We start from the raw sequence: 114332 nt of genomic DNA, 5'->3' as shown, positions 1-114332 counted from the left end.
ATCGGCGACAACCTCGACCGCACGGCCTCCACCTACCCGGACGGGGAGGCGCTGGTGGAGGTGCCGACCGGGCGACGGTGGACCTACACGCAACTGCGGGACGACGTCGACGTGGTGGCGATGGGCCTGCTCGCGGCGGGCCTGAAGAAGGGCGATCGCGTCGGGATCTGGGCTCCCAACGTCGCCGAGTGGACGCTCATCCAGTACGCCACGGCGAAGATCGGCATCGTTCTCGTCAACATCAACCCTGCCTACCGCACCCATGAGCTCGAGTTCGTGCTCAAGCAGGCCGGTGTGTCGGTGCTGGTGGCAGCGGTCAGCTTCAAGACCTCCGACTACGCGGGGATGATCGAGCAGGTCCGGCCGAGCTGCCCCGAGCTGCGCCAGGTGATCCTGATCGGCACGCCGGACTGGGACGATCTGGTGACGGCGGGCCGTGCGGGTGACCGGGCCGAGCTGGCGCGGCGGCAGGGTGAGCTCAGCCCGGACGACCCGATCAACATCCAGTACACCTCGGGTACCACGGGCTTCCCCAAGGGCGCCACGCTCAGCCACCACAACATCCTCAACAACGGCTACTTCGTCGGACGGCTCTGCGGCTACACGTCCGCGGACCGGGTGTGCATCCCGGTGCCCTTCTACCACTGCTTCGGCATGGTCATGGGCAACCTCGGCTGCACCACCAACGGCGCCACGATGGTGATCCCCGGTCCGGGGTTCGACCCGAAGGCCACGCTCACGGCCGTGGCGCAGGAGCGGTGCACGTCGCTCTACGGGGTGCCGACGATGTTCATCGCGGAGCTCAACGACCCGGGCTTCGAGAGCTACGACCTGTCCTCGCTCCGCACCGGGATCATGGCCGGATCGCCGTGCCCGGTGGAGGTGATGAAGCAGGTGGTCGACCGGATGGGTATGACCGAGGTGACGATCTGCTACGGGATGACCGAGACGTCGCCGGTGTCGATGCAGACCCGGGCCGACGACTCGCTGGAGCGCCGGGTCTCCACGGTGGGCCGGGTGCACCCGCACGTCGAGATCAAGATCGTCGACCCGGATACGGGCCTGACCCTTCCGCGCGGGGAGCCCGGCGAGCTGTGCACCCGTGGCTACTCGGTGATGCTCGGGTACTGGAACGAGCCGGAGAAGACGGCGGACGCGATCGACCGGGCCCGTTGGATGCACACCGGTGACCTGGGGGTGATGGACTCCGACGGCTACGTCAACATCACCGGGCGAATCAAGGACATGGTCATCAGGGGTGGGGAGAACGTCTATCCCCGGGAGATCGAGGAGTTCCTCTACACACACCCCGACGTGCTCGATGCCCAGGTCGTAGGGGTGCCGGACGCGAAGTACGGCGAGGAGCTGTGTGCCTGGGTAATGGTTCGGGAGGGGGCCGCCGAGCTCACCGCCGAGGCGGTCCGGGAGTTCGCCGCCGGCAAGCTGGCGCACTACAAGATCCCGCGCTATGTGCTGGTCGTCGATGGGTTCCCGATGACCGTCACGGGCAAGGTCCGCAAGGTCGAGATGCGCGAGAAGAGCGTGGAACTGCTCGATCTCGGTGACGTGGCCGGAACTCATCACGCGTAAGAGCAGGGCTCCTCCCGTTCGACGGCTGCGTAAAGGGGTGCTCGCGGTCTAGGGTGGTCGCACGCGTCCCGGTGTCGCTCGACGGGCCAGACATAGCGACGGCCCAGGCATCAGGGGCGCGTTCGTCGTGCGGTCCACAGAGGTACCGCGCGGCGCAGGGTCGATCGAGGAACGGGTGAGCAGGGTGCCGACCGGCAGGGTCAAGTGGTACGACTCCGAGAAGGGGTTCGGGTTCCTCGCTCAGGACGGCGGTGAGGACGTCTACGTCCGGAAGGCTGCGCTGCCGGCCGGGGTGCAGGCGCTGAAAGCAGGGCAGCGCGTCGAGTTCGGCATGGCGGAAGGCCGCCGCGGACCGCAGGCGTTGTCGGTGCGGCTGGTCGATACGCCGCCGTCCGTCGTGGAAGCCACCCGGCGGCCCGCCGAGGACCTGCACAGCCTCATCGAGGACATGATCCGGCTGCTGGAGACCAAGGTGCAGCCCGACCTGCGCCGCGGCCGCTACCCGGAGCGCAAGACGGCCAAGCTCGCTGCCGAGGTGGTGCGTGCGGTCGCGCGGGACCTCGACGGCTCGTAGCCGCGTCACCCGGTCGTGTTGAGCACCCAGCTTGCGCGGATCGGGAACTCGATCTCCCCGGTCTCCGGGTCGGCCTGCGGCGGCGGTCCGTACTGCTGCACCTGGGCGGTGACGAGTCGGTCGTTCGGTGCCGGTAGCTCGAGCGTGTAGTCCTTCTGCGCGTTCGGGGCGAACACGGGGCTGCGTCCGTCGGTCTGCGTCCCGTTCGGGTCGCGGTAGGTGAACACCACCTGCCACGGCGTCTCGGAGATGTCCTGCGGCACCGTCACCTTGAGCTCGGTGCCCACCGGCACGGCGAGCCGCACGGGAGCCCCCGGGTCGCCCGTGCAGTCGGTGAGCTTGATGTCGCAGTACTGGGTGGGTCGCGCGACGGCGGTGTCCTGCCCGGCCGCGAACGTCACCTCGGGCGGAGCCGCGCTTCCGCATCCGGCCAGCACGAGTGCTGCGACCGGAAGCGGGAGAAGGCGGCCCAGGTGACGAAGACGGCGTGGCACCGGTCCACCCTACGGTCGGCCGGTCAGCGCACCGCCCGGGCTGGTGGGGGCGCCGCGGAGCGCACCCGGTGGCCGAGGAACGGCAGCAGGCTGCCGCCGCGGCTCACGAGTGCCGTCTGCACGCCTGCCAGCGCGACGACGGCCGCGACCACCGCGAACCCGATCCAGAACGTGGTGTGCGGCAGCAGCACGCCCAGCGCGCCGCCGAACACCCACGCCAGCTGCAGCACCGTCTCCGAGCGACCGAACGCCGACGCGCGCGACTCCTCGGGAAGGTCGCGCTGGATCGCGGCGTCGAGGCTGACCTTGGCGATCGCGCTGGCGGTGGCCCCGATGAGTCCGACGAGCGCCGCTGTGAGGATGCCCGGGAACACGGCGGCAACCACGGCCACGGTGACGGCGGCCGCGATGCAGGTGAGGATCGTGCGATCCGACCGGCCGAACTGGCGACGGGAGCCGACCGCGTTGCCCAGGAACGACCCGGCCCCCGCCGCGGCCCCGACGATGCCGATCAGGAACAGCTGCCGGGTCGGGTCGGACTCCGTCTGGCCCTTCACCACGAACGCGACGAACAGCGTGAGGAACCCGGTGAGCACGCGGACCGCGCCGTTGCCCCAGAGCGAGACCACCACCGGCCGGCCCATGGGGCTGCGCTTCCCGCGCCTGGTGGTGCGCAACGTGGCCGGCACCTCGCCTGCCGTGGACTCCACCCACCGCGGGATCCGCAGGCACAGCACGGTGCCGACGACCGAGAGCGCGGCCGTGTAGAACAGAGCGCCCGGTGATCCGGCGAAGGACGCCACGCCGGCGGCTCCGGCACCGAAGACGCCTCCTGCGACCAGCCCGAACGTCGTGAGGCGCGAGTTGGTGGTGACCAGCGTGATGGTCGGTGGCAGGACCCTCGGGGTGACCGCCGCCTTGAGCACCGAGTACGACTTGCTGAGCACGAGCATGCCGAGCGCGGCCGGGTACAGCAGCCAGGTGTCGTAGGAGAACGCCATCACCACCGCGAGCACCGCCCGGCCGGCGAACGAGACGGCCAGCGCGGCGCGGCGCCCCCGCTGCAGCCGGTCGAGCAGCGGCCCGATCACCGGCGCGACCACGGCGAACGGGGCCACCGTGATCACCAGGTAGAGCGCGACGTTGGCCTTGCTCTCCGCGGTGGCCGCGGCGAAGAACAGCGTGTTGGCCAGCGCGACCGCCACGGCGGCGTCGACCGCGTAGGTCATCATCGTGGCGTAGGTCAGTGCGGTGAGCCCGGAGCGATCGGCGCCGTCGGCGGTGGCGGCCCGCTGGAAGGCGCGGATCCCGTTCTGGGTCAGCTGCCGGCTGCGCATCGCCGCCACCCGCGTGACGGTGAGCTTGCGTGGCATCTGCTGCGTGGGGGGCTGGCCCTCGGGGTCGGGAGCCGGCGGCGGGCCCGCGTCCGGGCGGGGCACGTCGTCCGGGGCATCGGCCGCGGGACGCGTGGTGGGCTCTGGGGGCGGCGGCCACGACGGGGGCGGGGTGCGGCGGTGGGCTGCCGGGTCGTAGTCCGGGTCGTCGTGCCAGGGGTAACGCCGTCGCGGCTCGTACGGCGACCGCTCGGATGTGGAGGACGGCGTGCGGGTCGCCGGCTCCGTCTCCAGCGGGAGGGTGCGATGTGGGGTGGCGGGCGGCGCGACCTTCGCGGTGCGCTCGCCGTCGACCGTGACCCACGTCCGGCGGCCGCCCCGCCGGTTGCGGCGGGGCGGGAAGGATTCGGAGCGGGGCACGTGGTCATTCTGACGTATCGGCGGCCTTTTCGCGGGCCTTCGCCGCGCACCCGAAAGGTGCCCTCGCACGGCACCAGATCAGGCGAATCGCGGTCGGGACGGGAGTGGGCGACCCGCCGGTGCAGGTGCGTGGGCGCGAGTCAGGCCGGGACGAAGCGGACGCGGAACATCGACGGCCAGTTCTTCCCGGTGATGAGGAACTCCCCGCCACCCACCGCGGCGATCCCGTTCAGGACGTCGGCGTTGGCGCGCTGTGCCTGGTCCAACAGGCCTGCGGCGTCGACGACCGCCGTGACGTGCCCCGTGGCCGGATCGATGCGCACGATCTGGTCGGTCTGCCACACGTTGGCCCAGACCTGCCCTTCCGTGCACTCCAGCTCGTTGAGCTCGGTGACCGGCTGCCCGTCGAGTGTGACGGCGACCGAGCCCATGTCGGCGAACGTGGTGGGGTCCTGAAAATGCAGCTGGTCGCTGCCGTCGCTGCGCACGAGCCTGCTCCCGTCGTGGCACAGCCCCCAGCCCTCGTCCGCCAGCGGCAGCCTGCGCAGCAAGGTGAAGTTCGTCCGGTCCCACTCCAGCACCACGTCGTCGCGCCACGTGAGCTGCCAGATGCGGTCACCGACGACCGTGATGCCCTCTCCAAAGAGCCTCTCGGGCAGCGGGACGGACCTGCGCACGGCGCCGGTGGCCGGGTCCAGCTCGCGCAGCTGGGACTTCCCGGCGAGTCCCGTGCCCTCGTACAGGCCGCCGTCCGCGATCTCGAACCCCTGCGTGAACGCGGTGGAATCGTGCGGCAGCACGGCCAGCACCTCCGGCCGCAGGGCAGCCGCTCCGGCGTCGGGGACCGCGGCAGGGGAGGCGGCGCCGCACCCGGCGAGCATGAGTACCAGCGCCCCGACGAGTGCATGCCCGAAGGTCATGGCGTGGAGGGTGGCACAATCCCTTCGGTGAACGCTGTACCGACCCTCGACCCGCCTGTCCGGCTCGTGGCTGCGGTGGAGCAGGCCCGGTCCGCTGCCATCGACGAGGCTGCCCTCGACGTGGGCGCCGCCGCCGCTCCCGGTCTGGTCGGCGAGCACCTCGAGGCTGTGTCGGAGGGGCCTGGCGGCGTCACCCACTACTTCGACGCCACCTACGGCGGCTACCGCGGCTGGCGATGGTCGGTCACCCTGGCCACCGGCGGCGACGACACGCCGATCACGGTGAGCGAGGTCGTCCTGCTGCCCGGTCCCGATGCCCTCATCGCACCGGCCTGGGTGCCGTGGGGCCAGCGCGTCCAGCCCGGCGACCTCGGCGTCGGCGACCTGCTGCCCGCCCCGGAGGGCGATGAGCGGCTCGTTCCCGGGTACCTCGCTTCCGCCGACCCCGCCGTCGAGGAGGTCGTGGTGGAGGTCGGCCTCGGCCGCCCGAAGGTGCTGTCGCGCCGGGGCCGCGAGCTCGCCGCGCAGCGGTGGTTCGAGGGCCCGCACGGCCCGGCATCGGACATGGCTCGCGCTGCCCCCGGTCGCTGCGGGACCTGCGGGTTCTTCCTGCCGATCGCCGGCTCGATGCGGGGCGCGTTCGGGGTGTGCGGCAACGAGTACGGCCCCGCCGACGGAGCCGTCGTCGCCGTCGCCTTCGGGTGCGGGGCCCACTCCGACGTGCAGGTGGAGCCGGTCTCACCGGTGGCCGTCGCCGAACTCGTGTACGACGACGGGGTCGACCTGGAGACGGTCGAGAAGGGGTGAGCGCACCCAGCGTCGGCGCCGCGAGCGTCGTCATGGATCCCTTCGGTACGGCCGCACTGCGTGCTGCAGTGCTGGATTCCTGGGCGGGTTCACCCACCCGCTTCCGCGAGGACGCCAACGCCGAGGAGGACCTGCGCCTCGGCGGCTACGCCGACGCGTGGTTCGTCGAGCTCGCCCAGAACGCCGCCGACGCGGCCCGCGCCGCCGGGCAGCCCGGACGCCTGCGCGTCCAGGCAGTCGACGGCGAGCTGCGGGTGGCCAACACCGGCGTACCCCTGGACGCGGCCGGAGTGGCGGCGCTGGCCTCCCTGCGGGCATCGGCCAAGCGCGACGACCCCGGTTCCGTCGGCCGGTTCGGGGTCGGGTTCGCCGGGGTTCTGGCAGTGTCGGACGCGCCGCGGGTGGTGAGCACCGCAGGCGCGGTGGCGTTCTCCGCGGGGCGCACCGCCGAGGCGGTCGCAGCGCTCCCCGGACCGGCGGCCGAGCTGGCCCGCCGCGACGAGCCACCCGTGCTGCGACTGGTGTGGCCGGTCGATGAGCGGCCGCCCACCGGGTTCGACACCGAGGTGCGGTTGCCGGTGCGTCCCGGCGCGGACCTGCACGCACTGCTCGCCCAGGCCCGCGCGGGCGCTCCCGACCTGCTGCTCGCCCTGCCCGACATCGTCGAGATCGCCGTCGGGGACGACGTGCTGACCAGGGTCGACGGACCGGGGCCCGGTGAGGTGTCGATCGGCGGGCGGCGTTGGTTGCTCGCGCGGCGGGACGGCACGCACGGCGCAGACGATGCGCGGACTCAAGCCACGGAGGAACGGTCGCGCCGTGACTGGACGGCCTGCTGGGCGCTGCCGCTCACGGCCGACGGCAGTCCCGACCCGCTCTCCGGAGACGTCCTGCATGCCCCGACCGCCGCGGCCGAGCGGCTGGCGCTGCCCGCGCGGCTGATCGCCACCGTGCCGCTGGAGCCCGACCGCCGCAGGGTCCGTCCGGGGCCCGCCGCCGACCGGGTGCTGGCCGGCGCGGCGCAGGCCTACCTCGAGCTCGTGCGTGCGGTCTCTCCTCTCCAGCGGCTCGCACTCGTGCCCGAGCCCGGATTCCCGCGATCCGAGCTCGACGGGCGCCTGCGTCAGCTGCTCCTCGACGCGCTGCGTACCGCGGCCTGGCTCCCCGCCGCCACCGGCGCGGAGCTCGTGCCCGGCCGCGCCGAGTGGCTCGATCTGCCCGGTGCCGATCTTCCCGGTGCACCGCTGCCCGGCCTGCTCGCCGAGGCCGGGTTCGACCGGCTGCTGGCTCCGATGGCCACCACAGCCGGGCCTGCCGCGCTGGCCGAGCTGGGTGTGCACCGGCTGACCGCGGCCGAGCTGGTCACCCGGCTCTTCGGCGTCGAGCGTCCGGCCGCGTGGTGGCGCACTCTCTACGCCGAGGTGGCACCGATCGCCGACACGGTGCCCGGCCTCGTCGACGAGCTGCGTGCGCTCCCGGTCCCGCTGGCCGACGGCCGCGTCGCCGCAGGCCCGGCCACAGTGCTCCTGCCGCCCGAGGACGGCACCGATGCCGCGCGTGCGGTGCAGCACATCGCGACCCTCGCCCTGCCCGGCTTACACGTGGCGGACGCTGCGGCCGTGCACCCGCTGCTCGGCCGCCTCGGTGCCACCGTCGCCGACCCCGCCGGGCTGCTCGAACACCCCGCGCTGACCGAGGCCGTCGAGCGGTCCGTCGACGATGCCGAGGCCGGCCTCGACACCGGGCCGCTCGCCGAGGCGGTGCTGGAGCTGGTGGCCGAGCTCGGGAGCGCGCCCGCCGGTCTCGCCGCGCTGGCGCTGCCGGATCGCGAGGGACGCCCTGCCCGTGCCGACGAGCTGATGCTGCCCGACGCCGCGCTGCGTCCCCTGCTGGCCGCTGACGTCCCGCTCGACGTGCTCGACGAGGGCCTCGCCGCGCGGGTGCCGCGGTCGGCGCTCACTGCCGTCGGCGTCGTCGACGGGTTTGCGGTGGTCACCGACGAGGAGCCGGTTTCACCCGACCACGACCTCGACGACGAGGAGCGCTGGTGGGACTCACTCGATGCGCCGCCCACGCGGCTCGTCGCGGTGCGCGACCTCGACCTCGTCGCCGACGATGCCTGGCCTGCCGCGCTCGCTCTGCTCGGAGCGGTCCGGGAGACGCGGGCCGCAGTGATGGCGCTCGGCTCGTACACCGCGTGGTGGCTGGGCAGGCACGCGCGGCTCGGCGGTCGCCGCCCCGGCCACTGGCGCCTGCCCACAGCGCATGCTCTGGCAACGCTCTACGACCCGCCACCCACACCCGACGACGCCCCCGGCGTCTTCGACGACGAGGCCCTTCTGGCTGCCATCGGGGTGCGTGCGGACCTCGCGATCACCGACACTGCGGTGGCCGCCGACCTGCTGGCCCGGCTGGTCGACCCGGACCGGCACCCCGACGTCGCGCTCGTGGCAGACGCGCACGAGGCGCTGGCGGAGGCGGTCGCCGAAGGACGCGTCCGTTCCGCCGACCTCGACATGCCGGAGCAGGTCAGAGCGCTCGACGGCAGTGTCGCGGACGTCGACGTCGCGATGGTGCTCGACGCGCCGTGGCTTGCGGCGGTGCTCCCGGCGGGTGAGCTCGTCACGGGCGGCGACCCGGTGGCGTTGGCCGAGCTGCTGGACCTCCCGGCCGCCTCCGAGATCGTCGCCGCCGACGTGGAAGGGCCCGGACGCACGGTGCGCTGGGCGGAGATCAGCGATGTCGTGGTGGCGTGTCACACGCTCGGGGTGCCGGTGCCCCCGGGTGAGCTCGCGCTCCACGACGAGCTGTGGGTGGTGGTGCGACGCCCGGTGAGCGGCCGCTTCAGGGTGCTGAGCTGGCGTGATGCGTCGGGACGGTGGCATGCCGCCGACCCGTTGCGGGCCCTGCTCGGTCTGCTCACAGAGGACGAAGCCGTCGGGTGATCGACGTGGACGCGTGCTACACAAGAGCCCGTGACCTCCGCCAGTGACGGTGCGGCGCGCCGACCCCGCCGGGTGTGCCTGCTGTCCGTGCACACCTCGCCCCTGGAACAGCCGGGCACCGGCGACGCCGGCGGCATGAACGTCTACATCGTGGAAACCGCCCGGCGGATGGCTGCCCGCGGTGTCGACGTCGAGATCTTCACCCGGGCGACCTCGTCGGAGAACCCGCCGGTGGTGGAGCTGACACCGGGTGTGCTGGTCCGGCACGTGGTCGCCGGACCGTTCGAGGGGCTCGGCAAGCACGAACTGCCGAGCCAGCTCTGCGCCTTCACGGCGGGCGTGCTGCGCACGGAGGCCCGCCACGAGCCCGGCTACTACGACATCGTGCACTCGCACTACTGGCTCTCCGGACAGGCAGGCTGGCTCGCGAGAGACCGCTGGGGAGTCCCGCTCGTGCACAGCGCCCACACGCTGGCACGCGTGAAGAACGCGGCGCTCGCCGATGGCGACCCGCCGGAGCCCAAGGTCCGGGTGATCGGCGAGGACCAGGTGGTCGCCGAGGCCGACCGCCTCATCGCCAACACCGACGAGGAGGCGCGCCAGCTCGTGGAGCTCTACGGCGCCGACCCTGGGCGTACCGCCACCGTCGCGCCCGGCGTGGACCTCGCCCGCTTCACCCCCGGCGACCGCGGCGCGTCCCGGCAGGCGCTCGGCCTCGCCCCGGACGCCGTGGTGCTCGCGTTCGTCGGCCGGATCCAGCCGCTCAAGGCTCCCGACGTGCTGCTGCGCGCAGCGGCCGAGATGCTCCGCCGCGACCCCGGGTTGCGCTCACGGCTCGTCGTGCTGGTCGCGGGAGGCCCATCCGGCAGCGGCCTGGCCGAGCCCACGGCGCTGCAGGAGCTGGGCTCCTCCCTCGGGATCACCGACGTGCTGCGGTTCCTGCCTCCGCAGACGAGGCAGAACCTGGTGGACGTCTACCGGGCGGCCGACGTCGTCGCCGTGCCGAGCCACAACGAGTCGTTCGGGCTGGTGGCGTTGGAGGCCCAGGCCTGTGCCACGCCGGTGGTCGCTGCGGCGGTCGGCGGGCTGTCGGTGGCCGTGGCTCACGGCCGGTCCGGGCTGCTCGTGCCGGGGCACCGGGCGGAGCAGTGGGCCGACGCGCTCGGCGCAGTGGTCAGCTCTCCCGACCGCCGCGACGAGCTGGGCAGCGGTGCCGTGCAGCACGCGCAGAAGTTCTCCTGGGAACGCACGGCCGACGCGCTGTTGACCACCTACGCCGAGGCGGCCGCCGAATATGCGGAGCGCCAAGGGCTGGTGGTGCGCCCGGCGATCCCGGCGGGATGATCGGTCCGTGAGTACGGAGGACGTGGCGGCGGTCGAGGAGCGGGTGGCGGCCGCGCTGGCCGAGCTGGAGGCCGACCACCATCGGCGCGGAGCGGGGCAGTTCCTCGTGACGCTGCCCGGCACCAACCGGCTGCAGACGCACTGCTGGCTGCTGGTCCGTGAGCATTCGCTGTTCGTGCAGGCCTTCGTGTGCCGGCAGCCCGACGAGGACCACGACGCCGTCTACCGGTTCCTGCTGCAGCGCAACGCCCGGCTCTACGGCGTGCACTACGCGCTGGACCGGGTCGGCGACATCCACCTGATCGGACGGCTCTCCCTGCACGCCGTCACGACCGCCGAGCTCGACCGCGTGCTCGGTCAGGTGCTGGAGGCCGCCGATGGCGATTTCAACACCTTGCTCGAACTCGGCTTCGCCTCCTCGATCCGCCGCGAGCACGCCTGGCGGCAGGAGCGCGGCGAGAGCCTCGCCAATCTGAAGGCCTTCGAGCACCTCTTCGACTGACGCACTTGCCGTTCTTGCAAGATCGCTTGTCAGCCGGCGGCGTCAGGCTCGACAGTCGAGCCCTTCGCAGAAGGGAACATCGATGGACGAACGCTTCACCGCTCCGTTCTGGGACGAGCGCTACAGCTCGGCCACCCGCATCTGGAGTGGTCGGCCGAACCCGCAGCTCGTGGCGGAGGTCGACGGTCTGTCGCCCGGCACCGCCCTCGACGCGGGCTGCGGCGAGGGCGCCGACGCCACCTGGCTCGCGCAGCAGGGATGGCGCGTGACCGGGGTGGACGTCTCCGCCGTCGCCCTCGCACGTGCCGCAGCCCATACAGATCCGGAGATCGCCGACCGGATCACCTGGCAGCAGGTCGACCTTCTCTCCGGCTGGGCTCCCGAACAGCTGGCCAACGACCTGGTCAACTCCCAGTTCCTGCACTTCCCCCGTGCCGTGCGCGACCAGGTGTTCGCAGGCCTCGCCGCCTCGGTCGCCCCCGGCGGCACGCTGCTCGTCGTCGGGCACCATCCGTCCGATCTCGAGACGACCGCGCGGCGGCCGCAGGACCCTGACCTGCTCTTCACGGCGGAGGAGCTCGCGGCGGCCCTGGATCCCGGCCAGTGGGACGTCCTCGTCGCCGAGGCCAGACCACGCCTGGCCGACGACCCGGACGGCCGGGAGATCACCATTCACGACGCCGTCCTGCGGGCCCGTAGGCATCCCTGACCCAGGTCGGCATCCGGGTCGTTCCAGCGTTCGTGACGCGATCGTGACCAGTCGCGACCAACCGTGATCCACGCCGTCACCGTCCTTACCCCGACACCCCGGGCTCGCCGGGGCGAGGAGGCGGTGACGGTGTCTCGGTGGGGCAGACGCAAGACGGTGGTGGCCGCGGTGGCGGTGGTCGGAGTGCTTGCGGTCGGCACCGGTGTGGTGCTCGTCGGCTTCTCGCCGGGGGGTAGCTCGCCGGGAGTCGCGACCGTGGCTCCCGCCCGCCCCAGCCCTGGGCTGGTGGAGAAGGGCGTCCCCATGGACGGCGGGGCCGGGGCGTACTCGGAGCGTGCGGCCGGCAGCGATGCGCGCTCGGTCGCTCCGCCCCAGGCCGTGGCTCCGGACAAGGCGCCCGATCTTTCGGTCGGCACCGTGCAGCGGGAACTGGTGCGCACCGCCCAGATCTCCGTCGAGGTGAAGGATCCGACGGCGTCGTCGCGGCAGGTGCGGACTGCGGCCGCCGGCGTGAACGGGTTCGTCACCGAAGAGCAGTCGAGCGACACGGGCGGCCTGCTGGTGCTCCGCGTGCCGGCCGACTCGCTCGATCGCCTCATCGACGACATCGCGGCCGTCGGGCGGGTCGTGGGGCGCAGCAGCCAGGTGCTCGATGCCACCGAGCAGGTCGTCGACCTCGACGCGCGGGTGACGAGCCAGCAGGCCAGCGTCGCTCGGGTGAGGGCGTTGCTCGCGGAGGCCGTTTCGATCGGCGATGTGGTGGCCATCGAGTCGGAACTGGCGCGCCGGGAGGCCGACCTCGACTCGCTGACGCGCCGGCTCGAGGCCCTGCGCGACCAGGTGGCGCTGTCGACGTTGACCGTCGATCTGCGGTCGCCGGGAGCCCCTCCGGTGGGCGACCAGCCCCCTCCGGGATTCCGGGACGGTCTGGTGGCGGGCTGGGACGGGCTGCGTGCGGCAGGCACCGCTGCGGCCGCCGTAATCGGGTTCCTCTTGCCGTTCCTGCCGGTGGTAGCCATTCTGGGCGGGATCATCTGGCTGAGCAGGCGGGTAGTCCGGGCTCGGAGGGCGCCGGCATCCGCAACCGCGGGTGGGCGGAGCGGCCCGGGATCTGAGGGGGAGTCATGAACTCGGGCCACTCCGCTTACACCACCGCATCAACCGCGCGATCGGGGGCACCGCACGGTTGTGGGCTCCGGTCACGGCGAGGGGACGCCGCGCCCGGCTCGGTGCCGGCGAGTGGGGCTCACCGGACCGACGACGATCACGATGTCAGTGATTCATGACCAGAACAACACTTTCGTGTTACCCCATTCGGGTGTTTCGGTCGTGGGATCCGTGACCTCGCGTTCGACTTAGAGTTGGTGCCGCCTGATCTATGCGCCGTTTGGTGGAACCGGCAGAGTGCTGACAGTCGCAAGGGAGCCCTGAATATGCCTGTCCGTAGTCCCTACCCGGATGTCGAGGTCCCCGAGGTCTCGCTCTTCGACTTTCTTTTCCGTAACTTCGGCGAACGGGCTGATGCCGCGGCGCTGGTGGACGGCGGGTCCGGAGCGACCGTCACCTTCTCCGAGCTGGAGCGGATGGTCCTGAAGATCGCCGCGGGGCTCGCGGAGCGTGGCGTCGGCGCGGGTGATGTAGTAGGCATGTTCGCCCCGAACACGCCGCTCTACCCTGCGGTGTTCCACGGTGTGCTGCGCGCCAACGCCATCGTGACCAGTGCCAACTCGCTCTACACGCCTGGTGAGCTCGCGCACCAGCTCATCGACTCCGGCGCCAAGCTGCTGTTCACGGTCTCCCCGTTCCTCGACCGGGCGGCAGCGGCGGTCGCCCAGGCCGGGCTGCCTCCGGAGTCGATCATTCTGCTGGACGGGCAGGTGGACGGCCATGCCTCGCTCGGCGACCTACTGGCGAGCGAGGTGGAGCCGCCTGCGCAGACGGTGGGCGCGCAGGACACCGCAGTGCTGCCCTACTCGTCGGGTACCACCGGGCGCGCCAAGGGCGTGATGCTCACGCATCGCAATCTGGTTGCGAACCTGTTGCAGATCGAGCGCATGGGAAAGGTCTCCTCGGAGACCAGGATCCTGGCTGTGTTGCCGTTCTTCCACATCTACGGCATGACCGTGATGATGAACCAAGGTCTGCACAAGCAGTGCACCGTGGTCACTATGGCGAAATTCGACCTGTCGGAATTCCTTCGTGTCATCGCGGAGTATCGGGTCAATCGCGTCTACATCGCTCCTCCGGTGGCTGTCGCACTAGCCAAGCACCCGATGGTCGACGACTACGACCTGTCCTGCATCGACGTCATCTTCTCGGGTGCCGCCCCACTCGACGCCGAACTCGGCCACGCGGTCGCCGCCCGCCTCGGCTGCACCGTGCTGCAGGGCTACGGGATGACGGAGCTGTCCCCGGTCAGCCACTGCATGCCCGACGACCGCCAGGACATGGACCTCAACAGCTCCGGTTTCGCCCTTCCCAACATCGAGTGCAAGCTCGTCGACCCGGATACCGGCCGGGAGGTTGGTCCCGGTGAGCGGGGCGAGCTGTGGGTCAAGGGCCCGAACGTGATGAGCGGCTACCTGAACAACCCCGAGGCCACCGCGATCACGTTGGACGACGAGGGCTACCTGCACACCGGGGACGTCGCCACGGTCACCGAGGAGGGCGTGTTCTCGATCGTCGACCGGGTCAAGGAGCTGATCAAGTACAAGGGCTACCAGGTGCCGCCGGCCGAACTCGAGGCGTTGCTGCTGACGCACGACAAGATCGCCGATGCCGCGGTCATCGGGGTGCGGGACGCCGATGGCGAGGAGGTGCCCAAGGCGTTCGTCGTCCGCCAGGCGTCCGGGGCCGACCTCACCGCCGAGGACGTCATGACCTTCGTCGCGGAGCGCATCGCGCCGCACAAGAAGGTGCGCGTGGTGGAGTTCATCGAGGAGATCCCGAAGTCCGCCTCGGGCAAGATCCTGCGCAAGGACCTGCGTGCCCGCGAGGCCGCATCGACCTGAACCGCCGGACCGGCGGCGCCGGCGGGGCGGTCCGCGGATTGCTCCGCCGACGCCGATGAGTTCGTGGCTTGCGCCGGGTCGTAACCGGCATGAGCGATACGGATGCCGGCCTGGGCAAGGTCGTCGTGAACAGGTCGATGTCGCTGGACGGCTTCATCGCCGGCCCCGACCACGCGATGGACTGGGTGATCGAGTACTTCAGAGAGGACCCGTTTCCCGAGGTCATGGCGGCCACCGGCGCCATGCTCATCGGCCGGCGCACCCACGAGGTCGCCAAGCGGATGTCCGACGAGAACACCGGCTACGACGGGGGGCCGGTGTTCGTCCTGACGCACCAGCCGCCGGACGAGCCGGAGCAAGGCGTCACGTTCCTCACCTGCGACCTCGCGGAGGCCGTCGCCAAGGCGCGCGCCGCCGCGGGCGGGAAGAACCTGGAGATCCTCGGTGCCGACGTGGCCAGCCAGTGCCTGCAGCGAGGGCTCGTCGACGAGGTTCTGGTGTACGTACTGCCAGTGCTGCTCGGTGACGGCGTGCGCTTCTCGACCTCCGGGCTCGGCCGGATCGACCTGGAACCGTTCAGCAACACGCAGGCGGGTCCCGTGACGATGCTCCGCTTCCGCGTGCGGAAGTAGGCCGCACTGGTTCTCCTTGCCCCACCGCTCCGACGAGCAGTGCGGCCAGGAGGCGCGCTGGATGGATGACACGGACGATGGCCCCGCCCCCTTCACGCGCACTGTCCACCGTGGAGGCCGACGCCAGATTCGATCCGCACCGCTTCCGTGCTGGGACGTCACGCCGAATCCAGGACCCGTCGGCCCAGCTCCAGCGCCGCCTCGGCGTGCTCGCGCGTCAGCAACACAGCCGGATCTCGCCGGGCCGCGGCCACCTCGCCCAGTGGAGCGGCGAGATCTGGCCAATGAGCACCAGCCAGATGCAGCGCTTGGCTTTTACCGACGATCGCACCGGTGTTGATCGTGTGCCACAACCGCGCGGGTCCCGGAGCGACCCAGAGGATGGCGTCGCGGCCGATCGCGCCGTCGCCGATCCCGGACCGCCGAGCCTGCACTTGCTGTAAGAGCGGCTTCCAGTACTCGACGAGGTTCTCCCGGCAGTAGGTGACGACCTCTGCGGGCGTGACGGGTGGGTTGGGAGGCTCCCCGCGAACGGTGATCGCGTAGGCACGCAGCTGCTCCCAGAGCACCGGAACCAGGTCGCCCCTCCGCTCCGTGTGGAGGACGCCCTCCCGTCCCCAGGCGAAGCTCCGTGCCTCGTGGACCGGCTTCTCCAGCTCGCCACGAAGCACGTAGATGACATCGAGGTCCTGGCTCTGTGCGTCGGCGAGCACCCTCGGGTCGGGCGGAGCCGCCAGCTCGCAGACCAGATCCAGATCTGACACCCCGGATACGAAGTCGTTCAACGCCACCGAGCCGACGATGTGAGCTCCGACCACGAGCCCGGGCGCAGCAACATCCAGGACAGTGAGGTGATCGGTTGCGGATGCCACGTGGTCACATCGAATCGAGCCCCGCTTTCCGTTAGTCGCCGACGGAGGCGGTGGTGCCGTCGTCGTTCAACGGGCACGCTCCGGCGAGGAAGATCAGCCGGGCGTCAGCAAGCGGTTGCGGCGTAGGCGTACTCGGCGGTGCCGGAGAGGGACTTCGAGCGGATCAGGGTCACGGCCTTGATCATCGGTTCCCAAGCTAGCCGATCTTCACGACGTGGACTGACGATGAGCAGGGCACGCACCGCGCTCGAATCGTGCTGCCACTGGTCAAGTCGACCTCGACAAGGGCAGCTCCATGAGGGTGGCGCTGCACCCGGGGAAGTCCTTCCGGCCCACCTCGGTGAACCCGTAGCTCCGATACATCGTCTTGAGTCGCTCGTTGTCCGCCGAACAATCCAGGCGGAAGTACTCGGCTCCTGCGTCCAGCCCTATGCGTCGAGCAGCGTCGAGCATCATTCGGCCCAGGCCCTTGCGGCTGTGCTCGGGCCCCACCATGAGACCGTGGACATACACCGACTTCCCTGGCGTGTCGTTCCAGAACTCCTCGTCCGACCAGATCACGCGCATCGCTGCGAGAGGCTCGGCGGTAGGCGGGGCAAGCACCCACCACTGTCCGCTCCGCACCTGCGCGATGACGTGATCGATGCCGACCATGCCGATCGGCCACTGCCGGATGCCGCGCGTAGCCAACCAAACCTCGCGCGCACGACGCATGGAGAAGATCGGGCCGACGTCAGCCTCGGTGGCGAGGCGCACGGGGAACGGCATCTCGTGACCGTATGGCGTTCGCGAGGGCTCGGACGAGTGGGCGGATGATCTCGTAGCCGCGGCCGTCACACGCGGGGTACGGAGCAGGAGTGGTGTCGTTCGGACTCGTCGCACAGGCCGCGGGCATGTTCGCGGTGACCAACATCGACGACATCCTGATCCTGGCGCTGTTCTTCGCCCAGGTCCGGCACCGTCCGCGCGGAGTGGCGATCGTGGTGCTGGGCCAGTACGCCGGATTCGCAGCCATCCTTGCCGCTGCCGTCGTCGGTGCCCTCGGCGCCGGTCTCCTCCCGGAATCGGTGCTCCCTTACCTCGGCCTGCTGCCGATGATCTTGGGTGTCCGGGCGGGGTGGACGGCGTGGCGAGAACGTCACGCCGCCGACGGGGACTCAGCAGTGGGCGAGGGCAGCGACGTCGGCATTCTGACCGTCGCTGCCGTCACGCTGGCCAACGGTGGCGACAACATCGGTGTCTACGTCCCCGTGTTCGCCAACGCGGGCACGAGCGCCATGGTCGTCTACCTCGTGGTGTTCCTGGCGCTCGTCGGCGTCTGGTGTGCCGCTGGGCGGTTCTTCGCCACGCGGCCGCCCGTGGCCCGTGCACTCTCTCGATGGGGCCATGTCCTGCTGCCGGTCGTCCTGATCGCCATCGGCCTGCTCATCCTGATCGAAGGCGGAGCGTTCGGCCTGTAGATCCCGAAACGGGGAGCCTGGTCACGGCTCGATGGCGGGGCGGGCGCCGGGGCGTTCCATGTAGCCGCTGTCGGGCGGGGCGAAGCCGAACCGCTTGTAGAGGGAGTGTGCATCCCGCGTGTGCAGGGCCCAGCGGAAGATGTGCCCCGGGCCCTCGTCGACCATGAACCGGACCAGTTCGACGCCGAGACCCTTGCCGCGCACCGACGGATCGATGTAGACGTCGGCCAGATAGGCGAGCGAGACGCCGTCGGAGATCGCCCGGGCGAAGCCCACCGTGGCGCCGGACGCCGTGTCGTAGACCGCGACCACGCGCCACGCGCCGTCGATCTGCTTCTCCACGTCGTCCCGCTGGCGCCACCGGGCCCAGTACGCCTCGGTCGACAGGAACCGCCACACGGCATCCCGGTCGATCCGGCGAGGGTCGTCATCAAGCTCGAAAGAACCGAACACGGAGATCACGGGGCGACCCTGCCATCCGGTCGACCACTCGGCCATCCGATAACAGGTCGTGCACACGTCAGGCGCGAAGTGTGCCGAAGCGGTTACGGTGGTCGGCGATCGATTCGTGACCAACCCCGGAGGTCGCTGTGCCGCAGCCCCTCTCGTTGCTGGACTTCCTACGCGGGTTGCAGACCGACGCGGACTTCCGTTCCGCGTTCACGGCCGACCCCGACGCAACCATCGTCGAGCACGGATTGGACGGGCTCAGCCCCGACGACATCCACGACGCATTGGTGCTGGTAGAGGACAATGAGACCGCCGACTTCGACCACGACTACGCCGCCGCGGCGAATGCGGTCCACCCCGCGCCGCCGCCGGCCGAGGGCGAGGACGGGCCTGCCTCGCAGTACCTCAGCGAGTACCTCGCCACCGTCTTCCCCGGCGCGGATGCCCCTGTCGCCGACGGATGGAGCACCGCGGACCCGGACCTCGACGTCGATCTCGGCCCGTTCGCGTCCGGCGACACAGCCGGAGCCACCCATGACGGGATCGGCTTCGGGGATGGGGCAGACGGCCTCGCTGCCGATGTCGACCTCGACGCCGACTCGGGATCCGGCCCCGAGGTCGGAGATCAGTTCGCGAGCCACTTCAGTGACGCGTTCGGCGGTGGCTCAGAGGCCTTCGACGGTCCCGCATTCGACGACGACGGACCTGACGACGTGATCGAACCGCATCACGCCGCCCCCGACGAACCACACCATCCGATCGACTGAGCGCGGAGCTCGGCTACCGTGCCGGGTCGCGCCCGCGTTTGGGCGTGACGCTGCTGATCCGGTCGGCCAGCTCGGCCGGCACCTGCCAGTCCCCGGGAGTTCCGGACGTGCACGCGTCGTGTGCCGCGGCCGCGGCGACCATGGCCGCCGCATGGCCTGCGTCCAGCCGCGAGAACCGGACGCGGGCCTTGCCGGGCGCGTCGACAGCGGCGACACCGTCGTCGGGGCAGCCGCCGAGGCACTGCACCTTCCGGACCGTCACGGCCGCCCCGCCCGGGTGCTCAGCGATCGCGGCCGCCAGTGCGCGTCCGAACTCGCCCGAGCTGCGGGTGTCGTAGCGGGGGCAGGTGCGACAGATCAACAGCGTCACGGCCGTCGCCCGGGCCGCGTATGAACGTGAGAGCCGGCCTCGTTCGTCAGGGCGCCATCTCCTTCCTGGTGGCGATGCGCGAGACCGACCGTGGCCCGTGGGGCCGGGCCACGGTCGGACGTGCCGCCGGGAGAGTCATCCGGCAGGCCTGCGCGGCGCCGTCGTCAGACGGATGCGGGTGCCGCGTTGCGGTCGCTGCTGCCCGGGTTGGGTGGCGTCGGCGCGGGCTCGTCGGCCGCCTCCTTGTGGAAGCGCCCGTCCTTCATGATGTAGTCGAGCTTGTCGCGGTCCTGCAGCACCGTGATGTCGGCGAGCGGGTCGCCGTCCACGAGGAGCAGGTCGGCGAGGTAGCCGGGCTGCACCTTCCCGAGCTCGTCGGGCCGGAGCATGATCTCGCCGCCCCACGCGGTGGCGGCGATGATCGCCTCCATCGGCGTGAACCCGAGGAGCTCGACGAAATGCTCCAGGTCGCGGGCGTAGGTGCCGTGTGGGGTCCAGGCGAAGCCGTAGTCGCCGCCGGGCAGGATCTTGACGCCGCGCCGGTGCATCTCGCGCAGGCCCTGGATGGCGGTCTCCAGCTCCTTCTTGTAGCCGACGGCCTCGGCGGCTTCCTGTGGGAACCCGAACGACTCGGCCTCGTAGAGCGTGGCGACGAGCCAGTTGATGCCGGGCGCCACGAACACCCAGTCCTTGTTGGCCTCGAGCATGTCCATGCCCTCGGCGTCGGTGAAGCTGGCGTGATAGATGATGTCGACCTTGTTCCGGACGCACATCTTCACGCTCTCGGCGCTCCGGGCGTGTGCGCAGACCCGCTTGCCACGGCGGTGCGCCTCCGTCACGGCGGCGGCCGTCTCCTCGTCGGAGAAGTAGGTGTCCTCGGCCCGCTGCGTGCCGGTGATCTCCTCGCCGGTCATCGACAGTTTGATCTGGTCGACGCCGATGTCGATCAGCTCGCGCACGGCCTTGCGCATGCCCTCGGGGCCGTCGGCGAACTTCGTGATCGACTTGATCAGCGCCCCGCCGGTGACCGCGATCTCCGGGCCGTTGGCCAGGTAACGCGGACCGGGGATGCGACCGGCATTGATGGCATCGCGGCAGACCACGTCGAGGCGTTCCTTCGCCGCCGCGGCCCCGAGGCACATCGTGTAGCCGGAGTCGATGTAGGTCCTGGCCGACTCGATGCAGAACAGGAGGTGTTCCTCGACCGGCAGCGTGCCCAGGCCGTCGAGGTCGGCGCTGTTGTTCCAGCTGAAGTGGGTGTGGGCGTCGCAGAGCCCGGACATCAGGGTGCGTCCACGGCCCTCGATCACCCGGGCGCCGTCGGCGGCCCCGGGATCGACGTCGCCGACGGCGGCGATGCGGTCGTTCACGACCAGCACGTCGCCGGGATAGGGATCGGCTCCGGTGGAGTCGAGGATGCTGACGCCGCGGAACAGGATCTTGGTCGTCGGGACGGGCACGGTGGGTCTCCTCGTCACTGAGGGTGGAACTACAGGAACTTGAGCAGGAGGTCGGTGGTGGCGCGGGCCGCCTCGAGCGCGGTCCAGTGCCCGACGCCCGGCAGGATCTCCACGGTCGCCGAGCCGTGCGCGGTGGCGAGCTCCTGGCTCGCTTCGGGCGGCCCCACCTTGTCGTCGGAACCGGTGACGAGCAGCAGGGGGAGCTTGGGGTCGATGGGGCCGGGGTCGGTGGCGGCGGCGAGTGCCTCGCAGTTGCGGGCGTAGCCCTCCGGGTCCTGGCGCATCACGAGCTCGCGGACGAAGGCCGCCACCTCGGGCCGCTCGCGACGGGTGGTCTCGGAGAGCGCGTTGGCCACGACGCCGGGAGCGACGGCCGCCGTGCCCTCCGCCCGCAGGACCGCGGCGCGGTCACGCTGGGCCTGCCTGCCGGCCTCGGCCGGCTCCCGCACCGCGCCGAGCAGCGCGAGCCCGGACACGGTGCCGGGGTGGCGGGCGGCGAGCGCGCGCACGACGAGCGTGCCCATCGAGTGCCCGACCACCTTGGCGCTGTCGACGCCGAGCTCGGCGAGCACGGCGGCCAGGTCGTCGGCGTGGGATTCCACGCCGATCCCGTCGGCGACCGGTGAGCGGCCCGCCCCGGCGGAGTCGACCCGGATCACGCGGAAGCGGTCGATCAGGGCGTCGGTCTGGACCTGGTAGAAGTTCGACGTGCCCCCGAGCCCGTGCACGAGCAGCACGGCCGGGCCGTCCCCCTCGACCTCGACGGCGAGTTCCTTACCGTTGACCTGCACAGTGGTCCTCTCTCAGCGGATGCGGTTGGACAGCGTGCCCAGGCCGGTGATCGTGATCTCGACGACGTCGCCGCTGGTGAGGAAGCGCGGCGGGTCGAAACCGAGGCCGACCCCCGCGGGCGTGCCCGTGGCGATGAGGTCTCCGGGCAGCAGCGTGGTGCCGGCCGAGATCGTGGCGATCAGCTCCGGCACATCGAAGATCAGGTCCTTGACCGGCGCGAACTGGCGGCGCTCCCCGTTGACGGTGGTCTCCAGCTCGAGCGCGGTGACGTCGCCGATCTCGTCGGCGGTGACGGCGTAGGGCCCCATCGGGCAGTGGGTGTCGAACGACTTGCCGAGCAGCCACTGCTTGTGGTCGCGCTGCACGTCCCGCGCCGTGACGTCGTTGATGATCGTGTAGCCCCACACGTGGCTGTAGGCGTCCTCGCGGGAGATCCCGCGGCCGCCCGTGCCGATGATGACGGTGAGCTCGCCCTCGTAGTCGAGCTCGGTGGTGGGGCCGGGGTCGACGAGAGCGCCCGGACCGGTCACGGCCGTGGTGGCCTTCGTGAACATGATCGGCTTGTCCGGGATGGCCTCGGAGCGGCTCGGGGTGTCGTAGCCGCTGCGGCCGAACTCCGCGGCATGTTCGCTGTAGTTCTTGCCGACGCACCAGATGTTGCGCCGCGGTTCGGGGATCGGGGCCAGCAGCTCGACGGATGCCAGCGGCACCGACGTCAGCTCGGCCGACCGCTCACCCAGGAGCGGGCCCAGCTCGTCCCACGCGCCGATCACGTCGAGGACGCCGGCTCCCGGTGGGAGCAACTCCTGGACGTCGTGGACCGCGTCCCCGTCGGCGCTGACCACGCCGACCCTCGGCGCGGCCCCGGCGGAGAAGGTCACCAGCTTCATTGCTCACACCAATCTCAACCAATTGAACCAATCGGAACCTGATCGACCGTACGGTGTCCCGGCTCTGCTGTCGATAGCGGGCAGGAGAACGATCCGCGACGGACCAATTGGTCACGATTGGTTCAGCGTGCTGTAGGGTACGGACGTGCTGGCCGTGGAGAGGTCCCTGCGTGCGCTGCTGGAGCAGGGCACCCAGGACGGCACGCTCGGCCCCGGCTCGAAGCTCCCCACGGAGCGCGACCTGGTGGAGCGGCTGTCCGCGCCGCGCAGCGCGATCCGTCGTGCGCTCGAGGTCCTCGAGCGCGACGGGGTGGTGATCCGCCACGTCGGACGGGGCACGTTCCTCACCGAGGCGGCGCTTCCGCCGGCCGACGGTGCGCCGCCCGACACCAGTCCGGCCGAGATCATGCAGGTGCGGCTGCTGATCGAACCGCCGGTTGCGGAGCTCGCCGCCCGGGTGGCCACCCAGGCCGATCTCGACCGGATCGCCGAATGCCTGCACGGCGGTGAGGGCAGCGAGGGTTTCGAGGACTTCGAGGCCTGGGACGCCCGGCTCCATCGGGCCATCGCGCTCGCCGTGCACAACGGCCTGCTGATCAGCATGTTCGACGTGATGAACACCGCGCGCAGCCTGCCGGTGTGGGGCAGCCTCAAGCGGCGCACCTCCAGCCCCGAGCGGCGGTTGCGCTACCACGAGGAGCACGCCGCGATCGTCGAGGCGCTTCGTGACCGCGATCCCACCGGTGCTCGCGACTGCATGCGCCAGCACCTGCAGAACGTCTCCGACAACCTGCTGGGCCGCCACTAGTGTCGCGGAAACGGGGTTCCTTGCCCGGATCCGGTGACCCAGGTGGATGGATCGCAAGGCGGAGGAGGGGCCGATACCGCTGTTGTATCGGCGCCGACGACAACGCCGCGAGGCGCCGCCTGGGCGCCGGAGGCGGGTAAGACGACCTCGTTTCCTCGACACTAGCCCGAATCGCGCCGCTCGGGCGGGTGCGGGGTGCCGGAGCCGGGCGCGGCAACATACGGTGGGACGTATGGCGCAGCAGGCACAGATGCGGTCCTCACCGGTCGACGAGCAGCTGTGCTTCGCCATCTACGCTGCCTCCCGGGCGATGACCGGCTACTACCGCCCCCTGCTGGACGCGATCGGGCTGACCTACCCCCAGTACCTGGTGATGCTCGTGCTCTGGGAGCGAGGGGAAGCCACCGTCACGGGGATCGGGCAGGCCCTGCAGCTGGAGACGGGCACGCTCTCGCCGCTGCTGCGGCGGCTGGAGGCACTCGGGCTCGTGCGCCGCAATCGCCAGGTGGACGACCAGCGTTCCGTTCTGGTGTCCCTGACCTCGGCGGGCCGTGCGTTGGAGCGCGACGTCATCAGCACGCAGAATCGGGTGGGGGAGGCCACCGGGCTCAGCCGCGCCGAGAGTGTCCAGCTCCGCGAAGCGCTGCACGGGCTCACCGGCCGGCTCCGCGCGGCCGCAGGCTGACCGCGGGCTTCCGGAGACCACTGTGATGATCACCTATCTACACGCTGCGCGCCCGAGCACCTGCCCGCCGTCCGCAACCAGGAGGACGGCATGACGGCGCGCACGCTCGACCGCCTCGCCGGCGAGCCCCTGTGGGCTCAGCTGCTGGCCGACCTGCGTCGCCGACTGGAGCACGACGAGTTCGGCGTGGCCTTCCCTGGCGAGCTCGCTCTGGTGGCCGAGTACGGCGTCAGTCGCCACACCGTGCGTGAGGCGGTGCGGCGGTTGCGGGACGAGGGCCTGGTCATCGCCGGCCGCGGCCGCACCCCGCGCAGGGCCGAGCCCGCGGAGATCGAGCAGCCACTCGGTGAGATCTTCAGCCTGTTCTCGGCGGTGGAGGCCACCGGTCAGGTGCAGCGGAGCGTTGTGCGCACCCTCGATGTCCGTGCCGACGGCGTGGTCGCGGCCCGGCTCGGGCTGGAGGAGTCGACGCCGCTGGTGCACCTCGAGCGGCTGCGCTTCGCCGACGCCGACCCGCTCGCGGTCGACCGTGTCTGGCTGCCCGAGCGGCTCGCTGCGCCACTGCTCGACGTCGACTTCAGCCGCACCGCGCTCTACACGGTGTACGCCGCCAAGTGCGGCGTGCGCGTGACCGGTGGGAGCGAGCGGGTGCGGGCCGTGGTGCCCAACGACGCTGAGCGCGAACTGCTGGGCATCGGCGCCGGTGTGGCCGCTTTCGCGATCGACCGGCTCGGCTGCGCGGGCGAGCTGCCCGTCGAGTGGCGGCAGACGCTCGTGCGTGCCGACCGGTTCAGCGTGACCGCGCGGTTCTCGGCGCGGGACGGCTACCGCATGGGTGGAGGGGTCTGAGCTCGAGCTCCGGCTCAGCTCGCGGCGATCGAGACGCCGATACCGCCCGGAGTGTCGGCGCCGAACCGCTCGATCTCGGCGTCGATGTCCAGCGCGACGGTTCGGATCGTCTCGTCGCCGGTGAGCAGGTGAGCCGGTACGAGCCAGCTGACCTCGAACTCGAGGCCGTCGGGGTCATGGGCGTACAGGGCCTTGGTGGATCCGTGGTCGGAGGCGCCCACGAGTGAGCCGCGATCGGCGAGCACGGCCGCGATGCGCTTGAGCTCGGTGAGCGTGTCGACTTCCCAGGCAAGGTGGTAGAGCCCCACCGTGCTGCGGCCGGCCTGTGACGCCCCGGCGGAACTCCCGATCACGAAGAGGCCGAGGTCGTGGTCGTTCGTCGACCCCTCCGCCTGCAGGAAGCACGCGCGTCCCGGCATGTTGTGAACGACCCGGAAACCGAGTGCCTCGGTGTAGAAGGCCACGCTCCGGTCGAGGTTGCGGACGTAGAGCACGGCGTGGTTGAGACGTTGGACGGGCATCCGGTCCTCCGACGAGTCTGTGTCGAACACGACGGTACGTCAGAAAATGTGAGGGTTCAACTTCTAGGTACCCTGAGGCTGTGGATGGTGACGAGGAGCGCTGGCTGACGCCCGATGAGCTGCAGACGTGGTTGTCCTACGTGGCCACGACCACACTTCTGGAGGCCGCGCTGGATCGCCAATTGCAGCGCGAGGCGTCGATGTCGCACGCCTACTACCAGATCCTGGCCATGCTCTCGGACTCTCCGCGGCGGACGCTGCGGATGAGCGACCTCGCCGCCCTCACGCAGAGCTCGCAGAGCCGGCTCTCCCATGCCGTGGCCCGCCTCGAGGGCAACGGCTGGATCCGCCGGGTGCCCTGTCTCGACGATCGGCGCAGCACACTCGCCCAGCTCACCGACGACGGCTTCGCGGCGTTGGCGGAGGCCGCACCGGGCCACGTCCGGACCGTGCGCGAGCTCATGTTCGACCGCCTGACGCCGGAGCAGGTGTCGCAGCTCCGGGAGATCTGCACCGTAGTGCTCGGCGGGCTCACGGTGGAGAACCGGGGCAAGGCGCTGCTGGAGAGCATCATCGAGCGCCTGGGCAAGGTCGCGGATGAGGCCGAGCACCCCTGTCCCGACTCGCGCAGTTCGTAGCCGCTGATCCCGTCCGTCCGGCTATAGGTGATCATGTGCCCCCTCGGTCGGAAGGGGGCGGTATGTGGGGCACACGCTGCGGCCTGGCGCTGGTGCTGGTGACGGGAATGGCGCTCGCCGGTTGCTCGACCACTGTTGCGGGCGTCGCTGCTCCCGAGCGGAGCGGCTCGTCGTCCGCCGCCCCGGCCTCGGCGCCGTCGGGCAAGCCCTTCGACGATGCGCAGGGCCGCTTCAGGCTCATCCCGCCTTCCGGGTGGGTGGCCGACGACAGCGGGGAGCAGGGAACGGCGGCGTTGTTCCTGGAACCCCGGTCGGCGGCCACTGAGACACGAGGGTTCAGTGCCAACATCAACTTGCTCGTCGTCCCGTCACCGGTGGACCTTTCCACCGCCGTCACCGGCGCCAGGAAGGAGTTGACGAGCCTCGACGGCTACGCCTCCACCGCCGACGAGTCGCTCGTGCTGCGCGACGGAACGCCTGCACACCTGCTCGGCGGGACGTTCGTCGATCCCGGGTCGGGGCTCGAACTGCGCAACGAGCAGCTGTTCGCCGTGCACGGCGGCTCCGCGATCGTCGCGACGGGTACGTCGCTGGCGGGCTCCTGGGAGACCTATGAGCCCGTGCTCGACGCCGCACTCCGGAGCCTGACGGTCAACGCATGATCTACCCCTGCGCCTGGCAGAGTTGCCGCCATGGGAACACTGGTGCTGCTGCGACACGGCCAGAGCGTCTGGAACGCCGAGAACCTGTTCACCGGGTGGGTGGACGTGCCGCTGTCCGAGACGGGAGAGCAGGAGGCCCGCCGGGGCGGTGAGCTGCTGCGCGAGGCGGATCTGCTGCCCGACGTCGTCCACACCTCCGTGCTCCGCAGGGCGATCTCCACGGCGAACCTGGCCCTCGACGCGTGCGACCGGCACTGGATCCCCGTTCGCCGCGACTGGCGGCTCAACGAGCGGCACTACGGCGCGCTGCAGGGCAAGAACAAGAAGCAGACGCTGGAGGAGTTCGGCGAAGAGCAGTTCATGGAGTGGCGGCGCTCCTACGACGTCCCGCCGCCTCCCATCGAGCTCGGCTCCGAGTTCAGCCAGGACGGCGACCCCCGCTACCACGACATCGAGGTTCCGCGCACGGAGTGCCTCGCCGACGTGGTCGAGCGCTTCCTGCCGTACTGGGAGTCGGCGATCGTGCCCGACCTGCGGGCCGGCAAGGTCGTGTTGCTCGCCGCGCACGGCAACTCGCTGCGCGCGCTGGTCAAGCACCTCGATGGGATCTCCGACAGCGACATCGTCGGGCTCAACATCCCCACGGGCATCCCGCTGCGCTACGAGCTCGACGACGACCTTCGGCCCAAGGAGCCGGGCGGCACCTACCTGGATCCCGAGGCCGCCCTCACGGCCGCTGCGGCGGTGGCGGCACAGGGGCGCTGAGGCCTGTCCGTTCGCGGCCGTCCTGTGCGCATTACGGGTCGGGTGAACGTGCTGTGAACTGCGGTCGAAATCTGGCGTTCTGCGACGTCATCAGGATCACGACCTGCACATGAACTGGCCCTTACCGTGGCCGTGCTGCCTACGATGCGGTCTGTGAACCCGCTGGTGTGCGTGGCGATCGCCGTCGGCGCGCTCGTGCTCGGCCTCGTAGTCGGGGCCTGGCTGGCTCGTCGTCGGGCTGATGCCACGCCGGTCGGCGTTGCACCCTCACCCGGCCCGCCCATGGCGGACCTCCTCCAACGGGTGTTCCGCTCGGCCGACGAGGGCCTGGTGGTGCTGAACCGTGGTGGTGAGGTGGTGCTGCACAACGCACGCGCCGTAGAGCTCGGGGTCGTCCGTCTCGGTCGGCCCGACTCCCGCGCCGCCGCCGTCTGCCAGCAGGTACTGGAGACCGGGGCGTCGATCGCCGTGGACCTCTCGCCCGTCGACCACCGTGGACGCCAGCCCGCCGCCGTGCTGGCTCACGTCCGCCCCCTCGGCGACGGCTTCACCATGGTGGAGGCGGGTGACACGTCGGACGCCGTGCGGCTGGAGGCCACCAGGCGCGACTTCGTGGCCAACGTGAGCCACGAGCTCAAGACGCCCGTGGGGGCGGTCGGGCTGCTGGCCGAGGCCGTGCTCGACTGCGCCGACGACCCGGTCGAGGTGCGCCGCTTCGGCACCAAGATCCTCAACGAGGCCACGCGGCTGGGCAACCTCGTCACGGAGCTGATCGCGCTCTCCCGGCTCACCGGGGCCGAGCGGCTGCCGGAGATGGGCGTCGTCGACGTCGACGAGGTGGTGCGCGAGGCGCTCGCCCGCTCGCGGCTCTCCGCCGAGTCCGCGCATATCGAGATCATCGTGGACAGCCCCACCGGGCTGGAGGTCGAGGGCGACCTGACCTTGCTGGTCACCGCCCTGTCCAACCTCGTAGAGAACGCGATCGCGTACTCGCCGCCCGAGGCATCGGTGTCGGTCTCACGGCGCCTCGCGGGTGAATGGGTGGAGATCGCCGTCACCGATCGCGGCATCGGTATCGCACCCGAGCACCAGAAGCGGGTCTTCGAGCGGTTCTTCCGGGTCGACCCGGCGCGGTCGCGCGCCACCGGGGGCACCGGGCTCGGGCTCGCGATCGTCAAGCACGTCCTCGCCAACCACGGCGGCGAAGTCCGGCTGTGGAGCAGCCCGGGCACCGGATCGACATTCACCATGCGGCTGCCGGCCCACGCGGAGCCCGACGACGAGTCCGGCGCCGACAGCGCCGGCAGCGCCCCGGCCGACCTCGTCCGGCGGCCAGAACTACCCGATCGAGTCGGGTGAGCTGGAGGAAGCCATGACCAGAGTGCTCATCGTGGAGGACGAGGAGTCCTTCGCCGACCCCCTCGCGTTCCTGCTCCGCAAGGAGGGGTTCACCACCGCCGTGGCAGCCACGGGGCAGGACGCGCTCGAGGAGTTCGACCGCAACGGCGCCGACATCGTGCTGCTCGACCTCATGCTCCCCGGCATGAGCGGCACCGATGTCTGCAAGGCGCTGCGCTCCCGCTCCACCGTGCCGGTGATCATGGTGACGGCCCGCGACAGCGAGATCGACAAGGTCGTCGGGCTCGAGCTCGGCGCCGACGACTACGTCACCAAGCCCTACTCGGCACGCGAGCTCATCGCGCGCGTCCGCGCCGTCCTGCGCCGCGGCGGCGACGGCGTCACCGAGACCGACGGGCTGCCCGGCGTGCTGGAGGCCGGCCCGGTGCGGATGGACGTGGAGCGGCACGTCGTGTCGGTCAACGGCGACGACGTGGCGTTGCCGCTCAAGGAGTTCGACCTGCTCGAGTACCTGCTGCGCAACGTGGGCCGGGTGCTCACCCGTGGGCAGCTGATCGACCGGGTCTGGGGAGCCGACTACGTCGGCGACACCAAGACCCTCGACGTCCACGTCAAGCGGCTGCGGTCGAAGGTCGAGGCCGACCCCTCCGCGCCCAAGCACCTGGTCACCGTGCGGGGCCTGGGCTACAAGTTCGAGAGCTGACTCCGGAGAGGTCTTGTATGCGAGGTCGGTGCGCGCTCCACGGCCCGGCCGCTGCAGGGATTCGACGGACTCCCGGGGGTAGCCCCGGAGCTCGGTGATGCCGCAGCGCGCAGATGCTCCCGAAGAGCATGTGGCGGGTCATCGGCGACAACATGCAGCACACCGAGCTCTACGCGCCGCTGGACGGCTCGAAGCGGTCGCCGGCCTTCATCAAGAAGGGCCTGGCCGCTCCCGGGACGTCCTCAGGGGCTCGATCAGTCGGTACCGGCCGGCCGCGGGACCACCACGAGACGATGCAGTGCCTGCGCGGCTCGCAGAGAACGCTCTGCGTCGTAAAGGTGCTGGCGGATGTCGCTACCGGCCGTGCTGTCGTCGTCGTACTGGACGACCTCCAGATTCATGCTCAACTCGTCGAGTTCATCGAAACTCACGGCGATGTCCGCCAGCGCCTTGGCCACGTTGGCGCTGAACTCTGTGCGTGCGTGCTCGACGCGCTCCTCGCGATCCGCGATCTCGTCGGCGAGACCCGTGGTGGGCCGGCCTGTGGTGTCAAGATTCGTCATGCTGCGATCTCCTCCGCCTCGGAGACTGGATCTTCGCGGATCGGGCACCATCGCCGAGAAGCGGGACAGCTGCCCGCTGACACCCGATCCCACCTCAGGCAGTGCGGCCCCGGAAGCCCAGCTGCCCTCGTGCGAGGGCCGGTGCGTCCCGGTGTTCCCGGGTGAGGAGGCCGTCGCTGTAGTCAGCTGTGTGGGTCTCGGCCAGGAACGGCAGGCACACCAGGGAGAGCAGCGCGATCCCGACGATGTACCAGGAGATCCCGGTCGTCGAGTGGGTGCCGGCGAGTATGTCGGTGGCCACCAGGGGGCTGATGCCGCCGCCGACGATCCCGGCCACGCCGTAGACGAACGAGGCCCCCGTGTAGCGGTAGCGCACGCGGAACAGCTCGGGGCACCAGGCGCCGAGCGGCCCGTAGATCAGGCCGAAGCAGAGCAGCCCGACGACCATGGCGACCCCGATCAGCAACGGCCGGTGGGACTGCATCAGCCAGAAGAGCGGGAAGGCCCACACGGCGGACAGCACCGCCGCCGCAATGCACACCGGGCGCCGTCCGACCCGGTCCGAGAGTGCCGCGAATCCGAGCGTCGAGGCGGCCATCACCGGCGCCGCCACGATCTCCTCGATCAGCATCGTGGTCTTGTCGATGTGCAGTGTTCCTGTCGCGTAGGACAGGCAGAACGTCGTGATGACGTAGAACAGCATGATCGCCAGCACGAATCCCAGCGTGGCCAGCACGAGCACGCCCGGCTGCCGCCGCCACACCTCGACGAATGGCACACGAACCCGCTGGCCGGCCTCCAGTGCCGCGCGGAACACCGGCGTCTCGGCAATTCGTATCCGGATGTAGTAGCCGATGACGAGAAGTACGGCCGAGGCCCAGAACGGAATGCGCCAGCCCCACGAGACGAACGCCGCTGGACTCATGACCGCGCCCATCACCAGGTACAACAGGTTGCCGAGCACGAGCCCGATCGCCGGCCCGATCTGCGGATAGGCGGAGTACAGGCCCCGGCTGCGCGACGGGGCGTACTCGGTGGCCAGAAGCACGGCGCCACCCCATTCGCCACCGAGTCCGATGCCTTGGAGGAAACGCAGAACCGCCAGCAGGACCGGAGCCGCCACGCCGATCGAGGCGTAGGAGGGCACGCAGCCGATCAGCACCGTCGAGAGTCCCATCAGCAGTAACGAGACGATCAGCATCCGCTTGCGGCCCAGCCGGTCACCGAAATGGCCGAAGACCACAGCGCCGAGCGGACGGGCGATGAAACCCACTGCGAACGTGGCCAGCGCGGCCAGCGTGCCGGCCGTCGCGGAGAACGACGGGAAGAACAGCGTGCCGAACACCAGCGCGGCCGCGGTTCCGTAGATGTAGAAGTCGTAGAACTCGATCGCCGTGCCGATACAGCTCGCGACCGCGATCCGGGCGCGCGAAGGCGCCCCGGTGGCGACCGCCGTCATGCCGGCCGGGGAGCGTGGAGCGGCCCGTGGCGGCCCCGGTTCCCGAGGTGCTCTCCCGGCTCATCACTCATCGCTGTGTCCTGTTCCTCCCGGAACCGGTGCAGCGCGTAGAACACGCCGAAGTCCGTGCTTTCTCGCGATGCGCCCAGTATCCGAGATTCTCGGATGTGTTCCCTGTCGTGGACCGGGATCGAGTATCAGCCGACCTTCGGCCGAGTCACAGTGGCTGTATCTCAGCTCACTCGTGCGTCGGGTCGTATTCGATCCGGGGTCACGGCATGGTCCGACCGACACATCGTGGTGCGGCTCCGATTTTCCGGGTTCGGTGCACGGCTACTTTCGACGTACCGTGAACGATTCGCTCACCGTGTGCTCGGCGAGGTCGAGCCGCCATTCGTAGCGGCCGGGCGGCAATGGCATCGGCGGAATGGAGATCGCGAGCACGGCGTCCAGCATGCTGCCCGCGGCGACTCCTGGTGGCCTGCCGGCCTCGATCTCGCCCGCATGGCCGATCGCCAGCGGGTTGCCGTCCATTCCCGGCAAGGTCACCTGGTGACCGTCGGGATCGAGCAGCTTCAACTCGAGGCGCAGCCTCTGGTTCGCGCGGTCCCACGGAATCTTGATCAACAGCGCCACTGCCTGCGGTGCGGTCGGTGAACTGGTGACCGACCAGCCCGCGCCGAGCATATGCAGCTTCCCCGAATGGTCCGCCACGGCGGCGTCGCAGAGGATCAGCTTGATGTCGAGCGGTGATGCCATCAGTTGGCGCGCCCGATGGCGGCCAGGTTCTTTCCGGCGGGGAGGCCACCGAACGGCAGCTCCAGGTGCACGTTCTCGGAGTAGGCGGGGGCCATGGCCGCGCTCGGGCTCGTCGATGTCGTGTACTCGGCCCGGCTCCCGACGAGCCGTGCGAGGTCTCCTCCTGCCTGCGCCGCCGCGCGGAACGCGGCCGCTGTCCTGTCGTTGTCGTCCATCTCGGGCCCGTCAGCCATGACCACCATCCTGTCCCCACGAACCGGCGATGTCAGCACCCGACGCGCGCAGCGATCAACGCTCGGGTCGACCGAAACCCGACGTCAGATGTGCAACCGGGCGTTCGGGCGGCCGAGGACCGGTGGCAGTACGTGATCGGCCGTCGCTGGTTGTCACGGGATCGGTCACGAGCACGTCACGGGCGAGCAGTAGCCTGATCACGTGCGCCTTGGTGTGCTCGACGTCGGTTCCAACACCGTCCACCTCCTTGTGGTGGACGCCCACCGTGGCGGGCACCCGACGCCGATGATGTCCGACAAGGTCGAGCTACGGCTCGCCGAGCACCTCGACCCATCGGGGGCGCTGACCTTGGCCGGTGCGCAGGCGCTCGTCCGGGCCGTGCAGCGAGCACGTGCCACGGCGGCGGAGGCAGGCTGCGCCGACCTGCTCGCCTTCGCCACCTCCGCGCTGCGCGACGCCACGAACTCCGTGGCGGTGCTGGCCGAGGTGCGCGAGCGCACAGGGGTGGCGCTGGAGATCCTCCCGGGCCCCGACGAGGCCCGCTACACCTTCCTCGCGGTCCGCCGCTGGTACGGCTGGTCGGCCGGGCGGCTGCTCGTGCTCGACATCGGAGGCGGCTCGCTGGAGCTCGCGGCCGGGCTCGACGAGCTGCCCGCTGTCGCCGAGTCGCTGCCGCTCGGCGCCGGGCGGCTCACCCGCGAGTGGTTCCGCAGCGACCCACCGCCGCGTACCGAGATCGACCGGCTGCGCGAGCACCTCGACGATCGGCTCGCGCCCGTGGCCAGCAGCCTGCGCCTCGCCGGCGTCCCCGATCTCGCGGTCGGCACGTCCAAGACGTTCCGTTCACTTGCCCGGCTCACGGGTGCTGCGCCCGCAGGGGCGGGCCCGCGGGCGCGCCGGGTGCTCACCCACGTCGGGCTGCGCCAGCTGTCCGCGTTCATCACGCGGATGTCCTCCGGCGACCTCGCAGAGCTCGACGGCGTGAGCCCCAGCCGGGCCCACCAACTCGTCGCGGGAGCACTGGTCGCGGAGGCCGCGATGCGGGCTCTGGAGGTGGTCCAGCTCGAGCTCTGCCCCTGGGCGTTGCGCGAAGGGGTGATCCTCAGAAGGCTGGACACGCTCGATGGAATGGCCCAAACAGACCGCTCGGCGCAGGACGCCCTGAGTGGACTTGGATGCTTGACCTCGTACGAGGCACGGTGTACTGGATGAGTTCCGATACCGACCACCCGCGTCAGCGCACTGTCGCCGAGCTGCTTGCAGCCCACGGCGATTCCGGTGCGACCGGCCGACGCCGTCGCCGGCGGGCAGCCGACGACGTGCCGGGTGAGGACGACGCGCCGCCGCCCGGCCATGTGACCGGGACGTTCGGGCCGCAGTGGCAACCCACAGCGGAGCCCGACCGGTCGATGCTGCGCGAGCGCGTGCCACCGGCCCAGTCGCCGCCGCTCCGGCAGCCGGAGCGGGAGCCACAGCCGTGGGAGTCGGACCAGGAGCCGCGTGAGCGGAGGGCGCGGGAGGCGCCGCCGTGGGAGCCGCAGCCACGCGAGCCGTTGCCGCGCGAGTCCTGGGAGTCCCGCACCCGGGACGCACAGCCCCAGAAGCCGCAGCCGCGCGAACCGCAGCAGCCGCGGATGCGGGAGGCCCCGCCCTGGGAGTCGATCAAGCGCGACACGCCGCCGAGGGAGCCTCGGCCCCGTGAGCCGCAGCCCTGGGAGGCGCAGTCCCCGGGACCGCAGGCACGGGTGCGCGAACCGCAGCCGCGCGATCCGCTCGCCCTCGACCCTCTTTCGCCGCGCGAACCCCGTCAGCCGGAAGCGGCTCCGTGGCAGCCCGGCTCGCGGGATCCACTGTCGCGGGAGTTCCCGCCACGCGAGCCCCAGCGCGACAGCCGCCCGCGCGAGGGCGTGACATGGGAGCCCCGGAAGCAGCGTGATCCACTGCCGCCGCCCCGCGTCGACCGTGACTCCGAGCCCCGTCAGGCCCCGCCGGTCGTCCGCGACCGGCCTGCGCCCGTGGTGCGCGAACGTCCCACCGAGCTGATCGCGCCGGTCCGGGATGCGCGCTCCGGTGTGCTGGACGCCCCGGCCCCCGGCCGTGGTGCGCCCCGCCCGGGTGCTCGGCCGGAGTTCGGCGCCGAGGGCGACTCCGGGCCGGCCACCGAGATCGGGATTGCTCCTGCCGGCGCTGAGGCGTGGCACCACGATCGCACGCTCGAGCGGCGGGGGGCCCCCGCCGACGACGGCGGGCCGCCTACCGAGGCGGCCGCGCCGCTGGACTTCGACCACCCGGCAGGCCTCGGTCGCACTGATCGCGAGGACTTCGACGGCGACCCGGACTACCACGGCGAGCTGGAGGACGACCACGACCACGACGACCAGGACGGCGAGCCGGACGGTGCCGACGAGCGGGCCGGCCGGCGTCAGCGCCTGCCCAAGCTGGCCGACTCGGCGGGCCAGGTGTGGGCCGCCGTGGTTGCACAGTGGATCGTCGGCGCGATCGGTGGCGCCGCCCTTTGGGTCGGCTTCCGCTTCCTGTGGCGCGGCCTCCCCGTGGTGGCGCTCGCAGCGGCGGTGCTGGTCACCGCCGGTCTGGTCGTGATCGTGCGGGCGCTCCTGCGCAACAACGACATGCGCACCACCCTGTTCGCGGTTCTGGTGGGCCTGCTCCTCACCGTCTCGCCGGCGCTCCTCGTACTCCTCGGGAGATGACCCCCGTGCAGCCCGCGGTCCGGCCTGCCGCGCCCGTTGCCCTCTCCACCGCCTCGGTCTACCCGGAGCGGGCGGCGGCGGCGTTCGAGCTGGCCGCGGAACTCGGGTACGACGGCGTCGAGCTGATGGTCTGGACCGACCCGGTGAGCCAGGACGTCGCCGCGATCGACCGGCTCGCCGAGCGCCACGGTGTGCCGGTGCTGGCCGTGCACTCGCCCTGCCTGGCCATCTCGCAGCGTGTGTGGCACTCCGACCCGATCGTCCGCATCCGTCGGTCGGTGGCGGCCGCGGCCACCCTCGGGGCGCGCACGGTGGTCGTCCACCCGCCGTTCCGCTGGCAGCGCAAGTACGCGGCGCAGTTCGCCGACGAGGTGGCACGCGCGGGGGAGCATGTCGGCGTCGCACTCGCGGTGGAGAACATGTACCCGGTCATGCGTTCCACGGTGCGCACGGTGCCCTACAGCCCTGGCTACGACCCCACCGACGTCGGGTACGCGCACTACACGCTCGATCTGTCGCACACCGCGGCCGCGGGCTCCGACGCACTCGCCATGCTGGAGCGGATGGGCAGCGCGCTCACCCACGTCCACCTGGCCGACGGCAGCGGGAGCGCCCGCGACGAGCATCTCGTGCCGGGACGCGGCACCCAGCCCTGCGCCGAGGTCTGCGAGAAGCTCACCGCGAGCGGGTTCGGCGGGGTGGTCGTCGTCGAGGTCAGCACGAGGCGTTGCCGCACCCGGCAGGACCGCACGGAGCTGCTGGCCGAGTCGTTGTTGTTCGCGCGGCTGCACCTGCAGCCCACGGCCGAGGCCACGCGGGCGCAGAAGGCCGCGCACACCGGCTGGTAGACAACGTCACATCGCAACTGCTGGGGTCTGGCCCCCTCGCGGTGATAGTTCTGGTAAGTGCATCTTCCCGATCGACATCCTGCCCGCGGTGGCGGCGCGCGGTGACGGCCGGCGCTGAGGTCCGCTCGCCGGCCATGCCGTTCAGTGAGGCCACCGCCCTCGAGGCCCTCGGCGAGGGCCGGTACAAGGCGGAGCTCGGACGGGACTGGTCCTTCGGCCCCAAGGCACACGGTGGCTTTCTGCTCGCGCTGCTCGTGAAGGCCGGTTTGGCGCGGCTCGAGGCGGAGACGCCCGGAGCAGCCCCCGACCCACTGTCGGTGTCGGCGGACTTCCTGCGCGCTCCGGAGCTCAGCCCCGTGGAGCTGGGCACCGAGGTGCTCAAGATGGGCCGCACCGCCTCGGTGGTGGCGGTCCGGATGATCCAGGACGGCAGGACGATGCTGGCGGCCACGCTGACCGCAGGCCGGCTTCCCAGTGACGAACCGCGCTGGGCCGACCTGCCCGACCTGCCCGCCGAACCGCCTGCGGACGCCACCGACCCGAGCGCCGGGCGCGCGTCGAGCTCCCTCCACCATGCGTGCGATCTGCGACTCGACACCCCCACGCTCGCGTACCTCCGCGGACAGCGGGGCCGGCCGGTGCTCCGCGGCTGGGCCCGCCCTCACGGGGAGCCGACGGACGTCCTCTTCGCCCTCCTGGCCGGCGACATCCTGCCGCCGTCGGTGTTCAACCTGGGCGAGTCGGGCTGGGCGCCCACGGTGCAGCTCACGGCCCTCCTGCGGGCCCGTCCTGCTCCGGGGTGGCTGCGCATCGAGGCGCGGTCGAGCGCCGTTCTCGGCCCCTGGTTCGACGAGGACGTCACCGTGATCGACTCGGCGGGCCGGCTCGTCTGCCAGGCGAGGCAGCTGGCTCTCGCTCCGCTCGCGCGCTGACCGGGAGCGGCCGAGGAAGGCGTCGGCGCGGCGCGGGCTACCGTCACGTGCATGACACGGATCGCGGTGCTCGGAGCGGGGAAGATCGGAGAAGCGCTGCTGGCAGGCCTGCTCGCCGCCGGCCACGGTGCCGACCAACTCGTGTTCACCGAGCGACACCCGGAGCGGGCCGAGGAGCTCACCGCGCGTCTCGGAGTGGCAGCCGCCGACGTGGCAGCCGCCGCTGAGATCGCCGACATCATCGTCGTGGCCGTCAAGCCTCAGGACATTGCGCCCGTCCTGACGGAGCTGAGGCCGGCTCTGCGACCCGGCACACTGGTGGTCTCGCTGTGCGCGGGGCTGCCGACGGCGCTCTTCGAAGGCGCGCTGCCGGCTGGCACCCCTGTCGTCCGGGTCATGCCGAACACACCGATGCTGGTGGGGGAGGCGATGAGCGCCATCTCCCCGGGCAGCCACGCGGCCGACCACCATCTCGCCACTGTCGAGAAGCTGCTCACGTCCGTGGGGCGGGTCGTTCGCGTGCCGGAGTCGCAGCAGGATGCCGTCACGGCGCTGTCTGGCTCCGGGCCGGCGTACTTCTTCTTCCTCGTCGAGGCGATGATCGACGCCGGGATCCTGCTCGGCCTGCCCAGGGCGGTGGCGGCCGACCTGATCATCCAGTCGGCGTTCGGGGCGGCCCGCATGCTGCGCGAGTCCGACGACCACCCGGTGATCCTCCGCGAGGCCGTCACCTCCCCGGCGGGCACGACGATCGCGGCCATCCGGGAGCTCGAGCGGCACGGGGTGCGGGCGGCGCTCATCGCGGCGATCGAGGCGGCCCGCGACCGGTCGGTGGAGCTGGGCAGGGCGGCGGAGCAACGCTGATCATCCCTCCGAGGGGGTGCGGCCGGGTGGTGCTGACCCTTCGGACGGGCATAAGGCCCGAACGGCCTAGTGAGGTCACCCTGACGCGGGGCTGAATTCCGCCCTGGAGTGCCCTGGGGGTGTCGAAGCCGTCACAAGGGCACCGCTAAGCTCACGAGGAACATCTGGAGCCGTACCCGGCCGCAGCCGGGGACGTCCGGTGCGACCACGAAAGCGGTGATCGGATGCCGTCCGAGCCCCCTGAGATCCACCTTGCGCAGGTGCAATTCCTGACGGTGGCCGAGGTCGCGGCGATGATGCGGGTCTCGAAGATGACGGTGTACCGCCTGGTGCACGGTGGGGACCTGCCTGCCGCACGTGTCGGCCGCTCGTTCCGGGTGCCCAAGCGCGCCGTCGAGGAGTACCTCCGCACCGCGTACTTCGACGCGGGTTGAGGACGCAGTAGAGCTGACGTACGGCTGGCGGGCGCGAAGCGGTGTCAACTGCCCGGTAGAGTGGGCGCCCGGTCATCGCCCGGCCAGACGCGCGCCCGTCGCGCGGTAGCCGTCCGGGCACACCGCACATATCAGTGGCCCTCCTCGGGGCCGCGCCACGACCAGGAAGGGTCGCCACGCATGGGTTCAGTCATCAAGAAGCGCCGCAAGCGGATGTCGAAGAAGAAGCACCGCAAGCTTCTGCGCAAGACCCGCGTGCAGCGTCGCAAGCTCGGCAAGTGATGGCAGCGGCCGGCGCACGTGTCGCCGGCCGCGCCGCGGTTCACCCGCTGGTGGTGCGATTGTCGCCCGCACCGGTGTGCCCGCTCACCTCGTGCCCTTTGGAGCCCCCAGGGGTCTAGCATCGGTCACTCGATGCATCCGATCGCAAGCCTGGGGTAGAGCCGATGACGCCATCCGTCGTGCTCGTCACCGGGGTCAGCCGTTTTCTGGGCGGTCACCTTGCCGCCCGTCTCGCGGCCAACCCCGCTATCGAGCGGGTTCTTGCCGTCGATACCGTGCCGCCCCCGCGAGATCTGCTGCGCCGGATGGGGCGTGCCGAGTTCGTGCGCGCCGACATCCGCAACCCTCTGATCTCGAAGGTCATCTCGCAAGCCTCGGTCGACACCGTCGTCCACGCATCGCTCTCGGCCAACCCCGGCTCGTCCGGCGGCCGCACGACGATGAAGGAGATGAACGTCATCGGCACGATGCAGCTTCTCGCTGCGTGCCAGAAGGCGCCCACGGTGCAGCGGATGGTGCTCAAGTCCACCACCGCCGTGTACGGCTCGAGCCCGCGCGATCCCGCGATCTTCGACGAGTCGATGACGCCGAAGGACCTCCCGTCCGGCGGCTACGCGAAGGACGCCGCGGAGATCGAGGGCTACCTGCGCGGGTTCGCGCGTCGCCGTCCTGACGTCTCGGTCACGGTCCTGCGGTTCACCAACTTCATCGGGCCCCGCATCGACACCGTGTTCACCCGCTACTTCTCGCTGCCTGCCGTCCCCACCGTTCTCGGCTACGACGCGCGGGTACAGCTGCTCCACGAGGAGGACGCTCTCGCTGTGCTCGAACGAGCGGCCAGCGAGGACATCCCCGGCGTCTTCAACGTGGCCGCCGACGGCGTGCTGCTGCTGTCGCAGGCCATTCGCAGGGCCGGCCGCATCCCCGTCCCCGTCCCGAGCCCCGCGGTCGGGCCGGTCAGCCGTGTCTTCCGCAGCGCGCGGCTGGTCGACTTCTCACCGGAGCAGATGCGGCTGCTGAACTTCGGCCGGGTGGTCGACAACGGCAGGCTCAAGCGCCAGTTCGGATTCAGTCCGCGCTGGACCACCGGCCAGGCCTTCGACGACTACGTGCGTGGTCGTGCGCTTCGCCCCGTGCTGGGTCCGAAGCAGGTCGAGTCGCTCGAGCGACGGGTACTCGCCGCCGCGAGGACTCTGCGATGACAGAGGACGTGCGGTGAGCGAGCTTGCGAGTGAATCAGTGTCACAGCGCCTGCGCGCAGCGCCGACCGAGCGCAGCGAGGGAGTGCGATGAGTGAGGACATAGCGATGACGCAGCGGCGCAGGGCCATCCGGCGTGAGGGATTTCCGCCGCCAGGTACTCGCGCCACGGCATCCGCAGGGGAGGGAGTCGTGTCCGAGGCCCGCATCATCCCGCTGCACGCCACCGACGACGAGGCGCTTCCGCGGTGGCGCCCCAGCGAGTCGAGCGGCCGCTCCGGCACCTCTGCTGCGGATGACGACGCCGATCTCGGCCTGCCGCCCGAGCCGGACACCGAGCCCGAACCGGCAGCGTGGGAGGAGGCGCTCGGCGAGACGCTCGCGTTCCTCCGGCGCCGGCTCTCCGGTGACTACGCGGTCGACGACTTCGGCTTCGACGCCGACCTCACTGACAACCTGCTGCTCCCCGCGCTGCGGCCGCTGTACCAGAAGTGGTTCCGCGTGGAGACGATCGGCATGCGGAACGTGCCGGACATCGGTGGTGCGCTGGTGGTGGCCAACCACTCGGGCACGTTGCCGCTCGACGCGCTGATGACGGCTGTGGCCCTGCACGACGACCATCCGGCCCGCCGCCACCTGCGGATGCTCGGCGCGGACCTGATGTTCCGGCTTCCTGTGGCCGGGTCGCTCGCCCGCAAGCAGGGCAGCACCCTGGCGTGCTCGCCGGACGCGGAGCGGCTGATGTCCTCGGGCGAGCTCGTCGGCGTGTGGCCGGAGGGTTTCAAGGGCATCGGCAAGCCGTTCCGGGACAGGTACAAGCTGCAGCGGTTCGGACGAGGCGGCTTCGTGTCGGCCGCGCTCCGCACCGGTGTGCCGATCGTGCCGTGCTCGATCGTCGGCGCCGAGGAGATCTACCCCAAGATCGGTGACCTGAAGCCGCTGGCCCGGCTTTTCGGAGCTCCGTACTTCCCGGTCACGCCGCTCTTCCCGCTGTTCGGCCCGATCGGCCTGATCCCGCTCCCGTCGAAGTGGTACATCGAGTTCGGCGAGCCGATCCAGACCGACACGATCGATCCCGCGGATGCCGACGATCCGATGACGGTGTTCAACCTGACCGACCAGGTGCGCGAGACGATCCAGCACACCCTCTACCGGCTCCTGAGCCAGCGCCGCAACGCCTTCCTCGGCTAGCGCTTGCGGGCCGCGAGACCCGCCGCCACGGCCCCGGCGATGGCACCGACACCGATCACCGACGGCACACCGATGCGAGCCGCCTTGCGCCCCGTACGGAAGTCGCGGATCTGCCAGCCACGTTCCTTCGCGACGTCCCGCAGCTCCGAGTCGGGGTTGACGGCGACGGCGGTGCCGACGGCCGAGAGCATCGGCACGTCGTTGACCGAGTCGGAGTAGGCCGTGCAGCGGCGCAGGTCGAGACCTTCCGTGACGGCGAGAGCGCGTACCGCGTGCGCCTTCGCCGGGCCGTGCAGGATCTCGCCGACCAGACGTCCGGTGTAGATCCCGTCGACGCTCTCGGCCACCGTGCCGAGAGCGCCGGTGAGCCCGAGCCTGCGCGCGATGATCAGCGCAAGCTCGACGGGCGTGGCCGTGACGAGCCAGACCCGCTGCCCGGCGTCGAGGTGCATCTGGGCCAGCGCCCGCGTGCCGGCCCAGATCCGGTCGGCCATCAGCTCGTCGTAGATCTCCTCGCCCAGCTCGGTGATCTCCGAGACCGCACGCCCGGCGACGAACGACAGCGCGGTGTCGCGGCCGGTGGTGGTGGAATAGGCCGTCTCGCGGCCGCCCACCCGGAACTTGAGCTGCTGCCACGCGAAACCGGCGAGGTCGGCGGTGGTGAAGAACTTCCGAGCGGCGAGCCCGCGCGCGAAATGGAAGATCGACGCGCCGACCATCATCGTGTTGTCGACGTCGAAGAAGGCGGCCGCGGTGAGGTCGGTGAGCGGAACGTCGGGCGGACCGCCGTCGCCTGCCGCAACAGCGGCCGCCGCCGCGGCCTCGCCTGCGCGCACTGCGGGGTCGGCCGAGTGGGCGGCCTCGAGCACACCAGGCGTCTCAGCGGCACCAGCCAGCTCACCGGAACCGATGGGCGAGAGGGGCTCGTCGGGTTCGTCTTCTGCAACCACGTGCGAGGCCTCCGGGTGCGGTTCGGGTCCCTCCCCAGCCTACTGGGCGGGTCCGGTCGGACAGTGCGTATCGGGCGGCGGGACCGACGACGAGACCGCCGCAGAGGGTCTCTCCGCGGCGGTCTCGTGGGTGTCTCCGGTTGATCGGCAGGTCAGCCGATGGTGATTCCCGGCATGCCCGGAAGCAGCGGGGGCAGCGTGACCGGCGGCAGCAGCCGCGGCAGGCCCGGCTTGTCGTCGTCGTCGCGGTTGCCGTTGCCGTCGTTGCTGTCCGGGGTGTGTGACCGTGTGGCCGTGGACGTGTCGTCCCCGTCCGACCCCTCGTGCGACCCGTCGTCGAGCAGGTTGCCGTCGGAATCGAGATCAGGCAGCAGCGAGGGCAACTCGTCGGCCCCAGGCGTCTGCGTCACGTCGCTGGTGGGGTCGTCGCTCTCGCCCGTGGTGGTCGAGGACGGGTTCTGGTCGGTCTGGTGGCGCCCGTTGCCGCCGGTGGTGTCCGTCTCCGGGGCGTCCGAGTCGTGCGGCCGCGGTGCGCACGCGCCCGCGGCGGGCAGCGGACCGAGGTCGTCGGTGCCGGAGGTGACCTCCGAGCAGGACGAACGGGCGGTCAGCGCCGTTGTGCGTCCGACGAGCCGATCGAGCAGCTTGATGGCGCCTTCGGCATCGGCGGCCGCGGTGTCCGGCAGGGCGGGACGCAGCGTGGTGAGCCGGTCCGCCTCTTGCGTAGCCCAGCTCCGCAGGTCACCGAGAGCCGCGGTGTCGGCGGTGCTGCTCTCGTCGGACGCGAGCAGGAGTCGTGAACCCTCGCCCGCCGCGGCGTCGAACTCCTGGATCGCGGACGCGTACACGTCGGGGGCGACGGGCGCCTGCGGAGTGCGATCGACCAGCTTCTGCACCTCGTCGAGCCTGGTGGTGGCGATGTCGAGGTGGCGCCGGGCCTTGGCTGCTTCGTCGAACGTGAGGGCGAGACCGGCGGTCTCGGCCACCCGCTTCAGCGCGTAGAGGTTGTCGCCGGGAAGCGAGTCGCGGCTGGCGAAGACGCCGCCGCCGGCCACGGCGAGCAGCATGACCAGCGCCGCCGAACCCACGAACACCGCCCTGCGGCGCAGACCGCTGCCTGCCGGAGTGGTGGCGGGGCCGCGCGAGCCGCGGGCGCGGCCGGCGGGCCGGCTCACGGTGCGCCGCGAACTGTGCCGTCCGGGCCGGCCGGCCGGTGTGGACGGTGGCGTCCCCTCGGTCGTGGTGGGTTCGGTCGTCGTGGCCTCGACCGTGGCGCCGCCGCCCTTGTCGCTGCCTCCGGTGTAGGCCGGCAGCTTGTTGGTGACCGCGGAGGCGTTGACACCCTCCTGTGGTGCGGGGAAGGACGGCTCCTGGACCCGGCCGAGCGGAGCGGTCAGCTCCTCGGCCGAAGGTGGTGGCACCGGTGGCTGGGGGCCTCTCGGCCTCCGGTCACCCTGCTCTGCCGCGAGCACCGCCATGAGCCGCTGCTTCGCGCGCGCCTTGGCGTCAGGGTCCGGCGCGAAGGCCGCCCCTCGGGATCGCAGCATCGCCACGATCTCCAGCTCGCGGGCGAGGTCGCCGTCACCCGCGAAGCCGGGGGGTGTCCCCTGCTCCACGGCGGCGGCGAACCGCTCTGCGTCCTTGCCCTGTCCGGCGGGCATGTTGGCCGTCCTCACTGCATCCCTGCGCTGTCAGTCTGCGCGCCGTGGTGGTACCTCGTGGCGCGACGTTCAGCTGTACAACGAGCCCTCGCCCGGCCGGTTACGGGAGCGGGACCGTTCACCGCATTGAGTCGTTCATTCGCCGCACCCGTAACAACCTGGATGACCTGTGCGATATCGCGCCCACTCATCGGATGCCCTCCGGTAGCAGCTGGGCGAGTCTGCGGACCGCGCGGTGCTGGAGCGCTTTGACGGCCCCTTCGTTGCGATCCATGATCTCTGCCGTCTCGGCCACCGACAGGCCCTGCAGGAACCGGAGCTGGATGCATTCCTGCTGGTCAGGGTTGAGCTTCTTGACGCAGCGCAGCAGCTCGTCGTTGGTGGCGCCGTCCAGCACCTGCTGCTCGGGCCCGCTGGTGCTGGGAGAGAGCTCGATGATCTCGTTGGTGGTCTGCTCCAGTCGGTACCGGCTGGACTTCACGTGGTCGAAGATCAGGTTGCGGGCGATCGTGACGAACCACGCGCCGATGTCCCGACCCTGGTAGCTCACCGAGCTGATGCGGCGCAGGGCCCGGACGAACGTCTCCTGGGTGATGTCCTCGGCGAGGGTGCGATCGCCCATCCGGAACAGGACGTAGCGGAAGACGACCTCGTAGTACCGGTCGAACAGCTCACCGAAGGCGACCATGTCGCCGTTCTGGGACGCCTTGACCAGTGCCCAGGCCCCGGTCTCGTCGGGATGTCCGTGCGGCTCCGCTGACTGCGCCGAGTGCGCGCTCGCGGTCACGGAATGGTCCGAGCCGTCGGCATCGTCGGAACCGTCGGCGCGCTCGCCGGGGCCCGCGGGGTGCCCGGACGGTGTGAGTAGCGCACCGGCCGAGCCGGGCTCGGAGCTGTACGGCCGCTGCCTGGGGAGCGGTGGGCCGTCAGGGGGAGCCGGACGCGACGGTCTGCGGGGGGCGCCGACGCGGGGAGCGGTGGTCGGGGGCATTTCTACCTCTCCAGCCGCCGGGGGACGGGCGGTCTCAGTGGGGAGCAACCGGGGCTGACGCGAGGACCGGGTCATGACTCCCGGCTGGTCCTGCAGCCGTGACTGACAGGACGCCGCGGGACGACCCGCGGTGTGCTGGCGGCAACGGTTCGCATGCCACTCCCTTGGGTGAGTCTCGCGGCGATCACTGAGTGTCGGAACGTCGAGTCGGGTGTAGCGGCGGAGCATACGACCGGCAAAGTGGGGCGAAGCAGGCACCACCGCTTGCCGTGGCTACGTTCCGGTGAGCGGACGACTACCGGCGGTCAGCGTCACTGGTCGCTGCGTGTCGGTCAGGGACAAGGGTTGCGCGTTTGCGATGAGCGTCGTCACGGCCGCGCCGCGCGGTTCGTGCCAGACTTCGCCGCAGGCTCCCCCGCCCGCAGCGTCGACCCCTGGAGAACCGTGTACAGCCCCACCAACCGCCGCGAGGAGCGGGCGCCGGCCCACGTCGCCGATCTGGTGACCCGGGCGGCGGCCCGAGTGCCGAAGCACCCCGCGATTGTGGACGTGACCAGCGGAATCACCATGACGTGGGCCGAGTTGGACGGTGCCGTCTCCGCGGAGGCCGCCCGCCTGCGCGGTGCCGGGGTCGTCGCGGGTGATCGAGTGCTCGTCCGGCTCGGTAACGAAATGGGTTTCTGCGTGGCGCTGCTCGGTGCGCTGCGCGCCGGAGCCGTGACCGTGCCGTTCGGCCCGATCGGCGTGGCCAGGGAGCTCGAGGTCGTGCTCACCGACTGCCGTCCTGCCGTCGTGGTGGCTGCGGAGGGTGACGACACTGCCCGGACCTGTGCCGCTGCCACGGGCGCCACGGTGATCGCGCCGCCCGATCTCGGAGCCCGGGCCGAGGTTCTCCCTGCCGACATCGGCGGGGACGGCGAGGAGATCGCCCTCCTCGTCTACACATCGGGCACCACGGGCAGCCCGCGCGGCGTCCGGCTCTCGCACCGCGCCCTGCTCGCCAACCGGGAGCAGACGGCGGCGCTGCGGCCGTCACCGGTCATCCCCGTGGACCGCGTGCTGCTCTCGCTCCCGCTGTTCCACATCTTCGGCCTGGCCGCGGGCCTCCTGCAGGTCTGCTGGGCCGGCGCCACCCTCGTCCTCGTGGAGCGGTTCGATCCCGCCCACGTCGCCGAGGTGCTCGTCGAGCAGCGGGTGAGCGTGCTCGCGGGCGTGCCGTCGATGTTCCGGGCGCTTCTGGACCTCCCGCCGGACGAGCTGCGCGCGGTCAGTGCCGGCATCCGGCTGTGCACCTCGGGAGGCGCGCCGCTGCCCGCGGAGTGGTTCGCGGACTTCCGGTCGGCCACCGGGCTGACGATCGTGGAGGGGTACGGCCTCACCGAGGGAGGGCCCGTGCTGACCACCACGGCGGTCGACGGCGGCGGGAAGCCCGGCTCGGTGGGCACTCCGCTGCCCGGCGTCGAGCTGCGGCTCGTCGACAAGGACGGCGTCCCGCTCGACGGCGAACCCGAGCCCGACCTCGGCGACCTCGACGACCTCGATCTGGACCACTTCGACACCCACGACACCGGCTTGGTCGCCGTACGGGGGCCGAACCTGTTCTCCGGGTACTGGCCCGACGGCGCGGGTGGCCCGGACGAGGAGGGCTGGTTCCACACAGCCGACGTCGGCTTCTTCGACGCCGACGGCGACCTGTGCCTCGTCGACCGTTCGTCCGACGTCGTGGTCGTCAACGGCTTCAACGTCTACCCGCGCGAGGTGGAGCAGGTGCTCGAGGAGCTCTCGGGCGTGGCGGAGGGCGCGGTCGTCGGGGTGCCGCACGACGTCACCGGTGAAGAGGTCAAGGCAGTCGTGGTGCGGGCCCAGGGCGCCGAGCTCACCGAGGAGGACGTGCGCGCCCACTGCGCCGAGCGCCTGGCCCGGTTCAAGGTCCCCACGGTCATCGAGTTCGTCGACGCGCTTCCGCGGACCCCCACCGGCAAGGTGGCCAGGCGGCAGCTGGCGGGTCAGCCGTGACGGCGGCGGACGGGACCGCGGTGCCGAGGGTCGTGCTGTACACGCGGGAGGGGTGCACGGCCTGTGCCGCGGCCGAGGCCGACGTGGCCCGGATCTGCGGCGAGCTCGGCCACAGCTGGGCGGCCGTCGACGTCGACTCCGACGCGGAGCTGCGCGCCGAGTACGGCGACCGGGTGCCGGTGATCGTGATCGACGGCAAGGAGCACGGGTTCTGGAGGGTCGAGGAGGCGCGGTTCCGCGCCGCGCTGTCCTGAGTGGAGCGGCGTGACCGGAGGACCGTCCGCGAATCGTCATGATTCGGGCGGCCATTCACCGGCCCGCAGGGTGACACTGCCTCTGTGAGCACGACGACCACGGTGCCGCCCCGGTCCGCCGGGCCGACCGGCGCCCGTATCCCGCGCGGCTACGCCGTGCTCGTCGGCGTGCTGGCCGTCGGCGCGGCGATCGGCATCGGGCACCTGGTGGCCGGCCTCGTCTCGCCCTCGTCATCGCCGTACCTGGCGGTCGGGGACACGGTGATCCGGTACGCGCCGCAGCCCGTCACCGAGTTCGCGAAGACCGCCTTCGGCACCTCGGACAAGGCCGTTCTGCTGAGCGTCATGGGGGTGATCCTGCTGGCCGTGGCAGCGGCAGCAGGTCTGCTCTCACGGCGCAGCCGCAGCCCGGGTGTGCGCGTGGTCGTCGTCCTGGGCGTGCTCGGGCTCCTCGCCGTGGCCACCGCGCCCGTCTTCTCCCCGCTCGACGTCCTCGCGCCGCTCGCGTCGATGGCCGCCGGTGTCGGGGCGTTCCGACTACTGCACAACCTCGCTCTGTCGCTCGACGATCCGCCCGCCGCGTCCGGGGCGGCGGCCGGGGTGTCGCGCCGGGCGCTCCTCATCGGGGCCTCCGCCGCCGTGGGCGCCGTCTCGATCGGAGCGGGCATCGGTGGCCAGGTGCTCGGCCGCGGTGTCGCCGACTCCCGGCGGGCCGTCACTGCTTCACTTGCGAGGCTCCGGCCGGCCCGGCCCGCTCCCGCGATCCCGCCTGGCGCGGCCTTTCCACAGCTGGGCACCCCGACCTTCCTCACGGCGCCCGCGGACTTCTACCGGATCGACGTGGCGCTGCGGCTCCCGCGGCTGCTCGCCGATGACTGGTCGATGCGCATCCACGGGATGGTCGACAACGAGCTCACGCTGCGGTTCCAGGACCTGCTCGACCGGCCGCTGGTCGAGCGCACGATCACGATGACATGTGTTTCCAACCCGGTCGGCGGCGACCTGATCTCGACGGCGAACTTCATCGGTGTCGACCTGCGCGACCTCTTGCTGCAGGCGGGCGTCCGGCCGGGCGCCGACCAGCTGCTCAGCACCAGCACGGACGGTTTCACGGTCGGCACGCCCATGTCCGTGTTGCTGGAGGAGGGCCGGGGTGCGCTGCTCGCGATCGGCATGAACGGCGAGGCCCTGCCGCAGGAGCACGGCTTCCCGGTGCGCATGGTCGTCCCCGGTCTCTACGGCTACGTGTCGGCGACGAAATGGGTCACCGACATGGAGGCCACGACGTTCGCCGCCCGGAGCAGCTACTGGGTCGACCGCGGGTGGGCCGAGCAGGGGCCGATCAAGACCGAGGCGCGGATCGACGCGCCGCGCTCGTCCGCGTCCGTGCCGGGCGGGAGGGTGACGCTGGCCGGCATCGCCTGGTCGCAGCCGAGGGGGATCAGCAAGGTCGAGGTCCGGGTGGACGGCGGCGCGTGGCAGGAGGCCCAGCTGGCCGCCGATGTCAGCGGGGACACCTGGCGCATGTGGCGCGCCGACGTCGATCTCGCGCCGGGCCGCCACACCGCACAGGCCCGGGCCACCGACGCCGCCGGCAACACCCAGACAGAGACCGTCGCCGACACGGTTCCGGACGGGGCGACGGGATGGCCCGGCACGACCTTCAGCGTCACCTGAGCCGGATCCGGACCCTCGGTGGTGGGCAGCTGTGCGGCGGCGATCTGCCGTCGGCCGCGCCTTTCCTGCCGCTCGGCCGATTCGACCGCCGCTCGCCGGGTGACGCGCGATGGGGGAGGCGCTGTGCCGTGACGGCAGCGTGACGCGCAGGATGTGAACCACATTCGGCGAAGCAGACCGTGGTGGCGACGCGTCCGGGGCGACCGGAGTGCCCGAGGAGGAACATCCGTGCGACAGACCCGGCGCCTGGCAGCCCTCGGAGCCATGACGGTCCTGGTCGTGGCGCTGGCAGGTTGCAGCGCCTCCGAGGTGCCGCCCGCGCCCACTCCGACCAGCGCGCCGGACGCCGCCGCACCGACGTCCGGCGCGGCCACGCCCGACGACGGCGTGACCACTGTGGACGAGGTGTTCGGTCCGGGCTGCAGCGCGCTGCCGCAGGGGGACGCGCCGGGGTCGGCGGCCGCCATGGCGGGCCTGCCCGTGGCCGCAGCCGTCGGCTCCAACCCGTCGCTCACCACGCTGGCTCGCGCGATCTCCGCGGTCCCCGGCCTGGCCGAGACCCTGAACGCGCAGCAGGACATCACCCTCTTCGCCCCGTCCAACGCCGCGTTCGACGCGACGAGAGCCGCGCTCGGTGACGAGGCCTACAACGCCCTGCTGGACGACCCGCAGCAGCTCAGCACGCTGCTGTCGTACCACGTCGTCGCACAGCGTTTCGACGCCGCAGGGCTCGTCCAGGCGGGGACGACCACCGAGCTCACGGGCGGTGAGATCACCATCGGCGGCACCGCCGGGGCCCCGACGCTGACGGGCGGCGACGGCACGGAGGCCACGGTGCTGTGCGGTGATCTCCCCACGAAGAACGCGACGTTGTTCGTGATCGACAAGGTTCTCCGGCCGGCCGGTTGACCCCGGTGGTGCCCGGTTCGACCTCGCGGAATACGACGGACACCGTCTCGTCGCCGGCTCCGCTGGGCGGCCCATTCCGGATGCTGCACACGATGAGCGGGCGTCGTGGGGCGACTACCGGTCGTGATGTGCCGAACACCCACCCGAGCACGACCAGGTTCAAGATCGCAACTTTGTGCGTGCCTTCACAAGCGACTACCGTGTATTCCAGTCGCCGTCAACGCCCGATCCCGGGGTACTCGGCCGGGTGCATCGGCCCGTGGGTGTGTGGTTCGGTCGCCCGAGTACGCAGCAGGAAATCCGAGTACAGCACCATCGAGGAGACGTGAGCGTGACGAAGCCGCCGCAGGCCGGCTCCGAGGACGCAGCCGCCGCGGGACTGCGAGCCATTCCCGAGGCCAGTGTCGCCCGGCTCGCCCTCTATCTCCGGATGCTCGGCGAGCTCGCCGAGCAGGGCGCGGAGACAGTGTCCAGCGACGAGCTGGCGGGCGTCACCGGGGTGAACCCGGCCAAGCTGCGCAAAGACCTCTCCTACATCGGCTCCTACGGCATCCGCGGTGTCGGCTACGAGATCTCCGCGCTGATCCGCCAGCTCGAGCGCACGCTCGGGCTGGACCATCTGCAGGCCGTCGCGCTGGTCGGGGTGGGAAACCTCGGCCACGCGCTTGCGGGCTACACCGGATTCGGCGGCCGCGGGTTCCCGGTCACGGCGCTGTTCGATGTGGATCCCGACCTCGTCGGGATCCACATCAACGGCATCATCGTCGAGCACGTCCGGTCGATCCCGCAGATCTGTGCCGAACGCGGGGTCACCATCGGCATGATCGCCACGCCCGGCCCCGCCGCCCAGGGTGTGTGCGACCTGCTCGTCGGCAGCGGCGTCCGCTGCATCCTCAACTTCGCCCCGGTGGTGCTGCAGGCGCCGCCGGAGGTCGAGATCCGCAAGGTCGATCTGGCCGTCGAGCTCCAGATCCTGGCGTTCCACGTGGCACGCAGGCGCCTGGCCCAGCAGAACGGGGTCGTGCTCGACGGCCAGGTCAACGGACACGCGACGAACGGTTCCGGGGGGATGCTCACGTGAGCGTCTTGGTAGTTGGTCTCTCGCACCGCAGCGCGCCGGTGGAGGTGCTGGAGAGAGCCGCTGTGGTGGCGGACGAGGTACCCAAGCTGCTCGACGAGATGCTGCGCGCCACGCACGTGTCCGAGGCCGTGCTGCTCTCCACGTGCAACCGCATCGAGGTCTATGCGGTCGTCGACGCGTTCCACGGCGGTCTCGCCGACGTCTCCGCCGTGCTGTCCCGGCACGCCGGGATGCCGTTGCCGGAGCTCACCGAGCACGTGTACGTGCACTACGCGGGGTCGGCCGTCCAGCATCTGTTCGCCGTGTCATCGGGGCTCGACTCCATGGTGGTCGGCGAGGCGCAGATCCTCGGACAGCTGCGCAACGCGTACGCCGCCGCCGACAAGGCCGGCACCGTCGGCCGGGTGCTGCACGAGCTCGCCCAGCAGGCGCTCCGTGTCGGCAAGCGAGTGCACGCGAGCACGGGCATCGACTCGGCGGGCGCCTCCGTCGTGTCCGAGGCTCTCGCCGACGCCGCTGCCGCGCTCGGCGGGAGCCTGGCGGGACGCCGGGCGGTCGTCGTCGGCGCGGGCGCGATGGGCTCGCTGGCCGCTGCCCACCTGCGGCGCGCGGAGGCCGCCGAGATCGTCGTGCTGAACCGCTCGCCGCAGCGCGCCGGCCGTCTCGCGGAGAACACCGCCGCGCAGGGCACCCCGGCCCGGGCCGGCGGGCTGGACGCCCTCGCCGATGAGCTGGTGGACGCCGACCTGATGATCGCCTGCACCGGCGCCGTCGGCACCGTGGTCGACGAGGCCACCGTGGCTGACGCCGTCGCCGGCCGGTCCGCGCGCCCGCTCGTCGTCTGCGACCTCGGCCTGCCCCGCGACGTGGACGCGGCTGTCGCCGCTCTCCCCGGCGTCACGGTGATCGACCTGGTCGCCCTGCAGCGCAGGCTCTCCGACGGCCCGCGCGGCGCGGCCGTTGCCGCCGCCCAAGAACTCGTGGCCGAGGAGGCGCAGGCCTACCTGGCCGCACAGCGCTCCGCCGAGGTCACCCCCACCGTCACGGCACTGCGCAGGCGCGCATCGGAAGTGATCGACGCCGAACTGCTGCGGCTGGACTCCCGCCTCCCCGACCTGGACGCCCGGGTGCGCGATGAGTTCACCAGGAGCGTGCGGCGTGTCGTGGACAAGCTCCTGCACACCCCGACGGTGCAGGTGAAGCGGTTGGCCGAGGGCCCGGACGGCGACAGTTACGCCGCCGCGCTGCGCGCTCTGTTCGAGCTCGACCCGCAGACGCCTGCCGCCGTCGCCCTCCAGCGCAGTGGTGACGTGATCGCCGCGCTGGAGGCTCGTACCGAGCCGGCAGGTCCGGAGGAGGCGACCGGATGACTCTTCGCATCGGTACGCGGCCCAGCACTCTCGCACTGGCGCAGACCAACCTGGTCGCGGAGCGGCTGCGCTCGGCCGGGCACGCCGTCGAGCTGGTGGAGGTGTCCACGTCGGGCGACCGGTCGATGGTCCCGGTCGCCGAGCTCGGCGTGGGTGTGTTCGTCTCCGCGCTGCGCGAGGCGCTGGTGAGCGGCCAGGTCGACGTGGCCGTGCACTCCTACAAGGACCTGCCGACCGCGCCCGACCCCCGGCTGCACCTGGCGGCCGTGCCGCCGCGGGAGGACCCCCGCGACGCGCTGGTCGCCCGCGACGGGATGGTGCTCGGTGAGCTGCCGCCCGGGGCGAGGGTGGGCACGGGGGCGGCGCGGCGGCGGGCGCAGCTCGACGCGCTGGGTCTCGGCATCGAGGTCGTGCCGATCCGTGGCAACGTCGACACGCGCGTCGGCAAGGTGCATTCGGGCGAGCTCGACGCCGTGGTCGTGGCCGCGGCCGGGCTACGCAGGCTCGGTCGCATCGACGAGGCCACCGAGCTGCTCGATCCACTGCAGATGCTCCCCGCCCCGGCCCAAGGTGCACTCGCGGTCGAGTGCCGGGCCGACGACCTGGAGCTTGGTCGCGCGCTCTCACTGGCGCTCGACGACGAGTTCACCCGGGCCGCCGTCATCGCGGAGCGCGCGGTGCTCGCCACGCTGGAAGCAGGCTGTAGCGCGCCGATAGGCGCGCTGGCCGACGTGGTGTCCGACTGGGAACCGATCGCCGGCCCGAACGGCGAGGAAGAGGACGGACGCGCGGTAGACCGCCTGTCGCTGCGGGCCGTCATCGGCACGACCGACGGAGGGCTGTTGCGCGCCTCCGTCACCGGAAACATGGACGACGCCGAGAAGCTCGGAGCGGCCCTGGCCGCCGAGCTCCTCGACATGGGGGGCTTCTCCGCCCTCGGAGAACAGCTGGATCGGGAGATCTGATGAACCGAGCACCGAGTACCCCGGGACGGGTCGCCTTCGTGGGCAGTGGCCCCGGCGATCCCGGCCTGCTGACCGTCCGCGCGCGCGAGGCTCTCGCGAATGCGCCGTTGGTCATCACCGATCCGGATGTCCCCGAGGTCATCCTGGGCCTGGTCGCCGACGGCGCCGAGGTGCGCCCGGCGGTCGGCCAACCCGCCGACGTCGCCCGCGACCTGGTCTCCGAGGCCCGCTCCGGGCGTACCGTCACACGGCTGGTCAGCGGCGACCCGCTGACCGTCGACTCGGTGGTGCAGGAGGCCATCGCGGTGGCCGCCGCCGACGTGCCGTTCGACGTCGTGCCCGGTGTTCCTGCCGGCACCGCCGTTCCGGCCTACGCCGGCGTGCCGCTGGGGTCGGCGCACATCGAGGCCGACGTCCGCGCGGGCGTCGACTGGCCCCGGCTCGCCGCGGCGCCGGGCACCCTGGTGCTGCACGCCTCCCCGTCGCACCTGTCGGAGGTGGTGGGCGCCCTCACCGAGAACGGGATCGCCGCACAGACCCCGGTGGCCGTCACCGCGGGAGGCACCGCCACCACCCAGCGGACGGTGCAGGCGACCCTGGCCACGATGGCTGCCGAGGCGGCCGATCTCGAGGGCCAGCTGGTGGTCACCGTCGGCCCCGAGGTCGGGCTGCGCAACGAGCTGTCCTGGTGGGAGTCGCGTGCGCTGTACGGGTGGCGCGTGCTGGTGCCTCGCACCAAGGACCAGGCCGGAGCGATGAGCGACCGGCTGGCCGTGCACGGTGCCACCGCGGAGGAGGTGCCGACGATCGCCGTCGAGCCTCCGCGTTCGCCCACGCAGATGGAGCGGGCGGTCAAGGGGCTGGTGGACGGCCGCTACCAGTGGGTGGTGTTCACCTCCACCAACGCCGTGCGCGCGGTGTGGGAGAAGTTCGCGGAGTTCGGTCTCGACGCCCGCGCCTTCTCCGGGGTCAAGATCGCCTGCGTCGGCGCGGCCACTGCCGAGAAGGTTCGCAGCTTCGGCATCGTGCCCGAGCTGGTGCCGTCGGTGGAGGAGTCGCAGGAGTCCTCGTCCGAGGGGCTGCTGTCGATCTTCCCGCCCTACGACGACGTGCTCGACCCGGTCGACCGCGTGCTGCTGCCGCGCGCCGACATCGCCACCGAGACGCTCGCCGCCGGTCTGCGCGACCGTGGATGGGAGATCGACGACGTCACCGCGTACCGCACGGTCCGCGCGGCGCCGCCGCCCGCCCCGATCCGCGAGGCGATCAAGACCGGCGGGTTCGACGCGGTGTGCTTCACCTCGTCGTCCACGGTGCGCAACCTGGTGGGTATCGCCGGCAAGCCGCACGCCCGCACGATCGTCGCGTGCATCGGCCCGCAGACGGCCGAGACGGCCCGCGAGTTCGGACTGCGCGTCGACGTGCAGCCCGACGAGGCGCGCGTGCCCGCACTGGTCGACGCCCTGGCGGCGCACGCGGCCCGACTCCGTGCCGAGGGCGCCCTGCCGCCCCCGAAGAAGGCGAAGGCCCGCCGCCGCTGACACCGAGCGAGCGGCACTTCCGTCCGACCTGTCGGGCGGAAGTGCCGCTCGCTCGCGATCACATCAGCTCGATATCCAGGACGATGTCCGAGTCGGGCTCACCAGTTACCCGTGCACCTGCCCGCTGTAGCGGCGCGCCCGCACTTGCCGGCCCGACTCGAGCGAGCAGGTCGGCACAACCATCGGGACGGGCACTCAGTAGTTCTTGACCACCGACCGCGGGACGGTCCGCCACCGCCTGCGCCCGTCCGGGTCGATGACCGGTGGCTCCAACAGCAGGACCGCCCGGCCGTCGAGCAGGACGGGGCGTACCCAGTCGCCGAGCTCGATGAGTTCGCCCGCCGTGGGTTCCTGCCGCTGGTGGTCGCGGACCTGGTCGATCGAGACGAGGTCGAGCAGCCTGCCGGCGGTCATGTCGCCGCTGATCTCGCGGATCCCCGGCATGAACAGAAACAGCCCGTCGCCACCGGAGAGGTGCAGGCCCACGGCGGCGAGCGCACCCAGGACGCCGTCCTGCGTGCCGCCGTGACCGCTCAGGTGCACGCCCGTCTCCGCCGCCAGCGTCCGCGCGGTCGCCGTCACCAGCACCTCGCGCTTCGCTCGTCGTCCGAACTCGACGAGCCGCTCCCGCCGGCCGCTGCCCTCGGGTAGGTCCGGCAGCACCGCCACGGCCAGCCCTGGGTCGGCAGCGGGTGGGCAGACTCGCTCGAGGAACCTCGCGGCGAGCTCGACGACAGCGGGCACCACCGCCGTGGGATCAGCGGCCGGGCTGCGCCATGCGATGCACGCGCTGGAGTTGTGGGACGTGTAGGGGATACGCGGGTCGACCAGGAGCTGATGACGGGTGGCGCCCGCCCGCGCTGCCGAGCTCCGCCTCCTCCAGCTCCGCGATCAGCTGCCGGCAACGCCGGCCGGTACCCGGGCTCGTGGGGTCGTCGGTGTCGTCGATGCCGATGAGCAGGTCGACGCCATGCAGCGCCCTGCCGATGGTCACGGGTTCGCCACCAAAGCGGTCACGTCGCGCACCCATCGGTTCGTGGGCAGGTCTGCGCCCGTGAGCTTGACGGTGCCGCGGTTGGTCACGGCGAGGATCGGCCGGGCGGAGAGGTCCGCTGCGGACAGGGTCTGTGCGGGATCGCGACCCTCCACCCGCAGCGCGGTCACGTCCACCACTCCGGCCTTGTCGAGAACGCTACGGATGGTCGGGCCGGTCTGGACCTGGTCGCCCGCCGACTGGGGCGTGTCCACGTCCACCTGCGGCAATGTCTGCAGCGCGGCGAGATCGAACCGGGCGAGCTCCCGGTCGCCGTCCCGGATCACCACGGCGCTGCCGCTCGACTCGCCGCCACCGGCACCTCCACCGGTGCCGGCCGATCCGCACGCGACCAGGGCTGCTGCCAGAAGAAGGCCGACCACCGCTGGCCAACTCCGCCGCATCCGCGACTCCTTCGGAGCTTGATCCTCAGATATAAGGAGATATGAGTGAGGTGAACTCGCAGATGCGTTTTTATCATGGTCATCGGGAGCTATGCTGCCGACATGAAGTCCTGGGCTCTGCCGGCCGTCTCGAGCGGTAGCCGGGCAGCGGATCAGGCGCGAGACCTCGCACTGCCACTCGTCGCCGTCGCTGGGATCGTGGCGGTGGCCGACCTGCGCATACCCGTCGGGCTGCCGGGTCATCGAGGGCTGATCTGGCTGACGCTGCTCGTCGCCGTGGCGCTGTCGGTCCGCCGGCCCGGCGTGGTCACCGCCGTCGGCGCGGCCTCGACCGTGCTCGCCCTTGCGCTGGGCAGCACCGTGGGCGACCCGCGGTATCTCGCCGCAGCGATCCTGTTGGACGCGACACTGGCCGTCCCCATCGTTCGGCGCCACCCGGTGCTGCTCGCCCTCGCGGCATCGCCGATCCACCTCGTCGCGCTCGTCGCCCCGTTGCTGGGTGCGGCCGGAGCCGGCGGAGCGCTCGTCGGGTTCGGCCCGGGGCTCGCGACGAAGGCGGGCTTCCACCTCGCCTTCGGCCTCATCGCAGGACTCCTCGGGTGGACGGTCGCAGCCGCCCTGCGGTGCTCCTGGACCGGCCGCGAGGGAGCGCTTACGCGGAGACGAGTTCGTCCCTGATGAGCCGGTGCGCGGCCTGGGTGATGAACGCGGGGACACAGCACTTCTTCTGCCCGCGCTGCCGGCGGTCCGCCGCCGGGTCGTAGCCTGGCTTCATGGCCTTCCCAGCTCATCGGCCGCGGCGACTGCGATCCACTCCGGCCCTGCGCCGGCTCGTCGCCGAGATCGACCTGCGACCACGTCACCTCGTGCTGCCGATGTTCGTCAAGGAGGGCGCGAGCGAGCCGATTCCGATCGCGTCGATGCCCGGAGTCGTCCAGCACACCCGCGACTCGCTGCGGAAGGCGGCCGTCGAGGCCGTGTCCGCCGGGGTGGGCGGGCTGATGCTCTTCGGCGTGCCCGAAAGCCGGGACGCCACGGGTTCCGCGGGCGTCGACCCCGACGGGGTGCTGAACGTGGCGCTGCGCGATCTCCGCGCCGAGGTCGGGGACGCCACCGTGCTGATGGCCGACACGTGTCTCGACGAGTTCACCGACCACGGCCACTGCGGGGTGCTGGACGCCGAGGGCCGTGTGGACAACGACGCCACACTCGCCGTCTACGCGGAGATGGCCGTGGCGCAGGCCGAGGCCGGGGCGCACCTGCTCGGCCCTAGCGGGATGATGGACGGCCAGGTCGGGGCCATCCGCGAGGCGCTCGACGCCGCAGGCCACGTCGACACCGGCATCCTCGCCTACACGGCGAAGTACTCCTCGGCGTTCTTCGGCCCGTTCCGCGAGGCGGTCGAGTCCCAGCTGCGGGGCGACCGCAAGACGTACCAGCAGGACTCCGCCAACGTGCGGGAGGCGCTGCGCGAGCTCGCGCTCGACCTCGAGGAGGGCGCCGACATGGTGATGGTCAAGCCCGCGCTCGCCTACCTCGACGTGCTGCGCGCCGTGGCCGAGACGGCCGACGTGCCCGTGGCCGCCTACCAGGTGTCCGGGGAGTACGCGATGGTGGAGGCCGCCGCGGCGAACGGCTGGCTCGACCGCGACCGCACCGTGCTCGAGACGCTCACCGGGATCCGCCGGGCGGGTGCCGACATCGTGCTCACCTACTGGGCCACCGAGGTGGCGCAGCGTCTCACCACGGAGTGAACTTGCGCGGCCGTGACCGCTTCGCAACGCTCAATACGGCCGATAGAAACCTGAATGCGACCAAGCGGGCGATACGATCGCGAACCTCGTGATCGATCGTGGAGGCTTGCAATGACGTACGACCCCGGCAACCCCGGCGACCAGCCGCAGCCGCCCGGCGGCCAGGGCTGGTCCGGGGGGCAGCAGCCGCCGTACCCGGGAGGGTATGGCCAGCAGCCTCCGCAGGGCTGGGGTCCGCCTCCCGGTCAGCAGCCCCCGTACGGCGACCCGTCGGCATACGGGCCGGGGCCAGGACCTGGGCCCGGGCCCGGCAACGGCCCGCAGGCGCAGGCCAAGGGGTTCTTCTCGGCGTTGTTCGACTTCGGGTTCAACCACTTCGCCACGCCGTCGGTCGTGAAGATCATCTATGTGGTCGGCCTGGTGCTTCTGGGGCTCGCCTACATCGGCTTCGTCATCGCGGGCTTCGCGCAGGGCGTCGGCCCCGGGCTGCTCGTGCTCATCCTCGGTGCGATCGTCGCGCTGTTCTACCTCACGCTGTTCCGCATCACCCTCGAGTTCTACTACGCCGTGGTCCGGATGTCGGAGGACATCCACCACCGGCGCTGAGACCTGCGTGGACAGCGAATCGGGCCGGCCCTACGGTAACGCCGTGAGCAGCACACCGTCCGATCCCGGGCGTGGGGACCAGAAGCCTGACGGCGGCCCCCACCGCGACGACCGTGCGGACGGCACGCAGCAACCTGCGCCGTCCGAGAGCCAGGCGGAGGGCGCCCAGTACGGCGCGCCCCCCGCCGGCCAGTACGGCGGTCAGCCGGGCCAGTACGACCCGTACGGCCAGCAGGCGGGCCAGCCGGGCCCGTACTACGGGCAGCCCGGCCAGTACGGCGCGCAGCCCGGTCAGTACGGGCAGCCGGGTCAGTACGGGCAGCCTGCTCAGTACAACCCCTACAACCAGCCGGGCCCCTACGGCGGCCAGCCCTACCAGGGCGGGCAGGGCGGCTACGCGTACAACCCGTACAGCACGCCCTACCCGGCCGGGCTCGATCAGGGCGACACCGCTCCCGTCGAGCGCCCCCGGATCATGATCCTGTCGTTGCTGTTCGTGATCCTCAGTGCGCTGCCCTTCCTGGGCATCGGGCTCGTGCTGCTGGTCGCTGCGGAGAACGGGGCGCAGGCGTTCGACCCCGAGCAGCTCCGCCAGATCGAGGAGGCGGGCGTCTCGGTTGCGGAGATCATCCGCGTCGTGGGCGGAGTTCTCCTCGCCGTCGCCGTGCTCTACATCGGGTTCGCCGTACTGGCCTTCATCGGACACAACTGGGCCCGGATCATCCTGACGATCATGACGGTGGGGTTCACGCTCCTGGCGCTGAGCACCGTCTTCTCCGGGCTCGGCGGCGACAACGCCAGCTTGTTGTTCATGCTGGTCGTCACGATCCTGTCGATCGCAGGCACCGTCATCCTGTACCTGCCGGACGCTCGCCAGTTCTTCGCCGGACGCCGCTGACCCGCACCCCTGCCACTTCGAGCACGACGCGGTGCAAGACTGGCGGCCGTGGGAAGCTCGCCTACCTCGTCCATCACCGACACCGGCGCCGGCACCTCAGGCCGCCTCTTCGAGCGGGCCTGCGCCGCGATCCCCGGCGGGGTGAACAGCCCGGTGCGGGCGTTCACGTCGGTCGGCGGCACGCCACGCTTCATGGTGTCCGCCACCGGCCCGTGGCTCACCGACGCCGATGCCAACCGCTACGTCGACCTCGTCAGCTCATGGGGGCCGATGATCCTCGGCCACGCGCATCCGGCCGTGGTCGAGGCCGTCCGCTCCGCGGCGGCCGACGGTCTCTCCTTCGGCGCCCCGACGCCCGCGGAGATCGAGCTCGCCGAGGAGATCATCTCCCGGGTCGACCCGGTGGAGCAGGTGCGGCTGGTCAACTCGGGTACCGAGGCGACGATGAGCGCGATCCGGCTCGCGCGCGGCATCACCGGTCGCCGGGTCATCGTGAAGTTCGCAGGCTGCTACCACGGCCACGTCGACGCGCTGCTGGCACAGGCCGGCTCGGGCGTCGCCACGCTGGGCCTGCCGACCAGCCCCGGGGTCACCGGGGCCCAGGCCGCCGACACGGTGGTCCTGCCCTACAACGACCTCGACGCCGTCCGTGCTGTGTTCGCCGAGCGCGGTAGCGACATCGCCTGCGTGATCACCGAGGCCGCGGCCGGGAACATGGGTGCGATCGCGCCGCGTCCGGGCTTCAACGCCGGGCTCCGCGAGATCTGCCACGCCCACGGCGCCCTGCTCGTGGTCGACGAGGTGATGACCGGGTTCCGCGTGTCGCCCGCCGGCTGGTTCGGCCTCGACGGCGTGGCGGGCGACCTCTACACCTTCGGCAAGGTCATGTCGGGCGGGCTGCCCGCGGCCGCGTTCGGCGGCCCGGCCACGCTCATGTCGCACCTCGCGCCCGCCGGGCCCGTGTACCAGGCGGGGACGCTGTCGGGTAACCCCGTCGCCGTCGCTGCCGGTCTGGCCACCCTGCGTCACGCCACCGCCGACGTCTACGCGGCGCTCGACGCCCACGCCGCCCGGCTCGGCGCGATGATCGGTGACGCGCTGCGCGCCGAGGGGGTGCCCCACCGCGTCCAGTTCGCGGGGAACCTGCTCTCGGTGTTCTTCACCGACGACGAGGTGTACGACTACGCAGGCGCGCAGGCCGCAGCCACGTGGCGGTTCCCGGCGTTCTTCCACGCACTGCTGGACCGAGGGGTGTATCCGCCTCCCAGCCCGTTCGAGGCGTGGTTCGTCTCGGCGGCGCTCGACGACGACGCCTTCTCCGTGATCGAGGCAGCCCTGCCGGCGGCGGCCAAGGCAGCGGCGACGGCCACCCCTCCGGCGGAGGCGGCACAGTGAGACACCGCTGCGTCGCCTTCGCGGTCGTGACGGGGCCGGCCGCGGCGAGGGCCGGCGCGTGAGCAGCAGCGATCGCACCGTTGTGCACCTGCTGCGCCACGGCGAGGTGTACAACCCCAGCGGGATCCTCTACGGCCGGCTGCCCGGCTTCCACCTCTCCGAGCACGGTCACAACCAGGCCGAGATCGTGGCCAAAGCGCTCGCCGACGCCGACATCACGGTCGTGCACGCCTCGCCGTTGCAGCGTGCGCAGGAGACCGCCGCGCCGGTCGCGGCCGCCCACGGCCTGCAGGTCATCACCGACGAGAGGCTGATCGAGGCGGACAACCGCTTCGAGGGGAAGACGGTCTCGGTCGGCGGCGGGGCGCTGCGCGCGCCGCAGTACTGGCCGCTTCTGCGCGACCCCTTCAAGCCCTCCTGGGGTGAGCCGTACCTGCGCATCGCCCACCGCATGCTCGCCGCGGTGCACAGCGCGCGGACGGAGGCCGAGGGACACGAGGCGGTGTGCGTCTCGCATCAGCTGCCGATCTGGACGCTGCGCCGGTTCGTCACCGGCCAACGGCTCTGGCACGACCCCCGTCGCCGCCAGTGCGCACTCGCGTCCCTGACGTCGCTGGTGTTCGTCGGCACCGAGCTGACCCAGCTTCAGTACAGCGAGCCTGCCGGCGGCAGCAGCCCAGTGGTGACCGGCGCATGAGACGGATCGCGATCGCCGTGGCCGCAGCCCTGTTGCTGCTGGTGGCCGGGTGTTCCACCACCAAGGACGCGGTGGACGAGGGCACGAACTTCGAGTTCGTCGCACCTGGCGGGCAGACCACGATCCTGTACGACCCGCCGTCGAGCCGCGGCCGGGCGCCCGCGATCAGCGGACCGAGCTTGCTGCACGACGGTCAGACCGTCGGGGTGAGCGACTACCACGGCAAGGTCGTGGTGCTCAACATCTGGGGCTCGTGGTGTGGCCCGTGCCGGGTGGAGGCACCCGAGCTGCAGAGCCTGCAGGAACAGACGGGGGCGGTCGTCCTCGGCATCGACGTGCGGGACGACCGGTCCGCGGCCACCGACTTCGTCCGTGACCGGAGCATCACGTTCGATTCGATCTTCGATCCCCCCGGACGCAGTCTGGCCGCACTGAGCGGCTACCCCCGCAACACCGTGCCGTCCACGATCGTGATCGACCCGCAGGGCAGGGTGGCTGCGGTCTATCTGACGTCGATCCGGGTGAGCGAGCTGGCTCCGCTGGTGAAGCGTCTGCAGGCCGAGCAGGCCTGAACCCGCCACCTGGCGCGGAGGGTTCGAAACCGTTGATTCACTACACGTTGTAGAACCCGGTGCACGCGACACCGGGTGCCGGGCCTACGCTCGTGGTCGATGGACCCCACGACCACCCTCGCGGTCTCCGGCCCGCTGCTGCTCGCGGTCGCCGTCGCCGTGCTGGCGGGGGCCGTGAGCTTTGCGTCTCCGTGCGTCGTGCCCCTGGTGCCCGGCTACCTCGCGTATCTCGCGGGGCTGGTGGGCGCCGACTCCCCGCCTGCCACGCTCGCCGAGGCGCGAGAGCAGCGCAGCGGGCGGTGGCGGGTGGCCGGGGCAGCGGCGCTGTTCGTGGCCGGGTTCACGGTCGTCTTCGGGGCCATTCTGGTGGGCGTCGTGTGGTTGTCCGACGCGCTGGTGGCCAACCAGGGCGTCCTGCAGCGGGTCGGCGGCATCGTCATGATCGTGATGGGGCTGGCGTTCGTCGGGCTCATCCCGGTGCTGCAGAACGAGCGCCGGGTGCACTGGGTGCCGCGGCTCGGGATCTGGGGAGCACCCCTGCTGGGAGCGGTGTTCGGTCTGGGCTGGGTGCCGTGCATCGGCCCGACGCTCGCCGGGGTCGTCGCGGTCGCCGCAGGCACCGGCGGTGGCTCGTTGCGCGGCGTCGTCCTCACGGTGGCCTACTGCGCCGGGCTCGGCGTGCCGTTCGTGCTGATCGCGCTCGGGGCGGCGCGGGCCGTGCGCGCCCTCGGCTGGCTGCGCCGCCACACACGTGCGATCCAGATCGCCGGCGGAGCACTCATGCTGGCGGTCGGGCTTCTCCTCGTCAGCGGTCTGTGGGACGGGCTGCTCGCCCAGCTGCAGACCTCCGTCGCCGGCTTCACCCCGGTGATCTGACGATGGCGGCCTCGACGGAACTGGCGACTCGCCCACCGGAAAAGGGCGACTCGCCGCCGGTGAACGGGTGGGTCGCGATCCTGCGCAACGCCTGGCGGGCGCTCACGTCGATGCGGACGGCGCTCATCCTGCTGTTCCTGCTGGCGCTGGGTGCGCTGCCGGGGGCGCTGCTGCCGCAACGCTCGCTCAACCAGCAGCTCGTCGACCAGTACTTCACCGACCACCCGACGATCGCGCCGCTGCTGTCTCACCTCGGCTTCTTCGACGTCTTCGCGGCGCCGTGGTTCGCCGCGGTCTACCTGCTGCTGATGGTGTCGCTGGTCGGTTGCGTCCTTCCCCGGACCATCGAGCACGCGAAGGGCCTGCGCGCCGCACCCGTCGCGACGCCGCGCAACCTCGCCCGGCTGCCGCACCACGCCACCGCCACGCTCGACCTCTCCCCCGAGGAGGCCGCCGAGCGGGTGCGCGGCCGGCTGCGTGGCTGGCGCCGGACGGAGAAGGAAGCCGGCTCCGGTCGCACGATCTCCGCGGAGAAGGGCTACCTGCGTGAGGCCGGCAACCTGCTGTTCCACCTGAGCCTGATCGGGCTGCTCGTCGGGTTCGCCGGCGGCAAGCTGTACGGGTACGAGGGCCAGGTCATCGTGATGTCGGGCGGCGGGCAGTTCTGCAACACCGGCATCCTCGGCTACGACTCCTTCCAGGCCGGCCTGCGGGTGGACGGCACGAACCTCACGCCGTTCTGCGTGCAGGTGAACGACTTCGACGCCACCTACCAGCCCAACGGGCAAGCCGAGAGCTACCGCGCCGCCATCGGTTACCAGACGACGGCCGACCTGCAGTCCGGCCACGCGAACCAGTGGCGGCCCTACCAGCTCGAGGTCAACCACCCGCTACGCCTGGACGGCAGCCGCGTCTACCTGCTCGGCAACGGCTACGCGCCGAAGTTCACGGTGACGTTCCCCAACGGGCAGCAGCGCACCGGCGAGATCCAGTGGAAGGCCGTCGACCAGAACACGATGCTGTCGGAGGGCGCCACCAAGTTCGAGCCGCCGGGCGTCACCGACGAGCAGCAGCGCCGTTCCGGCCAGCTCGCCATCACGGGATTGCTCGCGCCCACGAGCTCGCGGGGCAACGTCGTCACGTCGGTGTTCCCGGCGCTCGACGACCCCGAGGTCGCGATCGACGTGTACCGCGGGGACCTCGGGCTCGACGACGGGCGTGGTCAGTCGATCTTCGAGGTCGACCAGAGCCAGATCGACTCGGGCGCGCTCAAGCGGATCGTGCGTACGAACCTCGTGCCGGGCCAGTCGGTCACGCTCGACGACGGCACCACCGTGCGCTTCGACAGCGTGCAGAAGTGGGTGTCCCTGCAGGTCAGCCATGACCCGGGCCAGGACGCCGTCCTCGTGTTCGCCATCCTCATGCTCGTCGGGCTGGGGTTGTCGCTGAGCATCCGCAGGCGCCGCTTCTGGGCCCGGCTCGTCCCCACCGCGGACGGCACCCGGACGATCGTGGAGATCGGTGGCCTCGCCCGCACCGACCGGGCGGGCTACGGCGAGGAGTTCGACCGCATCCGCGCGGATCTCCTGGACAGCCCGACCGGTGGCGATTCCCCGGCGGCTGATTCCACGACCGTTGATTCCCCGGCAGCTGATTCCTCGGGCAAGGATTCCCCAGGCAGCGATTCTCCCGACGAGGATCTTCCCGCAGGCGACTCCCGTCAGGACGCCTCCCACAGCGACAGTTCGCCCGGCGACAATTCCGCCGCCGACGGCTCGGTCACGGCAGCGAAGGACGGCTGATGCTCTCCGAAATCGCCCTCTACAGCGATCGCCTCTTCATGGCGGCCGTCAGCGTCTACGTGCTCGCGATGGTCCTGCACGGTGCCGAGTACGCGGTGCAGAGATCCGCGAAGGCGGTGCTGGTGGGTGCGGGCGGTCCGCCGCTCGACACGGGGTCCGACGAGCCCCGGCCGGACGCCCCCGCCGGCCGCAGCCGGGCCGAGCGCTTCGGGCGGATGGGCGTGTCGCTCGTCGTGCTCGGGGCCGTGCTGCACGCCGCCTCGATCGTCCTGCGCGGGCTCGCCGCCCAGCGTTGGCCGCTGGGCAACATGTACGAGTTCACCTCGGCGATCTGCCTCGCGGCGATCGTGGCGTGGCTCGTGATGCTGCGCCGGTCGCCGGCAGCGCGCCCTGTTGGGCTCTTCGTGCTGTTGCCCGTGGTGATCCTGCTGTTCCTCGGTGGCACGGTGTTGTACGCGCCTGCCGCGCCCGTGATGCCCGCGCTGCAGTCGTACTGGCTGGTTGTGCACGTCACCACGGTCAGCATCGCCTCTGGTCTGCTGATGGTCCCCGGTGTGGCCAGCCTGCTGTTCCTGCTGCGGCGGTCAGGTCGTCTGGCCGACTTCGCCGACAAGCTGCCGAGTGCCGACGCACTCGACCGGCTCGCCTACCGCATCACCATCGTCGCTTTCCCGCTCTACACATTCGCGATCATGGCCGGCGCGATCTGGGCGGAGGCGGCATGGGGCCGGTTCTGGGGCTGGGACCCGAAGGAGACCGTGGCATTCGTCGCCTGGGTCATCTACGCCGCGTACCTGCACGCCCGTGCCACCGCGGGCTGGCGTAACGGACCGGCGGCATGGGTGAACGTCGCCGGTTTCGCCGCCATCGTCTTCAACTTCTTCTTCATCAATATGGTGGTTTCCGGCTTGCATTCCTATGCCGGACTCGGCTGATCGGACTCGTAACACTCGCCGTGGCGCGTGTGGCTCGACCGGACGCTTGAGCGCGACTACCGTCGGCCTTTGTGCAGGTGATCAGCGGTCGGCCTGGTGGGATGTCGAATGACGGAGCGTAGCCCCGGGGACGATCGCGACTACCCGGACGGCTCCGTGGGTCGTTATGTACGCGAGCGCTGGGGCACGCTCCCCAGCCGCACGCCTCCCTCCGGCAACCCGCCCGTGCAGGAGCCCTCCCCGACCGGGCCGCCCTCCCCACCGGTGACGCCCTCCGCCCCGTCGGATTCGTCGCCCAACGGGTCCGGCCCCGCGGCCGGGATGCCGTGGGGTCATGCGGTTCCCGGTGGAGACCGGACATCCGACGCGCAGGCCACGCCTCCGCATCCGTGGCGCTCGAGCGGGGCGGGTCCGCGTAGCCGCGGATGGACCGATCCCGCCGCGGTGGCTGCGCAGGAGGCGCAACACGCGCGTAGCGGTTCGGACCAGCGTCATCAGGAGACGACGGACCTCTCGTCGGCCCGCCTGCTGCGCCAGACTCCGCGCCCCCCGCAGTCCGGGTGGCGCCTGGCGGTCTACAAGATGTCCGGGCGCATGATCAACCCGGGTGAGAGTCCCTCCGACGTCCGACGGCGCGAACTCACCGCTCGACTCAACAAGCCTTTACTCGGCTGCTACAAGATCGCGATGCTCAGCCTGAAGGGCGGGGTCGGAAAGACCACCGTGACGGCCACCCTCGGTGCGACGTTCGCCTCACTTCGCGGCGATCGCGTGGTTGCGGTGGACGCCAATCCCGACCGCGGGACGCTCAGTCAGAAGATCCCGCTGGAGACCAGCGCCACCGTGCGCCACCTGTTGCGGGACGCGCAGCGGGTGCGTCGCTACACGGATGTACGCGCATACACGTCGCAAGGACCGTCGCGCCTCGAGGTGCTGGCCAGCGAGCAGGACCCAGCAGTCTCCGAAGCATTCAGCGAGGAGGACTACCGGCGCACCATCGCGCTGCTCGAGCACTTCTACAACATCGTGCTCACCGATTGCGGAACCGGGCTCATGCACTCCGCCATGTACGGCGTGCTGGGCCTGGCCGACCAACTGATCATCGTGTCGTCGGGATCGATCGACGGAGCGCGCAGCGCGTCGGCAACGATGGATTGGCTCGATGCGCACGGGCACGGTGACCTGGTACGGAACTCCGTGGCGGTGCTCAACTCCGTGCACCGGTCCTCGGGCGGCGTCGACCTGGACCGGGTGGCCGAGCACTTTGCGGCACGTTGCCGAGCAGTGGTGCGAGTTCCGTACGACCCTCATCTCGAAGAGGGTGCGGAGGTGGATCTGGACCGTCTGGCGCCTGCGACGCGGCTTGCGCTCCTGCAGCTCGGTGCTGCGGTGGCGGATGCCTTCGAAGGTGCCTCGGTCTGACGGCGGTCCGGTGGCCGCCCTGCCACAGGCCGCCGCCTGATGGGTTTCACCGCCGCTTCATGAGCGGCGTCGTTCGATCGTGGTGAGCCGGAGCGCCCCGGCCGCGAGGGCCGGGGTGCCAGCTCAGGCGCCGGGAGGATCGTCCCGTCGCCGGACTTTCTCGTCGAGTTGACGAAGGAAGTCGGGGTCATCATCAGGTCCGCTGACCCGTGGCCTCCCGGAACCCGTGATGGGCCGGCGAGGGGGCTGCGGGACCTGCGAACTGCTGGTGCTCATCGCTTTCCACAGCACCAGAGCGATGACCGCGGCGCCGACGAACGCGATGAGGAACAACACTCCAACCACCTCCGGCGTCGAGGTTAGCGGAGCAGAGGCGTCAGGGTGGCGGAGAGCCTGAATGCTGTCCGCACCGTCACGCGCATCGTTACTACCAGGGCGCTCAGGGGCGCGACGGCGGTAACGTGGCCTCACTGGTGAGGTCGGCCAGCATGCTCCGCACCTCCGACTCCCGGAAGCGACGGTGTCCGCCGGGAGTGCGGATGGAGCCGATCCGACCGGCGGACGCCCAACGCGTCACGGTCTTGGGATCGACGCGGAAGAGAGCCGCCACCTCGCCAGGGGTGAGCAGGCGCTCGTTGCTGCTGGCCTGAGTCGTCGTGATTGTCATGTGGACCTCCAGAGCCGCGGGGCGTTTCCGGGCCATCGTGACACCTGGGACCCCACGTACTCGAACGGTTGTCCGTAGGTAAAGGGCTCTTCAAGGACGAACCGGACACGAATCGGACACCACGACGCGCTGCCATCCGGCGGACGTAGGCTCACGATATGACCTCGCCACCCACCGGGCACCCCCCCGCGGGGCAGCGACTGGGTCTCGCTGTCACCGTAGGCCTTTACGTGCTGGCCCGGCTCGGTCTCGTTGCCATCGTGACGGCGCTCATGCTCCTGACGGGCACGCCGTTCCTGATTGCGCTGCTCATAGGCCTGATCGTCGCCCTGCCGTTGTCCATGGTGCTCTTCCGCGGACTGCGCAGCCGCCTCGACACGGCGCTGTCGGAGAGCCGTAGTCGGCGGTCGAGAGAGCGTTCCGCATTGCGGGCGCGGCTGCGTGGTGAGGGGGATCTCCCCGCCTCACCGAGCTCAGGCGACCTGCCCGAGCGCCAGCCCGATCCCCGTGAGGACTGACCAGGCGAGCAGGAGAATGCCCGTTTGGGACAACACGCGAATCAGTTTACGACCGGATGCCCCGCTCAGGACCTCGCGCGCCAGCATCACAACGAGCGGCAGAGTCAGCAAACCGAGCAGCATCGGCCAGCTGCGCAGGCCCGCTAGCAGCGACAACAGCAGCGGCACGGTCACGAGTGCGACGTACAGGCGGCGGGTGTCGGTGTCGCCCAGCACGACCGCGAGCGTGCGCTTACCCACAACAGTGTCTGTTGGGATATCCCGCAGGTTGTTTGCAACCAGCACCGCACATGTGAGCATGCCCACTCCGACGGCCGTGACGATCGCGAGGGGCCCCGGCGCACCGCTCTGCGTGAGCACCGTGCCCAGTACCCCGATGGGGCCGAAGAACACGAAGACCGCCACCTCGCCCAGGCCGGAGTAGCCGTAGGGCCGCTTCCCGCCGGTGTAGAACCACGCCCCGGCGATGCAGAGGGCGCCGACGGCGATCAGCCACCATTGCCGGCTGAGTGAGACCAGCGTGAGCCCGGCGAGTCCTGCGATCGAGAGAACAACGATCGCGATGGTCCGCACCGCCGCCGGCTCCGCGACCTTCGACCCCACCAGTCGCAGCGGGCCGACACGCTCGTCATCGGTGCCGCGAATGCCGTCGGAGTAGTCGTTCGCGAAGTTCACCCCGACGACCAGCGCCACCGCGACGATCAACGCGAGCAGGGCGCGCCCGGGTGCGACGACACCGGCGCCGATTGCCGCGCCGGTGCCGGCAAGGACGGGGGAGACGGCGGTCGGCAGGGTGCGAGGTCGTGCGCCCTCGATCCATTGCGCGATGGTGGCCACGGGCAAACGTTATCCGGCTGGGGTGCCGGTGCTCGCCGGTGTATCGGCAGCTCCCGTCGTGCAGGCCTTCACCACGCCCAGGTCGGGCACCGCCGCCGCGTCGAGATACTCGCTGGCGCCGACGCGCAGCCACCGGTCCGTCCCCTGGCCGACCGCGCACTGCACGGGCACCATGGCCTGCTCCGCCACGATCCCGGTCACCTCGGCGCCCGCGTGCGGAGCCGCCAGAACGTTCGGGGTGCCGACCACCTTGGACAGCCGCTCGTCGCCGGTCCACAGGTAGTCCACGGTGACCCATGCGTTGTCGTCGAGCTCGAGCGCGTCCCAGAAGAGCCCGTCGGCGAGGTCGATGCCTGCGGGGTTGAGGACCTCCCTGTCGGACTGGTCCTTCCCGTCGTTGTAGTCCTCCTTGTACGCGGCCTGGGCCTGTGGAAGGCCTTGGGGGAGGTCGGTCCACTCCTGGCGGACGTCCTCGGGGTTCCAGTAGTCGTCCCGCGTGTTCCACGGCCCGACGTCCCAGACCGGGGCGAACGCGCAGCGGTCGTTCGGCGCGCAGACCTTGACCGAGTAGTCGCTGGTGTCGCGGGGTGACAAGCCGCGCCGAGACGGCAGGGCCACGAAGTGGTCGCGCTCGGTGATCACGTGCCCGTTCGCCGTCGTGCCGCCGACCAGGCCTTCGCGGGTGGCGAAGACGCGGAACTGGAGCGCGCCGTGCTCCCCGACGGGCGCGGCGAGCGGCCTCGTCGCGGGCCGGGCCGTGAGGGTGACACTGCGAACGGTGGGTCCGGCGCCCGGCGGTCCTGCGAGCACGAGCCTGCCCTGCACCTCGGACGTGGGTTGGGGCAGCTCGGCGACAAGCGCGTCAGGGTCCGGCTGAGCGGGCACCCACTCGGTCCAGCCACCGTTGCTGCGTCGACCCCGCACGTCGACGACGGCCGTGCTGCCGGCGGGCACGTCGCCGATGACGGTGGCGACGACCTGGTCCGTCGGGGCGGGTAGCTGCTGAGCCCGGAGCGTGAGCAGCCCGGTCGGCACGGCGGCGCCCCTGAGCACCGGTGCGTCCTCGACCGGGGCGAGGAAGGCGCCTGTGCCCTCCAGCCGGACGGTGCCGCCGTCGATCCGAACGCCCGCAGGATCGCCGGTGGCGAGGTCGGGCGCCCAGGAGGCGACTGCCACCGGCTGTGCGACCGCCGGTGTCGCCAGACCTGCCGATAGCACGCTGACGAGGACGAGTGATGCCAGTGGTGCTGCCGTCGCGAACAGGCCACGCATGGCGCTCCCTGTTACTCGTGTGACTGGAGTGGTCTACGAGGCGCAGCACATATCAGGAAACTGTAGTGGTCAATCAACGGAGAGTGAGGGCCACGATGGGGTGGTCCTGTCCGGGTCAGTTCCGCGGGACGTACTCCATGGCGAGAAGGGCAGCCACCGCGCGCCGATCGGGCTTGCCCACGCCGCGCAGCGGGATCTCGGCCACGGAGCGCAGCAGCCGCGGTACCGCGGCCCGGCCGAGCTCAACGCGCACCGCGTCCCGGAGCCGGTCGAGGCGTGTCGCTGCCGGTTCGCCGCTGCCTGCGCCGTCCACGACGAACGCCGCCGCCACGACCTCGCCCCACTCCGCGTCCGGCAGCCCGACGACGCACGCTGCGCGCACACCGGGCTGAGCCACCAGCACGCGTTCCACCGCGGCAGGCGCCACGTTCTCCCCGCCGGTGACGATCACGTCGTCGGCGCGGCCGAGCACCTCCAGCCGCCCGTCACGCCACTGGCCGAGGTCGCTCGTGCTGAACCAGCCGTCGCCGAACACCGCTGCGGTCCCTGCAGGGTCGCCGAGGTAGCCCTCGGCGAGGGTGGGGCCGCCGAGGCGGATCCGGCCGCTCTCGTCGATGCCGACCCGGACCCCGTCCAGCGGGACGCCGTCGTAGACGCAGCCGCCCGCCGTCTCGCTCATGCCGTAGGTGGTGACGATCCGTGCACCCACGTCGTGGGCGCGGGAGCGCAGCGCGGGTTCCAAGGCGGCTCCGCCGACGAGCACGGCGTCGTAGCTGCGCAGCGCTTCGAGAGCGGCGCCACCGGCGTCGAGGATCCGGGCGAGCTGGGTGGGCACCAGGCTGGTGCACCGCCTGCCGACGGCGAGCTCTCCGGTGGCAGCCGCGAAGTTGGCCGGCCGGAAACCGTCGCGCAGGTCCTGCAGCACCGGAGCTGATCCGGCGAGCAGGGAGCGCACGATCACCTGCACTCCCGCGACGTGCTCGGCGGGAAGCGCGAGCAGCCACGACGCAGGCCCGCCGAGCCGATCCGCGGTGGCCGTGGCGGACGCATGCAGCGCCGCGGCCGAGAGCACCACGAACTTGGGATCACCCGTGGAACCCGAGGTCGGGATCACCAGCGCCGCACCCGGCCCCGGTGCGGCCGCGGGCGTCGCGGAGGAGCCGGGCGCCCGGGGCAGCAGGGCCGGGCCGCCGTCGAACGCCTCCCGGAGCGCGGCGGCGAGTTCGGCGACCGCGGCGGGCGATCCGTCCACGGGCACGATCCGCAGGTTGTTCACCCGTTTGCCTCGCTATCGCTGTGAACCCGACGGCCGGTACGAGCGTGTGCTCAGTAGTGCCATGGAAACGGGGACCAGTCGGGGTCGCGCTTCTCCAGGAACGCGTCGCGGCCCTCCACAGCCTCGTCGGTCATGTACGCGAGCCGCGTGGCCTCGCCCGCGAAGAGCTGCTGCCCGACCAGCCCGTCGTCCTGCAGGTTGAACGCGTACTTGAGCATCCGCTGCGCGGTGGGCGACTTGCCGTTGATCTCCCGGGCCCACTCCAGCGCCACCTTCTCCAGCTCCGCGTGCGGCACGACCGCGTTGACCATGCCCATCCGGTGAGCGTCGGCCGCCGAGTACTCGCGGCCGAGGAAGAAGATCTCGCGGGCGAACTTCTGGCCCACCATGCGCGCCAGGTACGCCGAGCCGTACCCGCCGTCGAACGAGCCCACGTCGGCGTCGGTCTGCTTGAACCGGGCGTGCTCGGCGCTCGCCAGCGTGAGGTCGGCAGTCACGTGCAACGAGTGACCCCCGCCCGCCGCCCAGCCGGGCACGACCGCGATCACCACCTTCGGCATGAACCGGATCAGGCGCTGGCACTCGAGGATGTGCAGGCGGCCGGCCCGCGCCGGGTCGACGGTGTCGGCCGTGTCCCCCGAGGCGTACTGGTAACCGGTGCGGCCCCGGATGCGCTGGTCGCCGCCGGAACAGAACGCCCAGCCGCCGTCCTTCGGAGAGGGCCCGTTCCCCGTGAGCAGCACACACCCGACGTCCGGGGTGGTGCGAGCGTGGTCGAGCGCGCGGTACAGCTCGTCGACGGTGCCGGGGCGGAAGGCGTTGCGCACCTCGGGCCGGTTGAAGGCGATGCGCACCGTGCCGCCCTCCGGCCCGGCGGCCACGGCCCGGTGGTAGGTGATGTCGGCGAAGTCGAAGCCCTCGACCACCCGCCAGGCGGCGGGGTCGAACAGCTCGGACGGGGCAGCGGTGTTCACGAACGCCGACCCTATGTGGGACGTGGGCGGGCCGGAGCCGCCACCTGCCCGTTCAGGGCGTGCCCGCCGTGATCGGTACCACGTCCAGGCGTCCCACCACCTGCCGAACCTGACGCGGGCCGGCGCCTTGCCGGCCCTGCCGGATCAGGACGGTCAGCCCACCGGACGTTCCAGCGTGACAAGGAGCCCGTCCACCCCGCCGGGGCCCACCCGGCCCTTCACCTCGGTGGATGTGATGGCCTTGAGCTGCCAGCCCTGCGCTGCCTCGTCGTTCAGCAGCTTCTCCAGCTTGTCGGCCGAGAGCTTCCCGCCGATGAGGCTCTCGCGCAGCTGCAGGACCCGGTACTCGTATCGCGCCATGATCCAAGGTTGCCAGCAAACCGTCAGTCGGCGAACGGGCCCCGGGGCGGGCGCCGCCGCTGGCAGGATCCCTCCCGTGCAAACCCTCTCCCAGGCCGCGGACGCGTCCCAACCGTCCCGTCCCGGGGCGGCGGTGTGAAGCAGGTCCGGCAGACGGAGTCGGTCAACGCCCAGGTGCTGGACGCGCTGCGCGCCGCCGTCATCACAGGAGAGCTGCAGCCCGGCACGCTGCACTCGGTGCAGACGCTGGCCACGCAGCTCGGCGTCTCGCGCACGCCTGTGCGGGAGGCGCTGATCAAGCTGTCCCAGCAGGGCATGGTCCGGTTCGAGCGCAACCGCGGGGTGCGGGTGCTGCAGACGTCCTTGCACGACCTGGAGGAGGTCTTCGCGCTGCGTCTGCTGCTGGAGGTGCCGGCCACGCGCCTCGCGTGCCGGCAGATCGACGAGGCGGGCCGCCGGGAGCTGCGCAGGCTCCACCAGGCGATGGAGCGCGCTGCCCGGTCCGGGAACGAGTACCGGATGTGGGAGCACGACCGCCGGTTCCATCTCGTGCTGCTGCAGGCGTCGGGGAACCTGCGGCTCGCCACGTACGTCGACGGGCTGCGGGACATGGTGCTGCGCCGCGGCGTCTCGACGGTGAGCCGGTCGCGCAGCCTCGACGACATCGTGGCCGAGCATCGCGAGGTGCTCGACCGTATCGAGTCCTGTGATGCGGCGGGCGCAGCCGAGGCGATGCGGGCGCACCTCCTGCGCACAGCGGAGCTGCTCATCGCACAGGAGGCGGGGGCGCCTCCGGGCAGCGTCGACGTCGATCTGGGGTGGACCGGACCCTGATCCATGGTCGAGTGCGAATGCATTGACGAGTGGCATGCCACATGCCACGGTCGGCCCTGGAACGCGCTGGGCGCGCGGGCCGTTTCTCGATGCCGAGAGGACCACGATGGCGACTGCGAACAAGGTGAGCGTGATCCCGTGCGGGGCGATGACCGCGGACCTGACCTGGTTGCTGTTGAAGCCGGGGCGCTCGATCGTCGATCGGAGCCACAAGAACAACCCGGCGCCCTGGGTGGACGTCCCTTCCCACTGCGTGCTCGTGGAGACCGACGAGGGCAAGATCCTCTGGGACACCAGTTGCCCGCGTGACTGGGAGGAGCGCTGGGGGCCGACCGGCCTGCAGGAGTTCTTCCCGTACGACAAGGTCTCGGACGACGAGTACCTCGACTCCCGCCTGAACCAGATGGGCGTGGGGCTCGACGAGATCGACTACGTGATCCTGTCGCACCTGCACTTCGACCACGCCGGCAACGCTCAGATGTTCAAGAACACCAACGCGAAGCTCGTCTGCCACGAGAAGGAGCGGGAGTTCGCCTTCGGGTTCGGTGGCCTGTTCAACGGCGCCCACCTCAAGACCGACTACGAGGGACTCGACTTCCAGACGGTCTCCGGCGACACCGAGTTCCTACCCGGGGTGAAGCTCATCGAGACGCCGGGGCACACCGTCGGCACGATGTCGATGCAGGTCACCCTCCCCGACTCCGGCACGATGATCTTCACATCCGACGCGGTCTACATGGGGGAGAGCTACGGCCCGCCCGCCACGCCCGCGGCCATCGTCAACAACCTCGAGCAGTTCTACGCGTCGGTGGAGAAGCTGCGGGGCATCCAGGAGGACACCAACGCCACGATGGTGTTCGGGCACGACGCCGAGCAGATCCACCAGCTGCGCCTGGCACCGGAGAGCTCGTACACGTGACGCCCGTCGACGTACTTCTTCCCGCGGAGGCGAAATAAATGACAGTGCCCGACGTGGAGCTCACCGAGGAGACGATCTTCACCTGGGGTGCGCCACCCTTGAAGTTCGGAGCAGGCGCTTCTGACGAGGTCGGCTTCGAGATGGCCGGTCTCGGCGCGAAGCGCGTGTTGATCGTCACCGACCCGGGGATCCATTCGCTCGGGGCGCCGCAGCGCATCGCCGACAACCTTCGGCGCTACGACATCGAGTCGGAGATCTTCGACGGCGTGCACGTCGAGCCCACCGACGACTCGATGAACAAGGCCACCGAGTACGCCCGCGCGCAGGGGCCGTGGGACGGGTTCATCGCCGTCGGCGGCGGGTCGGCGATCGACACCGCCAAGGCGATCAACCTGCTCACCAGCCACCCCGGCGAGCTGATGGACTACATCAACAAGCCGATCGGCAACGCCAAGATCCCGCCGGGCCAGCTCAAGCCGCTGATCGCGATCCCGACCACGGCGGGGACCGGCTCGGAGTCCACCGCGATGTGCGTCCTGGACATCCTGTCGATGAAGGTCAAGACCGGGATCAGCCACTGGCGGCTGCGCCCGACCCTCGCCGTGATCGACCCGCTGCTGACGATGAGCCTGCCCGCCCAGGTCACCGCTGCGTCGGGGATGGACATCGTCTGTCACGCGGTGGAGAGCTACACCGCGCGCTGGTACACCACGTTCGACCGCAAGAAGCCCGAGGAGCGGGTCACCTACTGCGGTTCCAACCCGGTGTCGGACCTGTGGTGCGAGAAGGCGATGAACCTCATCGCGCAGTCGTTCCGCAAGGCGGTGCACGAAGGCGCCGACAACATCGAGGCGCGCTCGAACATGATGATGGCCGCCACCTTCGCCGGAATGGGATTCGGGAACTCGGGCGTGCACATCCCGCACGCCAACGCCTACCCCATCGCCGGAATGGTGAAGGACTACCACCCCGCGGGCTATCCGGAGGAGGAGCCGATGGTGCCGCACGGGCAGTCGGTGTCGCTCACCGCGCCCGAGGCGTTCCGGTTCTCCTTCGAGAGCGCACCGGAACGCCACCTGCGGGCGGCCGAGCTGATGGATCCGCGCGCGGACAAGGTGAACGACCCGCGCGAGCAGCTTCCTTCGGTGCTGATCTCGCTCATGCGTGACATCGACATCCCCAACGGGATCGGCGCCGTCGGCTACACCGAGTCGGACGTGCCCGATCTCGTGCCGGGCACGATGAAGCAGCAGCGGCTCCTGGCCACGTGCCCGAAGACGCCGACCGAGGACGACATCGCCGACATCCTGACGAAGTCGATCCAGAACTGGTGAGGGTGGTGGCGGTCGACCGACCAGGTCGACCGCCACCGTTCCGCCCGGAGGGGCACATGCCGATCTACGTTTTCAAGTGCGAGTGCGGGATGCGCTTCGAGCACCTCGCTTCGTTCGGCGCGGCTGCTCCGGCCTGCCCGTCCTGCGGCGGGGAGACGCGCAAGATCCCGGCGGGGTTCAGCCTCGGCGGCCAGGCCGACACGGGCCTCGCGAAGGAGCAGATGCCCCAGACCTGGCGCGGCACCTACGAGGGCAACCGCGAGTACGTCACCGGGCTGCGCCGTCAGTGGGAGCGGCGCCAGCGGCTCGAGGCCAAGCACCCGGAGCTGGCCGGTGACCAGCGGCCGATCATCGCCCACGAGGGCCGCTACCACGACGCACCGCTGAGGGCGGGCGACCTGGCGCCGGGCGCGGCGAGCGGACACGGCCATGGACATGGCCACGGCCACGGTCATGGGCACGGCGACAAACCGGCCCCGTCCCCTGCGGCCAAGCCCACGTCCGGCTCGGACAGTGCGTCGTCGTCGAACACCCCAGACTGAACCCCGTGAGCACGCCCCATCCCACCTCCTCCGACACCACCGACCTGCACGCCGACCTCGCCAAGGCCGTCCGTGGGCCCGTCCGGTTCGACACCGCTACCCGCGCGATGTACTCCGCCGACGCCTCGAACTACCGGCGGGTGCCGATCGGGCTGGTCACCCCGCTCGACCCCGACGACGTCGAGGCCGCTGTGTCGGTCTGCAGCACCCACGGGGTGCCGGTGCTCCCGCGTGGCGCAGGCACGAGCATCGCCGGACAGGCCGTCAACACGGCCGTGGTGCTGGACTTCACCAAGCACCTGAACCGGGTGCTGGAGATCGATCCCGAGGCCCGCACGGCGCGCGTCCAGCCCGGTCTCGTGCTCGACGCGCTGCGCGACGCGGCCCGCCCGCACGGCCTGACGTTCGGGCCCGACCCGTCCACGCACAACCGCTGCACGCTGGGCGGGATGATCGGCAACAACGCGTGCGGCTCGCACTCGGTGGCCTGGGGCAAGACGGTCGACAACGTCCACGCGCTCGATGTGCTCACCTACCGCGGGGAGTACCTGCAGCTGGGCCCTGGCGTGCCCGCCACCGGACGCGTCCCGGACGCGCTCCGCAAGCTCGCAGAACGCGTCGGCGACGGCGTTCGCGCGTCGTTCCCGGATCTCACCCGGCGGGTTTCGGGGTACAACCTCGACCGGCTGCTCCCGGAGAACGGGTTCGACCTGGCCAGGGCCGTCGTCGGCACCGAGGGCACCTGCGCCACGGTGCTCGAGGCGACGGTCCGGCTCGTCGAGTCGCCTGCGGTGCGTGCGCTCGCGGTGCTCGGCTTCCCCGACGCCTACCTGGCTGCCGACCACGTCACCGTGGTGCGTGATCTCGGTCCGTTGACGATCGAGGGCATGGACGCCGGGCTGATCGCGGCGCTGCGCGCGCACAACCCGGCCGAGACGGCATCGCGCACGCTCCCCGAGGGCGGCGGCTGGCTCTACGTCGAGACCGGCGGGGCCACCCGGGCCGAGGCCGAGGCCGCGGCGCACGCCGTCGTCACGGCGATGAAGCCGTACGGGGCGACGAGCGTGGTCGTCTCCGATCCGGCGGCGATGAAGGCGCTGTGGCGTATCCGCGAGGACGGCGCCGGCATCGTCACGCGCTCGCCCGACGGCGGCGAGGCCTGGCCCGGCTGGGAGGACGCGGCCGTGCCGCCGGAGCGGTTCGGTGCCTACCTGCGCGAGTTCGACGCCCTGCTCAGCCAGCACCGGCGGCGGGGTGCGTACTACGGGCACTTCGGGGACGGCTGCCTGCACATCCGCATCGACTTCGACCTCGCGAGCCGCTCGGGCATCGCCGATTTCCGCAGCTTCATGGAGGACGCGGCCGACCTCGCCGTCGCGCACGGTGGCTCGCTCTCGGGGGAGCACGGCGACGGTGCCGCGCGCGCCGAGTTGCTCCCGCGCATGTACCCGCCGGAGATCATCGCGGCGTTCGAGGAGTTCAAGGGGATCTGGGACCCCGACGACCGGATGAACCCCGGCCGGGTCGTCCGCCCCGCGAAGCTCGACGAGGACCTGCGCGTGTTCGTCGGCATGCCGACCCTTCCCGACGAGCCCGTTCTGGCGTTCGGGCACGACCGTGGTTCGTTCACCCGCGCCACCCGCCGCTGCCTCGGCGTGGGCAAGTGCATCACCGACCACGGCGGTGTGATGTGCCCGAGCTACCGCGCGACGGGTGAGGAGATGCACTCCACCCGCGGACGCGCCCGGCTGCTGTTCGAGATGGCTTCCGGAGAGGTCATCACCGGCGGCTGGCAGTCACCCGAGGTGGCCGAGGCGCTGGACATGTGCCTGTCCTGCAAGGGCTGCAAGCGCGACTGCCCGGTGGGCGTGGACATGGCCGCCTACAAGACCGAGTTCCTCGCTCAGCGCTACCGGCGCAAGCTGCGGCCGGCGTCGCACTACTCCATGGGCGCCCTGCCGCGATGGCTACGCCTGGTGGGGCGGCTCCCGGCCCGCATGGTCGACGGCCTGAACGCCGCCGGGCGGGGCAGGCTGGGTGCGCTGGCGAAGCGGATGGGCGGGATCGACCCGCAGCGTGCGATCCCGCCGATCGCCCGTCGCCGCTACACGGGCACCCGGCGGAGTCGGCGGCATGCCGGCGTGGCCGACGCATCGCGGGGACGTCTGCTGCTGTGGCCCGACACCTTCACCAACCACTTCGACCCCACGGTCGCGGCCGACGCGGTCGCCGTGCTCGAACGGCTCGGCTATGCCGTGGAGCTGCCGCCACGCGAGGTGTGCTGCGGGCTCACCTGGACCTCCACGGGCCAGGTCGACACCGCGCGCCGTGTGCTGCGCCGCAGCCTGCGCACGGTCGAGCCGTGGCTCCTGGACGGGGTGCCTGTCGTCGGGCTCGAACCGTCGTGCACGGCCGCGCTGCGTGCCGACGCCGCCGAGCTGCTCCCCGGCGACCCGCTCGCCGGGCTCGCGGCCACCGGCGTGCGCACCTTCGCCGAGCTGCTCGCTCAGCACGCCGACGAGCTGCGGGACGGCGTCGTCGCGCCGGGCCTGCGTGCGCTCGTCCAGGTGCACTGTCACCAGCACGCCGAGCTCGGCAACGACGACGACCGCGCGGTCATGGCCGCGCTCGGCGTCGAGGCCGAGGTACTCGACTCGGGATGCTGCGGGCTGGCAGGCAACTTCGGGTTCGAGAAGGGCCACTACGACGTGTCGATGGCATGTGCCGAGCGGGTGCTCCTCCCTGCGGTGCGCGCGGCGGACCCGGCCGTTGCCGTCGTCGCGGACGGCTTCAGCTGCCGCACCCAGCTCCGCCAGGCCGGCACCCGCGAACCGGTCCACCTCGCGCAGCTGGCCGCACAGGCGCTCGGCCTCACCCCGGCCTCCTGACCCGGCCGACCAGGAGCCCGCCAGCGACTCGTGGCGTAACGCACGACGTGGCACAGCGAGCTCACTCCGGGACGCTCGTTCCACCGGGGACGGGAGAGGACGTGACCGGCGACTCAGCGGCAGCACCGACGACCGGCAGCCCGAGTCGCCTCGGGCGGATACTGGACGGACCGCTCACCGGCCTCTCCCCCTGGATCGTGCTGGGCGTCCTGGAGGGGGAGGGCTGGATCGAGTGGGCCGCGGGGATCGCCCTCGCACTGTCCGTGGTCTTCCTTGTCGCCGACCTCGCCCGCGGGCGTTCCCTGAAGCTGCTCACCGTGGTCGACGTGATCTTCTTCGCCGGGCTGCTCATCCTCGTGCTGCTGATCAACCCTGTCGGCAAGGCGTGGCTGGAGACCTGGATCGGGGAGATCAGCAACATCACGCTGGTGCTCATCGCTGTCGGGTCCATGCTCGTGCGGATGCCGTTCACCCTGCAGTACGCCCGTGAGCAGGTCGACCGGAAGTACTGGCACCTGCCGACCTTCCTCCACACCAACTACGTGATCACCGGGGTATGGGCGGGCGCGTTCCTGGTCTCCGCCGTCGCGGGGTTCTACGGCGACGCCGTGCTGCAGAACGGCAACAACATCTGGACGGGCTGGGTCATCCAGATCGGAGCGATCATCGTCGCGCTGCAGTTCTCCGACTGGTACCCCGGCGTCGCACGGGCTCGGGTCGCGCGGGAGCAGGGCCGAGCCACGCCGTCGCCGTCGCTGGTCGCGCTGCTCGACCCACTGGCCAGGTGGCTCGTCCCGATCGGCATCCTCAGCCTCGTCCTCGACGGTGGGCCGACCTGGCTGGGGATCGCCTTCATCGTCGCGGGCGTTGCGATTCCGACGCTGCTGCGTCAGGCAGACCGAACGACCCCGGCAAGTGCCGGATGACCGCAGGTTCCCCAGCTCGGATCTGCCGTGGACCTGGGCGAGCGATCGTGGGGAACGGCGCCGCCCCGGCCGTCGTTCACGGTGCAACCCCCGCTCCCCAGGAGGAAGCCCGTGTCCGCTTCTGCACCACCTGATCCCGCGATGACGCGGACGCTGGCGGCGTTGGGGCTGGTGGGCGCGGGGATCGCGGTGGTGCTGGTGGGGCTGCTGCACGTCGTGGCGGCAGAGCAGGTCAACCCGGTGCGCCGCACGATCAGTGAGTACGCGCTCGGCGATTCCGACTGGATGTTCGACGTCGGTGTGCTGGGGCTCGCGGCGGGTTCGGCGCTGGTGCTGCTGGCCCTGGTGCGGGCCGGGGTCGTGCCGGGGCGCTCGATCGCCGCGGCCCTCCTGGTGGTCTGGACGGTGGCACTCGTGGCCGTCGTCGCGTTCGACAAGGCGAACTGGTCCGTGGGGCCGACGCCGGGCGGGTACGTGCACCGCTTCGCGAGTCTGGCCGCGTTCAGCAGCCTGCCCGTGGCGGCGCTGGCGCTCGGCAGGCGGTGGCGCGCCGATCCGCGGTGGGGTGCGTTCGCGGCCTGGTCGCGGTGGTCGGGCGCGCTCACACTGGGGTGGCTCGGCGTGATCCTCCTGGCCGTCGCGCTGCGCCCCTTCACCGGTGTGCCGTGGTGGCAGCTGGTGCCGCTCGGGCTCGTGGAGCGTGGGTTGGCGATCACCGCGGTCGTCACTGTCGTCGTGCTCGGCCGGTGGGCTGCAAGGGAGGTCACTCCATGACGGATCGGGCGCTCGTACTCGGCGGTGGGGGTATCACCGGAATCGCGTGGGAGCTCGGGCTCCTCGCCGGGCTGGCCGAACGGGGAATCGACCTCACCGGTGCCGACCTCATCGTCGGCACGTCGGCCGGTGCCGTGGTCGGCGCCCAGATCGCCACCGGCGTCGACGTCGAGGATCGGTACGGGGCGCAGCTCGCCCAGCCCACCGGCGAGCTCGCCGCCGCGCTCGACAAGGCCACGATGCTGCGGCTGGGGCTCGCGATGATCGGACGACCCGACGCTCAGCGGGTGCGGGCCCGTATCGGGAAGCTCGCGCTGCGGGCGAGCACCGTCCCCGAGGCCGAACGGATCAGGGTGATCGGGGAGCGGTTGCCGGTGCACGAGTGGCCCGAGCGCGCGCTGCGCATCACCGCCGTCGACGCCCACACCGGCGAGTTCGTCGTGTTCGACCGTGACGCAGGCGCGCCGCTCGTCGAGGCCGTGGCGGCCAGCTGCGCGGTGCCGGGGATCTGGCCGCCGGTGACCACGGCGGGCCGCCGCTTCATCGACGGTGGGGTGCGCTCGCCCGTCAACGCCGACCTCGCCGCAGGGTTCCCCCGGGTCGTCGTCATCGCCCCTGTCGTGCGGGGGATCGGGCCGCTGGTCGGCGTGGACGCACACGTCGCTCCGTTGCGCGCCGACGGCTCCCGGGTCACGGTGGTGAGCCCGGACGCCGCGGCGGTGACGGCGATCGGTCGCAACGTGCTCGACCCCGCGCGCCGGGCCCCCTCGGCACGGGCCGGGCGAGCGCAGGCTGCTGCGGCTGCCGAGGCCGTGGCCGAGGCGTGGAGCAGTTAGCGCAGCGCGCTGCGTGGGTAGCCTGCGGTTCATGTCGCGCGTACCGAAGATTCGACTCAACAACGGCGTCTCGATCCCCCAGCTGGGATTCGGCGTCTTCCAGATCGAGCCGGACCAGACCGCCCCCGCCGTACGCATGGCGTTGGAGGCCGGCTACCGGCACATCGACACCGCGCAGGGCTACAACAACGAAGAAGGCGTCGGGCAGGCGATCCGCGAGTCGGGGTTGCCGCGCGCTGAGGTCTTCGTCACCACCAAGCTGACCAACAGCCGCCACGGCCACGACGAGGCGATCGCTGCCCTCGACGAGAGCCTGGAGCGCCTCGGCCTCGACCACGTCGACCTCTTCCTGATCCACTGGCCGCGTCCGAAGGCGAACCGTTTCGTCGAGACCTGGAGGGCCTTCGAGAAGATCGCGTCGGACGGCAAGGCGCGCGCGATCGGGGTCTCCAACTTCCGTGTCCCCGACCTTCAGCGCCTGGCCGCGGAGACCGACACGGTGCCCGCGCTGAACCAGATCGAGCTGCACCCCTGGCTCCCGCAGACCGAGCTGCGCGCCTACCACCAGAAGCACGGGATCGCGACGGAGGCGTGGAGCCCGCTGGGCAAGGGCGGCGAGCTGCTGGCCGAGCAGGTGATCGTGGCGCTCGCCGAGAAGTACGGGAAGAGCCCCGCCCAGATCGTGCTGCGCTGGCATCTCCAGCTCGGCAACATCGTGATTCCGAAGTCGGTGACGGCCTCGCGCATCAGCGAGAACATCGACGTATTCGACTTCGAGCTGTCCGACGACGATGTGGCGAGCATCAGCGAGCTCGAGAACGGCCGTCGCCTCGGACCGGATCCCGACGTCTTCGGCTGATCGCACTTCGATCGGGCTGCTCCACGCTGCGAGCAGCGCCTCGTCGCTCTAGCGTTGCGCCGATGTTGGCAATCACCGATAACGCGGCCGAAGCCATCAAGTCCCTGACCACCGACGCCGAGCTGCCTGACGGTGGGGGCCTGCGTATCTCCGCCCCCGACCCCGAGCAGGGCCTAGAACTGTCCCTCGCAGGCCAGCCCGGTGCGGAAGACGTGGTCCTCTCCGGTGAGGGGGTGAGCGTCTTCCTCGAACCGACGGCGGCGGAGGTCCTGGACGACAAGGTGCTCGACGTCCAGCCGGTGCCGGGTGCCGACGGCCAGCCCGAGCTCCGCTTCGCCATAGGGCTGCAGGAGGGGCAGCCCGAGGCCTGAGCCTCGCCGCCCGAGTCCCCCAGGGGTGGTACGACCGGTACGTCCAGGTGCCGGCGTGCCACCCCTTTCGACGTCCCACGTGATGTGATCCCGCCCCCGTGGTGCCCCGCTCGCCCTGGACCTAATGTCTGAGCGTGGAATATCGGTATTTGGGCGACTCCGGGTTGAAGATCTCGGAGATCACGTACGGCAACTGGCTCACCCATGGGTCCCAGATCGAGAATGACGCCGCCACCGCGTGCGTTCGCGCTGCTCTCGATGCCGGAATCACCACGTTCGACACCGCTGACGTCTACGCCAACGGCGCGGCCGAGACCGTGCTCGGTGAGGCGCTGAAGGGCGAGCGCAGGGCGTCGCTGGAGATCCTCACGAAGGTCTACTGGCCCACCGGGCCGAAGGGGCCCAACGACAGCGGTCTCTCCCGCAAGCACATCATGGAGTCGATCGACGCGAGCCTGACCAGGCTGCAGACCGACTACGTCGACGTCTACCAGGCCCACCGGTACGACACCGAGACTCCGCTCGAGGAGACGATGCGGGCCTTCGCCGACGTCGTGCGGGCGGGGAAGGCCCACTACATCGGGGTCAGCGAGTGGACGGCCGAGCAGGTGCGGGCAGGCCACGCCCTCGCGACCGAGCTCGGGATCCAGCTCGTCTCGAACCAGCCGCAGTACTCCATGCTCTGGCGGGTGATCGAGGCCGAGGTCGTCCCGACGTCGGCGGAGCTGGGGGTCAGCCAGGTCGTCTTCTCCCCGATCGCGCAGGGCGTGCTCACCGGCAAGTACAAGCCGGGCGCCGAGGTTCCTGCCGGGTCGCGGGCCACGGACGAGAAGGGCGGCGCCAACACGATCAAGCGCTTCCTGAACGACGAGACGCTCACCCGGGTGCAGCAGCTCGAGCCGATCGCTGCCGACCTGGGCCTGTCGATGGCGCAGCTCGCGGTCGCCTGGGTGCTGCAGAACGACAACGTCTCCGCGGCGATCATCGGGGCGAGCCGGCCCGAGCAGGTGGCGGAGAACGTCAAGGCCTCGGGTGTGAAGCTGGAGCCGGAGGTCATGAAGCGCATCGACGAGGCGCTGGCCGACGTCGTGGACCACGACCCCGCCCGCACCGCGATGAACGCGCCGAAGACCCGCCCGAGCTGATCGGCCCGGCCGACGGTTCGCCGGTCGCCTGCGCGCCGGTGCCGGGGCGCCCACCCGCCCCGGCAGCCGGTGTGCCGGCGACCGGGTGGCGGCTCATGACTCCGTGAGCTGTCCGTCCGCCACCGTCCAGCGGCGGGTGGCGCGGACGGTGTCGAGCATGCGCCGGTCGTGGGTGACCAGCAGCACCGTGCCCGGAAACGAGTCGAGCGCCTGCTCCAGCTGCTCGATGGCGGGCAGGTCGAGGTGGTTCGTGGGTTCGTCGAGCACCAGCAGGTTCACCTCACGGGCCTGCAGGAGAGCGAGCGCCGCCCGGGTTCGTTCACCGGGGGAGAGCTCGTTCGCCGGGCGGGGCGCGTGGTCCCCGGTGAGGCCGAACTTGGCCAGGAGCGTGCGGACGTCCGACTCGGGCCAGTCCGGCACCGCCTCGCCGAACGCGCGGGTGAGCGGCTGCGGGCCCAGGAAGAGGCCACGGGCCTGGTCGATCTCCCCGAGCCGGACGCCCGAGCCCAGCCCTGCCGTCCCGGAGTCGACGGGGATGCGGCCCAGCAGCGCGCCGAGCAGCGTGGTCTTGCCCGACCCGTTCGCGCCGGTGATCACGATGCGGTCGGCCCAGTCGACGCGCGCATCGATGGGGCCGAGCGTGAACGAGCCCCGGTGCACGACCGCACCGGACATCGACGCCACGACGGTGCCCGAGCGGGGCGCGGCCGCGATCGTCATGCGCAGCTCCCACTCCTTGCGCGGCTCCTCGACCACCTCCAGCCGCTCGATCAGCCGTTGCGTCTGGCGGGCCTTGGCAGCCTGCTTCTCACTGGCCTCCGCGCGGGTCTTCCGGCTGATCTTGTCGTTGTCGGTCGCCTTGCGCCGCGCATTGCGCACGCCCTGGGCCATCCAGTTGCGCTGCATCTGGGCCCGCTCCTTGAGCCCACCGACGGTGTCGGCGTACTCCTCGTAGGTCTCGCGGGCGTGCCGGCGAGCCACCTCACGCTCGGCGAGGTAGCTGTCGTACCCGCCGTCGTAGACACCCACCTGCTGCTGAGCGAGGTCGAGTTCGACGACGCGGTTGACCGTGCGGGCGAGGAACTCGCGGTCGTGGCTGACGATCACGGCAGGCGACCGCAGCCCTTGGACGAACCGCTCCAGGCGCTCCAGGCCGTCGAGGTCGAGGTCGTTGGTCGGCTCGTCGAGCAGGAGCACGTCGTAGCGCGAGAGCAGCAGCGCGGCGAGCCCCGCGCGGGCGGCCTGCCCCCCGGAGAGGGCGGTCATCGGGGTGCTCAGGTCGACCGCCAGCCCCACCTCGGCGGCGACGTCGGCGGCACGCTCGTCCAGATCGGCCCCGCCGAGGGCGAGCCAGCGGTCCAACGCGGCGGCGTAGGTGTCGTCGGCGCCATCGGTACCCTCGGCGAGCGCTTCGGCCGCCTCGTCCATCGCCGCCTGTGCCCCGCTGACGCCGGTGCGGCGGGCGAGGAACTCGGCCACCGTCTCCCCTGGTCGGCGGTCGGGTTCCTGGGGGAGGTGCCCCACGGTCGCGTCGGGCGGGCTGAGGACGATCTTGCCCTCTTCCGGCTCGAGCTCACCGGCGAGTAGTCGCAGCAGCGTGGATTTGCCGGCACCGTTGGCGCCGACGAGCCCGACGACGTCGCCGGGTGCGACGACCAGGTCGAGACCGGAGAACAGGACGCGGGCGCCGTGGCCGGCGGCGAGATCGGTGGCCTGGAGGGTGGCGCTCATGGCGCCGTCCACGCTACTGCCCGCGACTGCGCAGGCCCGCTGCGGTCAGGTTGTGCCGTCGTCCGGTACCGGTTCGACGCGTCAAATTGTTCGTAAGGGCGAATGATCGTCATTTTTCGTGACTACACTCGGAGTCATGAGCGCGCCGACCGATCGTCCGCCGTGCCCGCCACCACTACCGTTGTCGCGGTCACTCGATGAGCTCGGACTCACGGCCGTGCTGTTGTTCCTGGTGGTCAGCGTCACTCGGTGGCTTCGGGCACCGTCCTCACCGATATACGTGGCTGACCTGGGGATCGCACTCGCCGTCATCGGGGCCTTCAGCGGCCTCCTGCTCGTCGCGTTGATCCTCTCCCCACCGGGGCGCCGCAGCGGTGGGCACATGAACCCGGCCGTGACGGTCGCGTTGTGGCTCATGGACGTCTTCCCCGGCCTGTCCGTGCTCCCCTACGTCGTCGCCCAACTCACGGGGTCGGTTCTGGGGGTCGTCCTCGCACGTCTGACGTGGGGCCCGATCGTCGAGTCCGCGGACATCGGGTACGCCGCGATCCGCCCCGCGCCGACGTGGGATCCGCCCGCGGTCTTTCTCGCCGAGGTCGGCTGCACCCTCGGACTGATCCTGCTTGTCGGGTTCTTCCTGGCGCACCCGCGGTGGCACCGCTTTCTGCCGCCCGCACTCGCTGTCGTGCTCGCAGCGATCATCGCTCTCCTCGGGCCGTTGAGCGGGGGATCCGCGAACCCGGCGCGCCAGTGGGGTCCGGCCCTGCTGAACGCTCAGGGCACGGACCTCTGGATCTATCTCGTCGCCCCGGTCATCGGTGCGGTTCTCGGCGCCGGGCTCCACCACCTCCTGATCCGCCGCTTCCACACACACCAGCCGCTGACGTACAACCTCTCGGGTCCCGAACCCGCGCGAGCCGGAGCTGCCTGAACCGGTGCCCTACTCGCGGGCGCCCAGCAGCGCCACGGGCTGTGTGCGGGTGGCGGAGAGAGAGGTGAGCACGCTCGTCGCGCCCGTCACCAGGAACGCACCGGCGCCGACGGCGAGGACGAACGTCCACGGCAGGGAGAGCGTGGCGACTCCGGCGATCGCGCTCGTCGTCGACAGCACCGCGATGAACGTGGCCGCCGCGGCGAGCGTGCCGAGCAGCAGGCCGATGACCGTGACCGCCCACGACTCCACGAGCGCCGTGCGCACCACCTGACCGCGGGTGAGGCCCCCGGCCCGGGCTGTGGCGAACTCCGCCCGCCGTGCCGACGCCCCGACCACCACGGCGTTGGCCACGCCGATCAGCGCGTACATCCCGCCCAGGCCCATGATCACCAGGAAGACCTTGGCGCTCATGTCGTCCCGTGCCGCGGCGTCACGCGCGAGCCAGTCGTCCACGGTGAGCACCTCGCCGACGGCGCCGAGTGCCGCCGTGACCGTCGCCGGATCGGCCCCGGGCTCGAGCGCGACGAACGTCCGGGAGGGTGCGCCGGCGAGCTCGGGTGTGGGCACGAGTCCCGGCGGGAGCAGCAGCTGCGGGCCGCCGGCGATCCGGGTGGGCACCGCGGCGACCACCGGCAGCGGTCCCAGATCGATCTCGCCCGCGCGGACGGCGACCGTCGCACCCCGCCCCGGCATGTCCCCGGTGGGGCCGCCTGCAACGGCGCGCCCCTGCAGGGTGGCCAGCGTCCCGGTGCCGGGATGGAACCGCTCGTAGGCCTGCGGATCGACGACAAGGCCGGTGCCCGTCCAGGTCTCGGCGTCCTCACCGCTGCCGACGGTGACCGAGATCGGCACCGCGACCTCGGTGGAGGCACCGGCCACGCCGGGAACGCCGTTGATCCGCTCTCCGGCCGGACCGGTGGTCTCGACCACGAGATCACCGGTGGTGCCCCGGCGCTGCTCGATCTCACCGGCCGCTGCGAAGGAGGTGAGCGCCCCGCTCTGTCCCAGCACGATCCCGACCAGCACGATCAGCGGCGCGGCGATCGACGCGCTGCGCCGCACACCGTCGCGCAGGTTCGCCCGGGCCAGCTCGCCGAGCACGCCACCTCCCCGTACGGGGAGCAGCCGGGCGACCCCCGGCACCAGCAGCGGGCTCAGCGCGCTGAAGGCCACCGCCGCGCACAACGCCGCGTTCACGGCCATGGCCTGGCCGCCCCCGGTGCCGCCCACGGGCGCGAGGATCACCAGGCTCACGGCGCCGGCGAGGAACAGGAGTCCGATGCCCCATCGGCCCGCCGTCATCACGCGGGCCGCCTCGCCGGTGTCCCGCAGCGCCTCCAGCGGTCGCACACGGGAAGCGCGCCGCGCCGCGACGAGCACCCCGGCCAGCGCGATGCCGACGCCGACGCCGATCGAGACGCCGAGGATCCAGGTGCGCCACTGGGGCGCGAAGCCGGGCGGCACGAAGCCGAGCGTCTCGAGCAGCCACGTCTGGAACGACATCACAGCCAGCCCCGTCGGGATCCCGGCGGCGGTGCCGATCGCCCCGAGCAGCACGGCCTCGCCGATGAGCAGGCGCCGGAGCTGGCCTCGAGCAGCACCCGCGAGCCGGAGCAGCGCGAGGTCGCGGCGGCGCTGGGCGACGGTGAACGCGAACGTCGACCCGACGATGAACACCGTGAGGAAGGCCGAGAAGCCCAGGGTCAGTGCAGAGAGGGTGATGGCGAGCTCGGTGCCCTCGGTGAAGGCCGCGTACTCGGCCGCGCCGAGCCCGGCCGGGGCGTCGAGGGTTGCGGCGGAGATCAGGACGAGCAGGGACGACTGCACGAGCGCGACGCCGAGGCACACGGTCAGCGCGGCCCCGATGAAGAGCGCCCAGCGCTCGGTGAAGGTGGACCAGGACAGTCGCAGCATCGGTCTCAGCGCTCCAGTGCCACGAGGCGGTCGGCCACGTCCCGGGCGGTGGCACCGACCATCAGGTCGTCCACGCGCCCGTCGCGCAGGAACACGACGGCGTCGGCGTGAGCCGCCGCGGCCGGGTCGTGCGTGACCATCACGATCGTCTGGCCGCCGTCCACCATCGCGCGCAGAAGAGCGAGCACGGTGCGTGCCGACGTGGAGTCGAGAGCGCCGGTCGGCTCGTCGGCGAACAGCACCTCGGGGCGGGTCACCATCGCGCGGGCGATCGCCACGCGCTGCTGCTGGCCGCCGGAGAGCTCACGTGGACGGTGCCGGGCGCGGTCGGCCATGCCGACGGCCGCGAGCACGGCCCGTATCTGCGATCTCGGTGGTCGTCTCCCGGCAAGTCGCAGTGGGAGCGCCACGTTCTGCTCCGCGGTGAGCGCGCCGAGCAGGTTGAAGCTCTGGAAGACGAACCCGATGCGGTCGCGGCGCAGCGCGGTGAGCTCGCCGTCGCTCGCCGCGGTGATGTCGGTGTCGCCGAGCAGCACCTGCCCGGTGTCGATGCGTTCGAGGCCTGCCGCGCAGTGCAGCAGCGTGGACTTCCCCGAACCCGACGGGCCCATCACGGCGGTCCAGGTGCCGCGGGGGAATTCGAGGTCCACGTGGTCGACGGCGCGTACCGCCGCGGGTCCGGTGCCGTAGGTGCGACTCACACCGCGCAGTGCCACGGCCGGGGTGGTGCGGGGGAGCATCGCCGCAGGAATCATCGGCGCCGGAGGCGTAGTCGTCGTCATGGGGAGATTCCATGGGCCCAGGCCCCCATGGGCATTGCGCTGCGCCCCCGAGCGCGAGGTGGGGAACGCCCCACCCGGCGGTGCGACGGGTCGGATGATCGACGCCGCCGTGGGGCGGCAGACTGATGGCGAGAACGCAGAAACCCCGGTGATGTAGCTCGTCGCGGTGGACGGCCAGGGATCGCTCCGGGGTCTTCGTAGGCCAGTTTAGAGGAGCGGCCAGAGGGTGTCGACCTCCCCGCCCGGTGGATGCCGGCCGGCAGTTCCTGTCGTCGACGCCGCGCGCATCCAGGACAGGCTCGCCGTCCCCCGTGTCGCCACCTACGTCGAGGCCTGCCAGGGCGACCTCGACCGCGCTCTGCTCCTCTACAGATGGAACGCGATTCTCGCCGGGGCGCTCTGGGAGACACTCGGCCACACCGAGGTCCTGCTCCGCAACGCGATCCACGACGCCCTCACCACGCGCCACGGGATACGCGGAATCGCCGGATCCTGGTTCGACGACGTCGACGGCGAACTCGACCGGCGTGCACGTGACGAGATCATCACGGCCAAGCGACGCGCACGCCGCAGCGCCGGCATCGGCGTCCCGCCCGGAAAGATCGTCGCGGAACTGCCTTTCGGGTTCTGGCGATATCTGCTCGCCCGCCGGTACAGCGCAACCCTCTGGCCCGCCATACGTCACGCCTTCCCACACCTACCGGGGCGCGATCGGGTGCAGCTGGAAGAACCGGTGATCCGCCTGCACCAGGTCCGCAATCGCATTGCGCACCACGAGCCCCTCATCCGCGAGGACATTCCCGCCCGCGTCGCCGACGTGGAGGCCGTGCTCGAGGCCATCGACCCGGCACTACGCGCATGGGTCCGCGACGACGGTGGGCGACTCGGCGCGATCATCGACCAGCGTCCCTAGTCCGGCTGCACCGGGCAGCGATTGCCGCACGGCAATGTAATGACTGAGCAAAGTGATGCTCATTCGGAGGTTGTGGATCAGCGACCGGGCGGGGTTCACTGGCCGGACTTCACATCGGTCCGACGGGGGAGACGTCCGGATGAGAGGTGTGGCCCGCCGCATCGGGGCGGCTCTGGGTCTCGTGACCGTGCTGCTCCTCTCGGCCTGCGCCGGCGGGGGTGGGGACGACGGCGGCGAGCGGCGCATCACGGTCTGGACCGCCGACACCCTCCCCGACCGCGTGGCGGCCACACAGGCGATCATCGCCCGGTTCACCCAGCAGACCGGGGTGCAGGTGGAGCTGGTCGGCGTCGACGAGGACCAGTTCAACCAGCTGCTCACCAGCTCGGCCGCTGCGGGGGAGCTGCCTGACGTGATCGGATCGATTCCCCTGTCGTCGGTCCGCACGCTCGCGACGAACGACCTCGTGAACGCCGAGGCCACCGCCGCCGTGGTCGACGCGCTCGGCGCCGACACCTTCGACCAGCGCGCCCTGGAGCTCACCCGCGACGGCGACCGTCAGCTCGCGGTGCCGAGCGAGGCGTGGTCTCAGCTCCTCTACTACCGGCGCGACCTGTTCGATGCTGCCGGGCTGCCTGCTCCCACCACCTACGCCGACATCCTGAGCGCCGCGCGCACGCTCACGCGGGACGGCCGTGTGGGCTTCGCCGGAGCCACCGCGCCCGGCGACGCCTTCACCCAGCAGACCTTCGAGCACATGGCCCTCGCCAACGGGTGCGAGCTCGTGAACAGCGCAGGCGAGATCACCATCGCGAGCCCGCAGTGCGTCGCGGCGTTCGAGTTCTACCGCGACCTGATCACGAACTACTCCGTGCCGGGCACCCAGGACGTCGACACCGTGCGCGCCGCCTACTTCTCCGGGCAGGCGGCGATGGCGGTGTGGTCGACGTTCCTGCTCGACGAGCTGGCCGGCCTGCGCAACGACGCCAAACCCAGCTGCCCGGAATGCGTGGCGGACCCGACGTTCCTGGCCCGCAACACCGGTGTGGTCACGGCCCTGCGAGGTCCGGACGGCACCGCTCCTGCCCAGTTCGGCGAGGTGGTCAACTGGGCGATCACCGCGGAGGCCACCAGCGACCTCGCCCAGCAGTTCGTGCAGTTCATGATGAGCGACGGCTACGTCGACTGGCTCGCCTTCGCCCCGGAGGGCAAGTTCCCCGCCCGGTCGGGCAGCACCCCGGGCGGCACGGAGTTCGTCGACCGCTGGAAGACGCTGCCGGTGGGCGTCGACACCGAGGGGCCGCTCACGCAGTTCTACCCACCCGAGGTGCTGAACGTCCTGGCGACCGGACCCGAGGCCTACACGCGGTGGGGGATCACCCAGGGGCAGGGCGACCTGATCGGCGCCTCACTCGGTGAGCTCCCGGTCCCGGCGGCAGTCGCGGCCGTCACGAGCGGAGCCGTCGACGCGCCGGGCGCCGCCGCCCAGGCCGAGGCCGCGCTGAAGTCGATTCAGGACTCGCTGCGGTGAGTGCCGGTGTCGGCCCCGCAGTCGGCACCGCGTCTGCAACGCCGGCCGGCGGCCCCGTCCCGCCCGGGCGCCGCTCCGGGAGCGGGCGCACCCTGCGGCGCGCCGAGGCCCGCGCCGGGCTCGCGCTGATCTCCCCGACGCTGGTCATCGTCCTGGTGATGGTCGTGCTGCCGATCATCTGGACGGTCCTGCTGGCCTTCCAGCGGTTGCGGCTGCTGAACCTGCGCAGCTCGGGCCTGTTCGGCAACTTCACCCTCGCCAACTTCGCCACCGTGTTCGGCTCGTCCGGTTTCTGGGGAAACCTCGCGACCACGCTCGCGTACTCGGTCTTCGGCACGGCGGCGGCGATCGGGGTGGGGCTGGTGGCCGCGCTCGCCTTGCGGCGCAGGTTCCGTTTCCGCGGGCTCGTCCGGGCGGCGATGCTGCTGCCCTACGTGGCGCCGATCGTCGCGGTCACCTACGCCTGGAAGACCATGCTCAACCCCCAGTTCGGGGTGGCCAACCACTGGGGCACCCGGCTACTGGGCTGGGACGAGCCGATCGCGTTCCTGAGCCAGCGCTACAGCGACGTGTCGATCTTCGGCTGGCAGGTGGGGATCCCGACCGCTCTGCTCACCGTGATCGCCTTCGAGGCATGGCGGTCGTTCCCGTTCGCGTTCCTGTTCCTCACCGCGCGGTTGCAGGCCGTGCCGTCCATGCTCGAGGAAGCCGCCAGGGTGGACGGCGCCACGCTCTCGCAGCGCTTCCGGTACATCGTGTTCCCGCAGCTACTGCCGACGATCGCGGTGCTGTCGGTGCTCCGGTTCATCTGGACGTTCAACAGCTTCGACGACATCTACCTGCTGACGGGCGGTGGCGCCGGCACCGAGGTCATCAGCGTCGCGGTGTTCAACTCGCTCACCGCCCGTGGCGACATCGGCGGGGCGGCCGCCCAGTCGCTGGTGCTCGCCGCGATCCTCGCCGTCCTCATCGGCCTCTACCTGTGGCGGATGGCGCCGCGAGAGGAGCAGTCCTGATGGCCGGCACCGAGGTGGGCCTGCCGTCGTCCGCGCCCGCACCGCGACGTTTCAGCCGTGACGAGGTGGAGACCCGCGTGTTCGGCGTGCTGCGGGTGGTGGTGATCGTGGGGCTGCTGGTCGTCACCCTGTTCCCCTTCTACTACATGGTGTTGCTGTCGTTCCGTCCGCTCGACCGGGTGCTGCAGGACCCCGGGGCGCTCTGGGTGGGGCCGTCCGAGTGGGACCTCGGCAGCTACCTCACCGTGCTCGCGTCCAGCGCGTCCGGGGGCCAGGGCTTCCCGCAGTTCATGGCCAACAGCGCGCTGGTCTCGTTCGGCACGGTGGCGCTCACGCTGCTGATCGCGTTGCCGGGCGCGTATGCCGTGAGCAGATTGCAGTTCTTCGGCAGGCGGCAGGTCGGCGTGCTCTTCCTCGCCGTCTATCTGTTCCCGAGCATCCTGCTGGCGGTGCCGCTGTTCGTGTTCTTCAGCCGGATCGGGCTGCGTGGCTCGCTCGTCGGCCTGCTGATCGTCTACGTCTCCCAGATCGTGGCCGTGTCGATCTACATGCTGCGCAACTACTTCGACACGGTTCCGGTGAGCCTGGAGGAGGCCGCCGCGATCGACGGGTGCAGCAGGCTCGGCGTGATGCGCCGGATCAGCCTGCCTCTGGCGATGCCGGCGATCGTCGCGAACGCCCTGTTCGTCTTCATGATCGCGTGGAACGAGTTCCTGTTCGCGCTGCTGTTCCTCGTCGAGGACCGTGACCGCTGGACGGTGTCGCTCGGGCTCTCCCAGCTCGCGGGCGGCATCGAGATCCCCACCACCGTGCTGATGGCGGGTTCGGTGATCGTGACGATCCCGATCATCGTGGTCTTCTTCGCCAGCGAGCGGCTCCTCACCGAAGGCCTCACCGCCGGTGCGGAGAAGGGCTGAGGCCCGGGTTCGGAGGATCGGAGAGCTCGTCGACCCACCTGACGCACGGCGAGACGAGGCTCGGCTGAGCGAACGGCCGATGGGGCCGTTCGGGTGAACAGGACAAGTCGGGACGACTACCGTCCGCAGCACGACTCGCCCCGTTCACCGACCGGGCGAAATTCCCGCACCAGGAGGGGTGACACCCGACCGAGGCGGCGAGACGCCGGCACACCCGGGACGAACGCCCGCGGCGCGGCCGAGTGCCGGCTCGGGCTGTAAGCCGTCCGGAGATCCGACCTCCGCGGAGGTCAGTATCCGGTGTGATCAGGGAAAACGGGCCGGAGCAGCACCTTTGTCCGGTTGCGCCCGGCGCCCCGTGATCGTCCGTACAGCCCACGACGTCGTCTCCCGGTCTGCTCTGATCGGCCGGTTCGGGCGATTAGTACTATCACGACTAGTACTATCGCGATTCCCGCTTCTGCCACGAATGGGCCGGTCGCTTAGCGTCTGTCGCAGGTTTCCGTGCGATCCCTCGAATGGGTTAGCCTTCCCGGCCTCCCCAGCGTTTGACAGCCCCCGACAGGAGTGGCACATGCAGGCCCCGTACGACTTCATCATCGTGGGTGGCGGCTCTGCCGGCAGCGTGCTGGCCAACCGGCTGAGCGTCGATCCCGGCGTCCGCGTACTGGTGCTCGAGGCCGGTCGGCCGGACCACAAGTGGGATGTCCTGATCCACATGCCGGCCGCGCTCCCGTTTCCGATGGGTCGCTCCTTCTACGACTGGCGGCACCAGACCGAGCCCGAGCCGTTCCTGCGGGGACGCCGGCTGAAGGTGCCTGCGGGGCGTCTCCTCGGTGGCACGAGCAGCATGAACGGGATGATCTTCCAGCGCGGCAACCCGCTGGACTACGAGCGCTGGGCTGCCGACCCGGGCATGGACAACTGGGACTACGCCCACGTCCTGCCGTACTTCCGGCGTAGCGAGGACTCCCTCACCGACACTCCGTTCCGGGGCCGCGGCGGCCCGATCACGCTGGAGCGCGGCCGCGCGGCCAACCCGCTTTTCGGAGCGTTCCTCCAGGCCACGGAGCAGGCCGGATACCCGACCACGGAGGACGTCAACGGCCAGCGGCAAGAGGGCTTCGGCCGGTTCGACCGCAACATCCGCGGCACCCGCCGGTGGTCGGCGGCACGGGCCTACCTGCACCCCGCCATGGGCCGGCCGAACCTCGAGGTGCGCACCGGCGCCAACGTCACGCGCGTGCTCTTCGACGGCACCCGCGCCATCGGCGTCGAGTACACCGACCGCCACGGCAACCGCGAGCAGGTCATGGGCGGCGAGACGGTGGTCTGCGGGGGCACGGTGAAGTCCCCCCAGATCCTGCAGCTGTCCGGGATCGGCGACGCCGACCGGCTCCGCACTCTCGGTGTGCCGGTCGTTCACCACCTGCCGGGGGTGGGCGAGAACCTGCAGGACCACCTCGAGGTGATGGTGCAGCACGTGTGCACCCAGCCCGTGTCGCTCGGTCCGACGTCGTCGCTGAAGAACGCGCCGTCGATCGGTTTCCAGTGGCTGTTCCTGAAGAGCGGGCCCGGGGCCACCAACCACTTCGAGGCCGGCGGCTTCGTGCGGAGCAACTCGGACGTCCCCTACCCGAACGTGATGTTCCAGTTCCTCCCCATCGCCTCGCGCAGCTACGAGTCCTCGCCCACGGACCGCCACGGGTACCAGCTGCACGTCGGTCCGGTCTCCTCCGATGCGCGCGGCTACGTCCGGATCCGCTCGGCCAACCCGACCGCCACCCCGTCGATCCGGTTCAACTTCCTGTCCACCGAGTTGGACCGCCGCGAGTGGATCGAGTCGGTGCGGATCGCCAGGGAGATCCTCTCCCAGCCCGCGTTCGCGCAGTACGACGGCGGCGAGGCCGCTCCTGGGCCCGCCGTCCGCAGCGACGACGAGGTGCTGGCCTGGGTGGCCGAGCACGCGGTCTCGGCGATGCACTACGCGGGCTCCTGCCGGATGGGCACGAACGACGACGCCGTGGTCGACCCGTCCTCGATGCGGGTGCACGGCACCGAGGGTCTGCGTGTGGTGGACGCCTCGGTCATGCCGTACGTCACCAACGCCAACACCTTCTCGCCGGTCGCCATGATCGCGGAGAAGGCGTCTGACCTGATCCTCGGCCGTAAGCCGCTGGCCCCGCAGTACGAGCAGTTCCACCGCCACACACCCGCACATGCGGGGACGACGTCGATCAGCTAGCACCGTCCCCGAACGGGAATTGCGGCGCGCGCATAGGCTCGACCTCGTGAATCCGTCGACGATGCAGGCCCAGGTGATCGTCGACGAGCTGATCCGGTGCGGTGTCACGGACGCGGTGCTGTGCGCGGGTTCGCGCAATGCACCGCTCTCGTTCGCGCTCCACGCGGCCGACACGAGCGGCCGGCTGCGGTTGCATGTGCGGATCGACGAGCGCACGGCCGGCTTCCTGGCGCTCGGGCTCGCGCTGCGATCCCGTCGTCCGGTGCCGGTGTGCACCACCTCGGGCACGGCGGTCGCGAACCTGCACCCGGCGGTGCTCGAGGCGTCCTACTCGGGCGTGCCGCTGGTGGTGCTCAGCGCCGACCGTCCTCAGGAGATGGTCGGCACGGGGGCCAGCCAGACGATCTCGCAGGCAGGGATCTTCGGCCCCGCCGTCCGGCTCGCGCTGAGCGGCGGCGCCGGAGGAGGCCCGGAGGACAACGGCCGCTGGCGCTCGCTCGTGGACCGTGCCGTCGCCGCGGCCAGCGGTGCACTCGGCGGGCAGCCGGGGCCGGTCCAGCTCAACCTGCCCTTCGCCGAGCCCCTGGTGCCCGACGGCTCCGGCGTCGCCCCGGAAGGCCGGAGCGGCGGCGAGCCGTGGACCTCGGTGTCTCCCGTCGTGCGGGAGGCGCCTGCGCTCCCGCTCGACCCGTCCGCGCCGACGATCGTCGTCGCCGGGAGCAACGCCCCGGACGGTCTGCGTGACCTGCCGGTCCCGGTCATCGCGGAGCCCTCGTCGGCGCCGTGGCCGGAGTCCGTACGCACCGGTCCCTGGCTGCTCGGAACGCCGGCGGCAGCGGCGCTGAAGCCGGCCCAGGTGGTGGTGGCGGGCCGTCCCACACTGCACCGGCCGGTCCAGCGACTGCTCGCCGACCCGTCCGTCGCCACGTATGTGCTCGCCGATCCCGACGGGGCGCCGTGGACCGACGTGGCGGGCACGGTCCGGGCCGTCGGTTCGCTGCCGAGCCTCACGCCCGACGGGTCCTGGATGCACCTCTGGCAGACAGCCGACACCGCCGCCGCGAAGGCGCTGGACCATGCCTTGGACGCGGGCGTCGCGCCCGTCGGGCTGCGGCTGGCCCGGTCGGTGCTCGCCGCTCTGCCCGACGGTGGTCAGCTTCTGCTCGGCTCGTCGAACCCCGTGCGGGACGTCTCGCTCGCAGCGGCTCCTCGACACGGGCTCACGGTGCTGAGCAACCGTGGCGTCGCGGGAATCGACGGCACCGTGTCGACGGCGCTCGGCGCGGCTCTGGTCCACGACGGACCGGCGTACGCGCTGGTCGGCGACCTGACGCTGCTGCACGACGCCACCGGGTTCGTCATCGGCCCGGACGAGCCGCGGCCCGATCTCACCGTCGTCGTCCTCAACGACGGGGGTGGCGGGATCTTCGGGCTGCTGGAGCAGGGGGCGCCCGAGCACGCGGCGGCGTTCGAGCGGGTCTTCGGCACGCCGCACCAGGTCGACCTGGCTGCGCTGTGCGCCGCCACCGGTGTCGGTCACGTCCGGGTGGACGTCGCCGACGTCGCAGCCGCCCTCGCGCCCGCTCCCGGCCTGCGGGTGGTGGAGGTGGCTGCCGAGCGCCCCACGCTCCGGGCGGGGCATGCGGCGCTGCGGGCCGCGGTGGCCGCAGCGGTGGCTGCGGCCTGATCGGCTGCGACACGACGGGTGCCACGGCCGCGGACCGCGGTCGTCAGTTGCCTGCCTGCAGCGCGTCGCGCACCGCCACCATCTTGGCCGCGGCTTCCCGCGCCTCCTTGTGGGGATCGGAGTCGGCCACGATCCCGCAGCCGGCGAACAGCCGCGCGACCTGACCGTCGAGCTGGGCGCAGCGCAGCGCGATGCCGAGCTCGCCGTCGCCGCTGCTGTCGACCCAGCCCACGGGCCCGGCGTAGCGGCCGCGGTCCATCCCTTCGAGCTCGGTGATCAGGCGGAGCGCGGCCTCGCGGGGCGTGCCGCCGACAGCGGCTGTCGGGTGCACCGCCTCGGCCAGCTCCAAGATCGATGCGGGGTCGGTGGGGTCGAGGGTGCCGCGCACGTCGCTGGAGAGGTGGGACACGTTGTGCAGCGCGATCACCCCTGGCTGCTCCGGCACGTCGAGCGTGGTGCAGAGCGGGCGGAGGGCGTCGGCCAGCGAGTCGACGGCGAGTGCGTGCTCGTGCCGGTCCTTGGCCGAACCGAGCAGCTGGCCCGAGAGGTTGTCGCCCGAGCCCGGCCAGATCGTCCCGGCGAGCACGCGGGACTCGACGACACCCGCGGTGCGCCGCACCAGCAACTCGGGTGTGGCTCCCACCAGCCTGTCCACCGCGTACGACCAGCAGGTCGGATACCGCTCGGCCAGCCCACCGAGCAGGAACCGGGGATCGAAGGGTTCGTCGCCGACCGCCAGCAGGTCATGGGCGAGGCACGCCTTCTCGAGTTCACCCGCCCGCATCCGGCGCACCGCCTCGGCCACGGCCGTCCGGTATCCGGCGACGGGGAGCATGCCGTCGGCGAAGCGCAGGGTGCCGGTGGGGCGCACCGGGCTGACCGCCCGGACGGCCGGAGGGCCGTCCCCGAACTCGGTGACCCACGACTGCCCATCGCGCCGCCCGACCAGCACGCGAGGCACCACGAGCGTCGAGCCCTGGGACGAGGCGGCGAAGGTGAAGCTGGCGAAGGCCACAGGTCCCGTGCCGGGCACCTGGACGTCGTCGGTCACGCGCAGCCGGCTGGTGAACGACTGCCACCAGGCGTCCGCCTCGGTGAAGCGCTGGGGCCCGGTGCCGGTGAACCGGGCAACTTCCCCCCAGCCGACGAGGCCGTCGGAGCCGCGCACCCAGGACAGCGGGTTCTGGTCGTCGGGGAGGAGGTCGATCAGCCGGCCCGGGTCGTCGATGAGCCGCGTTCGCACGCCCAACCCGCCGGACAGCGGGGCGATTGTCACGAGCCCGAGAGTAGGAGCACGCGACCTGCGGTGCGCGGCGGGTCGGCGAGGTGCCGCCCACAGCGGGGTTCGACCAGCCAATAGAATGCCCGCTGTGACGACTGGCACGGGGCGTGGCGACACCCGGGCCGTCGACGAACTCGCGGCACTGGTGCGCCCCGCCATTCGGGGGATCGCACGGCTGCTCCCCGAGATCGTCGCCGGGCTGGCAGTGGTTGCCACCGTGCTGGCCGTGCTCGCGCTCGCGGGTGCCGCCGTCGACGACCGCGCGATCGATGCCAACCCGGCCGTTGCCCAGGCAGAGGTGCTGCCCGGCTCGTCGTTCTCGCGCACGCTCGTCCGGTTCACCGTGGCCAACGGGGAGGCGGTCGTGCCGGAGCACGGGGTCTTCTACCCGTGGGGTCTGCAGGCGGGCGCGGAAGTCGCGGTCGAGTACGACGTGACCAAGCCCGAGCTCGTACGGGTGGCCGGTCGCTCCGCGATCGACGGGGTGCTTCCGCTGGGGATCGGCGTGGTCGTGCTGTGGGCGGTGCTGGGCCCGCTCGCCGTGTGGCTGCGCCGTCGCCGCGCCGGCGCCTGAGGGGTCACAACCGAGCGGACCGGGCCCGTGAGCCCGCGCGGGTGGCGAACGCCACCCCGAGCACCGCCACCACCATGCCTGCGATGGCGATCGGTCCGAGGGTCTCGCCGAACATCGCCCACGCCATCAGGGCGGTGATGCCCGGGACGAGATAGAAGTAGCTGGTCACCTGGGATGCCGCGCCGCGGCGCAACATCAGGAACAGCAGCGAGATCCCGCCGCCGGTGAGCACCAGCACCGACCAGGCGAGCGCGCCGATCAACTGGGGCGTCCAGTCGAACCGGAAGTGCTCGAACGCCAGCGTGAACGGCAGGGTCACCAGGAGCGAGGCCGCGAACTGGACGACCTGCCCGGTGCGCAGATCGAACTCGGGGCAGAACCGCTTCTGGTACAGCGTGCCTGCGGTGATCGCGAGCAGTGCCATCGTGGTCAGTCCGAGCGTCAGCGGCGTCAGGCCCGAGGTGGTGAGCTTGCTCGAGACGACGAGGGTGACCCCCGCGAAACCGAGCAGCAGCCCCACCGCCTGCAGCCGCCCGAGCCGCTCGCCGAGCAGCGCCGCGAACACAGCGGTCAGCACCGGCTGCAGGTTCACCACCAGCGCCGTGACACCGGCCGGCATCCCGGCTGCGACCGCCGCCCACACACCGCCGAGGTAGCCGGCCTGGATGCCCACACCCGCCACGGCGATGTGCCCGGCCTGCCGCCAGCCCGGCCAGGGCGCCCGCGCGACGAGCGCGAGAAAGAGCATCAGCACGACGACCCCGCCGTAGCGCAGGATCAGGAAGCTCAGCGGTTCGGCGTAGGGGGCCGCGTACTTGGCCACCACGAAACCCGACGCCCAGATCACGACGAACACGAACGGGGTGGCACGTACGGCGAGCGTGGCGGAGGACTCCGGCTTCGAGATGGTGGCGATACGGCGACCCTAACCCGCGGCCGCCGCCGCCCGAGCCGCCCGCCATTCCCGCGAGTTGCCCTGTTCGGCTCGGTCGCCCGGCCCTATCGCTCCGCGTGCCACCAGCCGAGCACCTCGTCCAGCGATCCCGGCACGGCGACGACCATCGCGCCGGTGGGGAGCGGGTTCGGCCGCCCCTCTCCGTCGACGATGAGCGCGCCGGCCTCCGCCGCGAGGCACGCGGCGCCGGCGACGTCCCACTCCCGGTAGCCGTCCAGCACCGCTGCGACGGCGTGCCCGAGCGCGACCTGCGTGATCGCGAGCGCCGACGACCCGAGCACCCGCACCCCCGCGTGACCGGCGGCGGCCTGGCGGGTGAAGCCCGGCGCGCGTTCCAGCGAGAGTTCCGCACAGATCAGGCCGCCGGTGGGGGACCGCGGCGTCACCGTGACCGCCACGCCGTTCGCACGCACGCCCCGTCCACGGGCGGCGGCGTAGATCTGGGCCCGGCTGGGGTCGGCGATCACCCCGACCACGGGCCCGTAGGCGTCGACGAGAGCGAGGCTGTAGGCGCACCACGGGAAGCCGGCGACGTAGTTGGCCGTGCCGTCGACGGGGTCGACCACCCACCGGTAGGGCGCGGTCGCGGCGTCGACGTCGCTCCCGAACTCCTCGCCGACCACCGGCACCCCGGGGAACTCCGATGCCAGCACCCGGCGGGTGTGCCGTTCCAGGGTCCGGTCGGTGTCGGTGACCCAGTCGAACGGGTTCGCTTTGTGGGTGGCACCCGGCTGTTGGCCGCGGCCCGCGGTGGCCGTGATCACCTCCGCGGCGTCATTGGCCAAGCGCCCGGCCACCTCCAGGGCCTTCGAGAGCAACCCCGCCTCGACGGTGAGCGGTGTCGAGGGTGCACTCGGGTGCGGCTGGACGGTCATGTGGCCCGAGAGTCGGCGTGTCCGGTGTCTCCGGTGCGTCGCTCAGGTGTCGTGTCATGGATCACCCGGCCAACTGTGTGCCCGACATGGGCTGTTGGCCGTACGTTCGGTGGCTCGTCAACACTTCGCCCCTCGGGCAGGCAACGGTGCCTCCGTGCGAGTCGCCATCGTCTCCGAGTGCTTCCTGCCTGTTGTCAACGGCGTGACGAACTCCGTGCTCCGGGTGGTCGAGCACCTGACGGAGGCGGGACACGAGGCGTTGGTGATCGCGCCCGGGATGGACGGTCCCATGGAGTACGCGGGTGCCCGGGTGGTGCGGGTCCCGGCGGTGGATCTGCCGGTCGTCTCGTCGATGCCGGTCGGGGTGCCCAGCAGGCGCGTGCTGACCGCGCTGCGCGAGTTCGCGCCCCATGTCGTCCACCTGGCTGCGCCGTTCGTCGTCGGGTATCGCGGGCTGGCCGCCGCCCGCCGGCTCGGCATCCCGACGGTCGCGGTCTACCAGACCGACGTGGCCGGTTTCGCCTCCTCCTACGGCCTCGGCCTGACGGCACGTGCGGCGTGGCGCTGGACGTGCCGGCTGCACGGCCAGGCCGACCGCACCCTCGCCCCGTCGAGCTGGGCCACGGAGGCGCTGCGGGCGCGTGGTGTTCCGCGGGTGCACCAGTGGGCGCGCGGCGTCGACACCGGGCGGTTCACCCCGCACAAGCGCGACGACAGCCTGCGCGCCCAGCTGGCCCCGGGCGGCGAGTTGCTCGTCGGCTACGTGGGAAGGCTCGCGCCGGAGAAGCAGGTCGAGCGGCTCACCGCGCTGGCCGACGTGCCCGGCATCAGGCTCGTGGTGGTGGGCGACGGCCCGAGCCGGGACCGCCTCGCGGCGGCGTTGCCAACCGCGGCGTTCCTCGGTTTCCGTGGCGGCGACGAGCTGGCCAGGATCTACGCCTCGCTCGACGTCTTCGTGCACACCGGCCCGTCGGAGACCTTCTGCCAGGCCGTGCAGGAGGCACTCGCCTCGGGCCTGCCCGTCGTCGCGCCGGACGCGGGCGGGCCCCGTGACCTCGTGCTCCCCGGCCGCACCGGCTACCTCGTGCCGCCTCACCCCGACGGTTCCGAGGGCCCTCACGACCCGCGGTCGATCGCGGCCGACGCCGAGCTCCGTGCCGCGGTCGTGGCGCTCACCGACCCGGCGACCCGAGCCCGCTTCGGCGCAGCAGCCCGGCAGTCGGTGTTGCGTCGTACCTGGTCCACGGTCTGCGACGAGCTGCTCGCGCACTACGCCGACGTCATCGGCGCCACAGCCGCGGCTGCCTGACGGTGCGCATCGTCCAGCTGGCCAACTTCTACGGTCCGCGCTCGGGCGGTCTCCGCACGGCCTTGCACCACCTCGGTGCGGGGTACGTGGGCCGCGGCCACGAGGTGGTGCTCGTGGTGCCCGGCCGGCGGTCGGCAGACGAGCGGCTGCCGGCCGGCATCCGCCGCATCACCGTCGCCGCGCCCCGGCTGCCCGGCACCGGCGGCTATCGCGCCGTCGACCCGTGGCGCGTGCAGCGGCTGCTCGAGCGGCTGCGGCCGGACGCCATCGAGGTGTCCGACCGGCTGACGTTGCGCGGGCTGGGTGCGTGGGCGTCGCGGCGCGGGGTGCCGAGCATCGTGATCTCCCACGAGCGTCTCGACCGGTTGCTCGCGCAGTTCCTGATGCCCGAACCGGCGGCGCGGCGAGTGGCCGACATCGCGAATGCCCGGATGGCGGCGGCCTACGACACCGTGGTGTGCACCACGTCGTTCGCGCGCGCCGAGTTCGACCGCATCGGCGTGACCAACGTGGCCCAGGTGCCGCTGGGAGTGGATCTCCGGACGTTCTCGCCGCTGCACCGGGACACCGCGCTGCGCAGCACGCTGGCCCACCGCTCCGAGACCCTGCTCGTCCACTGCGGGCGCCTCTCGCCGGAGAAGCACCCGGAGCGCAGCATCGACACGGTGGCTGCGCTGCGCGACGCGGGGCACCGGGTACGGCTGGTCGTCGCCGGTGACGGGCCGCGCCGCCCGGTGCTGGAGAGGCGGGCCGCCGGGCTGCCGGTGACGTTCCTCGGCTTCGTGCCCGACCGCTCCCGGCTGGCCCGGCTGCTCGCGTCCGCCGACGTCTCGCTGGCCCCCGGTCCGCACGAGACGTTCGGCTTGTCGGCGCTGGAGGCGCTGGCGAGCGGTACTCCCGTGGTCGTCTCGGCCTCGTCGGCGCTGCCGGAGATCGTCGGACCCTCGGGGGCCGCTGCGCTGGACCGGCCCGAGGCCTTCGCCGCGGGCGTCACCACCGTCCTCGCCGCGGACGAGGGCGTACGCCGGGCTGCAGCGCGGGCCCGTGCCGAGCAGTTCGGCTGGCCGGAGTCCGTCGGACGGATGCTCGCCACGCTGACCGTCTGAGCGCCCGCGGGGGTGGGGAGGGTGGCTCAACCGGCAAGTAGCGTTCCCGGTGTGAGCCGCGCCGACCTCGACAAAGACCCGCACGACGTCGCTGTGATGTTCGACGCCGTCGCGCGCCGCTACGACCTGACCAACACCGTGCTCACCGCCGGGCAGGACCGGCGCTGGCGGGCGCTCACGCGCGAGGCGCTGCAGCTTCGCCCCGGGGAGAAGGTGCTCGACCTCGCCGCCGGCACCGCGGTCTCCACGGTCGAGCTGTCGCGATCGGGTGCGTGGTGCGTGGCGGCGGACTTCTCGCTCGGGATGCTCCGCGCGGGCGCCCACCGGGCGGTGCCGAAGGTGGCGGCCGACGCGTTGCACCTGCCGTTCCGCGACGCTGTCTTCGACGCGGTGACGATCTCGTTCGGGCTGCGCAACGTCGCCGACCCTGACCTCGCCCTGCGCGAGATGGCGCGCGTCACCCGTCCGGGCGGCCGCCTGGTGGTGTGTGAGTTCGGCCGTCCGACGTTCGCGCCGTTCCGTGTCGCCTACCACCTGGGCCTGGAGAAGGTGCTCCCTGCGGTCGCTGACCGCGTGTCGAGCAACCCAGCGGCGTACCGCTATCTGGGTGAATCGATCCGTGATTGGCCTGCTCAACCCGTGTTGGCGCGCCGCGTCGCGGCGGCGGGCTGGAGCGACGTCGCGTGGCGCGACCTGGCGTTCGGCGCAGTTGCTCTGCACCGCGCCCGCCGTCCGTAGGGCGCCAAGGGGCCAGTCGGGTGACGCTGCGCCCGGGTGGCGGGCGCGCGGGCGTGGACGAGGGTGCATAGACTCGTACCGACTTCGTGAATCTGTTCACAAGGAGCCGTTTTGGTCGCGCCCGAACCCACCACCGTCGGCGGGCGACCGGACGCCGACGCCGACGTCATCGTCGTCGGTGCCGGTCCCGCCGGGTCCACCGCCGCTGCGTACTTGGCACGTGCCGGTCTTGACGTACTCCTGTTGGAGAAGTCGACGTTCCCGCGGCCCAAGGTGTGCGGCGACGGCTTCACCCCCCGCGGCATGAAGCAGCTGATCGATCTAGGAATCGACTGCTCGGAGCAGAACGGCTGGCTGCACAACCGGGGCCTGCGGGTCGTCGGCGGCGGCGTCACGCTCGAGTTGGAGTGGCCCACCCTCGCGAGTTTTCCGAACTTCGGGGCCGTCCGGCCCCGTCAGGACTTCGACGAGCTCCTGGTGCGCCACGCCGAGAAGTCCGGTGCGCGGCTGCGCGAGGAGACCACGGTCACCGAGGCCCTCACCGACGAGCGGACGGGCCGGGTCACCGGTGTGGCCGGCACCACGGGGAAGGGCAAGGACAAGCGCCCGGTCTCCTTTCGCGCGCCCCTCACTCTCGCGTGCGACGGCGTGAGCGCCCGGCTCGCGCTGAGCCTGGGGATGGCCAAGCGCGACGACCGGCCGATGGGCGTGGCGGTGCGCCGGTACTACAACAGCCCCCGCACGCACGACGACTTCCTGGAGAGCCACCTCGAGCTGTGGGACCGGTCGAACCCCTCCGACCCGAAGCTGCTGCCCGGCTACGGCTGGATCTTCGGGATGGGCGACGGCACGTCGAACGTGGGACTCGGGATCCTGTCCACGAGCAAGGCCTACGGATCCACCGACTACCGCGCGCTGCTGAAGTCGTGGCTCGACGGCACTCCGGAGGAGTGGGGCTACCGCGACGAGAACGCGGTGGGCACCGTCGGCGGGGCCGCCCTGCCGATGGGCTTCAACCGCACCCCTCACTACCGGCCGGGCCTGCTGCTCGTGGGTGACGCCGGAGGGATGGTCAACCCGTTCAACGGGGAGGGCATCGCCTACGCGATGGAGTCCGCGGCGATCGCGTCGCGCTGCACAGTGCAGGCGCTGGCGCGTTCGGGCGCGTCGGCCGAGGCCGCTCTGGCCGGTTACCCCACGGCCATGAGCCAGGCACTCGGCGGCTACTACCGAATAGGCAACGTTTTCTCGAAGCTCATCGGCAACCCGACCGTGATGGGCATGGCCACGAAGTACGGTCTCCCACGCGTGACGCTGATGCGGTTCATCCTCAAACTGCTCGCCAACCTCTACGACCCGAGGGACGGGGGGGTGAGCGACCGCGTCATCACAGCGATGACGAGAGTCGCACCGAGCTTGTAGTTACTAAGGCTTGCCTGGCTCCGGCCAGGGCCGCCGACCGACTTAGTGTCGGCGAGCGGTGCCATCGAATCAGGAAGACTCCGCTACTAGTAGACGACAGGGCTGACGGATGCTCGATCCCTACCTCCCGCTGGTGCTGCTGTTCGCGCTGGCCGGTGCGTTCGCACTGTTCTCGGTGACGGCCGCGCCGTACGTCGGACCCCGGCGCTACAACAGGGCGAAGCTCGACGCCTATGAGTGCGGCATCGAGCCTTCGCCCCAACCCGTCGTGGGCGGCGGCCGCATGCCGGTCGCCTACTACCTCACGGCGATGCTGTTCATCCTGTTCGACATCGAGATGGTCTTCCTCTACCCGTTCGCGGTGAGTGCCGACGCGCTCGGCCTCTTCGGGCTGGTGGAGATCGTGCTGTTCATCGTCACGGTCGGCTTCGCCTACATCTACGTGTGGCGGCGCGGCGGGCTGGATTGGAACTGAGATGGGTCTGGAAGAGCATCTGCCCAGCGGCGTCCTGCTGACCAGCGTCGAGAAGCTGGTCAACTGGACGCGTAAGTCCTCGCTGTGGCCCGCCACCTTCGGGCTGGCCTGCTGCGCGATCGAGATGATGACCACAGGCGCGCCGCGCTACGACCTCGCGCGCTTCGGCATGGAGGTCTTCCGGGCCTCGCCCCGCCAGGCCGACCTGATGATCGTCGCCGGCCGGGTGAGCAACAAGATGGCCCCGGTACTGCGTCAGATCTACGACCAGATGCCCGAGCCGCGCTGGGTGCTGGCGATGGGTGTCTGCGCCTCGTCCGGCGGCATGTTCAACAACTACGCGATCGTGCAGGGCGTCGACCACGTCGTCCCCGTCGACATGTACCTGCCCGGCTGCCCGCCGCGGCCGGAGATGCTGATGGACGCGATCCTCAAGATCCACGCCAAGATCATGGACGAGCCGCTGGGTGCCAAGCGGGCCGCGGCGCTCGCGGCGAGCGGCCACAAGACCGAGCTCGTCCCGTCCTCGATCAAGTTCGCGAAGAAGAAGTGACCGGGAATGGCTGACGAACAGAACGGCACGTCCGGCACGTCGAAGGAGAAGGCCGAGGCGACCGGAGGGCCGCAGTCCTCCGCCGAGTCGAGCGGGCCCGACACCGCCGCCCAGCGGGCCGCGGGTGGTGAGCCGCCTGCCGGCGGTGAACCCGAGCAGACCGAAACCGCGATCGACGCGCACGTCAACGGGCAGACGCCCGAGGGTGGCACGCGGATCCCGGCCGGGGGCACCCGCGAGCGTCACGGGATGTTCGGCGTCAGCGGCTCGGGCGACACGTCGGGCTTCGGTGGCCTGCGGTTGCCCGGGCACGTCCCGGCTCCGGCCGAGCGACCGTTCGGTGGCTGGTTCGACGAGTTCGCCGACGACTTCGGCGATGCGCTCGCCGAGCGCGGCATCCCGCGGGGCGCCGTGCAGCAGATCACGATCGACCGCGGCGAGATCACGTTCTACGTGCGGCCCGACCACATCCGCGAGCTCTGCCGCACGCTCCGCGACGACGAGGGCCTGCGCTTCGAGCTGTGCTCCTCGGTCTCCGGTGTCGACTACGGCGAGGGTGTGGCCCAGCGACTTCACGTCGTCTACCACCTGACGTCGATGACCTACCGGCGCCGCATCCGGCTCGAGGTCGCTCTCGACGTGGACGACCCGCACGTGCAGAGCGTCGTCGACGTCTACCCGACGGCCGACTGGCACGAGCGCGAGACGTGGGACATGTTCGGTGTGATCTTCGACGGTCATCCGGCGCTCACCCGGATCCTGATGCCGGACGACTGGGAAGGCCATCCCCAGCGCAAGGACTACCCGCTCGGCGGGATCCCGGTGGAGTACAAGGGTGCGGAGATCCCGCCCCCGGACCAGCGGCGGTCGTACACGTGACCGCGTACCGACTCTTCTCCGCGGAGGCGGCGACATGACGGACATCCGCGACGACGCTCCAGTTCCGGACGCGTACGCATCGCAGCGCGAGACCACCGAGGGCACGGTCTACACCGTCACCGGTGGCGACTGGGACACGTTCCTCGACGAGGAGCACGACGACCGCATCGTCATCAACATGGGTCCGCAGCACCCGTCCACCCACGGGGTGCTGCGGCTGGTGCTGGAGCTCGAGGGCGAGACGGTGACGCAGGCCCGATCGGTGATCGGCTACCTGCACACGGGTATCGAGAAGAACTGCGAGTACCGCACCTGGACCCAGGGCGTCACGTTCGTGACGCGCATGGACTACCTCGCGCCGCTCTTCACCGAGGCCGCCTACTGCCTCGGCGTGGAGAAGCTGCTGGGCGTCGAGGTTCCGCGCCGCGCCCAGGTTGCCCGCGTGATGCTGATGGAGATCAACCGGATCGGGTCGCACCTGGTCGCCCTCGCCACCGGCGGCATGGAGCTGGGCGCGCTCACCGGTATGACGGCGGGCTTCCGCGAGCGCGAAGAGGTGCTGCACCTCCTCGAGTTCCTCACCGGGCTGCGCATGAACCACGCGTACATCCGGCCCGGCGGTCTCGCCCAAGACTTCCCGGAGGACTGGGCCGAGAAGGTCGCCGGCTTCGTCAAGATCATGAAGCAGCGGCTGCCCGACTACGACAAGCTGCTCACCGGCCAGCCGATCTGGCGCCAGCGCCTGGAGAAGGTCGGCTATCTGCCGGTCGACGGCTGCCTCGCCCTCGGGGCCACCGGGCCGATCCTGCGGGCGGCGGGCCTGCCATGGGACATGCGCAAGGTCGAGCCCTACAGCGGCTACGAGGAGTACGACTTCGAGGTCCCCACAGCCACCGAGGCGGACTGCTACGCGCGCTACCGGCTGCGTGTCGCCGAGATCCACGAGTCGCTGAAGATCATCGAGCAGGCCGCGGCGAAGATGGAGCCGGGGCCCGTCATGGTCGCGGACCGCAAGATCGCCTGGCCCGCGCAGCTGTCGATCGGCTCGGACGGGATGGGCAACAGCCTCGAGCACGTCCGCAAGATCATGGGTCAGTCGATGGAGTCGCTGATCCACCACTTCAAGCTGGTCACCGAGGGCTTCTCCGTGCCGGCCGGGCAGGTCTACTCGGCGGTCGAGTCGCCGCGCGGCGAGATGGGCTGCCACCTGGTGTCGGACGGCGGCACGCGCCCGCTGCGTGTCCACGTCCGTGACCCCAGCTTCGTGAACCTGCAGACGATGCCGGCGATGAGCGAGGGCGGCATGGTTGCCGACGTCATCGCTGCTGTCGCCTCGATCGACCCCGTTATGGGAGGCGTGGACCGATGAGTGAGGTAGCGAGATGACGCTGCCGGAAGGCACCCCGGAGTCGTACGGCGAGCTGACCGCGCCGGGGGAGGTCGTGTGGGAGCCGGTGACGGAGGAGCCGTCGCCGGTGTCCCCGGTCTTCGACGAGCTGACGCGGCAGCGCACCAAGGAAATCATCGGGCGCTACCCCCAGTCACGGTCGGCCCTCCTCCCGCTCCTGCACCTTGTGCAGTCGGTGGAGGGTTTCGTCAGTCAGGATGGGATCCGCTTCTGCGCCGAAGCGTTGGAACTGACCACCGCCGAGGTCTCCGCGGTAGCCACCTTCTACACAATGTACAAGCGCAGGCCATGTGGAGAACACCTGGTCAGCGTGTGTACGAACACACTCTGCGCGGCTCTTGGCGGCGACGCGATCTACAAACGACTCTCCGACAAGCTCGGGGTGGGACACGAGGAGACCGCGGGTGAGCCGGGCACGCCGGGCTCCATCACTCTCGAACACGCAGAGTGTTTGGCCGCATGCGACCTCGCTCCGGTGCTCCAGGTCAACTACGAGTACTTCGACAACCAGACGCCGAAGTCGGCCGAGGAACTGGTGGCCGCGCTGCAGCGTGGCGAGCGGCCCGCTCCCACCCGCGGCGCGCCGCTGACCGACCTCAAGACCGTGGAGCTCGAGCTGGCCGGGATCTTCCCCGACCTCGAGCGCAGCGTCGAGGGCCCGTCGATCGCGCCGGAGACGGTGCGCGGCGCTCAGCTCGCGGCCGACCGCGGCTGGGTCGCCCCGTCGATGCCCGACGCCCCTCCCGCTTTACCGGATCTCCCGGAGAAGAAGTCATGACCACTGCCCAGACGAACCCGCCGGCGCCCGATCCGCTCACCCCGGTGCTCACGCGGCGCTGGCGCTCGCCCCGCTCGTGGTCGATCGACACCTATGAGCAGCTGGAGGGCTACCAGGCGCTGCGCCACGCGCTCACCGCCCAGCCCGACCAGCTCATCCAGCTGGTCAAGGACTCCGGTCTGCGCGGCCGCGGCGGCGCCGGTTTCCCCACGGGCATGAAGTGGAGCTTCATCCCGCAGGGGCCCACCGGTCCGGGCGCCAAGCCCAAGTACCTCGTGGTGAACGCCGACGAGGGCGAGCCGGGCACCTGCAAGGACATCCCGACGATGATGGCCGACCCCCACTCGCTGGTGGAGGGCTGCATCATCACGTGCTACGCGATCCGCTCGAACTTCTGCGCCATCTACATCCGCGGCGAGGCGCTGCACTGCATCCGACGGGTCCGCCGCGCCGTGGAGGAGGCCTACGCCAAGGGCTACCTCGGCACGAACATCCTCGGCTCCGGCTTCGATCTGGACATCGTGGTGCACGCAGGAGCCGGTGCGTACATCTGCGGCGAGGAGACGGCACTGCTCGACTCGCTCGAAGGTCGTCGCGGTCAACCTCGGCTCAAGCCCCCGTTCCCGGCAACATCTGGTCTGTACGCCTCGCCCACTGTGGTCAACAACGTCGAGACGATCGCCTCGGTTCCCGCGATCGTCCAGGGCGGCAGTGACTGGTTCCGGATGATGGGCTCCGAGCGCAGCCCCGGCCCGAAGATCTACTCGGTGTCGGGACACGTGGAGAAGCCCGGCCAGTACGAGGCGCCATTGGGCATCACCCTGCGCCGGCTCCTGGAGCTCGCGGGCGGGATGAAGGACGGGATCCCGCTCAAGTTCTGGACGCCGGGCGGTTCCTCCACCCCGATCTTCACCGCCGAGCACCTCGACGTTCCCCTGGACTTCGAGGGCGCGGCCGCTGCCGGCTCCATGCTCGGCACCACCGCGGTGCAGGTCTTCAACGAGACCGTGTCCGTGCCGTGGGCCGTCATGAAGTGGACGGAGTTCTACAAGCACGAGTCGTGCGGCAAGTGCACCCCGTGCCGCGAGGGCACCTACTGGCTCGTGCAGATCCTCGAGCGCATGGTGCACGGCGAGGGCACCGAGGCGGATGTCGAGACGATGCTCGACATCTGCGACAACATCCTCGGCCGCTCGTTCTGCGCTCTGGGTGACGGTGCGACCAGCCCGATCACGAGCGCCATCAAGTACTTCCGCCAGGAGTTCCTGGACCTGATCGCCGAGCAACCCGCGGTGGCACGTCCGGAGCAGCTGGCCGAGCTGACCGGAGCCACGGCATGACACTCGCTCCCGAGGAGAAGAAGGAGGCGCGGCCCGTACCCGAGGGCCACGTCCGCCTCACGATCGACGGCCTCGAGGTCGACGCGCCCAAGGGCGAGCTGCTGATCCGCACCTGCGAGCGGCTCGGGATCATCGTCCCGCGCTTCTGCGACCATCCCCTGCTCGACCCGGCGGGCGCCTGCCGCCAGTGCCTGGTCGAGGTGGAGATGGGCGGGCGGCCGATGCCGAAGCCGCAGGCCAGCTGCACGATGACCGTGGCCGACGGCATGGTCGTCAAGACCCAGCACTCCTCCCCGGTGGCCAAGAAGGCCCAGGAGGGGGTGATGGAGCTCCTGCTCATCAACCACCCGCTGGACTGCCCGATCTGCGACAAGGGCGGCGAGTGCCCCCTGCAGAACCAGGCGATGAGCACCGGCCGCACCGACTCGCGGTTCGTCGAGACCAAGCGGACGTTCCCGAAGCCGCTCCCGATCTCCACGCAGGTGCTGCTCGACCGCGAGCGCTGCGTGCTCTGCCAGCGCTGCACCCGGTTCTCCGAGGAGATCGGCGGCGATCCGTTCATCGACCTGCTGGAGCGCGGTGCGCACCAGCAGATCGGTGTCGCCGAGGACAAGCCGTTCCAGAGCTACTTCTCCGGCAACACCATCCAGATCTGCCCGGTCGGGGCGCTGACCAGCGCGGCGTACCGGTTCCGCTCCCGCCCCTTCGACCTCGTGTCCACCGACGGGGTCTGCGAGCACTGCGCGTCGGGCTGTGCCCAGCGCGTCGACACCCGGCGCGGCACGGTGCTGCGGCGGCTCGCAGGCAACGACCCGGCGGTCAACGAGGAGTGGAACTGCGACAAGGGGCGGTTCGCGTTCCGCTACCTGCGCTCGCCTCAGCGGATCACCCGGCCGATGGTCCGCGGTGCCGACGGAGTGCTCGCCGAGACGTCGTGGACCGAGGCGCTCACCGCCGCGGCGCAGGGCCTCACCGCCGCCCGTGAGGGTGGTATCGGGGTGCTCGCCGGCGGCCGGCTGACCGTCGAGGACGCCTACGCCTACGGCAAGTTCGCCCGCGTCGCGGCGCACACCAACGACATCGACTTCCGGGCCCGCCCGCACTCGGGTGAGGAGCTGGAGTTCCTCGCCGCGCACGTCGTCGGTCAGGGTCCCGAGACGCTCGACTACGCCCGCCTCGAGGCCGCTCCCGCGGTCCTGTGCGTGGCGTTCGAGCCGGAGGAGGAGTCGCCGATCGTCTTCCTGCGGCTGCGCAAGGCGGCTCGCAAGCACGGTCAGCGGGTGTACCACCTCGGCCAGTGGACCACGCCTGCGGTCGAGCGGACCTCGCTGCAGCTCGGTTCCGCCGCCCCAGCAGCCAAGGACAACCTCGTCCGTTCGGTGCCGGGCGCCGAGGCGGCAGTCCTCGGGGAGCTCCCCGCGGACGTCCTCGAGGCGCTGACCGGCGGCGGCGTGATCCTCGTCGGTGAGCGCGCCGCCGAGGTTCCCGGTCTGTACTCCGCCGTGTCGGCGCTCGCCGCCCGCACCGGTGCCGCCGTCGGCTGGGTGCCGCGCCGGGCCGGTGAGCGGGGTGCGCTCGACGCCGGCGCAGCGCCCACGCTGCTGCCGGGCGGCCGCCCCGTCGCCGACGCGGCCGCGCGCGCCGAGGTCGAGTCGGCATGGGGCCTCGCGGCGGGCACGCTGTCCGCCACCCCGGGCCGCGACACCGACGAGATCCTCGCGGCCGCCGCTCTCGGCGAGCTGGCTGCTCTGGTGGTCGGCGGGCTCGACCCGCACGACCTGGCCGACCCCGCCGCCGCACTCGCCGGGCTGCGGGAGGTCGGGTTCCTGGTCAGCCTGGAGATGCACGCCTCGGCCGTCACGGAGCTGGCCGACGTGGTGCTCCCCGTCGCTCCGGACGCCCAGCGTGCCGGCAGCTACCTCAACTGGGAGGGCAGGCGTCGCGAGTTCGGGCCCGCCCTCGACGCGAGCGGCGTGCTCCCCGACTGCCGCGTGCTCGACACGCTGGCCGTCGAGATGGACGTCGACCTGTTCACGCAGACGCCGTCCGCCGCGGCCGGAGAGCTCGCCCGCCTCGGCCTCGCGACACGGGGCGCCTCCGCTGCTCCGTCGGTGCCGCCGGTCGAGCCGCTGCGCCCCGGCTTCGGTCAGGCGGTGCTCGCCACCTGGCGTCAGCTGGTGGACGAGGCCGCGCTCGCCGTCGACGAGCCCGCGCTGGCGGGCACGGCCCGGCCCGCATACGTGCGGATCAACGCCGCCACGGCCGAGCGGCTCGGGCTCGTGGAGGGTGAGCCGGCCACGGTGCGCACCGACCGCGGTGCGGTCTCGCTACCCGTGGCACTGGCCGACCTGCCCGACGGGGTCGTCTGGCTGCCGGCCAACTCGGCCGGGAGCCACCTGCGCAGTGTTCTCGGAGCCGGTCACGGTGACCTTGTGGGGGTGACGGCATGACCAACCTGCTCGCGCAGGCGCAGCCCGGCATGACGCGCACGCAGCAGCTGCTCGCGGACGACCCGATCTGGCTGATCATCCTGAAGGTCGTGGCGCTGTTCGCGATCGGCGTGGTGCTCACGCTGTTCATGATCAACCTGGAACGCAAGGTGGTGGGCCGGATGCAGCAGCGTCCGGGCCCGAACCGGGTGGGCCCTGGCGGTTGGCTGCAGAGCCTCGCCGACGGGCTCAAGCTGGCGTTCAAGGAAGACATCATGCCGGTGATGGCCGATAAGCGGGTGTATTTCATCGCCCCGGTGATTTCGACGATTCCGGCGTTCGTGGCGTTCTCGGTGATCCCGTTCGGCGGCGAGGTCTCGATCTTCGGCGAGCCGACGGTGCTGCAGCTGGTGGATCTGCCGGTCGGCGTGCTGGTGGTGCTGGCCTGCTCCTCGATCGGCGTCTACGGCATCGTGCTGGGCGGATGGGCGTCCGGGTCGCCGTATCCGCTGCTGGCGGCGTTGCGTAGCGCGGCGCAGGTGATCTCCTATGAGATCGCGCTCGGTCTGTCGATCGTCGGGGTGATCCT

General features: G+C 71.3%; 113 protein-coding genes (1 of these 113 running past the window's edge). 80 read left to right on the top strand and 33 right to left on the bottom strand.

Going from position 1 to position 114332, the window contains the following annotated elements; genetic code table 11:
- A protein-coding gene (locus ABD743_RS30950) for an AMP-binding protein (RefSeq protein WP_344726030.1) crosses the window boundary here: on the top strand, positions 1–1590 show its 3' portion. Its footprint begins 72 nt before the window's first position; 1590 of the gene's 1662 nt are visible here — the last part of the coding sequence; its start codon lies off the left edge, out of view; the stop codon is at positions 1588–1590.
- A gap of 184 nt (positions 1591–1774) precedes the next feature.
- Positions 1775–2164 (top strand): cold-shock protein, encoded by a 390-nt coding sequence (locus ABD743_RS30945; RefSeq protein WP_241040337.1) that lies wholly within the window; start codon positions 1775–1777, stop codon positions 2162–2164.
- A gap of 5 nt (positions 2165–2169) precedes the next feature.
- Here ABD743_RS30945 and ABD743_RS30940 read toward each other — a convergent pair whose 3' ends face one another.
- From ABD743_RS30940 to ABD743_RS30930, 3 genes are all read right to left on the bottom strand, one after another.
- Positions 2170–2658, bottom strand: a complete 489-nt coding sequence (locus ABD743_RS30940; protein WP_344726028.1) for a DUF2771 family protein — start codon at positions 2656–2658, stop codon at positions 2170–2172.
- A gap of 23 nt (positions 2659–2681) precedes the next feature.
- The gene (locus ABD743_RS30935; RefSeq protein ID WP_344726026.1) at positions 2682–4412 is read right to left on the bottom strand and encodes an MFS transporter; all 1731 of its coding nucleotides are present in this window, start codon (positions 4410–4412) and stop codon (positions 2682–2684) included.
- Between the two features lie 140 nt (positions 4413–4552).
- Positions 4553–5332 (bottom strand): glutaminyl-peptide cyclotransferase, encoded by a 780-nt coding sequence (locus ABD743_RS30930; protein ID WP_344726024.1) that lies wholly within the window; start codon positions 5330–5332, stop codon positions 4553–4555.
- Between the two features lie 27 nt (positions 5333–5359).
- Here ABD743_RS30930 and ABD743_RS30925 point away from each other — a divergent pair, with 27 nt between their 5' ends.
- From ABD743_RS30925 to ABD743_RS30890, 8 genes are all read left to right on the top strand, one after another.
- Positions 5360–6139: a DUF3027 domain-containing protein gene (locus tag ABD743_RS30925; protein ID WP_344726023.1), complete on the top strand. Its 780-nt coding sequence runs from the start codon at positions 5360–5362 to the stop codon at positions 6137–6139.
- Entirely contained in the window at positions 6136–9084 is a 2949-nt protein-coding gene (locus ABD743_RS30920; protein ID WP_344726021.1) for a sacsin N-terminal ATP-binding-like domain-containing protein, read from the top strand. Before ABD743_RS30925 ends, ABD743_RS30920 begins: the two co-directional genes overlap by 4 nt.
- Positions 9085–9114: 30 nt before the next feature.
- The gene (gene mshA / locus ABD743_RS30915; protein WP_344726019.1) at positions 9115–10428 is read left to right on the top strand and encodes a D-inositol-3-phosphate glycosyltransferase; all 1314 of its coding nucleotides are present in this window, start codon (positions 9115–9117) and stop codon (positions 10426–10428) included.
- Between the two features lie 43 nt (positions 10429–10471).
- Positions 10472–10930, top strand: a complete 459-nt coding sequence (locus ABD743_RS30910) for a type III secretion system chaperone family protein (protein WP_379658906.1) — start codon at positions 10472–10474, stop codon at positions 10928–10930.
- Between the two features lie 82 nt (positions 10931–11012).
- Positions 11013–11639: a class I SAM-dependent methyltransferase gene (locus ABD743_RS30905; protein ID WP_344726017.1), complete on the top strand. Its 627-nt coding sequence runs from the start codon at positions 11013–11015 to the stop codon at positions 11637–11639.
- Between the two features lie 123 nt (positions 11640–11762).
- Positions 11763–12767, top strand: a complete 1005-nt coding sequence (locus ABD743_RS30900; protein ID WP_344726015.1) for a DUF4349 domain-containing protein — start codon at positions 11763–11765, stop codon at positions 12765–12767.
- A 305-nt stretch (positions 12768–13072) separates the two neighbouring features.
- Positions 13073–14650 carry an AMP-binding protein gene (locus tag ABD743_RS30895; protein WP_344726013.1) on the top strand — a complete coding sequence of 526 codons (1578 nt, stop codon included), beginning with the start codon at positions 13073–13075 and terminating at the stop codon, positions 14648–14650.
- A gap of 89 nt (positions 14651–14739) precedes the next feature.
- Positions 14740–15282, top strand: a complete 543-nt coding sequence (locus ABD743_RS30890; RefSeq protein ID WP_344726011.1) for a dihydrofolate reductase family protein — start codon at positions 14740–14742, stop codon at positions 15280–15282.
- A gap of 158 nt (positions 15283–15440) precedes the next feature.
- On the opposite strand, the gene ABD743_RS30885 is transcribed toward ABD743_RS30890, so the two are convergent.
- Positions 15441–16073 carry a hypothetical protein gene (locus ABD743_RS30885; protein WP_344726009.1) on the bottom strand — a complete coding sequence of 211 codons (633 nt, stop codon included), beginning with the start codon at positions 16071–16073 and terminating at the stop codon, positions 15441–15443.
- A gap of 348 nt (positions 16074–16421) precedes the next feature.
- Complete coding sequence (locus ABD743_RS30880; protein WP_344726007.1) at positions 16422–16922, bottom strand: GNAT family N-acetyltransferase; 501 nt, start codon at positions 16920–16922, stop codon at positions 16422–16424.
- Between the two features lie 92 nt (positions 16923–17014).
- Between ABD743_RS30880 and ABD743_RS30875 the strand changes: the two genes are divergently transcribed.
- A complete protein-coding gene (locus ABD743_RS30875) occupies positions 17015–17614 on the top strand; it encodes a cadmium resistance transporter (protein WP_344726167.1) in 600 nt (199 codons plus the stop codon).
- Positions 17615–17635: 21 nt separating this feature from the next.
- Here the strand turns inward: ABD743_RS30875 and ABD743_RS30870 are convergent, their stop codons facing one another.
- Positions 17636–18073, bottom strand: a complete 438-nt coding sequence (locus tag ABD743_RS30870; RefSeq protein WP_344726165.1) for a GNAT family N-acetyltransferase — start codon at positions 18071–18073, stop codon at positions 17636–17638.
- Between the two features lie 131 nt (positions 18074–18204).
- Here ABD743_RS30870 and ABD743_RS30865 point away from each other — a divergent pair, with 131 nt between their 5' ends.
- Positions 18205–18831, top strand: a complete 627-nt coding sequence (locus ABD743_RS30865; protein WP_344726005.1) for an IniB N-terminal domain-containing protein — start codon at positions 18205–18207, stop codon at positions 18829–18831.
- 13 nt (positions 18832–18844) lie between these two features.
- Here ABD743_RS30865 and ABD743_RS30860 read toward each other — a convergent pair whose 3' ends face one another.
- The 4 genes from ABD743_RS30860 to ABD743_RS30845 all read right to left on the bottom strand — a co-directional run bounded on the left by ABD743_RS30860 (position 18845) and on the right by ABD743_RS30845 (position 22343).
- Complete coding sequence (locus ABD743_RS30860; protein ID WP_344726003.1) at positions 18845–19201, bottom strand: DUF1636 family protein; 357 nt, start codon at positions 19199–19201, stop codon at positions 18845–18847.
- 164 nt (positions 19202–19365) lie between these two features.
- Complete coding sequence (locus ABD743_RS30855) at positions 19366–20661, bottom strand: metal-dependent hydrolase family protein (RefSeq protein WP_344726001.1); 1296 nt, start codon at positions 20659–20661, stop codon at positions 19366–19368.
- Positions 20662–20690: 29 nt separating this feature from the next.
- Positions 20691–21452, bottom strand: a complete 762-nt coding sequence (locus ABD743_RS30850; RefSeq protein ID WP_344726000.1) for an alpha/beta fold hydrolase — start codon at positions 21450–21452, stop codon at positions 20691–20693.
- A gap of 12 nt (positions 21453–21464) precedes the next feature.
- Positions 21465–22343 (bottom strand): fumarylacetoacetate hydrolase family protein, encoded by an 879-nt coding sequence (locus ABD743_RS30845; protein WP_344725998.1) that lies wholly within the window; start codon positions 22341–22343, stop codon positions 21465–21467.
- 145 nt (positions 22344–22488) lie between these two features.
- On the opposite strand from ABD743_RS30845, the gene ABD743_RS30840 reads away from it, so the two are divergent.
- From ABD743_RS30840 to ABD743_RS30830, 3 genes are all read left to right on the top strand, one after another.
- Complete coding sequence (locus ABD743_RS30840) at positions 22489–23151, top strand: FadR/GntR family transcriptional regulator (RefSeq protein ID WP_344725996.1); 663 nt, start codon at positions 22489–22491, stop codon at positions 23149–23151.
- Positions 23152–23383: 232 nt separating this feature from the next.
- A complete protein-coding gene (locus ABD743_RS30835) occupies positions 23384–23836 on the top strand; it encodes a MarR family winged helix-turn-helix transcriptional regulator (protein ID WP_344725994.1) in 453 nt (150 codons plus the stop codon).
- 90 nt (positions 23837–23926) lie between these two features.
- Positions 23927–24685 (top strand): GntR family transcriptional regulator, encoded by a 759-nt coding sequence (locus ABD743_RS30830; RefSeq protein ID WP_344725992.1) that lies wholly within the window; start codon positions 23927–23929, stop codon positions 24683–24685.
- Between the two features lie 14 nt (positions 24686–24699).
- Here ABD743_RS30830 and ABD743_RS30825 read toward each other — a convergent pair whose 3' ends face one another.
- Positions 24700–25206: a VOC family protein gene (locus tag ABD743_RS30825; protein WP_344725990.1), complete on the bottom strand. Its 507-nt coding sequence runs from the start codon at positions 25204–25206 to the stop codon at positions 24700–24702.
- 80 nt (positions 25207–25286) lie between these two features.
- Between ABD743_RS30825 and ABD743_RS30820 the strand changes: the two genes are divergently transcribed.
- The 5 genes from ABD743_RS30820 (at position 25287) to ABD743_RS30800 (ending at position 29333) form a co-directional block, all read left to right on the top strand.
- A complete protein-coding gene (locus ABD743_RS30820; RefSeq protein WP_344725988.1) occupies positions 25287–25844 on the top strand; it encodes a MarR family winged helix-turn-helix transcriptional regulator in 558 nt (185 codons plus the stop codon).
- A gap of 62 nt (positions 25845–25906) precedes the next feature.
- A complete protein-coding gene (locus ABD743_RS30815; protein ID WP_344725986.1) occupies positions 25907–26506 on the top strand; it encodes a hypothetical protein in 600 nt (199 codons plus the stop codon).
- A gap of 30 nt (positions 26507–26536) precedes the next feature.
- The gene (locus tag ABD743_RS30810; protein WP_344725984.1) at positions 26537–27271 is read left to right on the top strand and encodes a phosphoglyceromutase; all 735 of its coding nucleotides are present in this window, start codon (positions 26537–26539) and stop codon (positions 27269–27271) included.
- A gap of 153 nt (positions 27272–27424) precedes the next feature.
- A complete protein-coding gene (locus tag ABD743_RS30805) occupies positions 27425–28630 on the top strand; it encodes a sensor histidine kinase (RefSeq protein ID WP_344725980.1) in 1206 nt (401 codons plus the stop codon).
- A 13-nt stretch (positions 28631–28643) separates the two neighbouring features.
- Positions 28644–29333: a response regulator transcription factor gene (locus tag ABD743_RS30800; RefSeq protein WP_241040262.1), complete on the top strand. Its 690-nt coding sequence runs from the start codon at positions 28644–28646 to the stop codon at positions 29331–29333.
- 254 nt (positions 29334–29587) lie between these two features.
- On the opposite strand, the gene ABD743_RS30795 is transcribed toward ABD743_RS30800, so the two are convergent.
- The 4 genes from ABD743_RS30795 to ABD743_RS30780 form a co-directional block, all read right to left on the bottom strand.
- Complete coding sequence (locus ABD743_RS30795) at positions 29588–29896, bottom strand: hypothetical protein (RefSeq protein WP_344725978.1); 309 nt, start codon at positions 29894–29896, stop codon at positions 29588–29590.
- A 94-nt stretch (positions 29897–29990) separates the two neighbouring features.
- Entirely contained in the window at positions 29991–31355 is a 1365-nt protein-coding gene (locus ABD743_RS30790; RefSeq protein WP_344725976.1) for an MFS transporter, read from the bottom strand.
- Positions 31356–31688: 333 nt separating this feature from the next.
- Complete coding sequence (locus ABD743_RS30785) at positions 31689–32114, bottom strand: DUF6941 family protein (RefSeq protein ID WP_344725974.1); 426 nt, start codon at positions 32112–32114, stop codon at positions 31689–31691.
- Positions 32114–32347, bottom strand: a complete 234-nt coding sequence (locus tag ABD743_RS30780) for a hypothetical protein (RefSeq protein ID WP_344725972.1) — start codon at positions 32345–32347, stop codon at positions 32114–32116. The genes ABD743_RS30785 and ABD743_RS30780 overlap by 1 nt, the downstream gene beginning before the upstream one ends.
- A 202-nt stretch (positions 32348–32549) precedes the next feature.
- Here ABD743_RS30780 and ABD743_RS30775 point away from each other — a divergent pair, with 202 nt between their 5' ends.
- The 9 genes from ABD743_RS30775 (at position 32550) to ABD743_RS30735 (ending at position 40809) form a co-directional block, all read left to right on the top strand.
- Complete coding sequence (locus ABD743_RS30775; RefSeq protein ID WP_344725970.1) at positions 32550–33560, top strand: Ppx/GppA phosphatase family protein; 1011 nt, start codon at positions 32550–32552, stop codon at positions 33558–33560.
- On the top strand, positions 33557–35059 hold the full coding sequence (locus ABD743_RS30770; RefSeq protein WP_344725968.1) for a hypothetical protein: 1503 nt from the start codon (positions 33557–33559) through the stop codon (positions 35057–35059). Before ABD743_RS30775 ends, ABD743_RS30770 begins: the two co-directional genes overlap by 4 nt.
- The gene (locus ABD743_RS30765) at positions 35056–35907 is read left to right on the top strand and encodes a sugar phosphate isomerase/epimerase family protein (RefSeq protein ID WP_344725966.1); all 852 of its coding nucleotides are present in this window, start codon (positions 35056–35058) and stop codon (positions 35905–35907) included. The genes ABD743_RS30770 and ABD743_RS30765 overlap by 4 nt, the downstream gene beginning before the upstream one ends.
- 134 nt (positions 35908–36041) lie before the next feature.
- The gene (locus ABD743_RS30760; protein ID WP_344725964.1) at positions 36042–36839 is read left to right on the top strand and encodes a thioesterase family protein; all 798 of its coding nucleotides are present in this window, start codon (positions 36042–36044) and stop codon (positions 36837–36839) included.
- 51 nt (positions 36840–36890) lie between these two features.
- A complete protein-coding gene (gene proC, locus ABD743_RS30755; RefSeq protein ID WP_344725962.1) occupies positions 36891–37703 on the top strand; it encodes a pyrroline-5-carboxylate reductase in 813 nt (270 codons plus the stop codon).
- Positions 37704–37927: 224 nt separating this feature from the next.
- Positions 37928–38137: a helix-turn-helix domain-containing protein gene (locus tag ABD743_RS30750; protein ID WP_169399268.1), complete on the top strand. Its 210-nt coding sequence runs from the start codon at positions 37928–37930 to the stop codon at positions 38135–38137.
- Between the two features lie 180 nt (positions 38138–38317).
- The gene (locus ABD743_RS30745) at positions 38318–38419 is read left to right on the top strand and encodes a 30S ribosomal protein bS22 (RefSeq protein WP_010241351.1); all 102 of its coding nucleotides are present in this window, start codon (positions 38318–38320) and stop codon (positions 38417–38419) included.
- A gap of 164 nt (positions 38420–38583) precedes the next feature.
- Entirely contained in the window at positions 38584–39621 is a 1038-nt protein-coding gene (locus ABD743_RS30740) for an NAD-dependent epimerase/dehydratase family protein (RefSeq protein WP_344725960.1), read from the top strand.
- Between the two features lie 189 nt (positions 39622–39810).
- The gene (locus ABD743_RS30735; protein WP_379658895.1) at positions 39811–40809 is read left to right on the top strand and encodes a lysophospholipid acyltransferase family protein; all 999 of its coding nucleotides are present in this window, start codon (positions 39811–39813) and stop codon (positions 40807–40809) included.
- Here the strand turns inward: ABD743_RS30735 and ABD743_RS30730 are convergent.
- The 3 genes from ABD743_RS30730 to ABD743_RS30720 all read right to left on the bottom strand — a co-directional run bounded on the left by ABD743_RS30730 (position 40806) and on the right by ABD743_RS30720 (position 44207).
- Complete coding sequence (locus ABD743_RS30730) at positions 40806–41678, bottom strand: HAD family hydrolase (RefSeq protein ID WP_344726161.1); 873 nt, start codon at positions 41676–41678, stop codon at positions 40806–40808. The genes ABD743_RS30735 and ABD743_RS30730 overlap by 4 nt on opposite strands.
- Before the next feature lie 233 nt (positions 41679–41911).
- Positions 41912–43420 carry a DUF5667 domain-containing protein gene (locus tag ABD743_RS30725; RefSeq protein WP_344725958.1) on the bottom strand — a complete coding sequence of 503 codons (1509 nt, stop codon included), beginning with the start codon at positions 43418–43420 and terminating at the stop codon, positions 41912–41914.
- 187 nt (positions 43421–43607) lie between these two features.
- Positions 43608–44207 (bottom strand): sigma-70 family RNA polymerase sigma factor, encoded by a 600-nt coding sequence (locus tag ABD743_RS30720; RefSeq protein ID WP_344725956.1) that lies wholly within the window; start codon positions 44205–44207, stop codon positions 43608–43610.
- A gap of 648 nt (positions 44208–44855) precedes the next feature.
- Here ABD743_RS30720 and ABD743_RS30715 point away from each other — a divergent pair.
- The 8 genes from ABD743_RS30715 to ABD743_RS30680 all read left to right on the top strand — a co-directional run bounded on the left by ABD743_RS30715 (position 44856) and on the right by ABD743_RS30680 (position 54224).
- Entirely contained in the window at positions 44856–46427 is a 1572-nt protein-coding gene (locus tag ABD743_RS30715) for an AMP-binding protein (RefSeq protein ID WP_344725954.1), read from the top strand.
- Entirely contained in the window at positions 46424–46681 is a 258-nt protein-coding gene (locus ABD743_RS30710) for a glutaredoxin family protein (protein WP_379658894.1), read from the top strand. The genes ABD743_RS30715 and ABD743_RS30710 overlap by 4 nt, the downstream gene beginning before the upstream one ends.
- Positions 46682–46765: 84 nt before the next feature.
- Positions 46766–48358 (top strand): molybdopterin-dependent oxidoreductase, encoded by a 1593-nt coding sequence (locus tag ABD743_RS30705; protein ID WP_344725952.1) that lies wholly within the window; start codon positions 46766–46768, stop codon positions 48356–48358.
- Between the two features lie 228 nt (positions 48359–48586).
- A complete protein-coding gene (locus tag ABD743_RS30700) occupies positions 48587–49267 on the top strand; it encodes a fasciclin domain-containing protein (RefSeq protein ID WP_344725950.1) in 681 nt (226 codons plus the stop codon).
- Positions 49268–49592: 325 nt separating this feature from the next.
- Positions 49593–50348 carry a redox-sensing transcriptional repressor Rex gene (locus tag ABD743_RS30695; RefSeq protein ID WP_379658893.1) on the top strand — a complete coding sequence of 252 codons (756 nt, stop codon included), beginning with the start codon at positions 49593–49595 and terminating at the stop codon, positions 50346–50348.
- Positions 50345–51718, top strand: coding sequence for a glutamyl-tRNA reductase (locus tag ABD743_RS30690; protein WP_344725946.1), 1374 nt, complete (start codon positions 50345–50347; stop codon positions 51716–51718). The genes ABD743_RS30695 and ABD743_RS30690 overlap by 4 nt, the downstream gene beginning before the upstream one ends.
- Positions 51715–52683 (top strand): hydroxymethylbilane synthase, encoded by a 969-nt coding sequence (gene hemC, locus ABD743_RS30685; protein WP_344725944.1) that lies wholly within the window; start codon positions 51715–51717, stop codon positions 52681–52683. Before ABD743_RS30690 ends, hemC begins: the two co-directional genes overlap by 4 nt.
- On the top strand, positions 52683–54224 hold the full coding sequence (locus tag ABD743_RS30680; RefSeq protein WP_344725942.1) for a bifunctional uroporphyrinogen-III C-methyltransferase/uroporphyrinogen-III synthase: 1542 nt from the start codon (positions 52683–52685) through the stop codon (positions 54222–54224). Before hemC ends, ABD743_RS30680 begins: the two co-directional genes overlap by 1 nt.
- Before the next feature lie 195 nt (positions 54225–54419).
- Here ABD743_RS30680 and ABD743_RS30675 read toward each other — a convergent pair whose 3' ends face one another.
- Genes ABD743_RS30675 through ABD743_RS30665 form a run of 3 tightly spaced genes read right to left on the bottom strand, consistent with a single transcriptional unit; the run spans position 54420 to position 55661 of the window.
- Positions 54420–54971: a hypothetical protein gene (locus tag ABD743_RS30675; protein ID WP_344725940.1), complete on the bottom strand. Its 552-nt coding sequence runs from the start codon at positions 54969–54971 to the stop codon at positions 54420–54422.
- Positions 54972–54981: 10 nt separating this feature from the next.
- Positions 54982–55218 carry a hypothetical protein gene (locus ABD743_RS30670; RefSeq protein ID WP_344725938.1) on the bottom strand — a complete coding sequence of 79 codons (237 nt, stop codon included), beginning with the start codon at positions 55216–55218 and terminating at the stop codon, positions 54982–54984.
- Complete coding sequence (locus tag ABD743_RS30665; RefSeq protein WP_344725936.1) at positions 55215–55661, bottom strand: hypothetical protein; 447 nt, start codon at positions 55659–55661, stop codon at positions 55215–55217. The genes ABD743_RS30670 and ABD743_RS30665 overlap by 4 nt, the downstream gene beginning before the upstream one ends.
- Before the next feature lie 102 nt (positions 55662–55763).
- Between ABD743_RS30665 and ABD743_RS30660 the strand changes: the two genes are divergently transcribed.
- The 11 genes from ABD743_RS30660 to ABD743_RS30610 all read left to right on the top strand — a co-directional run bounded on the left by ABD743_RS30660 (position 55764) and on the right by ABD743_RS30610 (position 66618).
- Complete coding sequence (locus tag ABD743_RS30660; protein WP_344725934.1) at positions 55764–56339, top strand: hypothetical protein; 576 nt, start codon at positions 55764–55766, stop codon at positions 56337–56339.
- A gap of 95 nt (positions 56340–56434) precedes the next feature.
- The gene (hemB, locus tag ABD743_RS30655) at positions 56435–57415 is read left to right on the top strand and encodes a porphobilinogen synthase (RefSeq protein WP_344725932.1); all 981 of its coding nucleotides are present in this window, start codon (positions 56435–56437) and stop codon (positions 57413–57415) included.
- Positions 57416–57526: 111 nt separating this feature from the next.
- Positions 57527–58021: a DUF4282 domain-containing protein gene (locus ABD743_RS30650; RefSeq protein ID WP_344725930.1), complete on the top strand. Its 495-nt coding sequence runs from the start codon at positions 57527–57529 to the stop codon at positions 58019–58021.
- Between the two features lie 43 nt (positions 58022–58064).
- The gene (locus ABD743_RS30645) at positions 58065–58919 is read left to right on the top strand and encodes a hypothetical protein (protein ID WP_344725928.1); all 855 of its coding nucleotides are present in this window, start codon (positions 58065–58067) and stop codon (positions 58917–58919) included.
- 48 nt (positions 58920–58967) lie between these two features.
- Positions 58968–60314, top strand: coding sequence for a glutamate-1-semialdehyde 2,1-aminomutase (hemL, locus tag ABD743_RS30640; protein ID WP_344725926.1), 1347 nt, complete (start codon positions 58968–58970; stop codon positions 60312–60314).
- Between the two features lie 58 nt (positions 60315–60372).
- A complete protein-coding gene (locus ABD743_RS30635; protein ID WP_344725924.1) occupies positions 60373–61011 on the top strand; it encodes a histidine phosphatase family protein in 639 nt (212 codons plus the stop codon).
- Positions 61008–61583: a TlpA family protein disulfide reductase gene (locus tag ABD743_RS30630; RefSeq protein WP_344725922.1), complete on the top strand. Its 576-nt coding sequence runs from the start codon at positions 61008–61010 to the stop codon at positions 61581–61583. The genes ABD743_RS30635 and ABD743_RS30630 overlap by 4 nt, the downstream gene beginning before the upstream one ends.
- A 99-nt stretch (positions 61584–61682) precedes the next feature.
- Positions 61683–62459, top strand: coding sequence for a cytochrome c biogenesis CcdA family protein (locus ABD743_RS30625; protein WP_344725920.1), 777 nt, complete (start codon positions 61683–61685; stop codon positions 62457–62459).
- A 2-nt stretch (positions 62460–62461) separates the two neighbouring features.
- The gene (resB, locus tag ABD743_RS30620) at positions 62462–64261 is read left to right on the top strand and encodes a cytochrome c biogenesis protein ResB (protein WP_344725918.1); all 1800 of its coding nucleotides are present in this window, start codon (positions 62462–62464) and stop codon (positions 64259–64261) included.
- Entirely contained in the window at positions 64261–65196 is a 936-nt protein-coding gene (ccsB, locus tag ABD743_RS30615) for a c-type cytochrome biogenesis protein CcsB (RefSeq protein ID WP_379658892.1), read from the top strand. The genes resB and ccsB overlap by 1 nt, the downstream gene beginning before the upstream one ends.
- Before the next feature lie 108 nt (positions 65197–65304).
- Positions 65305–66618 carry a MinD/ParA family ATP-binding protein gene (locus ABD743_RS30610; RefSeq protein ID WP_344725916.1) on the top strand — a complete coding sequence of 438 codons (1314 nt, stop codon included), beginning with the start codon at positions 65305–65307 and terminating at the stop codon, positions 66616–66618.
- Between the two features lie 439 nt (positions 66619–67057).
- Here the strand turns inward: ABD743_RS30610 and ABD743_RS30605 are convergent, their stop codons facing one another.
- The gene (locus ABD743_RS30605) at positions 67058–67285 is read right to left on the bottom strand and encodes a BldC family transcriptional regulator (RefSeq protein ID WP_169400036.1); all 228 of its coding nucleotides are present in this window, start codon (positions 67283–67285) and stop codon (positions 67058–67060) included.
- Between the two features lie 158 nt (positions 67286–67443).
- Between ABD743_RS30605 and ABD743_RS30600 the strand changes: the two genes are divergently transcribed.
- Entirely contained in the window at positions 67444–67803 is a 360-nt protein-coding gene (locus ABD743_RS30600; RefSeq protein WP_344725913.1) for a DUF4229 domain-containing protein, read from the top strand.
- Here the strand turns inward: ABD743_RS30600 and ABD743_RS30595 are convergent.
- From ABD743_RS30595 to ABD743_RS30575, 5 genes are all read right to left on the bottom strand, one after another.
- Complete coding sequence (locus tag ABD743_RS30595; protein ID WP_344725911.1) at positions 67759–68640, bottom strand: 1,4-dihydroxy-2-naphthoate polyprenyltransferase; 882 nt, start codon at positions 68638–68640, stop codon at positions 67759–67761. The genes ABD743_RS30600 and ABD743_RS30595 overlap by 45 nt on opposite strands.
- 9 nt (positions 68641–68649) lie before the next feature.
- Entirely contained in the window at positions 68650–69912 is a 1263-nt protein-coding gene (locus tag ABD743_RS30590; RefSeq protein ID WP_344725909.1) for a hypothetical protein, read from the bottom strand.
- A gap of 115 nt (positions 69913–70027) precedes the next feature.
- The gene (gene menE, locus ABD743_RS30585; protein ID WP_344726155.1) at positions 70028–71179 is read right to left on the bottom strand and encodes an o-succinylbenzoate--CoA ligase; all 1152 of its coding nucleotides are present in this window, start codon (positions 71177–71179) and stop codon (positions 70028–70030) included.
- Between the two features lie 59 nt (positions 71180–71238).
- On the bottom strand, positions 71239–72162 hold the full coding sequence (locus tag ABD743_RS30580; RefSeq protein ID WP_344725907.1) for a 1,4-dihydroxy-2-naphthoyl-CoA synthase: 924 nt from the start codon (positions 72160–72162) through the stop codon (positions 71239–71241).
- Between the two features lie 153 nt (positions 72163–72315).
- Positions 72316–72522 carry a DUF4177 domain-containing protein gene (locus tag ABD743_RS30575; protein ID WP_241040297.1) on the bottom strand — a complete coding sequence of 69 codons (207 nt, stop codon included), beginning with the start codon at positions 72520–72522 and terminating at the stop codon, positions 72316–72318.
- A gap of 135 nt (positions 72523–72657) precedes the next feature.
- Between ABD743_RS30575 and ABD743_RS30570 the strand changes: the two genes are divergently transcribed.
- From ABD743_RS30570 to ABD743_RS30520, 11 genes are all read left to right on the top strand, one after another.
- The gene (locus ABD743_RS30570; protein WP_344725905.1) at positions 72658–73356 is read left to right on the top strand and encodes a GntR family transcriptional regulator; all 699 of its coding nucleotides are present in this window, start codon (positions 72658–72660) and stop codon (positions 73354–73356) included.
- Positions 73357–73462: 106 nt separating this feature from the next.
- A complete protein-coding gene (locus ABD743_RS30565) occupies positions 73463–74275 on the top strand; it encodes an N-acyl homoserine lactonase family protein (RefSeq protein WP_344725903.1) in 813 nt (270 codons plus the stop codon).
- 38 nt (positions 74276–74313) lie between these two features.
- A complete protein-coding gene (locus ABD743_RS30560) occupies positions 74314–75609 on the top strand; it encodes a hydroxyacid-oxoacid transhydrogenase (RefSeq protein ID WP_344725901.1) in 1296 nt (431 codons plus the stop codon).
- A 56-nt stretch (positions 75610–75665) separates the two neighbouring features.
- Complete coding sequence (locus tag ABD743_RS30555; protein ID WP_344725899.1) at positions 75666–76151, top strand: FmdB family zinc ribbon protein; 486 nt, start codon at positions 75666–75668, stop codon at positions 76149–76151.
- Positions 76152–76156: 5 nt separating this feature from the next.
- Positions 76157–79039: an FAD-binding and (Fe-S)-binding domain-containing protein gene (locus ABD743_RS30550; RefSeq protein ID WP_344725897.1), complete on the top strand. Its 2883-nt coding sequence runs from the start codon at positions 76157–76159 to the stop codon at positions 79037–79039.
- 101 nt (positions 79040–79140) lie between these two features.
- Positions 79141–79965 (top strand): DUF3159 domain-containing protein, encoded by an 825-nt coding sequence (locus ABD743_RS30545; RefSeq protein ID WP_344725895.1) that lies wholly within the window; start codon positions 79141–79143, stop codon positions 79963–79965.
- A gap of 111 nt (positions 79966–80076) precedes the next feature.
- Complete coding sequence (locus tag ABD743_RS30540; protein ID WP_344725893.1) at positions 80077–80739, top strand: DUF998 domain-containing protein; 663 nt, start codon at positions 80077–80079, stop codon at positions 80737–80739.
- A complete protein-coding gene (locus ABD743_RS30535; RefSeq protein WP_344725891.1) occupies positions 80736–81575 on the top strand; it encodes a patatin-like phospholipase family protein in 840 nt (279 codons plus the stop codon). The genes ABD743_RS30540 and ABD743_RS30535 overlap by 4 nt, the downstream gene beginning before the upstream one ends.
- 31 nt (positions 81576–81606) lie before the next feature.
- Positions 81607–82434: an aldo/keto reductase gene (locus tag ABD743_RS30530; RefSeq protein WP_344725889.1), complete on the top strand. Its 828-nt coding sequence runs from the start codon at positions 81607–81609 to the stop codon at positions 82432–82434.
- Between the two features lie 62 nt (positions 82435–82496).
- Positions 82497–82805, top strand: coding sequence for an adhesin (locus tag ABD743_RS30525; RefSeq protein WP_344725887.1), 309 nt, complete (start codon positions 82497–82499; stop codon positions 82803–82805).
- A 134-nt stretch (positions 82806–82939) separates the two neighbouring features.
- Positions 82940–83950 (top strand): aldo/keto reductase family protein, encoded by a 1011-nt coding sequence (locus tag ABD743_RS30520; RefSeq protein ID WP_344725885.1) that lies wholly within the window; start codon positions 82940–82942, stop codon positions 83948–83950.
- A 93-nt stretch (positions 83951–84043) separates the two neighbouring features.
- Here ABD743_RS30520 and ABD743_RS30515 read toward each other — a convergent pair whose 3' ends face one another.
- Positions 84044–85681, bottom strand: a complete 1638-nt coding sequence (locus ABD743_RS30515) for an ABC-F family ATP-binding cassette domain-containing protein (protein ID WP_344725883.1) — start codon at positions 85679–85681, stop codon at positions 84044–84046.
- 136 nt (positions 85682–85817) lie between these two features.
- Between ABD743_RS30515 and ABD743_RS30510 the strand changes: the two genes are divergently transcribed.
- Positions 85818–86612, top strand: a complete 795-nt coding sequence (locus ABD743_RS30510; protein WP_344725881.1) for an MIP/aquaporin family protein — start codon at positions 85818–85820, stop codon at positions 86610–86612.
- A gap of 9 nt (positions 86613–86621) precedes the next feature.
- On the opposite strand, the gene ABD743_RS30505 is transcribed toward ABD743_RS30510, so the two are convergent.
- Together ABD743_RS30505 and ABD743_RS30500 are read right to left on the bottom strand one after the other, a co-directional pair.
- On the bottom strand, positions 86622–88529 hold the full coding sequence (locus ABD743_RS30505; RefSeq protein WP_344725879.1) for an FtsX-like permease family protein: 1908 nt from the start codon (positions 88527–88529) through the stop codon (positions 86622–86624).
- A gap of 5 nt (positions 88530–88534) precedes the next feature.
- On the bottom strand, positions 88535–89269 hold the full coding sequence (locus tag ABD743_RS30500) for an ABC transporter ATP-binding protein (protein ID WP_344726153.1): 735 nt from the start codon (positions 89267–89269) through the stop codon (positions 88535–88537).
- 268 nt (positions 89270–89537) lie between these two features.
- Here ABD743_RS30500 and ABD743_RS30495 point away from each other — a divergent pair, with 268 nt between their 5' ends.
- The 6 genes from ABD743_RS30495 to menD all read left to right on the top strand — a co-directional run bounded on the left by ABD743_RS30495 (position 89538) and on the right by menD (position 97620).
- Positions 89538–90224 (top strand): hypothetical protein, encoded by a 687-nt coding sequence (locus tag ABD743_RS30495; protein WP_344725877.1) that lies wholly within the window; start codon positions 89538–89540, stop codon positions 90222–90224.
- Positions 90225–90363: 139 nt separating this feature from the next.
- Positions 90364–91755 (top strand): ABC transporter substrate-binding protein, encoded by a 1392-nt coding sequence (locus ABD743_RS30490; RefSeq protein ID WP_344725875.1) that lies wholly within the window; start codon positions 90364–90366, stop codon positions 91753–91755.
- Positions 91752–92771, top strand: coding sequence for a carbohydrate ABC transporter permease (locus ABD743_RS30485; RefSeq protein WP_344725873.1), 1020 nt, complete (start codon positions 91752–91754; stop codon positions 92769–92771). The genes ABD743_RS30490 and ABD743_RS30485 overlap by 4 nt, the downstream gene beginning before the upstream one ends.
- On the top strand, positions 92771–93688 hold the full coding sequence (locus ABD743_RS30480) for a carbohydrate ABC transporter permease (protein ID WP_344725872.1): 918 nt from the start codon (positions 92771–92773) through the stop codon (positions 93686–93688). Before ABD743_RS30485 ends, ABD743_RS30480 begins: the two co-directional genes overlap by 1 nt.
- Positions 93689–94262: 574 nt before the next feature.
- Positions 94263–95933 carry a choline dehydrogenase gene (locus ABD743_RS30475; RefSeq protein WP_344725870.1) on the top strand — a complete coding sequence of 557 codons (1671 nt, stop codon included), beginning with the start codon at positions 94263–94265 and terminating at the stop codon, positions 95931–95933.
- Between the two features lie 46 nt (positions 95934–95979).
- On the top strand, positions 95980–97620 hold the full coding sequence (gene menD / locus ABD743_RS30470) for a 2-succinyl-5-enolpyruvyl-6-hydroxy-3-cyclohexene-1-carboxylic-acid synthase (protein WP_344725868.1): 1641 nt from the start codon (positions 95980–95982) through the stop codon (positions 97618–97620).
- Positions 97621–97663: 43 nt separating this feature from the next.
- Here menD and ABD743_RS30465 read toward each other — a convergent pair whose 3' ends face one another.
- Entirely contained in the window at positions 97664–98896 is a 1233-nt protein-coding gene (locus ABD743_RS30465) for an isochorismate synthase (protein WP_344725866.1), read from the bottom strand.
- A 94-nt stretch (positions 98897–98990) separates the two neighbouring features.
- Here ABD743_RS30465 and ABD743_RS30460 point away from each other — a divergent pair, with 94 nt between their 5' ends.
- Positions 98991–99476: a DUF3592 domain-containing protein gene (locus ABD743_RS30460; RefSeq protein WP_344725864.1), complete on the top strand. Its 486-nt coding sequence runs from the start codon at positions 98991–98993 to the stop codon at positions 99474–99476.
- A gap of 4 nt (positions 99477–99480) precedes the next feature.
- On the opposite strand, the gene ABD743_RS30455 is transcribed toward ABD743_RS30460, so the two are convergent.
- Entirely contained in the window at positions 99481–100332 is an 852-nt protein-coding gene (locus tag ABD743_RS30455; RefSeq protein WP_344725862.1) for a DMT family transporter, read from the bottom strand.
- A gap of 143 nt (positions 100333–100475) precedes the next feature.
- Positions 100476–101306: an inositol monophosphatase family protein gene (locus ABD743_RS30450; protein WP_344725860.1), complete on the bottom strand. Its 831-nt coding sequence runs from the start codon at positions 101304–101306 to the stop codon at positions 100476–100478.
- A gap of 154 nt (positions 101307–101460) precedes the next feature.
- Here ABD743_RS30450 and ABD743_RS30445 point away from each other — a divergent pair, with 154 nt between their 5' ends.
- From ABD743_RS30445 to ABD743_RS30390, 12 genes are all read left to right on the top strand, one after another.
- Complete coding sequence (locus tag ABD743_RS30445; RefSeq protein ID WP_344725858.1) at positions 101461–102615, top strand: glycosyltransferase family 4 protein; 1155 nt, start codon at positions 101461–101463, stop codon at positions 102613–102615.
- Between the two features lie 2 nt (positions 102616–102617).
- Positions 102618–103721 (top strand): glycosyltransferase, encoded by a 1104-nt coding sequence (locus ABD743_RS30440; RefSeq protein WP_344725856.1) that lies wholly within the window; start codon positions 102618–102620, stop codon positions 103719–103721.
- A 51-nt stretch (positions 103722–103772) separates the two neighbouring features.
- Complete coding sequence (locus ABD743_RS30435; protein WP_344725854.1) at positions 103773–104459, top strand: demethylmenaquinone methyltransferase; 687 nt, start codon at positions 103773–103775, stop codon at positions 104457–104459.
- Positions 104460–104570: 111 nt separating this feature from the next.
- Entirely contained in the window at positions 104571–105881 is a 1311-nt protein-coding gene (locus ABD743_RS30430) for a geranylgeranyl reductase family protein (RefSeq protein WP_344725852.1), read from the top strand.
- Between the two features lie 109 nt (positions 105882–105990).
- On the top strand, positions 105991–106356 hold the full coding sequence (locus tag ABD743_RS30425) for an NADH-quinone oxidoreductase subunit A (RefSeq protein WP_232667592.1): 366 nt from the start codon (positions 105991–105993) through the stop codon (positions 106354–106356).
- 1 nt (position 106357) lies between these two features.
- Positions 106358–106909, top strand: a complete 552-nt coding sequence (locus ABD743_RS30420) for a NuoB/complex I 20 kDa subunit family protein (protein ID WP_241040326.1) — start codon at positions 106358–106360, stop codon at positions 106907–106909.
- 6 nt (positions 106910–106915) lie between these two features.
- Positions 106916–107788 (top strand): NADH-quinone oxidoreductase subunit C, encoded by an 873-nt coding sequence (locus ABD743_RS30415; protein WP_344725850.1) that lies wholly within the window; start codon positions 106916–106918, stop codon positions 107786–107788.
- Between the two features lie 34 nt (positions 107789–107822).
- Entirely contained in the window at positions 107823–109157 is a 1335-nt protein-coding gene (locus tag ABD743_RS30410; protein WP_344725849.1) for an NADH-quinone oxidoreductase subunit D, read from the top strand.
- Positions 109158–109170: 13 nt separating this feature from the next.
- The gene (gene nuoE / locus ABD743_RS30405; protein ID WP_344725848.1) at positions 109171–109974 is read left to right on the top strand and encodes an NADH-quinone oxidoreductase subunit NuoE; all 804 of its coding nucleotides are present in this window, start codon (positions 109171–109173) and stop codon (positions 109972–109974) included.
- Positions 109971–111314, top strand: coding sequence for an NADH-quinone oxidoreductase subunit NuoF (nuoF, locus tag ABD743_RS30400; protein ID WP_344725847.1), 1344 nt, complete (start codon positions 109971–109973; stop codon positions 111312–111314). Before nuoE ends, nuoF begins: the two co-directional genes overlap by 4 nt.
- The gene (locus ABD743_RS30395) at positions 111311–113764 is read left to right on the top strand and encodes an NADH-quinone oxidoreductase subunit G (RefSeq protein ID WP_344725846.1); all 2454 of its coding nucleotides are present in this window, start codon (positions 111311–111313) and stop codon (positions 113762–113764) included. The genes nuoF and ABD743_RS30395 overlap by 4 nt, the downstream gene beginning before the upstream one ends.
- 29 nt (positions 113765–113793) lie before the next feature.
- The coding region (locus ABD743_RS30390) for a complex I subunit 1/NuoH family protein (RefSeq protein ID WP_344726151.1) at positions 113794–114332 on the top strand (539 nt) is incomplete at its 3' end.

It is taken from the genome of Pseudonocardia yunnanensis, assembly GCF_039534065.1.
Classification (GTDB): domain Bacteria; phylum Actinomycetota; class Actinomycetes; order Mycobacteriales; family Pseudonocardiaceae; genus Pseudonocardia; species Pseudonocardia yunnanensis.
Note: the sequence above shows the minus strand (reverse complement) of the source record. Positions and strands in the feature narration are given on the sequence as shown.

What these genes read in the sequence shown, in the direction of transcription:
- ABD743_RS30930 (WP_344726024.1), bottom strand. Translation starts at nt 5,332, where the DNA reads ATGACCTTCGGGCATGCACTCGTCGGGGCGCTGGTACTCATGCTCGCC.
- ABD743_RS30905 (WP_344726017.1), top strand. Translation starts at nt 11,013, where the DNA reads ATGGACGAACGCTTCACCGCTCCGTTCTGGGACGAGCGCTACAGCTCG.
- ABD743_RS30895 (WP_344726013.1), top strand. Translation starts at nt 13,073, where the DNA reads ATGCCTGTCCGTAGTCCCTACCCGGATGTCGAGGTCCCCGAGGTCTCG.
- ABD743_RS30890 (WP_344726011.1), top strand. Translation starts at nt 14,740, where the DNA reads ATGAGCGATACGGATGCCGGCCTGGGCAAGGTCGTCGTGAACAGGTCG.
- ABD743_RS30880 (WP_344726007.1), bottom strand. Translation starts at nt 16,922, where the DNA reads ATGCCGTTCCCCGTGCGCCTCGCCACCGAGGCTGACGTCGGCCCGATC.
- ABD743_RS30845 (WP_344725998.1), bottom strand. Translation starts at nt 22,343, where the DNA reads ATGAAGCTGGTGACCTTCTCCGCCGGGGCCGCGCCGAGGGTCGGCGTG.
- ABD743_RS30835 (WP_344725994.1), top strand. Translation starts at nt 23,384, where the DNA reads ATGGCGCAGCAGGCACAGATGCGGTCCTCACCGGTCGACGAGCAGCTG.
- ABD743_RS30830 (WP_344725992.1), top strand. Translation starts at nt 23,927, where the DNA reads ATGACGGCGCGCACGCTCGACCGCCTCGCCGGCGAGCCCCTGTGGGCT.
- ABD743_RS30825 (WP_344725990.1), bottom strand. Translation starts at nt 25,206, where the DNA reads ATGCCCGTCCAACGTCTCAACCACGCCGTGCTCTACGTCCGCAACCTC.
- ABD743_RS30815 (WP_344725986.1), top strand. Translation starts at nt 25,907, where the DNA reads ATGTGGGGCACACGCTGCGGCCTGGCGCTGGTGCTGGTGACGGGAATG.
- ABD743_RS30810 (WP_344725984.1), top strand. Translation starts at nt 26,537, where the DNA reads ATGGGAACACTGGTGCTGCTGCGACACGGCCAGAGCGTCTGGAACGCC.
- ABD743_RS30800 (WP_241040262.1), top strand. Translation starts at nt 28,644, where the DNA reads ATGACCAGAGTGCTCATCGTGGAGGACGAGGAGTCCTTCGCCGACCCC.
- ABD743_RS30795 (WP_344725978.1), bottom strand. Translation starts at nt 29,896, where the DNA reads ATGACGAATCTTGACACCACAGGCCGGCCCACCACGGGTCTCGCCGAC.
- ABD743_RS30790 (WP_344725976.1), bottom strand. Translation starts at nt 31,355, where the DNA reads ATGACGGCGGTCGCCACCGGGGCGCCTTCGCGCGCCCGGATCGCGGTC.
- ABD743_RS30785 (WP_344725974.1), bottom strand. Translation starts at nt 32,114, where the DNA reads ATGGCATCACCGCTCGACATCAAGCTGATCCTCTGCGACGCCGCCGTG.
- ABD743_RS30780 (WP_344725972.1), bottom strand. Translation starts at nt 32,347, where the DNA reads ATGGCTGACGGGCCCGAGATGGACGACAACGACAGGACAGCGGCCGCG.
- ABD743_RS30770 (WP_344725968.1), top strand. Translation starts at nt 33,557, where the DNA reads ATGAGTTCCGATACCGACCACCCGCGTCAGCGCACTGTCGCCGAGCTG.
- ABD743_RS30765 (WP_344725966.1), top strand. Translation starts at nt 35,056, where the DNA reads ATGACCCCCGTGCAGCCCGCGGTCCGGCCTGCCGCGCCCGTTGCCCTC.
- ABD743_RS30760 (WP_344725964.1), top strand. Translation starts at nt 36,042, where the DNA reads ATGCCGTTCAGTGAGGCCACCGCCCTCGAGGCCCTCGGCGAGGGCCGG.
- proC (WP_344725962.1), top strand. Translation starts at nt 36,891, where the DNA reads ATGACACGGATCGCGGTGCTCGGAGCGGGGAAGATCGGAGAAGCGCTG.
- ABD743_RS30750 (WP_169399268.1), top strand. Translation starts at nt 37,928, where the DNA reads ATGCCGTCCGAGCCCCCTGAGATCCACCTTGCGCAGGTGCAATTCCTG.
- ABD743_RS30745 (WP_010241351.1), top strand. Translation starts at nt 38,318, where the DNA reads ATGGGTTCAGTCATCAAGAAGCGCCGCAAGCGGATGTCGAAGAAGAAG.
- ABD743_RS30740 (WP_344725960.1), top strand. Translation starts at nt 38,584, where the DNA reads ATGACGCCATCCGTCGTGCTCGTCACCGGGGTCAGCCGTTTTCTGGGC.
- ABD743_RS30725 (WP_344725958.1), bottom strand. Translation starts at nt 43,420, where the DNA reads ATGCCCGCCGGACAGGGCAAGGACGCAGAGCGGTTCGCCGCCGCCGTG.
- hemC (WP_344725944.1), top strand. Translation starts at nt 51,715, where the DNA reads ATGACTCTTCGCATCGGTACGCGGCCCAGCACTCTCGCACTGGCGCAG.
- ABD743_RS30680 (WP_344725942.1), top strand. Translation starts at nt 52,683, where the DNA reads ATGAACCGAGCACCGAGTACCCCGGGACGGGTCGCCTTCGTGGGCAGT.
- ABD743_RS30665 (WP_344725936.1), bottom strand. Translation starts at nt 55,661, where the DNA reads ATGCGGCGGAGTTGGCCAGCGGTGGTCGGCCTTCTTCTGGCAGCAGCC.
- ABD743_RS30660 (WP_344725934.1), top strand. Translation starts at nt 55,764, where the DNA reads ATGAAGTCCTGGGCTCTGCCGGCCGTCTCGAGCGGTAGCCGGGCAGCG.
- hemB (WP_344725932.1), top strand. Translation starts at nt 56,435, where the DNA reads ATGGCCTTCCCAGCTCATCGGCCGCGGCGACTGCGATCCACTCCGGCC.
- ABD743_RS30650 (WP_344725930.1), top strand. Translation starts at nt 57,527, where the DNA reads ATGACGTACGACCCCGGCAACCCCGGCGACCAGCCGCAGCCGCCCGGC.
- ABD743_RS30630 (WP_344725922.1), top strand. Translation starts at nt 61,008, where the DNA reads ATGAGACGGATCGCGATCGCCGTGGCCGCAGCCCTGTTGCTGCTGGTG.
- ABD743_RS30625 (WP_344725920.1), top strand. Translation starts at nt 61,683, where the DNA reads ATGGACCCCACGACCACCCTCGCGGTCTCCGGCCCGCTGCTGCTCGCG.
- resB (WP_344725918.1), top strand. Translation starts at nt 62,462, where the DNA reads ATGGCGGCCTCGACGGAACTGGCGACTCGCCCACCGGAAAAGGGCGAC.
- ccsB (WP_379658892.1), top strand. Translation starts at nt 64,261, where the DNA reads ATGCTCTCCGAAATCGCCCTCTACAGCGATCGCCTCTTCATGGCGGCC.
- ABD743_RS30610 (WP_344725916.1), top strand. Translation starts at nt 65,305, where the DNA reads ATGACGGAGCGTAGCCCCGGGGACGATCGCGACTACCCGGACGGCTCC.
- ABD743_RS30605 (WP_169400036.1), bottom strand. Translation starts at nt 67,285, where the DNA reads ATGACAATCACGACGACTCAGGCCAGCAGCAACGAGCGCCTGCTCACC.
- ABD743_RS30600 (WP_344725913.1), top strand. Translation starts at nt 67,444, where the DNA reads ATGACCTCGCCACCCACCGGGCACCCCCCCGCGGGGCAGCGACTGGGT.
- ABD743_RS30590 (WP_344725909.1), bottom strand. Translation starts at nt 69,912, where the DNA reads ATGCGTGGCCTGTTCGCGACGGCAGCACCACTGGCATCACTCGTCCTC.
- ABD743_RS30575 (WP_241040297.1), bottom strand. Translation starts at nt 72,522, where the DNA reads ATGGCGCGATACGAGTACCGGGTCCTGCAGCTGCGCGAGAGCCTCATC.
- ABD743_RS30565 (WP_344725903.1), top strand. Translation starts at nt 73,463, where the DNA reads ATGGCGACTGCGAACAAGGTGAGCGTGATCCCGTGCGGGGCGATGACC.
- ABD743_RS30560 (WP_344725901.1), top strand. Translation starts at nt 74,314, where the DNA reads ATGACAGTGCCCGACGTGGAGCTCACCGAGGAGACGATCTTCACCTGG.
- ABD743_RS30555 (WP_344725899.1), top strand. Translation starts at nt 75,666, where the DNA reads ATGCCGATCTACGTTTTCAAGTGCGAGTGCGGGATGCGCTTCGAGCAC.
- ABD743_RS30535 (WP_344725891.1), top strand. Translation starts at nt 80,736, where the DNA reads ATGACGGATCGGGCGCTCGTACTCGGCGGTGGGGGTATCACCGGAATC.
- ABD743_RS30530 (WP_344725889.1), top strand. Translation starts at nt 81,607, where the DNA reads ATGTCGCGCGTACCGAAGATTCGACTCAACAACGGCGTCTCGATCCCC.
- ABD743_RS30525 (WP_344725887.1), top strand. Translation starts at nt 82,497, where the DNA reads ATGTTGGCAATCACCGATAACGCGGCCGAAGCCATCAAGTCCCTGACC.
- ABD743_RS30515 (WP_344725883.1), bottom strand. Translation starts at nt 85,681, where the DNA reads ATGAGCGCCACCCTCCAGGCCACCGATCTCGCCGCCGGCCACGGCGCC.
- ABD743_RS30510 (WP_344725881.1), top strand. Translation starts at nt 85,818, where the DNA reads ATGAGCGCGCCGACCGATCGTCCGCCGTGCCCGCCACCACTACCGTTG.
- ABD743_RS30505 (WP_344725879.1), bottom strand. Translation starts at nt 88,529, where the DNA reads ATGCTGCGACTGTCCTGGTCCACCTTCACCGAGCGCTGGGCGCTCTTC.
- ABD743_RS30500 (WP_344726153.1), bottom strand. Translation starts at nt 89,269, where the DNA reads ATGCTCCCCCGCACCACCCCGGCCGTGGCACTGCGCGGTGTGAGTCGC.
- ABD743_RS30490 (WP_344725875.1), top strand. Translation starts at nt 90,364, where the DNA reads ATGAGAGGTGTGGCCCGCCGCATCGGGGCGGCTCTGGGTCTCGTGACC.
- ABD743_RS30480 (WP_344725872.1), top strand. Translation starts at nt 92,771, where the DNA reads ATGGCCGGCACCGAGGTGGGCCTGCCGTCGTCCGCGCCCGCACCGCGA.
- ABD743_RS30475 (WP_344725870.1), top strand. Translation starts at nt 94,263, where the DNA reads ATGCAGGCCCCGTACGACTTCATCATCGTGGGTGGCGGCTCTGCCGGC.
- ABD743_RS30450 (WP_344725860.1), bottom strand. Translation starts at nt 101,306, where the DNA reads ATGACCGTCCAGCCGCACCCGAGTGCACCCTCGACACCGCTCACCGTC.
- ABD743_RS30425 (WP_232667592.1), top strand. Translation starts at nt 105,991, where the DNA reads ATGCTCGATCCCTACCTCCCGCTGGTGCTGCTGTTCGCGCTGGCCGGT.
- ABD743_RS30420 (WP_241040326.1), top strand. Translation starts at nt 106,358, where the DNA reads ATGGGTCTGGAAGAGCATCTGCCCAGCGGCGTCCTGCTGACCAGCGTC.
- ABD743_RS30415 (WP_344725850.1), top strand. Translation starts at nt 106,916, where the DNA reads ATGGCTGACGAACAGAACGGCACGTCCGGCACGTCGAAGGAGAAGGCC.
- ABD743_RS30410 (WP_344725849.1), top strand. Translation starts at nt 107,823, where the DNA reads ATGACGGACATCCGCGACGACGCTCCAGTTCCGGACGCGTACGCATCG.
- nuoE (WP_344725848.1), top strand. Translation starts at nt 109,171, where the DNA reads ATGACGCTGCCGGAAGGCACCCCGGAGTCGTACGGCGAGCTGACCGCG.
- nuoF (WP_344725847.1), top strand. Translation starts at nt 109,971, where the DNA reads ATGACCACTGCCCAGACGAACCCGCCGGCGCCCGATCCGCTCACCCCG.
- ABD743_RS30395 (WP_344725846.1), top strand. Translation starts at nt 111,311, where the DNA reads ATGACACTCGCTCCCGAGGAGAAGAAGGAGGCGCGGCCCGTACCCGAG.